This is a genomic window from Rhodanobacter sp. Root179 (assembly GCF_001428465.1).
GTDB lineage: Bacteria > Pseudomonadota > Gammaproteobacteria > Xanthomonadales > Rhodanobacteraceae > Rhodanobacter.
Map to the genome: position 1 here is coordinate 57,672 of NZ_LMHR01000087.1, position 96,078 is coordinate 153,749.

The following is a 96,078-nucleotide window of genomic DNA, read 5'->3' on the forward strand; positions in this document are numbered from 1 at the left end:
ACTACCCCAACCTCGCCACCCGCCAGATCGTCACCGACAGCCGCACCATCAGCGCCGATGAAGGCCCGCGCGCCGGCACCACGATGGAAGTGCTGGCCAAGCTGAAGACCGTGTTCCGCAACGGCCAGTTCGGCGGCACCGTCACCGCCGGCAACTCCAGCCAGATGTCCGACGGCGCCGGCGCCGTGATGCTCGCCAGCGAAAAGGCCATCAAGGAATACAACCTGCAGCCGCTGGCCCGCTTCGTCGGTTTCTCCGTCGCCGGCGTCCCGCCCGAAGTCATGGGCATCGGCCCCAAGGAAGCGATCCCGAAAGCGCTCGCGCAAACCGGCATCAGCCAGAATCAGCTCGACTGGATCGAGCTCAACGAAGCGTTTGCCGCCCAGGCGCTGGCCGTGATGGGCGACCTCAAGCTGGACCCGAGCAAGGTCAACCCGCTCGGCGGCGCCATCGCGCTCGGCCATCCGCTCGGCGCCACCGGCGCGGTGCGCATCGCCACGCTGGTGCACGGCATGCGTCGGCGCAAGCAGAAGTACGGCATGGTGACGATGTGCATTGGTACCGGCATGGGTGCGGCAGGAATCTTCGAAGCGCTGTAATCGCCTGACCGAAAAACGAACGGCGCCGTAGCGATACGGCGCCGTTTCCGTTTCCAGCCAAGGCGGGGCAGCGGAAAACCGCAGGTGCCCTCAGCGCCGCCGTCGCGCCGACGCCGGGCTGTCGTTCGCATGCGTCGACCACAGCCGGCGCAGCTGGCGTGCCGAACCCAGCCCGGCACGTTCGGCGGCGCGTTCCACGCTGTCCCCGGTGGCCAGCGCCTGACGGGCGAGTGCGAGGCGCAGGCGGGCGTGGTAGGTGTTGATCGACATGCCGCTGGCTTCGCGGAAATGCCGCGTGAGGCTGCGCACGCTCAGGTGACCGATGTCGGCCAGCCGCGCCAGCGGCCATTCCTGGGCCGGCGCCCTGGCCAGCGCATCCTGCACGTGGTGGATCGCCGTGTTCATGTGGTTGCGCCCTTCCAGCCACGGCGACAGCGCGGGATCGCCCGACGCGCGCCGCATGTAGACGGCCATCTCGCGCGCCACCGCGGCAGCCAGCCGCGACGAGCCGAGACCCGCGATGAGATGCAGGGCCAGGTCGATGCCGGCGGTGATGCCCGCGCTGGTGTACACCTTGCCATCCTCGACGAACACGCGGCTGTCCAGCACCTCGGCGGTCGGCGCGAGTTCACGCAGCGTGTCGAGCAGGCTGTGATGGGTGGTACAGCGGCGGCCGTGCAGCAAGCCCGCGGCGGCGGCCAGCAACGCGCCCGAGCACACGCACGCAAGCCGCCGGCCGTGGCCGCCATGCCGCTGCAGCCATGCGACCAGGGCCTTGCTGGCGGGCGAGGACAACACCTGCTCACCACTGCCGGTGGCGCCGCACACCACGATCATGGCGTGATCATCCAACTGCGCCGGCAGCGGCTCGATGCCGAGGAGTCCCACGCCCAGCGCCGTCGTGGCAGCCTCGCCGTCCGCGATCGGTGCCAGCAGGCGCAGGCGCACCGGCAAACCCATCGAGGCGGCGATGCGGAACGCGTCGGCCGCGCCGGCGAGATCCAGCAGGATCAGCGCCGGCGGCAGCACGAAGCACACCTCAGTGATCGGCGAGGACGTCATCGACGGTGCGGATGCGGGCAAAGCGTCCATCCAGAACCAGTTCCGTGCGCTGCTTGATGTCCTGCGCATCGTAGTGGCTTCCGCTGCCGGCGTGGATCATCGGAAACGTCAGCGTCGCCTCGGTCACGTAGTCCACCGCAAAGCCGAGATCCGAGGCCACCCGCGCGGTGGTCTCGCAGCACTGCTCGGTGCGGATGCCGCTGACGATCACCCGCCCGATGCCGCGCTCGCGCAGCCAAGCCTCCAGGCTGGTGCCGGTAAACGCGTTGTGCACCTGCTTGCGAAACACTACGTCGTGCGCGTCCGGCACCCACGCCATCGGCGTCACCAGGCCCGACGCCGGTGAGAAGTGTCCATCGCTCTCTTCGTGCAGGATGCGCACGACCGGCCAGTCGCGCGCTGCCGCCGCGTCGATCAGCTTCAGCAGGTTCTGGCGGAACACCGGCACATCGTCCTCGCGCCAGTACGGCGCATGCAGGAACGATTGTTGTACGTCGATGACCAGCAAGGCGGGGGTATCGGACATGGGGCGACTCCTTCGTTGGGGGAAGTCGTCACTTTAGGAAGCCGGGCCGACCGCCGACGAGCACCGCGCCGGACCATGAGCGGACCGATCCGGCCACGCCCGTCGCCAAACGATGTCAGGACCACGAAGGTCTTCATGGACGTATTCTCCAGCGCGCCTTTCGGAGATGACACTGCGAGCCTGCCGCCGGACTTGACGGCCGCCGACGTGGAGTCTGAACATCCGATGCACTGATTACGAACCCAGGCCAGGAAGCTCCGCCCATGCGCATCCACGGCACACTGACCAAGTGGAATGACGACAGGGGATTCGGCTTCATCGAGACGGCGGCGAGCACCAAGGAACTCTTCGTCCACATCTCTGCCTTTCCGCGGGACGGTATCCGACCCCGCATTGGCGAACTCGTATCCTTCGAGACCGACTTGCGCCCCGACGGCAAGCATCGGGCCGTGCGCGTCATGCGCCCCGGCAGCAGAGCTGCATCGCACCGCCATCACCTCCCACGGCCATCCTCGACACGGCGAAACCCGCTCGTGGCCATAGCCAGCGTAGCGGCGATCGGCGTCATTGGCTGGTACAGCTACACACGGCTAGCCCAGAGCAGCACGCCTTCTCCGATACAGGCAGCATCCGTCGTTCCATCCATTCCCGCGTCTCCCGCGCCAACCTTCTCTTGCGACGGCCGCACCCGGTGCTCACAAATGACCTCGTGTGCCGAAGCCACCTTTTTCATCAAACAGTGCCCCGGCACGCAAATGGATGGCGACGACGACGGGACACCTTGTGAGAGCCAATGGTGTACGGGTGGCGAGGCCGACTGAGCATGAAGAAGAACGGGCCCTTCGGGGCCGTTCCTCATTACGGGTGTAGCAACCACCGGTCGATCTAGATACCGTCCGAGGCCGGCGCGGCGTGTGGTTGCCGCCGCCTTTTGCCTGGCGCTTCGCTGTGTCCGGCAGCCACACAGCACAGGTCACGGGCGGTGATCGACCAATGCTGCATGGTCATCCATTTTCCCCGGATTAGCGATGAAGCACGGACCTATCGCATGTGAACAAAGGGGCCCGATCAAATTCACGGCCCCACTTCTTGTGCGGCCTCGCCACCCCCTTGCCCACGCCATGCAATGGCACCGCAAGGCGGACAACATTGTCACCGATGTCGCCCCTAATACCCCGAGCTGTATCCCGGTATCGGCAGGAAGTAGCGCGCCCAGTTCTTGAATTCGACGGGGAGATCGTTGGCGCTCAGCAGCCACCAGTTCGGCCATGCGACGCAGGTGGCGCATTGGTCGGGCACGGCGTTGATCGCCGCCTGTGTCAGTCCGGGGCCTCCCAGCGGGAACAATCCCTTCTTTGCCTTCAGCTGCGCGGAGGCAATCAGGTAGTAAGGCGGGCCTCCGGCCGGCAGGTGACCATGATGGCTATAGACCGTGTCAACCACCAGCCAGCCGGCTTGGCCGGAGTTTTCGACCAGCAGCGTGCTCTTGGCCCGCTTGAGGTCGAACCACATGATGTCGGTCTTGTTGGCGAAGCTGGGGACGTTGCAGGTGGCGTCGGTGAAATTGCCATCGGGCCCCTTGCTGAAGGAGTGATTGGTGAATTTCAGCGCTTGGATCGTGGCGAAGTCCTGCGTCACCGTGCGGACATTGCCCATCCATGCCGCGTCGAACGTGGATGATCCGGGAAGCGTGACGAAGGTCTTGTCGGTGGAGGCGTTCAACACCTCGTTGTCCTTGAACCCCAGGATGTGCCAGGCGAGCTGCCGCGCCACGGTGTTGAAGATTCCGCAATTGCAGGATTTCGCCAGGTTGGTACCGTCCAGCAACGGTATGCCGCCGGTGCCGGCTCCAGGGATCGCCGGGGGCTTGCCCGGGGCGATGGGCCCGCTATGCGAGGTCGAGCCGTTGTTTCCGGCCGTATCTATCCAGACCCAGTTGTTGGCTCGCGCATAACGCCACAGATTCGCGTTCAAGTTGTGCCAAAGAGTGGTCTTGTTGGCGATATCGGCCAGAGGGTGGCCGGGCATGTTGACGATGTGGGCGGCAGGTTTGCCCGTCCAGCCATAAGCAGCAAGCAGTGTGTCGATAACCGGTTGTGAAGGCATGCCCATCAACTCCCTTGGTGGTCGATCGAAAGAGGAACCGGAGAAACCCGGCCCGAGTCGGATGCTTCTGTCACTTGCGTAAAGGCGAATGCCTTCCCGTTCCCGCGGCATTACGCGGCACGGAACCTGGAATCGGGGCACCTGTCACCTGCAATCGCCGTGTTCGTTCACGCCTCGTGCGAGGGGATCGAAATGAAAGGTGGTGAAGCTGCAAGGTCCGCGGCCTAGATGCCAGCGAAACGGCCGGTGATGGCAAACGGATTCGCAGGGCAGGCCTGTCGCGGTCGACAAGCACGTAATGGCACTCCAGCATCTGTCCTGCTGCCGTCGTGGCGGCATCGCAGATGATGGTGGCGACGATCGGCCCGCGTTCCATGGTCATCCATTCCCCCCGGAATCCGGTCGAGGATAGCGCAAAAAATCGGGACGGCCGGCAAACCGGCCTCGCGTCTGACGGTTCGCGTGCCCCGCCTTGCGGGTATAGTTCGACGGGCATGGCGGGTGTCCTGCCCGGCCACGAATCCAAGGGGAAAAGTCATGGGTCTTTTTCAGGCAGTGGCGGGATCGATCGGCGGCACGCTGGCCGATCAGTGGAAGGATTTCTACACGATTCCGGACGGCCTGCCGTCGACGGCGGCGCTGTTCGCGGCAGTGCCTCAGGGCAGCAATGCCGGGCGCGGTTCGAACACGCACGGTTCGTCGAACATCATCACCAACGGTTCGAAGATCGTCGTTCCCGAGGGCTACGGCCTGTTGCTGTTCCAGGACGGCAAGATCACCGGTTTCGCCGCCGAGCCGGGCGGCTACGAGTGGAAATCGGACGACCTCAACTCGACCTCGATCTTCACTGGCGGCGGCTTCGTCGATGCGCTGATCAAGCAGAGCTGGGAGCGCTTCAAGTTCGGCGGCCAGCCGGGTTCGCAGCAGGCGGCGTTCTTCGTCTCGTTGAAGGAACTGCCGGACAACCGCTTCGGCACGCAGTCGGAAATTTACTGGGACGACGCCTTCCTCAACACCCAGGTCGGCGCGGTGACGCGCGGTTCGTACACGCTGAAGATCGTCGACCCGATCCTGTTCGTGAAGAACTTCGTGCCGGCCTCGTATCTGCAGCCGGGCAAGGTGTTCGATTTCACCGACATCGACAACGCCGCGGCCAGCCAGCTCTTCAACGAGGTGGTGGGTTCGCTCGCCCCGGCTTTCAGCCTGTATTCGAACGACGGCAACAAGGAACACCGCATCACCAAGCTGCAGCAGGATTCGCTGGGCTTCGCCAAGAGCCTGTCCGATGCGGTGGAAAGCGCCTACCAGTGGAAGTCCGATCGCGGCCTGGCCATCGTCAAGACCGCCATCGTCTCCATCGAGTACGACGCGAACACCCGCGAACTGCTGAAGACGGTGCAGCGCGCCGATGCGCTGTCCGGCGCCCGCGGCAATTCCAACTTGCAGGCCAGCGTCGCCGCCGGCATGCAGGCGGCCGGCGAGAACGGTGGCGCGGCGGGCATGATGGGCATCGGCATGGCGTCGGGCATGATGGGTGGCATCGGTGGTTTGCAGCAGCCGGTGGCGCCAGCCGCACCGGCGGCCGACGACCCGATCGCCAAACTGAAGAAGGCCAAGGAGATGCTCGACCTCGGCCTGATCTCCCAGGCCGATTACGACGCGGCAAAGGCCAAGGCCCTCGGCCTGTAAACGGCGAACGGCGCTCACACCATGAACACCACCATTCCCCCGCTGCCGCCGGGACCGCCGCCTACCGGCCCCGGTTCGCCGCAGGATGTGCCGCCGCCACACGGCAGCTTTCCGATCGACCCGGCCACCCTGCCCCCGCCGATCCGCGACGAGTTGCAGGCGCCCGACCCGACCGCCATCGACACCGCCGCCGACGAGCTCAAGGACGGCCTCAACCGTTGCCCGAAATGCGGTTCGACCGAGATCCGGCAACGGCCCGGCACCGACCTGCTGATCTGCATGTATTGCCGTCACGAATGGCATGGCGAAGGCGTCGAGGAGGCCTTCGGACTGGGCGAGGGCATCGACCAGTTGCAGGGCACGGTGATCGCTTCCGGTGCGCAGGACATCAAGGCCGACACGGCCAGCCTGATGACCTTCAAATGCCCCGGCTGCGGCGCCGAGGTCACGATCAATACCACCAACGCGATGACCGCGCGTTGCCACTGGTGCCGTCACGTGTTCGGCGTCAACGAGCAGGTGCCGAACGGTGCGGTGCCCGACGCGGTGTTGCCCTTCCACATCAAGAAGGACGACGCGGTGGCGCGCATCCGCCAGTTCGTGGACAAGCGCCGACTGTTCGCGCTGAAGGCCTTCAAGGAACAGTTCACGCCCGAAAACGTCGTTCCCGTCTACCTGCCGTACATGATCGTCGACGGCAATGTCAGCGCCAGCGTCGCTGGCCAGGGCGAGATCAAGACGCGCGAATACACCAGCGACAAGAAGACCTATTACGACGCCGACGTCTACCGGCTGGATCGGCAGGTGGACTTCACCGTGGACGACCTGCCGCTGGAATCCTCCAGCGAGCGCGGCAACCTGGACACGCGCACCAACACCAACAACATCATCAACACCATCCTGCCGTTCGACACCAAGAACGCGGTGAAGTGGAACGCGTCCTACCTGACCGGCATCACCTCGGAAAAGCGCGACCTGGACGTGGAAAAGCTGCGCCCGCACCTGGAAGACGAGCTGCTGTCGATCGCCCGCGCTCGGGTCGAAATGTCCGTGGCCCGCTACGATCGCGGCGTGCGCTGGGAACAGGAACAGCTCAGCGTGCATGGCACGCGCTGGGTGTCGATGTACCTGCCGGTGTGGCTGTACTCCTATCACCAGCCAGGCCCCAACGGCGGCATGCTGCACTACATCGCGGTGAACGGTCGCACCGGCGAAACCATGGGCAGCGTACCGGTGCAGCAGTGGAAGCTGCTCACGGCCGCGCTCACCGTCGGCACGTTTCTCGAAGCCATTGCACTCTTTCTCGTGGGGCATTCGTCATGAGCGACGACAGTGGATTGTGGCTGCTGGCATTGGGACCGGCCGGGGCAGCGGGCCTGTACTGGACCCTGTACCGGTATTACCGCAACACCGACAAGTCACACGACTTCGAACACGAGACGGCCGTGGTGGCCAAGCCCGTGACCGGCTCGGAACAGAAGATCGACGAGGTGAAAGGCACGCGTGACTCGCGCATCCGCGGCGACAATGTGCACGCCTACCGCAAGCGCGTGCAGCGGGTGCCAGGCGGCTCCGGATAAGGGCGCCAGCAAGCATCGACGTGCCCCGGCGTTGCCGGAACCACGACGTCTCGAAACACGTACACTTTTGGGCATCCATACGGCACAGGAGCGGCGGACATGGGTATCGGCATCGGCATGCGGGGCACTGACCTTCGGAAGTTCCTGATGGTGGCGCGGGAACGCAACGTCATCCTGCTGGTGCGCCACACCAACGAGGATTCGCTGCGCTACGTCTGCGTGCCCGGCTACTACCCCAAGCCGGCCCTGATCAAGGCCAAGACCGCCGACCTCAACCCGCCGGCTGTCGTGCGTTCGGTCGGCGGCCGCATGGTGAGACAGGAGTACGTCATCGCCGGACTGGTGGTGCATCCGGGCATGCATCCCGGGGCGTACAAGCCGGCCAAGCTGCAGAAGGCGACGGACGCCTGGCACGACGGCATGCATTACCTGGCGGAAAACATGCCGGCCACGGGCGATCCACAGCGTCCGGAGAGCTGGGCCGCCTGGGGCGTGGGCCGCGTCGTTGCCTGTTCGGCCGAGTGGCGCTGGCGCGTCGACGTCGACCCCGCCTCCCGCCACTACGGCTGCCTGCAGCTGAACCATGCCGGCAAGGGCTGGGTCTACATCCACGGCGACTACGACCTCAAGGACGTGATCGTCCGCGGCAACGAGACCGACAACCGGCGCCACGAAGGCCAGCTCCACGGCGTCAAGAACTTCACCCCGCTGCTCACGAACATGGAGTTCGAACGCATCCGCGTCTCGCTGAACCAGCTGATCGGCACCGACATGGTGCAGCATGGCGCGGAGGCGCAGTTCGCCTGGCACGGCGACGAGCCGATCACGGTCGCGTTCCCGGACTGGAGAATCCTGCTGTTGACCGACGCCACGACGGTGCAGCGATGGTATGAAGACCTGAACCGGTCCGTGCTGGCAGACAAGGGCCTCGACTACGCACGCGACCGCTCGCGGATGTTCCACTTCGGGCCGCACGGCATGTTCGCCCCCGGTGCCATACCGGCGTCGAGCTGGGGCTAGACAGGGGCCAACGCCGCGCCTGGAACACGCGCCTCACTTTCGAAGCAAGGCACGTCCGCCCGCCGCTACAGCCACGAAGTCGTACACCGACAGCAGGTTCGCGACCTGGAACGACAGCTTCACCCAGTATCAGCAGCAGGTCGGCAGGCGTTTTGCGCAGACCGACAAGCGCATCAGCCAGGTCGGCGCGATGGGCACTGCGATGACCCAGATGGCGGTCAACGCATCCAATGGCAGTGGCCCGAATGGACGCATCGCGATCGGCATGGGCGCGCAAGGAGGCCAGGGCGCGGTATCAATCAGCTATGGCAAGCGTGTCGGCGACCACGGCTCGTTCTCGCTGGGTGCCAGCTTCAGTCGCGGTGAGTCCAGCGCCGGCGCCGGCTTCGGCTTCGACCTGTAAGCGCTTCGGGGGAATGTACGGAACGGCGCGGGCAGCCGTGTCGTTCCGTACGCCCTCTTGCCCGCTGATCCGAATGACCAGCAGCCGGCCCGAAGCAGCGCAGCGCGCCAGTCGCGTGGAATTCACGGCCCGCTTCGCACAGTACGCCGACGGTCACGAACGAGGCTGCAAAGCCGGGGTCGGCGCGTAACGCAAAGGCAGGTGCACATGCGGTATCTCATCAAGGCGGTCGGATCGGCCTTGCTCGGCCTGGCGCTGGCGGCTTGCTCGCCGCCGGCACCGGTGGTCAAGCCGGTGTCGAAGGCGTTGCCGCCCACCGTGAGCACGCCGGCGGCGCGCTACGTGCACGCCGAGGCGGACAAGCATCAGGAGCAATCCGGTTTTCGTCTGCTGATGCGCAGCACCAATGCGCTGATGAGCCGCGTGGCACTGGCCGACCATGCGCAGCACTCGCTCGACCTGCAGTACTACATCTTCGACAACGACGCGACCGGACGACTGATGGCGCAGCGGCTGCTGGCCGCGGCCGATCGCGGCGTGCGCGTGCGCCTGCTGGTGGACGACATCAACGCCAGCCAGGCGATCGACCTGTTCGACGCGCTGGACACCCATCCGAACATCGAGGTGCGCCTGTTCAATCCGTTTGCCACGAAGAGTCCATCGCTGCTGTCCAGGGCCACCCAGTTCCTGCTCGACACGCACCGGCTCAACCGCCGCATGCACAACAAGTCGTTCATCGCCGATGGCAACGTGGCGATCGTGGGCGGTCGCAATATCGGTGATGCGTACTTCGATGCCGGCGAGAACACCAACTTCCGCGACCTCGACCTGATCGCGATCGGACCGGTGGTGAACCAGGCCTCGCACGCGTTCGACGAATACTGGAACTGCGACGCGGCCTATCCGGTGAAGGCGTTCCACGGCAAGCACGCCGATCACCACGACCTGGCGAAGCTGCGGGTGGAGCTGGCCCACGATGCGCGCGTGTTCGCGCAATCGGACTATGCGCAGGCGACGCTGGACGCCCTGCCCCACGGCGCATCCGCCGATCGTCCGGGCAGCTGGTTCTGGGGGCCGGCCACGCTGGTGGCCGACCAGCCGTCCAAGATCGAGGCCGGGCCCGACCAGCCGCAGTTGCGCATCGGTCCGGACATCAAGGCGATGACCGATGCCACGCAGCACGAACTGCTGCTGATCTCGCCCTACTTCATTCCCGGCGAGCGTGGCTCGGCGTATCTGGACGCGCTGGCCAGGCGCGGCGTGACGGTCAAGGTACTGACCAATTCGCTCGCCTCCAACGACGAGCCGATCGTGTACTCGGGCTACTCGCGCTATCGCCGCTCGCTGCTGGAAAGCGGCGTGCAACTGTTCGAACTGCAACCGGCCACGGGCGCGTCGCAACCGGCCACCTCCGGCGGCACCTCGTCCGGTGTCAGCCTGCACGCCAAGGCCATCGTGGTGGATCGACAGAAGGTGTTCATCGGCTCGATGAACATGGACGCGCGCTCGAAACTGCTCAACACCGAGATGGGCATCATCGTCGACTGCCCGCCGCTGGCCGCCGCGGTGACCGAGTTCTTCGACACCGCCACCTTGCCCGAGTACGCCTACCGCGTGTCGCTGAAAGCCGACGGATCGGCGCACGGTGCCATGCAATGGCAGGCCACCGAACACGGCAAGCCGGTGACCTACGACCACGACCCCGGCGTTACCGCCAGCCGTCGGGTCGAGGTACAGATGCTCAAGCTGCTGCCGCTGGAGAGCCTGCTCTAGCGTGTCGGAAGGTCACGCCCCACCTGTGGGGTGGAGATGTTCCGCAACGCAAGTCCGGCGTCTTCCGACGCCGGACTTGCCGGGAATGACCGCATGGCCAGCCGCACGCATCACGATCGAAGCACGCTGACGAGACCATCGGCATTTACCCCGGACGATGCATCAGGACTTGTCTGCGAGCTTGCCGCATTCACCCTTGGCGCAATCGAAATCGACCTTGATGCCGCCGCCGGCACGAACGGTCACATTGGTGTGCTTGACCACGGCTTGTCCGTTCTCTTCGAGCGTCACGACGTAGACACCGGCCGGAACCATCTTGACCTTGTAGCGGCCTTTGGAATCGGCGTGAACCCGACGCTGCAGACCATTGACGTCGCTATGAACCACGATGCTGTCGCCCGCCGGTGCGACGCCGAAAACGGTGCCGGCCGTGGACTGCGCATGGACCGCCATCGATCCTGCCACACCGCACAGGGCGACGGCGGCGGAAATGGCCAGGCTGCGTGCGAAAGAGGAGCGACGCTGCGAATGCTTGTTCGAAAGGACATTGCTGTTGTTCATGAGATTTCCTGATGCCTGATTAGAGCCTTGGGGCACGAACGCCGCCAGAAATCAGGCAGCCCGCTCGTGGGGGAGTTCTGGACGTCCGCGCATTACCTGTCCGGCACGCGACGGACTGTCGGGTGCAAGCCGGGTTTCACTCGTCGTCTGCTGCCATCGGTTGAAGCGCGGATGTCACTTGCCCGATGGCTGTGCAAGCCTACGACGGCAAGGCGCGCTTGCCGAAGGGCCAGAGGTCATAGGTCAACCCATCTGACGAACAGGATGACAAGGCCCGCCGCGGAACGATCGTGGCTGGCCCACCAGGTCAGCTCAGCATTTCGGCCGGGCGCGATACGCACCCGGGTTCATGCCCATCACGGTGCGGAAGCGGTGATTGAACGTGGACAGATCACTGAATCCGGCCTCGAAGGCAATGCCGGAAATGGATGTGGTGGAGTCGCGCAACTGAACGGCGGCGCGGTGCATGCGTGTGCGCAACACGTACTGATGCGGGGTCATGCCCACCACGCGACGGAACACCCGCAGGAAGTGCCAGGGGCTGAGGCCGGCTTCGCGGGAAAGCTCGCCCAGCGTCAGGCTGTCGTCGGCCAGTTGCGCATCGGCTTCGATACGGCGTACGGCATCCGATACGCGCTGGACGTCGTGGCGGCCAAGGCGGCCCGATCGTGGGCACAGCTCGGCATCCACATGCAGCGCGATGCCCGCCAGATCGATGGCGATTTCCTCCAGCGCGGCGGCATTTTCCTGTCGGGCAGATTCCAGTCGGGCCAGGAGCCGCGTCAGCGACGCCACAGGCGGCACATGCGAGTGGCCGAATGTGGCCTTGCGTACGCCGGGCATGGCGGCTACCAGGTTTTCCCAGCAGGCCGGGGTGAAATGGAAGGACAGACAGTGATCGCCGGTGCCGTGTTCGTGTCCGCATTCAAAACACTGGCCATGGTTGCCGAGCAGCAACGACCCGGGCGCCAGCAGAGCATCACCCTGACCGCTGCGATACAGAAAGGTCCCGGCGAGGACCGCCGCGATGGAGACTGTCTCATGGCGCTCCTCGAACGCACGATCGCGCGGCCCGGCGCTGCAGATCACCTCCTGCACACTCCAGCCATTGCCGCTGGCCAATGTTGTTGCCTCTATCGTCACCGGGGAACAGGCCTTTCCGTCGAACAGCAATTTTTCCCAAGCCGCCAGTTGCAGTCACGTCGATGATGCTGCCACCGACCATCATCGGAGTCACCCATGATCGACCACCTGTCCATCGGCGTCCGCGACATCACGCGTGCCAGGGCCTTCTACGACGCCGCATTGCAGCCGCTGGGCTATCGCTGTCTAAGTGCGGATGCAACCTCGCTCGGCTACGGCGCGACTTCGGTGGCGTTCTGGGTGCTGCGCAGCGAGGCACCGGTTCCGGCCAACGACGCCTCGGGGTTGCACATCTGCCTGCTGGCTCCCAGCCGCACCAGCGTTGATGCCTTCCATGCCGCTGCGCTCGCTCATGGCGGGCGCGACAACGGGGGACCTGCGCTTCGGACGGATTACAGCCCGAATTATTACGCCACGTTCGTGAGCGACCCTGACGGCTACCGCATCGAGGCGTATTGCGGCAGCTCTGCGTGACTGACTGCAGCGGGACGGCATCATCCAGTCCAACGAGGAGAACCCCTTGGCAACCGTACGCAAGGACATCATCACCACAGCCCATCCCGACGATGCATGGGATGCAATCCGCGACATCGGTGCGCTGCATACGCGCCTGGTGCCCGGCTTCGTCATCGACACCTGTCTCGAACCCGGTGCGCGGCGGGTCACCTTTGCCAATGGCCAGTGCGTGCGCGAGCCGATCATCACCCTGGACGAGTGCAGCCGTCGACTGGTGTGGTCGGCCGAAGGTGTGGGCGCCACGCACTACAACGCCTCCGCCCAGGTGGTGGCCGAACCGGATGCCACTCGTGTGGTCTGGCTGGCGGATTTCCTGCCCGACGATATCGGTGGCGCGATCGAGGCAGCGATGGATGCTGGTGCGCATGCGATGAAGGTGGCCCTGGACCGATTGGCGCGCTGAGCAGGCAGGAGGAGCGTCATTCGTGCACGCTCGCGGAACGCCTATCTCACCCAGTGAGACACCACGCCGGCTTAATCCGCGAAGACTTTCGCGGATGCCAACCATGAGCGCCTTGCCCGACCGTTATGCCACCGATGACCTGGTACTGCGCGACCGCGGCGATGGCCGCACGCTGGCCCAGCGCCTGTCGAAGCGCTACGCGGCGCGGATCACCGGCGCCTTCGTGGTGCCCGGTCGCGAGGGCAGCTTCGCGCCGATGCCCGCGGATCTTCCGACGGCACTGGCGCAAGCCCTGCGCACGCGGGGCATCGAGCAGCTTTACAGCCATCAGGCAGAGGCCTGGAAGGCCACGCAATCGGGCGCGCACGTCGCGATCGTCACACCCACCGCCTCGGGCAAGTCACTGTGCTACACGCTGCCGGTGATCAGCGCGGCGATGCAGGACAGGGCCAAGTCGCTGTACCTGTTCCCGACCAAGGCGCTGGCGCAGGACCAGGTAGCCGAACTGCTGGAGTTGAACAACGCCGGCGAGCTGGGCGTGAAAGCCTTCACCTTCGATGGCGATACGCCCGGCGATGCGCGGCAGGCGATCCGCCTGCATGGCGACATCGTGGTCAGCAACCCGGACATGCTGCACCAGGCGATCCTGCCGCACCACACCAAGTGGGCGCAGTTCTTCGAGAACCTGCGCTACGTGGTGATCGACGAGGTGCACACCTACCGTGGCGTGTTCGGCTCGCACGTAGCCAACGTGATCCGTCGGCTGAAACGCGTCTGCGCGTTCTACGGCGTCACCCCGCAATTCATCCTGTGCTCGGCCACCATCGGCAATCCGCAGGAGCACGCCGAGGCGCTGATCGAGGACGCGGTCACCGCGATCACCGAAAGCGGCGCGCCCACCGGCGACAAGCATGTGCTGCTGTGGAATCCGCCGGTGATCAATCCCGATCTGGGACTGCGCGCCTCGGCGCGCTCGCAGACCAATCGCATCGCGCGGCTGGCGATCAAATCGGGCATGAAGACGCTGGTGTTTGCGCAATCGCGCAGCATGGTCGAGGTACTGACCAAGTATCTCAAGGACGTGTTCGACCACGACCCGCGCAAGCCACCGCGCATCCGCGCCTATCGCGGCGGCTACCTGCCGAAGGAACGCCGCGCCGCCGAGCGGGCGATGCGTGAGGGCCGCATCGACGGCATCGTCAGCACCTCAGCGCTGGAGCTGGGCGTGGATATCGGCAGCCTTGACGTGGTGGTGCTGAACGGCTATCCGGGCTCGGTCGCCGCCACCTGGCAGCGCTTCGGCCGCGCCGGCCGGCGCCAGCAATCGGCGCTGGGCGTGCTGGTGGCCAGCTCCGATCCGCTGGACCAGTACCTGGTGCGGCATCCGGAGTTTTTCCAGGACGCCACGCCCGAGCATGCCCGCATCCAGCCGGATCAGCCGCTGATCCTGCTCGATCACATCCGCTGTGCCGCGTTCGAGTTGCCGTTCGTCGGTGACGAGATGTTCGGCACTGAAGTGACCACGCCGTGGCTGGACTTGCTGGGCGAGGAAGGCGTGCTGCATCGCGAAGGCGATCGCTGGGAATGGATTGCCGACAGTTACCCGGCCATCGCGGTCTCGCTGCGCTCGGTCGCCGACGGCAATTTCGTGGTGGTCGATCGCACCGACGGTCGCCAGACCATCATTGCCGAGGTCGACTACTCCGCCGCCGCGGTGACGCTGTACGAAGGCGCCATCCACATGATCCAGTCGCTGCCCTACCAGGTCGAGAAGCTGGACTGGGAAGGCCGCAAGGCGTATGTCACGCGCACGAACGTCGACTACTACACCGACGCCATCGACTACACCAAATTGAAAGTGCTGGACTGCTTCGACAGCTCGCACGCGGGCTGCGGCCAGGCGCATCACGGCGAGGTGCACGTGGTGCGCCGCGTGCCGGGCTACAAGAAGATCCGCTTCTACTCGCACGAAAACATCGGTTTCGGCCCGGTCAACCTGCCCGACCAGGAACTGCACACCACCGCGGTGTGGTGGCAGCTGCCGCAGGCGGTGCTGGAGGCTGCGTTCGAACAGCGCCAGCAAGCGCTGGACGGTTTCCTCGGCGCGGCTTATGCGCTGCACATCGTGGCCACCGTGGCGGTGATGGCCGAGGCGCGCGACCTGCAGAAGTCCGTGGGCTCGGGCGATGGCGCGTGGTTCGTCAGCGCCGACCTCAGTGGCCGCAGCCAGATCCGCGGCAACGACGGCCAGCCCGCCACGCTGGCGCCAGGTACGCCGTTCACGCCCACCGTCTACCTGTACGACGCCTTCCCCGGCGGCATCGGCCAGAGCGAGCCGCTGTTCCAGCGTCGCGAGGATCTGGTGGCGCAATCGATCAGCCTGATCGAACGTTGCGACTGCCGCGCCGGCTGCCCGGCCTGTGTCGGCCCGGTATTGGCCGCGGACGAAGAGGCAGCCAGCGCGCCGAAGGCGCTGGCGCTGCGCGTGCTGGCCTTGCTGGTGGCGCTGTGAGCGCGCTGGCCGCGCGGATGCGCAAGCTGCGCGTGGAAGCCGGCAAAGTCGCCAGCACGCCTGTAGCGACATCAATCATCCATTCCGTCAGCAGCCATGCGGTGACCGTGCCGGATCGGGTGATTTCCCCCGAACTGCGTCGCCTGCTGCAACGACACGCGCAACTGAAGCGAGGCCCGGCCACACTCTCGTCCAACGACCGCGAGGTGCCCGGCATCGAGATCGCGCCCGGCCTGCGCTACACCGAACAATGGATTGACTGGCTCGCTCCGCCGGCGATCATCGACGCCAGCTTCGCCCGGATGGAACTGGTACCTCACGATCGCCTGCTTCACTTCGACACCGAAACCACCGGCCTGGCCGGCGGCACCGGCACCCGCGCCTTCATGATCGGTGCCGCCGACTGGCTCGATGGCCGCTTCCGCATCCGCCAGCTCACCCTTACCACGATGGCCGCCGAAACCACCATGCTGCACACGTTCGCCGAGTGGCTGAGCGAGGACACCGTGCTCGTCAGTTACAACGGCAAGTGCTACGACGCACCGCTGTTGGCCACCCGCTATCGCCTCGCCCGCCTGCCCAACCCGCTGGCCGGTCTGGGTCATCTGGACCTGCTGCACCCGGTGCGCCGGCACTGGAAGCGGCAGTGGCCCAACTGCCGCCTGGCCACCGCCGAACGACAGTTGCTCGGCGTGGTGCGCGAGGACGACCTGCCCGGCGCCGAGGCGCCGGCCGCCTGGCTCACCTACCTGCGCGGCGGCTCTGCCCGGAACCTGCGACGGGTGGCCGCGCACAACGCCCAGGACCTGAAAAGCCTGGCCGGCGTGCTGCTGCACATGGCCAATTGTTCGACCCTATCGACAGCGCGTTGAAGAGCGGTTTGCCAGCGGGCAAGGTACCCGCTCAATGCGCCACCCCGGGTGCGGAACGGGACGATTTGCCATGGCGCGGGCGCGGCCACGGGCACAGCATCGGTACTTCGTGCTGGTAGCGGCGGTAGTCACCGCCGTACGCGGCGATCAGGTCGCGTTCTTCGAGGAATTTCACCGCAATCAGGATGTAGCCCGTGGTGGCGAGGGCAAACAGCAGATGGCCGGCGCTCATGTGTGGGGTGGCCCAGAACGCAATGAGGAAACCGAGCATCAGCGGATGGCGCACGACGCGATAGAAAAAATGCTGCTTGAACGGCAACGGCGTACAGGGGCGCCCGCGAGCGTACAGCCACACCTGGCGCAGGCCGAACAGGTCGAAGTGGTTGATCACGAAGGTGCCGGTGAGCACCAGCAGCCAGCCGAAGGCAAACAGCGCATACAGGAGCGACTGGCCCCAGCCGGCGTCCACCTGCCAGATCGTGCCCGGCAACGACCGCCACTGCCAGAACAACAGGATCAGCGCCAGGCTGGACAGCAGCACGTAGGTGCTGCGCTCGATCGCCGGCGACACCACGCGTGTCAGCCACGCCTTGAAGCTGCGGCGAGCCATGCCGCTGTGCTGCACGGCGAACAGCCCGAGCAGTGCGAGGTCGATGATCCAGGGTGTGGGCGTCTCCGGCCCGATCGGCGGCGGCCGGTCCAGTGTCCGGGGTACCAGGAAGTCCCCCACGAAGGCGATCGCGTAGAGAAACGTCAGGAAGAACACGACGTAGCAGAGCACGCCGTAGCAGAGAACCGACAAGGCACGCATGATCGATTACCTCCGGTGGTGACGCCTCACAGCGCCGACAGGAACGCCACAAGATCGTTTTTTTGCTGCCCGCTCATGTGCACATCGAAGCGGGTGTCGTAGAAGTCGACGACGTCCATCAGCGTCGCCGCCGAGCCGTTGTGGAAGTACGGCGCGCGTGCGGCGAGTCCACGCAGGATCGGCCCCTTGAACTTGCCTATGTCGGCCCACTTGCCGGTACGCAATGCCAGGCCGGGGTCGGTGGTTTGCACGCTCCTGCCCGTGGAGTTGTTGGTCAGCGTGTACAGCGGCATGTCCGGCGTGCGTCGGCTCGCGTCGGCAATGCCGATGTCCACCGGCAGCGCCACCGAGTGATTGCCGATGTTCGGCGCGTTGTGGCAGCTGCTGCAGCTGCCGTGGATGACGGGCAGGCCGGTCACGTCGTTGAGCCCGGCCACGCCGCTGATCGCGATCGGCAACGTGTTGAAGAGCTGCTCGCCGCGGGCAATCGCGGCCCGCGCACGCTCGCCGCGATCGTGGCTGAACTGCGCGCCGGGGACGTTCCACTCGTCGAACAGGCGCATCGCCTTCTCGTCGAAGGCATCGCCGGTGGGATCGCCGCCCAGGGTGTCGTTGATGCCGATCCAGAAGCGCTGCTGCGCCAGGATGCTGGCGCCGCCCATGCCGTCCCCGGCGTTGAGTTTGCCGGCATCCTGGTCGATCAGCTGGGCGGTGAACAGATGCAGTTCGAAGTCCACGATCCGGTTGATCACGCTCTCGTCGGGGACGACCGCGGCCTGTTCGTGACCGAGGATGGCGTCACGCGCCTGCGAAGCCAGGCTCTCGATGATGTTCTCGTGGTTGATGCCGGCATCCATCGGCGGCTTGAATGGCGCGACGGTCTCACGCCCGTCCCACATGACCGCGGTAAGCCAGATCAGGTTGGTCGACGGCAGCGGGCGCCGAAACAGCGACAGGTCGCTCGCGCTGGCGTAACCGTAAGGATCATCGACGCGGGTCAGGTGAAACTCGGCATTCGCCGGCATTGGCATGCCCACGCGGATCAGGCCCCGCTTGAGCAGCATGGAGTAGGCAATGCGCCGCGCGTAGAGGCTGGACACATCGGCCCGTGGCGACACAGCGCCGTCGACCAGGCGGAAAATCGGATCGTTGCCGTCGGTGCTGGCAAAGCGCTGGCGCAGTTCGTCCGGAGTGATCGACCAGCCCTGGGCCTGCCGATGGCATGAATCGCAGGAGCGACCGTTGGGGCCAAAGCTCTGGAAGAACGGGTTGGCGGTATCGATGCTGCCGCTGGGCGTGCTGGTCTGCTGCCAGCCCGAAGGGTTGGCGGTGACCAGCGTGTTGGCAGCCGGTGACGGCTGGTGACGTCGATCCTGCGCCGGAGTGCCGACAACAGTCGCCAGCAGGACCAGTCCTGCTGCGACGGATACGAAAGTGCGCTGATGGAACATGACGGTGTGCCCCCTTGGCTTGTCGTTGATGCAGCCCCTGCCCCGCCCGACCGCGTGGTCGTGGCAAGACGGAGAACACCGAAGGGCGACAAGTTGCGACATGCGCCCACTACCCGGTCCACGCAGGCCAGCCGGGGTGATGAGTGGGACGCCGAAGCGCGGGTCAGTTCAGCAACAGGCCGCATGAAGCCAGGGGATGGCGCAGCAGCGTGCTGGCAATGGCCAGTTCGGGATGTGCAGCGAGACCGCCGGCCTGGATGGTCGCGCTGGCGGCGCGGGCCTGCGCTTCGGCATGGGCGCAGTCGCCACTGCGCGCCGCGGCCACGGCAAGCCACAGCTGCGCCGCGAGTCGACGCGGATGCGCCGGTGGCAACTCGCCGGCGGCACGGGGAATCGCTGCCGTCAGCCGGGTCTTTGCCTCGCCGGCCTGGTCATGCGCCAGCTCGACCTGCGCCAGCAGCGTGTGCACCCACAGCAGTTGTGGGTCGTTGCGGGGCGCCGCCGCCGCAAGGTCGCGCTCGACTGTCGCCTGCAGGTCGGCTGGACACGGCGTGGCGGGGGTCTGGGCGCAGGCCAGCAGCAGGCGCGCCTCGGCGATCAGCGGCGGCATCCGGTATTTGCGCGTGCGCAGGCCGGCGATGGCTTCCGGCAGCAACTTGCGCGCCACGGCAGGCTGGCCTTCGAGCAGGGCGATGCCGGCCAGTTCGCTGTCCACGCGGCCGATCCGCATGCGGTTGGCCGGATCATTGCCGTACAGCTTGCGGGCCGCGTCGAACAGCTTGCGCGCCGCGACGAGATCGCCCGCCTCCACCTCGCCGAAGGCCGTGGCCTCCAGCGAGTCGCCATGCAGGGCGGTATCCGCGCCGAAGCCGCTGGCCGACCAGGCCTGCGCCTGCCCGCAACGCGCCTGCGCGCTGGCGTGATCGGCGCGCAGCCCCTCCAGCACGCATGCTTTCTGCGCGGCATACACCTGGGTGATCTGGGGCGCATTGCCGTTGCGGGCGTACATCGCCAGGGCCTGCGCGAACAGTGCATGTGCCTGCGTCCACTGGCCGGCGCGATAGGTGGACGAGGCCAGGCCGGCCAGCGCCAGCGTCGTCTGGTTGCTGGACGGGCCGAAATGCGCGAGCTCGAACTGCCACGTTTTCCGCCACATCGGGATGGCCTCGTCGTAGCGCTCCAGGCCTTCCAGCGCGGAGGCGACGTCGTTGTAGCCGATGCCGACCCGCGGATCGTCCGGCCCCCAGCTGGCGATCCGTTCGGCCAGTGCCTCGCGGGCGAGGTCCAGTGCGGCTTCGCCATGGCCCTCGCTGTTCTCGACCGCGCCCAGCGGACCGAGCAGGTCGATCAGTGCTTCGCCGCGGATGCCCTGCGCCAGCATGCGCTGGTGGGCAAGCCGCAGGTCGGTGCCGCCGTCGGCATAGTCCTCCATGCGCACCGCGGCGTAGCCGCGTGCGGTCAGCGCACGGATCGATTCGATGGCGGACGGCGCCAGCGTCCGTTCCGACAAGGCGACCGCCCGGTTCGCCAGTTGGCGCGCCTTCGCGACATCGCCGAGGTCCTCGTACAGGCGCGAGAACATCGCCAGCAGGTCCACGCGGCTGCCGTCATCCATCGACGGCGCGTTGTCGAGTTTCGCGACGCCATGGGCCAGCAGTTCGTCCAGGCTCGGTTGTTCCGATGTGGCGGCACCGTAGCGCACTGGTGCGAACAGACTCTCGACGAAATCCCGCACCATGTTCGCGCGTGCGGCCTGCTGGCGGGCCACCTGCGCCTGCCACAGCGCTATCGATAATGAGGTAAGGACGGCCGCCACGAACAACGAGGTGAGCACCACGCCGCCGCGATGGCGGGCCACGAACTTGCTGGTGCGATACCAGCGCGACGGCGGATGGGCCAGCACCGGCTGGCGGTCCAGGTGGCGCTCGATGTCCTCGGCCAGTGCGCCGGCCGAGGCGTAGCGACGCTCCGCCTCGGTGGCGATGGCCTTCAGCACGATGTTGTCGAGATCGCCGCGCAGCTTGTGCCGCAGCCTCGACACGCTGGCCGGCACGGTGCCGTAAGCCGTGGTGACGGTGTCCGGGCTGAGCCGTGACGACGGGGTGCCGGCATCCACGCTGGCGCGCCGTTGCCCGGTGATCAGTTCGTCCAGCAATACGCCCAGCGCATACACGTCGGTCGCCGCGGTGACCGGTTCCTGGGCGAACTGTTCGGGCGCCGCGTAGGCGGGCGTCAAGGCGCGATGCTGGGTATGGATCTGCTCGGCGGCGTCCTCGTCGAGCAGCATGGCGATGCCGAAGTCCAGCAGCTTGACGTGGCCGTCGGCGGTGACCAGCACGTTGGACGGCTTCAGGTCACGGTGCACGATCAGTGCACGATGCGCCGTCTCCACCGCACGGCAGACCATCAGGAACAGCACCAGCCGCTGGCGCAGGTCCAGCCGGTGCTGGCTGGCGTAGCGGGTGATCGGCACGCCGTCGACCAGCTCCAGCGCGATATAGGCCAGACCGGCCTCGGTGATGCCGCCCTCGATCAGGCGGGCGATGCCGGGATGGCGCAGGCGCGCCAGCGCCTCGCGCTCGCGGCGGAACTGGCGCTGCGCATCGGCGGTGTAGAGGCCGCGCGCCAGCAGCTTGATCGCCACTTCCTGGCGTACGCCATCGACCTGGCGAAAGGCCCGGAACACCGTCGACGAACCGCCCTCGCCCAGCACCTCGACCAGCTCGAACGGACCGATGCGGCTGCCGGCCGGCAGCGCCTGGGCGACGCTGGTATCGCCGATGGCCCGCGCGGCACAGGCGGCATCGCCGGTGGACAGCAGCTCGCCTTCGGTGGCGTCGGCGGCGAGCAGGCGTTCGATCTCCGCGCGCCGCAGCGGATCGGGGCAGCGCTCGTCCAGCAGACGCGCACGCTCCGCCGCGGGCAGCCCGAGTGCCGCTTCGAACACGTCGCGCATTGTCGTTGCGGGTTCCACGCCGAACTCCCCACGGTATGCCTTGCCACGGTTAACCCCGAACATGCCCCGTTTGCGACCTCGCCCCCGGCCGCGCTTCGCCGCCACCCCGACGGCATGCTGCGCCCCCGGCACCCTCAACCCATGCGTGCCTTGATGAACGCGCGGGCGAAGCGCCAGTCGCGGTCGATGGTGCGCCGGGCCACGCCGAGCGTGTCGGCGACCTGCTCCAGGCTGAGCCCGGCGAAGTAACGCAGTTCCACCACCTGGGCGGCACGGGCGTCGGACTGTTCCAGCGCGTCCAGCGCGGCGTCCAGCGCCAGCGTCTGCTCGGCGGTGTCGAGCGCCAGCTTCAGATCCTGGTCGTCAAGGGTGACCCGCAGCCACTGCCCGCCCGCGCACAGGCGCAGGCGATCGCGGGCGCGGTTGATCAGCAGGTGGCGCATGGCGCGCGCGGCGTAGGCAAAAAACTGGGCGGGATGGTCGAAATGCAACGCCTCGCGCTGGCCCATGCGCAGGTACAGTTCGTGCACCAGCTCGGTGGTGTCCAGGGTGGCCTGGCGACGATTCGACAACTGTCGGGCGGCCATCGCCTTGAGCCGTGCGTACACCACGGCAAACAGCGCGTCGGTGGAACCGTCGCTGGCCAGGGGTCGGGAATCGGACATGACGAGCACCTCCCTGCAGCCGCCATGCGCCGCATGGTACGCCTTTGCCGGGAATCCGTACCCCGTTCGGCGCGGACAGCTGAACGGTCGTCCGCTCGGTCGCCGCGGCGGGGAATTAGCTCAGGCCGACAGCGCGTCAGTCGCCAGCAGGGGCGGCAGCCGGCGCGAGCCCGATCGCCGACCGTCGATGAAGGTGTACAGGCGACCGCCGATCATGGTCACCACGGCACGGCCGGAAAGGCGGATGCTGGCAGACGCCGCTGGCGACATCGACAGGCCGAGCTGGTGTTCGGCGCGCATGCGGACGGCCTTGGCGGCAAACCAGGCCTTCGGACCGGCCAGCAAGCTGTCCGACGCCGACTCGGTCTGGCGCGAGTCCGCGATGGTCTGGCGCAGATGGGCCAGGTGGCTGGTGTTGAACGCTTCGCTCAAGGCGGCGCACTGGAAAGGCGAGGCCACGTATTCGTCCAGCAGGTTGCCCAGCACGGCCACAACGCTCAGGGCGATCCGCCGGTTGGCCCGTTCCACGTGCGAGTTGCCCGTGGATGCCTGCCAGATCCCGTCGAGGGCAGCGGCCAGCCTGCGGCACTCCGGCTGGTTCAGCGGGCGCTGGCCCAGCGGGATGGCGCGACGGGCAACCAGCCAAGCCTGGTCGCGGGCCGGCAGCGCGTGCGAACGCTGCGCGGTGCGGGCCCTGGCTTCCCGCATGGACAATTCGTCGGTGGCCGCCATCCGCAGGGACAGTGCCTCCTGCGTCAGCGGCACCGCGCGGACGCTGCCGTCGGCACGATACCAGCGCCGATGTTCCAGCGTGGCGCGATGAAACAGGCCTGCCGGTGGCGGCACCGTGGCCCGCGCCTCGGCGGCGTAATCCAGCGACGGCGCCATCGAGCGCAGCCCGGCGACGTGGGCAGCCAGTACGCGGTCGAGCAGGATTTCGGCGGTGATCAGGTGGCGATGGTAGGCGGCGTGACGATCATGGTCGGCGCCGGCGGTGAAGTAGACGAAGCGGATGCGCGGGGTGGCTTCGTCGCTGCGGACGGCCCCGTGACAGCCCTGGCCGATGATCCGGCGCCCGATCGGCAGGGCGCGATGCGCGGTCGGCAAGCTGTCGAGCACGCTCTTGATGGCGGGCAATACGGCGGACGGATCGGCCATGGCGGCCTCTTGCACTGGCGCACTTGCAGAAATCGACAAACTCACAAAACAACCCTGCCTGCTTGGGCGACCACGGCTCTCGACTCTGCCAGCGCCCCGTCACCCGGATACCTGCCGTCCAGCCTGGACAACTACGGTTTCACTCTTGCATCGACCGCGCCAACAAAGTGTGCGCTGGATCGCATCGCTGGAAGCCCGTGCGGGGCGGTTCAGGGGCATCGCGCGCCGCGGCCGGCCGGATTTTCCCGGTTGGCGCGGAAAAACAGGCAAAATAGGCGGTTGCGGCATGCCATCCCGGGTGTCCGCCCCTTCCTGCCGATGACCGACGACGAATGACCGCCTTGAACATGCCCCCCGCCTCCCCGCCCGAAGACGCCGATGCCTGCCTGCTGGAGCGTCTGCGCGCCGCGGCTGAACTGCTGGAGTCGGTGGCGGCGGACCGCGAGCTGCTGGACCGGCTGCCGGCCGACGATCGCCAGCGCCTGCACCAGGCCGTGGCGCAGGTCTATCACCCCGACCCGGCGGCGCGCCGGATCAAGCTGAAGGCGGCTGAAAAGGCCCGTTACGCCAGCAAGGTCGAAGCGGAGGAATCGGTACTCAACCAGACCGGCATCCGCACGCTGCGCCGCCGCCCCGTGTTCACCACGGCCAACCTGTTCCCGCCCCAGGGATTCGAGCCACACGACATCCCGCCGCAAGCCGATGCCGCGCAGCCGCGCGAAGCCATCGAACCCCGGCACTGCTACGTCTGCAAGAAGAAGTATTCCACCCTGCACTTCTTCTACGACCAGATGTGCCCCGACTGCGCCGCGTTCAACTACGCCAAGCGAGACGAACTGGCCGACCTCAGCGGACGCGTGGCCCTGCTCACCGGTGGCCGGGTGAAGATCGGCTACCAGGCTGGCCTGAAACTTCTGCGCGCCGGCGCCGAGCTGATCGTCACCACGCGCTTCCCGCGCGACTCGGCGGCGCGCTACGCGGCCGAACCGGACTTCGCCGAATGGGGTCACCGGCTGCAGGTCTACGGCCTGGACCTGCGCCACACGCCCAGCGTGGAAGCGTTCTGCCAGGAACTGGTGGCCACCCGCCCGCGGCTGGACTTCATCATCAACAACGCCTGCCAGACCGTGCGCCGACCACCGGACTTCTACGCCCACATGATGGAAGGCGAGACCGCCGCGCTGCACGACATGCCCGAGCATGTGCGCCAGTTGGTCGGCCACTACGAGGGTTTGCGCAGCTCGAACATCCTGCCGCAAGGCGATGCGCCGGCCCGGCACGATTCCTCCGTTCCCGGCCTGACCCGCGCCGCCGAGCTGTCGCAGGTGGCGCTGCTGCCGGAGGAACTGCTGGCGCAGAGTCACCTGTTCCCCGAAGGCCGGCTCGACCAGGACCTGCAGCAGGTCGACCTGCGCCAGCGCAATTCATGGCGCCTGCTGATGGCCGAGGTGCCGTCGGTGGAGTTGCTGGAGGTGCAGCTGGTGAACGCGATCGCCCCGTTCATCATCAACGCGCGATTGAAGCCGCTGATGCTGCGCACGGCCGATCGCGACAAGCACATCGTCAACGTGTCGGCGATGGAAGGCCAGTTCTACCGCAACTTCAAGACCACCCGGCACCCGCACACCAACATGGCCAAGGCCGCGCTCAACATGATGACGCGCACCTCGGCGACGGATTACCACAACGACGGCATCCACATGAACAGCGTGGACACCGGCTGGGTGACCGACGAGGACCCGGCCGAGCTGGCCGCGAGGAAGGTGGCGGAGGAACGCTTCCATCCACCGCTGGACATCGTCGACGGCGCCGCCCGCATCGTCGATCCGATCATCCACGGCATCAACACCGGCGAGCACGTGTGGGGGCAGTTCCTCAAGGATTACCGCCCCACGGACTGGTGAGCCCTCGCCGTCGTCAGGCCTTCCTGCCGGCGGCCTCGCCGAATGACGGCGGCCGGTCCGCCGGCGACGCGCCGAATTCCGGGTTCGGCGTACTGCCCATCCTGAATTCCAGCGTGCCGCCGGCGGCCAGCTCGGCGTGGCTGATCCAACTGCGGCTCCATGGCTGGCCGTTCCAACTGACCGACTGGATGTACGGACTGTCCGGTCCGTTGCCCGGCGCCAGCACCATCAGCCTGCGCCGGTCGGCCAGCTCGATCTCCGCGCGATCGACCAGCGGGCTGCCGAACACGTAGTTGGCGCTGACCGGATCGACCGCGTACAGACCCAGCGCGCCGAGCACGTACCAGGCGCTGGTCTGGCCGCAGTCCTCGTTGCCGGCGAGGCCGTCGGGCTGCGCCTCGTACATGCTTTCCAGCAGCTTGCGCACGCGTGCCTGGGTCTTGTGGTGCGCACCGGTGTACGCGTACAGGTAGGCCACGTGATGGCTGGGTTCGTTGCCGTGCGCGTACTGGCCGACCAGGCCGGCGATGTCCGGCGGCGCATCGGCCGGCAGCGCCGAACTGGTGTTGAACAGTTCATCCAGCTTGCGCTCGAACGCCTGCTCGCCGCCGAACAGTTTCATGTATTCGTACAGGTCGTGCTGGTTGAGGAAGGTCGCCTGCCACGCGTTCGATTCGGTGAAGTCGCGCCATTTCCTCGAGTGGCCCATGCCGCGCGGATCGAACGGTTCCAGCCAGTGGCCATCCTTCGCGCGTGGCCGCACGAAGCCGAGTTTGCGGTCGAACACGTGCCGGTAGTTGCGCGAGCGTTCGCGCAGCCGGGTGGCTTCGGCATGCGCGCCGGCGGCATCGGCCAGCCGGGCCACGGCCCAGTCGTCGTAGGCGTATTCGAGCGTCTTGCTGACCGCCTCGCCTTCCTTGTCGCTGGGAATGTAGCCGAGCTTGCGGTAGTACGGCAGGCCGCGGTAGTCGTCGTCCATCGCCCGCCGGCGAAACAGCGGCCAGGCCGCGGCGTAGTCGATGCCGGTGAAGCCCTTCGCATGCGCCTCGGCTACCACCGCGGCGGAGTGGTAGCCGATCATGCAACCGGTTTCCACGCCCTGCAGCGGCCACACCGGCGGGCCGTCAGGGCTTTCGCCGGCCATCCGCACCAGGCCGTTGACCAGGTCGGGCACGCGATCGGGCTGATACAGCGTCAGCAGCGGATGCTGCGCCCGGTAGGTGTCCCACAGCGAATAGGTGCTGTAGTTGTTCGCGCCCGACGGTAGCTGGTGCACGGCCAGGTCCATGCCCCGGTAGCGGCCATCGACGTCGCTGAACAGGGTCGGCGCCAGCATGGTGTGGTACAGCGCGGTGTAGAAGATGCTGCGCGTGTCTTCGGACATCGTGTCGATGCGGATGCGGCCCAGCTCGCGCTCCCACGTTGCGGCCGCCGTCCTGCGGACCTGTTCGAAGTCCCAGCCGGGCACTTCCGCGTCGAGGTTGCGCAGCGCGCCGGCCACGTCGACGCCGGAAATGCCGACCTTGACCAGCAGCGGCGCGCTGGCGACGTTGTCGAAGTGCAGCGCCGCCTTCAGGTGCCGGCCCTGCGTTTCGCCGGCACCGGCCGGCAGGGCGGCGTCTTCGTTGTACAACGTGGCCTGCGTGATCGGGTGCGACAGCTTCATCGCGAAATGGATGTGCCGGCCGCCGGCCCACTGATGCACGCGGCGCTCGCCGACCAGGGTGTCGTTGCCGACCAGCTTCAGCCGCGCATCGCTGACCTTGCTCGGTACCGCGGCATCGTCGTGGTAGCCGTGCGCGAGATCGACCAGCAGGTGGCCGCTGCCGTCGCCGTGGAAGGTGTAGCGATGCAGCCCGGTGCGCAAGGTCGCCGTGAGCTCGGCGAGGATGTCGTGGTTCTTCAGGTGCACCCGGTAGTAGCCCGGCTGCGCCTGTTCCTGATCGTACGTCGAGCGGTAGCCCGGGCCGGGCTGCGCCATCGCATCGGGCGAAATCCGCTCGCCGACATCGGCGCCGTCGTGGCGCGAGCGGTAGTTCAGGTCCGGCAATCCACGCCCGCCCGGTTGCAGCAGCACCGGTCCCTGTGCCGGCATCACCAGCACGTCGAGCATGTCGCTGGCGCCGGTGCCGCTCAGGTGCGTGTGCGAGAAACCCATGATCGAACCATCACCCTGGTGGTAGCCCGAGCAGGCATCCCAGCCGGCGTCGTTGGTGTCCGGGCTCAGCTGCACCATGCCGAACGGCAAGGTGGCGCCGGGATAGACGTGGCCGTGGCCGCCGGTGCCGATGAAGACATTCACGTGGCGGGCGAAACCGTCAGGCTCGGGCGCCGGCGACATCGCCTGGCCGTTGCGCGGTGCCGCCAACGCCGCCAGCGGTTCGAGCCGGCTGCCGAGCAGGCCCAGGGCGGCTGCGCCCTGCAGGAAACGTCTGCGTGTCACCATGCTGCGTTCTCCGTTGCGTGTTCGGGGGTCATGCGTGCCGCAGCAGTTCGGGTCGCTGCGCCGCCACTTGCACGATCAGTTCGCCGAACAGGGTGTTGGCCCAGGCGAACCACGCGCGGGTGAAATGTGCCGGATCATCCTGATCGAAGGCCTCGTGCATGAAGCCGGTGCCGGCGTGGGTGGTTTTCAGCCAGCGCAAGCACTGGCGGATCTCGCCGTCGTCGTCGCTGCTCAGGCCCCGCATGATGATCGACATCGGCCAGATCATCCGCAAGCCCTGGTGCGGGCCACCGATGCCCTGCGCCGCGCGGCCCTGGAAAAAATACGGATTGCGCGGGCTCCAGGCCAGTGCGCGACTGCGCCGGTAGCGCGCGTCGTCGCGTTTGCAGCAGCCGAGGTAAGCCAGGCTCGACAATCCCGGCGCGTTGGCGTCGTCCATGAACAGCTGGTTGCCGTAACCGTCCACCTCGTACGCCCAGATCTCGTTGCCTTGCCCATCGCGCATCACGCCGAATTTCTGCAACGCCTGTTCCACCTCATCGGCCAGCGCGGTGCATTCGCCGGCAAAGGCGCGGTCGTCGTGCGGCGCGATGGACAGCTGCGCCAGTTGACGCAGCGAACTCACCGCGAACAGGTTGCCGGGGATGAACAGCGGATACACGCAGGCGTCGTCCGATGGCCGGAACATCGCATGGATCAGCCCGACCGCACGGGTCGGATTGCCGTAGCCGCCGAGGAACTGGGTATCGGTCGGGTTGGCCGATGGCCGCTGGAAATGGTACGGACCGGGGCCGTGCTTGCGCTGCTGTTGGCGGAACGTCGCCAGCACTGCATGCATCGCGGTGCGCCAGTCGTCGTCGAACGGCTGGCGATCGCCGGTAGCCTGCCAGTACGCATGCGCCAGGCGGATCGGATAGCACAGCGAATCGATCTCCCATTTGCGCTCGGCCACGCCCGGGCGCATGTCGGTGAGGTCGTGCTGCGCCCACGACAGTGGCGTCTTCGCCTGCGGATCGGGCAGGAAGGCATTGGCATACGGGTCGATCGAGATGCACCGCGCGTGGCGATGGATCAGGCCGCGGAACAGCCGGCGCAGCGCTTCGTCGTGCGCAGCCAGCGACACGTACGGCCACACCTGCGCCGAGGAATCGCGCAGCCACATCGCATCGATGTCGCCGGTGACGATGAAGGTATCCGGCTTGCCGCCCAGGCTGCCCAGCTGCACCGTGGTGTCCAGCGTGTTCGGGTAGCAGTTCTCGAACAGCCAGGCGAGTTCGGGATCGCCGATCTTCGCCCGCGTGCGGGCGATCAGCGCTTCGACGGCTGCGCTGGTGAACTTGCGCTTGCCCGGGGGCGGGCGATGGCTGGGAAAGCGCGATGCGGCGTGTACCAGCGGGATGCCGCCGAGCATGGCGCCACTGGCAGCGCCGGCCATCAACTTCAACAGTGAACGGCGAGATGTATTCATGATTCGATGAAGGCCCTCGAATGACCCGCTTGCCCGTCATTCCCGCGAAGGTGGAAGTCCAGGTTGCGGTTTCGCAAGCCTTACACGAATCCCGGCTTGCGCGGGATTAACGCATTTCCCTGGAGAAACGCTGCAGCCCCCGTCGCGGGCCACGCTTTGCCCGACCGTGGCATCGACCAGTGAGCGCACCTGCAACGCCGCTTGCAACGAGGCGAGATCGGCCGGGCTGCTGACCTGCAGTTCGATGCTTTCGCCGGGCAGCAGGTCGAGGGCGTTGTCCGATACCCTGGCATCCAGTTCGCCGAAGTCGATCCATACGGCGCGCGCCAGATGTTTCGCGTGCAGCTTCAATACCACGCCATGGCCGCTGTCGCGGAGTTCCGCCTGCAACTCCGGGGTCGGCAATTGCAAGGTCGACGCGCGATCGAAATACAGCAGATGTCGCGACACCGCCCTGCCCTGCACGATCAGCTCGAACACGGCGAAGCTGCGATGCGGATCGGCACCTTGCAGCAGCGCCGCATCGGCCAACTCGGCGACGCGGGTACTGGCCAGCGCGGGCACATGCACCTGGTCGAGGCGCTCGTGCAGCAGTTGCCCATCCATGTCCATCACGCGCAGGCGCAGCTGGGCGTCCAGCGGCGCGGTGCGGTCGGACACCAGGAACACCTCGGTACGTCCGCCGCGACGGATCGGCGCCACCCGCAACGGCGCGTAGAAACGGCGGGCGTGGAACTGCAGCGCCTTCCAGCGTCCGAAATAGTCGACGCTGGACCACGAGGCGCCGGGCCACACGTCGTTGAGCTGCCAGTACAGCGAACCCATGCTTTGCGGGCGCGCGCTGCGCAGGTGGTCGGCGGCCAGCTCGATGCCCTCGGCTTGCATCACCTGGCTGAGGTAGACGAAGGACGCGAAATCCTTCGGCTCGCCGTAATACTTGCGGATGTAGTACAGCAGGCGCCGGTTGCCGTTGCCGCCGTCGAATTTCTGGTGCGCGCGCATCATCGGCGACTCCGGCGACAGGTCGGACGGTGCGGCGAAGCTGCGCAGGGTGGCCAGCGCCGGGAACGATTGCAGGCCGTACTCGGACTGGAAGCGCGGCGTGGTCTTCAGATAGTCCTCGATCGGGGCGGAGCCGGCCCAGACGTCCCACACGTGCATGTCGCCGTCGTCCGGCACGTTGGCCGGCCCGTCGAAATCCGTGCTCGGCGAACTGGCCCAGTACGGCACGTCCGGCGCATGGCGCTGCACCACGTCGCGCAGGGTTTCACCGAACAGGGTGCGCATGCCTTGCTCGACGCGCGCCCGCTCGGCCGGTCCGATGGCCTCGGCGAACTTCTTGCGGTCGGGCCAGGACTCCCAACCGGTCTGCACCTCGTTGTTGCCGCACCACAGCACGATGCTCGGGTGATCGCGCAGGCGGATGACCTGTTCGGTCGCCTCGATCCTGGTGTTCTCGCGGAACGCTTCGTCGTACGGCGGGATCGCGCCGCCGAACATGAAGTCCTGCCAGATCATCAGGCCGAGCCGGTCCGCCAGTGCGTAGAACGCATCGCTCTGGTAATAGCCACCGCCCCACACGCGCAGCATGTTCATGTTGGCGTCGCGGGCGGACTGCAGGATCTGTTGCAGGCGCGCCCCGGTGACGCGTTCGGGGAAGCTGTCCAGCGGGATCAGGTTGGCGCCCTTGGCGAAGATCGGCACGCCATTGATTACGAAGGCGAAGCTGCGGCCCCAGCGATCGCGCTGCCGCCGCAGCTCCACGCTGCGCAGCCCGGTATCGCGCTCGGCGCTGGCGACCACCTTGCCGGCAACGACCACGTCGGCATGGAAACGATACAGGTTCGGCTCGCCGTAGCCGGCCGGCCACCAGCGCTGCGGATGTTCGATGCGCAGGGGCAGATCGACATGGTTGTCGCCAGCGGCCAGCGAGGTCTCTAGCATCGTGCTGCGCTGGCTGCCGTCCGGCGCCGTCCACGTCACCCGCAGCTCGGCCTTGCCGGCATGGTCGGCACGAAGATCGAACTGCGCCAGCAATTGCGCGGCCTGCGCATCGACGTGCTGCTGGGCGACGTGGAAATCCGCCAGCCGCAGTTCGTCCCAGCTTTCCAGGTGCACCGGCTGCCAGATGCCCTCGATGACGTAGCGCGGGCCCCAGTCCCAGCCATACTGGTAGTTCGCCTTGCGCACGTAGTTGGCCGTCTGCCTGCCCTTCGGCTCATCGCCGAACGCGGAATCGAATTCGCCCGGCAACGCATGCGGCTGCTTCAGCAGCCAGGGCTGCATCCGGGCGATCGGCGAATGCAGCGTGACCTGCAGCGTATTGCTGCCCGCGTGCAGCACGTCCTTCACCGGCACGCGCCAGCGCCGGAACATGTTGTCCGCGGCCAGCAGCGGCTGGCCGTTGAGCGAGACGTCGGCGAACGTGTCCAGGCCGTCGAAGACCAGATCGACGTGGCCATGCCGCAAGGTCGCCGCATCGATCCCCAATGGCAACCGGTACTGCCAGTCGGCCAGGCCGATCCACTGCAACGCCGCCTCGTTGTCGCGCTGGAACGGATCGACGATCACGCCCGCCGCCAGCAGGTCGGTCTGCACGCTGCCCGGCACATGGGCAGCGCGCCAGCCCGCCGCTTCCGGGTGGGTCTGCGTGGCGGGCGAATGCGGATCGAGGCGGAAGCGCCAGCCGCTGGCGAGCATCTGCGTTGCCGCGGCCGCGCCGCCGGCCCACAGCGACACGATCAGAACGGCTACACACGCGCATCGTCTCGGGAACGCCGTGGTTGGCGGGACATCCCTGCCCTGTCGCGTCCTCTGTTTCGTCATGCGCAGGCCTCTGGCGATGAACAGGGGCGCCGCTGGCGATCGGCCACGGCGGCGCCCGGTGAAGGTATACGCGATCGCGCTGCCGGTAAATCGCGACTTCCCGCACACGCGCAGCCATCGGCACTTGATATCTGCCATGCAGGCGCCAGTGTTTCGCATGTCCATCACGATGAACGGCACGAATTCGACCGCAAGACCCGGAGTGCCGCCACGGCCACCGCCCCGTAGATTGGCTGCACGAGATAATCTTCGGGAGCACACCCATGAAAACCGCCGACAAAATCGCCGAACAGGCCGCCGCCACCCTTAGCGACCCCCGCTGGGCCGCGCTGCAGGCGCGCGATGCGGGCGCCGACGGCAGCTTCTTCTATTCGGTCAGGACCACCGGCGTGTACTGCCGCCCTTCCTGCGCAGCCCGCCCGGCCCGGCCCGAGAACGTGGCCTTCCACGATTCGGCCGCGGCGGCGGAACGCGCCGGCTTTCGCCCGTGCAAGCGCTGCAAGCCGGACCAGCTGTCGCTGCAGGAGCAGCACGCGGCCATGGTCACCGCGACCTGCCGCCTGATCGAGAACGCGGAGACCACGCCCACGCTGGAGCAACTGGCGAAACCGACCGGCCTGAGCCCGTTCCATTTCCACCGCATCTTCAAGGCCATCGCCGGGGTGACGCCGAAGCAATATGCCGCGGCACACCGCGCCAGCAGGGTGCGCAGCGAACTCGGTCGCGGCAGCAGCGTGACCGAGGCGATCTTCGACGCCGGCTACAACGCCAGCAGCCGTTTCTACGAGAGCTCGAACCAGCTGCTCGGCATGACGCCGTCCAGCTACCGTGCCGGCGGCGTCGACCACGACATCCGCTTCGCGATCGGCGAGTGCTCGCTGGGCGCCATCCTGGTCGCGCAGAGCGAGCGCGGCGTCTGCGCGATCCTGTTCGGCGACGACCCGGATGCGCTGGCCAGGGACCTGCAGGACCGCTTTCCCAAAGCGAACCTGATCGGTGGCGATCGCGCCTTCGAACAGCTGGTGGCCACGGTGGTCGGTTTCGTCGAGGCGCCGGCGCTCGGCCTCGACCTGCCACTGGATGTGCGCGGCACCGCGTTCCAGCAGCGGGTCTGGCGGGCACTGCGCGACATCCCGGCCGGCGCCACCGTCAGTTACAGCGAGATCGCCCAGCGCATCGGCTCGCCCAGGGCAGTACGGGCGGTGGCCGGCGCCTGCGCGGCGAACATGCTGGCGGTGGCGATCCCCTGCCATCGCGTGGTGCGCAACGACGGCGGCCTGTCCGGCTATCGCTGGGGCGTGGAACGCAAGCGCGCCCTGCTCGCCCGCGAGGCCAAGGCATGAACGCGATGCCCGACGCGATGACGGATGACGCCGCTGCGCGACTGCAGGTTTTCGACTGGGCCGACGTCGCGGACGACCTCGACGCGCAGGGCTTTGCGATGCTCGAAGCCCTGCTGTCGCCGCAGGAATGCCGCGACCTGGCCGGCCTCTACGCCGACGAGGCGATCTTCCGCAGCCGTGTCGTGATGGGCCGGCACGGTTTCGGGCGCGGCGAGTACCAGTATTTTGCCTACCCGCTGCCGGACACCGTGGCTGACTTGCGCGGCGCGATCTATCCGCGACTGGCGCCGGTCGCGAATCGCTGGAATGCGGCGATGGGAATCGACGTGCGCTATCCCGACTCCCACGTGGCGTTTCTCGCGCGCTGCCACGGCGCCGGCCAGCGGCGGCCCACGCCGCTGCTGTTGCAGTACGGCGCCGGTGACTACAACTGCATGCACCAGGATCTCTACGGCGAGCACGTGTTTCCGTTGCAGGTGGCGATCCTGCTGTCCGAGCCGGGGCGGGATTTCAGCGGCGGCGAATTCGTGCTGACCGAGCAGCGCCCGCGCATGCAGTCACGCGCCGACGTGGTGCCGCTGCGCCAGGGCGACGCGGTGATGTTCGCGGTGCACCAGCGCCCGGTGCAGGGCACGCGGGGCAGCTACCGGGTGAACCTGCGTCATGGCGTCAGCCGCCTGCGCAGCGGCCATCGCCACACGCTGGGCATCATCTTCCACGACGCCACATGATCACCACCGACCTGTTCGCCGGCATCCAGGCGCCGCGGCGCGACGAGTCCTTGTGCGCAGGCGCGGTGGTGTTGCGCGGCTTTGCGCTGGCCAACGAGGCGCCGCTGCTGCAGGCGATCGATGCGGTCGTGGCGCAGGCGCCGTTCCGCCACCTGATCACCCCCGGCGGCTTGCGCATGTCGGTGGCGATGACCAATGCCGGATCGCTGGGCTGGGTCAGCGACCGGCGCGGCTATCGCTACGATCCGGTCGATCCGGACAGCGGCAAGCGCTGGCCCCCGCTGCCCGACGTGTTCCGCAAGCTCGCCGCCAGCGCGGCCGCCCAGGCCGGCTTTGCCGGTTTCGCGCCGGATGCCTGCCTGGTCAACCGCTACGAGCCGGGCACCCGGCTGAGCCTGCATCAGGATCGCGACGAGCGCGACTTCGGCCAGCCGATCGTTTCCGTGTCGCTGGGCATTCCCGCCGTGTTCCTGTTCGGTGGCGAACAACGCAGCGATCCCGCGATGCGGGTGCCGCTGGCTCATGGCGACGTGGTCGTGTGGGGCGGTCCGGCGCGGTTGCGCCATCATGGCGTGCTGCCGCTGAAGCCGAACCGTCACGAAGCGCTGGGCGAATGCCGCATCAACCTCACGTTTCGCCGCGCCGGCTAGCCAGGGAGTTCGTCCGATGAAAAGCCGCAAGTCGGTATCCGTCGATGCATCGAAACAGCTGGCATCAATCGACGCCGACTGGGCGCGGCTGGTGGCGCAACTCGGTCCTTGCGGACACGAACCGAAACCTGCCCGCGAGCCGTACGAGGCGCTGGTGCGCGCGGTCGCCTACCAGCAACTGCACGTCAAGGCCGGCGATGCGATCGTCGCCCGTCTGCTCGCCCTGCATCCACGGTCGGCGTTTCCGTCGCCGCGGCAACTGCTCGACGCCAGCTTCGACGCGATGCGCGCCTGTGGTTTCTCGGCGCGCAAGATCGAGACGATCCGGAGCATCGCCGCGGCCACGCTGGAAGGCGTGGTACCCGACCTCGCCACCGCGCAGTCGCTCGCCGACGACGAGCTCATCGCCCGCCTGAGCGCGCTGAAGGGTATCGGTCGGTGGACGGTGGAGATGTTCCTGATCTACAGCCTGGCCCGGCCCGATATCCTGCCGGCTGACGATTTCGGCGTGCGCGAAGGCTACCGGCTGCTGAAGTCGCTCGACGCGGCGCCGACGCCGAAGGCGATGGCGCTGATCGGCCAGGCGTGGAGCCCGCATCGCACGGCTGCGGCATGGTACCTGTGGCGCGTGCCCCGACCGGTGAAGGCAAAGCGGGCCACTACGCCGACGGCGGAGTGACACCGAGCCGGTGTCCATACACCAGCTTGCCGCCGAGCCAGCCGGCAACGCCCAGCGCGACGAAACCCAGCACGCTCAGCGCGATCGCCGGCACGCCCGGTTCGGTCAGCCGGGAGCCCTGCAGGCGCAGGAACAGGCTGGCCGCATAACAGGACAGTGCGCCCATCACCGCGATCATGTGCCGGTTGATGTCGCGGATCGCCGGGTGATCCGCGGCGACTTTCGCCAGCTCCAGGAAACCGGCCAGCATGGCGGGTATCGCGAAGCCGATCCCCGCCACCAGCAACACGCCGGCAAGATGCCACGCCGGCTCACCCCAGACCAGGCTGGCCAGATCCGCCGCCGTGGCCAGCGACCAGCAGGCGATCGGGAAATGGACCAGTGCGGGGTGCAGCGGATGGCGCATGGCCGCTCAGCCCAGCAGCAGGCTGAGCAGGGTCAGGAAGCCGACCACCGCGACGCCGGCATGCACGAGCACCACGGCTTTCGGCGCCACCTGTTTGCGCATGTGGAACGAAGCGAGGAAGAAGCCGCCCAGCGCCGCCAGCACCAGCAAGGCCAGCGCCGCAGTGAGCCGCCCCGGCGCCGCGCCCTGCAGCACGACCAGGATCAGCAGCACCAGGCCGCTGGCGCCCAGCAAGGCGTGCAATGCCGAGATCGCCCACGGCGCCAGCTTGCCGCGCAGCACGCTGGAGGCCAGCACCAGGCCGCCGATGGCGGCCACCGCAAAAATCAGGACTGCATAGAGCAACATGTCGTTCTCCCCTTGTCGCATGGCGTGGATGAAGTGGATCGTCAGGGATCGGATGCAATCGTGCGTAGGAGGTTCCCGCATGCCGGGCGAACATCTCGCGGAAACCGCTCAATAAATCAGCCGCACGCCCACCTGCACCTGGGTGACCGCCGACCCCGACGCCAGCCTCGCGTCGACGCGCTGCGTGCGCACGCTATCGATGCGCAGCACCTCGGCGCTCAATCGCAGCCAGTCGCGCGGGCGCCAGTTGAGCGCCGCGGTGACGGCGTTGCCGTGCTCGCCCTGGCCGGTGCCCACGGCGGCGGCGAGTTCGCGGGTGCTGAAGTGCTCGATGCGCAATGCCGGGCGCCACGCCCCGCGGTTCCATCCCGCCAGCAGGAAGGCCGAGCGGAAGCGCGTTTCGAACTGCAGTCCGTCCACCGGCTCGATCACGGTGGCGCCGTCCATCGCCTGGGCGATCCAGCGGATCGGGCCGGTGTCGGCCGAGGCGCCCAGGCTCCAGAACCAGGTGTGCCAGGCGAATACGCCGCTGTCGCTGTGCGCGGCCGGATCGGCGCGGTTGTCGTAACGCATCAGGCTCAGCCTGCCGCCGGCAGACGTGCGCCAGTCGAGGTTCGCGTACCAGCCGCTGCGATGGCCGATGTTCTGGAACGGATCGTAGCGTCCCGGCGGCTGGCCGCCGTTTCGGCGCACCACCGCGTCGGGCTCGTGCGGGCGGCTGCCCAGCCCATAGGTGAGGTCGCTGAGCGACCAGCCACGCACGGCCAGCAGGTTGCCGGCCGGATCGTTGCGCTGGAACAGCGCGCTGCGCAGTTCCCAGCTGGCGTCGTCGCCACGCCATTCGAGCCGGCCCTCCGCGCCCGTCGCACGCAGTTCCTCACCGACCCAGCTGTTGATCGCCGAGGGCGTGAGCGTCCACGAGCTGGTCCAGCCGATCGCATTGTTCTCCAGCGAGATCGGCGGCAGGAAAGCGCCGGCCTGCACTGACCAGCGCCAGCGCGACAGCGACACCGGGCGGTAGCGCAGGTAGGCTTCGATCGTGTCCAGCGTGGCGTAGTCGGTGTCCTGCCACTGGACGGAGGCCAGCGCCATCAGCGCGGGCGTGAACTGGGCGGTGCCGACCACGCCCGCACCGCCGAAGCGGGCATCGACGCCGCCACCGCCGAAACGCGTCTTGCCCAGGCCGCCGCGGGTCCAGCTGGTTTCGCCGGGCGCGGCGACCAGGCGCCCGTCCAGCCATGCATGCAACTTGAACTCCTGGGCGAGACCTGCCGGCACGTACAAGACCAGCAGGCAGCACAGGCAGGCCCGGCGCATCATCGGCGCGGCCCCGCGGCGGCCAGCCCGGCCTGCCCGCCGACGAAGGTCGCGAAAGCCTCGGCCGGCATCGGCCGGGCGATGAAGAAGCCCTGCGCATGATCGCAGCCGACCGCGGCCAGGTAATCCAGCGCGCCCTGGTCCTCCACGCCTTCGGCGGTGACGCGATAGCCCAACTGATGACTCAGCTCGACGATGGAACGCACGATGATCCGGTCGTTCGCATCGGTGGCCAGGTGCCGGACGAACATCTGGTCGATCTTCAGTTCGCTGACCGGCAGGTGGCGCAGATAGGCGAAGGTCGCCTGGCCCACGCCGAAATCGTCGATCGCGATGCCGATGCCCTGCTCGGCCAGCCCACGCAGGATGCGGATCGCCGTGTCCGGTTCGCCGATCACGGCCCGCTCGGTCACTTCCACGGTCAGGCAGGATGCCGGCACCCGATGGATCGACAGCAGCGCGGCGATCCACGCCGGCAACTCGGCATCCTCCAGGTCGCGGGTCGACAGGTTCACCGCGATGTGCAGCGCCAGGCCACGTTCGATCCAGCGCTGAACCTGCGCCAGCGCGCTGGCCAGCACCCAGCGGCTGACACGATGGATGTTGCCGGTGTCCTCGGCCATGCCGATGAACGTGTCCGGCGCCACCCAGCCGCGTCGCGGGTGGCTCCAGCGCAGCAGCGCCTCGGCACCATCGGTGCGCTGGGTGGCGAGGTCGAACTTGGGTTGGTAGTGCAGCAGCAGGCCGTCGCGATCGAGTGCCTCGCGCAGGTCGCCCATCAGCGACAGCCGTTCGGGCCGATGCGGGTCGGTGGCCGCATCATAGAAACTCAGCGCGCTGGCCGAGCCGGCGGCGGCGAACTGGGCGACCTCGGCATGGCGCAGCAGCATGTCGGCTTGCTGGCCATCGGCCGGCGCCATCGCGATGCCCACGGACGGCAGCCGGTCGATGCTGACGTCGGTTTCCTGGTACGGCTCGTTGAGCGCGTCGAGCACGCGCAGCCCGGCCGCGATCGCGGCGTCCTGCCCGGCCCGCGGCAGCCACAGCATGAACTGCGTGTCGCTGGTGCGGGCGAGGAAGGCATCCATCGCGACCCGGCGGATGCGTTCGCTGGCGTCACGCATCAGCCGGTCGCACAGGGCGTGTCCCATCGTCTTGATGATTTCGGGCGCCCGCGTCAGGCCGACCATCAGCAGGGCGCCCTCACCCGCATGGCTTGCCAGGCTTTCGTCGATGCTGGCTTCGGCGGCCAGCCGGTTGGGCAGGTCGGTGACGCTGTCGTGCATGGCCTGGTGGCGGATACGCAGCTCGCGCTGGCGCACCGCTTCGGTCATGGCGTCGAAGGCGCCGGCCAGTTGGCCGATTTCGTCATGTCGCCGGGTGCTGGCGGGGGTGCGGTAATCACCCGCCCCGATGCGTCGCACCGCAGTGGCCAGCGCCTCGACCGGGCGCGACACGCTGCGCGCGGTGAACCATGCGCCGATCAGGCCCACGCCCAGGCCCAGCGCCAGCAGGGTCGCCCACGCGATCGCGATCGAGCGGAACGGACTCAGCGCGTCGTCTAGCGAATAGCCCAGCACCGCCACCACCGGCGCGCCCTGCTTCGGCTGCTTCAGGCGCTGCGCCAGCACCATGTATTCCTTGCCGTCGACCTCGGTCAGCAGCGGTTTCCATGGCAGCCCGCGATGTGCGCTGGCGAGGCTGTCGACCAGCCCGGTGTGGCGGTCGCCCCGTGCCACCACGTCCCAGCGATCCGGTGCGGTCTGCGTGGCCAGCTCGATGTCGCGGGGCAAGGCGGAAAGCCGCTGCATGTGCGCCAGCAGCACGTCATCCAGCGGCACGTTGACCACCACCAGGCCCACCGGCTGCGGCGCGTAGATCGGCACCACCACCATCCACGACGCCTTGCCGTCCAGCGCGACCACCGCGGCGGTGCGCCGGTCATAGGCATCATCGATCAGGTCGGGAAACGGAAAGCGCTGCGGCATGCTCGTGGTGGCGGCGGTATCGGCCTCGACCGTTCCGTCCAGGCCGATCAGCAGCATGCGCGAGGCGCCCACCCGCCGGCCGTGGTTGCGCAGCACCGACAACACGGTGCCACGATCGCGTTCGGCGATGGCCGAGCGCAGCGCGTAGTCGAGCGACAGCACTTCGACGTTGCCGCCGATCCGCGCCGAGATGTCGTCCATCTGCGCCACGAAAGCCTGCGCGTTGGCGGTCAGCTGGCGCTCGCCCTCGGTCACCAGCGCGCGCCGGGTCACCTCATAGACGAGGCCGGCGGTCAGCAGCTGCACCGTCACCAGGGTGGCGACGAAGAACAGCGCAAGGCGAAGGCGGAAACCCATGGTGCGCATGGTCGGCTCAGTAGTCCAGGTGCTCGCGATCCATGAACATGCGCGGATCGGGCATCAGCGACAGCGTGAAATCCAGATGCCCGATGTCGGCATCACCCCCGATGGTCACGCTCTGGCTCGGTTGCGGATGACCGGGATGCAGCTGCGGATGCCAGACGTGCGCGGTGTAGCGACCCGGCGCCAGATGACCGATGGTGGCGTTGCCGTCACCACCGGACAGCGCGATCGCCGGCACTGCGGACACGAACAGGTAGGTGATCATGTGGTCGTGGATGTTGCAGCCCACCGCGGCGATGCCGCTCTTGTCCATCACCAGGGCCGGCGAGCTTTCCCCCGGCCGCAGCACGAATTCGAACGTCCTGATCGCGGCGAACGAATAGACGTGATGGCGGGTGCTGTCGCTGTTGCGGAACACCACCTCGTCGCCGGGGCGCAGCAGTTGCACGTAGGGAACGAAGGTCTCGTCCCGCTGGTCGACGACGTGGGTGGCCGGTGCCGGTGGCGCGGCTGCCGCAGCCGGAGCCGCATCCGGGATCAGCATGACCACCGCGTCGCTCACCGCATGGCCGCGGCCATCGTCGAGGTGGACGGTGACCTCCGCCGCCAGCACCGGCCATGCATTTCCCAGCAGCAGTGACGCAACCACGAGCAGGCAGCGCATTGACGGAGTCCCCCGATCCCCTCATTGGCAGCTAGCCTACCGCAGTTTGCCTGCTGGCCGGATTCACCGGAATCAACCCGGGCGGTCGTGCCGGGGCCCCGGCAACTTGCTACCCTCGCGGAACCCACCGATCGCGAGGCAGGCATGGCAGAACACGGCATCCACACCATCGATACCGGCTTCGTGCGACCACGGTTCGACGCGGCCTACCTGGTCGTCGAGAACGGCCGCGGCGCGTTCATCGACTGCGGTACCAACTTCGCGGTGCCGCGCATGCTGGATGCACTGGGCGACGCCGGCATCACGCCGGCCGATGTGGACTGGCTGATCCTCACCCACGTGCATCTGGACCATGCCGGCGGCGCCGGCGAGCTGATCGCGCAGCTGCCGAACGCGAAGCTGGTGGTGCATCCGCGCGGGGCACGCCACATGATCGACCCGTCGGTGTTGTGGGCCGGCGCCAGCGCCGTCTACGGCGAGGCGGTGATGGAACAGACCTACGGTCGGCTGCGGCCCATTCCGGCCGAGCGGGTGATCGAGGCGGCGGACGGGCACGTGGTGGACCTGGGCGGGCGGCCGCTGTCGTGCATCGATACCCCGGGCCATGCGAAGCACCACCTCACCGTCTACGACGAGCGTGCCAACGTCTGTTTCACCGGCGACGTGTTCGGCCTGTCGTATCGCGATTTCGACACGGCGCACGGCCCGTTCATCCTGCCCACCACCTCGCCGGTGCAGTTCGACCCGGAAGCGCTGCATGCCTCGATCGAACGCTTGATCGCGCTGCGGCCCGAGGCGATGTACCTCACCCACTACGGCCGGGTGGAAGCGGTGGAACGGCTGGCCACCGACCTGCACACGCAGATCGACGCGATGGTCGCGCTGGCACGCGCCGCGCACGGCCAACCCGACCGACACGCCGTGTTGATGGAATCGCTCACCGATCTCTACGCCACCCGCGCCGAAGCGCACGGCTGGAACTTCGGGCGCAGCACCTTGCGCCAACTGCTGGAGATGGACATCGAGCTGAATGCGCAGGGGCTGGAGGTCTGGCTGGACCGCTGACGACTCAGGCCAGGCGCGTACCGTTCGGCACCGGCCGTTCGACGGCGGTCAACACCACCCCGTCGTCGGTGTGAAACCCGGTCAGCAGGAACTGCGAACGAAACGGGCCGATCTGCTTTTCGGGAAAGTTGATCACGCCGACGATCTGCCGGCCCACGAGCTGCTCGGCGCTGTACAGCGCAGCGATCTGCGCGCTGGTCTTCTTCTCGCCGTACGCGCCGAAATCCACCCACACTTTCCAGGCCGGCTTGCGCGCCTCGGGGAACGCTTCCACCCGTGTCACCGTACCGGCGACGATCCGCACCTTCTCGAAATCGGCCCAGCTGATTTCACCCTGCCCTGCTTCGCTCATCCTTCCAGCCTCGTCTTCAACCAGTCGCGCCCCTGCTGCCACCAGTAGGTCGCCTGCGCACCAAGATAACCGAACGGCCGGTGCGTGTTGCCCAAGCCGTAGTCGGCAAACTGTTTCCAGCCCTGGTCGCCATCGGCGATCGCCGCCGCCAGCAGTTCGCCGGCCGCGCAGGTCGGCGCCAGGCCATGGCCACCAAACGCCTGTGCCCACCAGAGCCCGTCGTCGCTGCCGCCGATTTGCGGCATCTGGTGGCGCGCATAGCTCATCAGGCCCGACCACGCGTAGTCGATTTTCACGCCGTGCAATTGCGGGAACACCCGCAGCAGGTCTTTCGTCAGCAGCCGCTGCACCGCCTGGGGCGAGCGGTTGCGGATCGAGATGCGGCCGCCCCACAGCAACCGGGTGTCAGGCAGCGCGCGGTAGTAGTCGAATGCGAAGCGGCTGTCGTAGACCGCGGCGCGGGTGGCCAGGCAGTCGTCCATCCGCGGACCCAGCGGTTCGGTGACCATCACGTAGGTGGCGATCGGCAGGATCGCCCGGTCGATCGGCTTCTGCAGGCCCGCCAGGTACCCGCCACAGGCCAGCACCACCTGATCGACCAGCAAGTCGCCCTGCGCGGTGCGCAAACGCCATTGCAGGCCTTCGCGTTCGAGGCTGCGGACACCGCTGTTCTCGTGGATGCGCACGCCCTTTCCGGCCGCCGCCGCGGCAAGCCCGATCGCATAGTTGAGCGGATGCAGGTGCAGCGCGTCACGCTCGTACAGGCCGTCGTGATAACGCTCGCTGTGGATACGCTGGCGCAGTTCCGTCTCGGCCAGCCATTGCCATTGCACGCCGTAGTGCCCGGCCAGCAACTGCTGGCGCTGGCGCAACACGGCGGGATCGCGGAACCAGTTAGCCCAGATCACGCCCTCGTCGACGGCATCGCAGGGAATGGCGTAATCGGCGATGCGCCGGCGAATGCGCTGCACCGCTTCGGTGGTGAGCCGGAAAATGGCCTGCGCGCGCGCCTCGCCCAGCTGGTCCAGCAGCGATTGCTCACCCAGCGAGTAGCCGGCAAACACGAAACCGCCGTTGCGGCCGGAGGCGCCGAAACCGATCTGTTCGCGCTCCAGCAGCACCACCTCGCCGACACCACGCTCGGCCAGTCCCAGTGCCGTGTTCAGTCCGGCAAAACCGCCACCGACGATCGCCACCCGGGCGCGTCCACTGCCCTGCAACGCGGCGTAAGCCGGGTAAGGCGTCGCCGTGGCACGGTAGTACGAAGGGAAGGAAACCTGATTCATGCCAACGCCGTGGCCCACGCCCGCGCTGCTAACCTGACAGGCGCGGGCGCGGTACCGCTCAAAGCTGTTCGAGGAACGCGCGCACCGTCGGTGCGAGCTTTGGATCCTGCATCGCCATGTGCATGGTGGCGCGGACCAGCCCGGCCTTGTTGCCGCAGTCGAAGCGGATGCCTTCGAAACGATGCGCCAACACCTTGCCCTGCTCCCTGAGCAAGGCATCGATCGCGTCGGTGAGTTGGATCTCGCCACCCGCCCCCGGCGTGGTCTGCTCCAGCAACTGGAATATCCGTCCAGGCAGCACGTAGCGACCGACCACGGCCAGGTTCGACGGAGCATCGGCCGGCTTGGGCTTCTCGACCATGCTGCGGATCAGCGCGCTGCGTTCATCGATCGGGGTCGCGTCGACGATGCCGTACTTGTCCGTCTCGTCGTGCGGCACTTCCTCGACCGCGATCACGCCGGCCTGCTGCGCGTCGGCCAGTTCGGCCATCTGCCGCAGCGCGCCCTTGCCGGGGCCGTTCCAGATCAGGTCATCGGGCAACACCACGCCGAACGGCTCGTCACCGACAACGGGTTTGGCGCACAGCACGGCATGGCCCAGGCCCAGCGCTTCGGGCTGCGTCACGAAAATCGCCCGGACGTTGCGCGGCAGGGTGCCCTGCACCAGTGCCAGCAACTCGTCCTTGCCCTTCTCCTGCAATTTCGACTCCAGCTCGTAGGCCTTGTCGAAGTAGTCGGCGATCGCGTGCTTGTAGCGATTGGTGACGAAGATCAGCGTGTCCGCACCGGCATCCACGGCCTCGTCGACGGCGTACTGGATCAGGGGCTTGTCCAGGACCGGTAGCATTTCCTTGGCGACGACCTTGGTCGCCGGCAGAAAGCGCGTGCCGAGGCCGGCGACGGGGAACACCACTTTGCGCAGGGGCTTGCTCACTCATTGATCTCCGGATTGGCACGACGGATGGACACCACGTTGTCCGGCTGCGCCGACTCGCTCCAGCGGAACGACGGCAGCAGGCTGGATACGCAGCGTCGAAGTTCTTCCTCATCGAAGGCATTCACCGCTTCGGCGGCCTTCTTCAGCAGGGATTGCAGCAGCTCCCACGACACTTCACGGTGCTGGGCCAGGAAGATCTTGGCGTGGGTGGTGGCGCAGTAGTTTTCCAGCGGGTGGAACAATTCCTCGAACAGCTTCTCGCCCGAGCGCAACCCCGTGTACACGATCGGGATCTCGCTGCCGGGCTTCTTGCCGGCCAGACGGATCATCTGCTCGGCGAGGTCGCGGATCTTCACCGGCTCGCCCATGTCCAGCGCATAGATCTCGCCGCCCGTGCCGATGCTCGCGGTCTGCAGGATCAACTGGCAGGCCTCGGGTATCGTCATGAAATAGCGCGATACCTCGGGGTGGGTCACGGTAACCGGGCCACCTGCCCGGATCTGCCGCCGGAACAGCGGCACCACCGATCCGGCCGAGTCCAGCACGTTGCCGAAGCGCACCGTCATGAAACGGGTGTCGGTCTGCGCATTGAGGTTCTGGCAATAGATTTCGGCCACGCGCTTGCATGCGCCCATGACGCTGGTCGGATTGACCGCCTTGTCGGTGGAGATCAGCACGAAGCACTCGACGCCCGTCTCGCATGCGGCATCGGCCACCACGCAGGTTCCCAGCACGTTGTTGTTGAAGCCTGCGCGGAGCTGCCCCTGCAACATCGGCACGTGCTTGTACGCTGCCGCGTGAAACACCACCTGGGGCTGCAGGTCGGCAAACGCCTTGCGCATGGCCACCCGGTCGCCACAGCGGGCCAGGATGCCGTCGAAGATCAACTCGGGGAACTCGGCGCGCAGCTCCTGGCCAATCCGGTACAGGTTGTACTCGCTCTGCTCCACCACGGTCAGCGACTGCGCCCCCAGCCGCGCCACCTGTCGGCACAGTTCCGAACCGATCGAGCCACCGCCACCGGTGATCAGCACGCGACGGCCGCTGAGCGTCTCGCGAATGGCCGTCCAGTCCAGTTCGACCGCGTCGCGGCCAAGCAGGTCCTCGATCGCCACTTCCTTGATCTGGTTGAACTGGGCCCGACCGGCGACCACGTCCTCCAGCCGGGGTACCGTGCGATATGGCAGGTCGGTGGCATCGCACAACGCGACCACCCGGCGCATCTCGATCGTGGAAGCACCCGGCAGCGCGATCAGCAGCATGTCAACCGCCGCCTCGCGCGCCACCTCGGGCAACTGCTCCAGTCGCCCCAGGATCGGATGTCCGTTGATGCTGGCGCCACGCAGGCTGGACTTGTCGTCGACAAAACCGACCACCGCGTAGCGCCTGTCGCGGTGGAGGTCGCGCGAAAGCACCTCGCCGGCGCGATCCGCCCCCACGATCAGCACCCGCTTGACGCTCTGGTTCTGCAGCAGGTCGTTGCGGCTGTCCTTCCAGTAGCGATAAGCCAGTCGGGGTACGCCAAGCAGTAGCGACAACAGCAGCGGATAGAGCACCAGCACGGAGCGCGGCACACCCTCCAGCCGCTCGTAGAGGAACAGCGTCACGCCGATGGAGATCGTGCCCGCCAGCACCGCGCGCACGATGTTCCAGAGATCAGGCAGGCTGGCGAAGCGCCATACGCTCCTGTAGAGCCCGGTCCAGCGGAAGATCAGGCCCTGAACCAGCAGCACGATGGGAAATTCCAGCAACTGGAAGCTGACCACTTCATCGGGCTTCAAGGCATAGCGGAACAGCTTGGCAATCCACCAGGCAAGCGCGGCCATCATCAAGTCGTGCAGAACGACGGCGATGCGGGGATGGATGAAGCCGACAAGCTTACGCAGCGACATGAGGTGTCCTGTTCAAGTTGCGCCGCAGACAACGACGTTTCAGCGCCAGCCACACGGCCGACGCCACTGCATAAACCGCCATGGTAATCGGCAGCGCCAGGCGCAGATGACTCCAGGCCAACCAGGCCATGGGTGCGGCGACAAGCAGGTTCCAGCCCAGGTAGGCGAGATCGGCCAAGGCGTGGGTGGCGCCGCGACGTACCGTCCACTGGTAGAGATGTTCGCGGTGGGCAGTGTACCAGCGCCGTCCCCGCCACATGCGCGTCAACAGGGTCAGGCTGGCGTCCACCGCGAACGCCGAGGACAGGATCAGCGCGGGCCAGAGCAGCGCCGGCTCGACCCGCCACAGCATGGTGGTAAAGGCGAAGATCAGCAGGCCGATGCTGCCGCTGCCCACGTCGCCCATGAAGATCTTCGCGGGCGGGCGATTGAACCACCAGAATCCCGCCAGTGACGCCGCCATCACCGCCGTCGCCATCGCCAGGGCAGGCTGCGCTGCCTGCCATGCCAACAGGGTCAGTCCCGCGCCGACGAAGATCGCCTGTTGCGCCAGCAAACCATCGATGCCGTCCATGAAATTGTGCAGGTTGACGCTCCAGACGCCGCCAACCAGCAGCAGGGGCAACCACCACACCGGCGTACCGGTGACCAGCAAGCCTGCCGAAAACAGGCCCGTGCCAAGCAACTGGGCGAACAGCCGTGGCAATACCGGCAGCGAACGATGGTCGTCCCACCATCCGGCCACGGCGACGAGCAGGAATCCGGCGAGCAACCCCGCCGTCACGCTGAGCGGCCAACTCGCCGGCGGCGCGCACAACACGCCCGGAAGACACACGAGCATGGCCACGACCACGCCGATACCACCGCCGCGCGGCGTCGCCACGCTATGGGATCGGCGCTGCCCGGGCAGGTCCAGCATGCCGCGTCGGCGGGCATAGCTGATCGAAGCCCGCACCACGAGCACGGTGATCAGAAAACTGCACGACAACCATCCGATGGTCACGGACATCCGCTGCTCACTCGCTGGCTACACCATGGATGGGCCTGATCGTGCTCCAGCTCTTGCAGCTCGGACACTGCCAGTGATGGGCCTTGGCGCCGAAACCGCATCGACTGCAGCGGTACATCGCCTGCCCTTCAAGCAGCTTGCGGGTAAGGTCGCGCAGGATCAGGAAGTTCTCGCGTGCCTCCCCCTCGATCTTGTCCATGGTGGCGTCGATCAGCGCCATCAGGCCACGCACCGAGGGCCGCTGGCGCAGTTGGGTGGTGAGGAAATCGATCGCCGCACGCTCGCCGTCGCGCTCCTTGTAGAGATGGGCCAGCGCCAGCACCGGCGAAACACCGTGGTAGCGACCGATCATCTCGCGCAAGAAACTTTCCGCACGTTCCATCTGCTGCGACCTGGCGTAACTGTTGAGCAGCGGCGGCAGGATTTCCGGAGTGAAGGCGATGTCGGTCTGGATCGCCGACTCATACGCCGTCACGGCGTCGGCGTGCTGGCCATCCTCGGACAGCAACCTTCCGGTCAGCATGAATGCCCGCACACAACCCGGCTGGCATTCAAAGGCCTGCCTGAGGTAGTCGCGTGCTTCGGCCCTCGCCCCGTGCTGGCGCGAGCGGTCGGCCAGCTCGCAATAGAACTGGGCGATCATCGGCGCCTCGTCCTCGCCGGTCATCACCTCGAGGCGGCGCGCATGTTCGATCGCCTTGTGCCAGTCGCGCTCGTGCTGGTAGATGGCAATCAGGTGCCGCAGTGCGGAGGGCGCGTGCGCGTTCATCGCCACCAGGTCGCAGAACAGCGCCTCGGCGCGATCGAGCAGGCCCGCCCGCATGTAGTCTTCACCCAGTTCCAGCAGCGCCACCGTCTTCATCGCATCGGTGAGCCCGGGGCGCGAAACCAGGTGCTGGTGCAGGCGGATCGCCCGATCGACCTCGCCACGACGGCGGAACAGGTTGCCCAGGGCCAGATGCGTCTCGACCGTATCGCGGTTGTATTCGGCCAGCTTGAGGAACACCTCGATCGCCTTGTCCTGCTCCTCGTTGAGCAGGTAGTTCAGGCCACGGAAGTAGTCCGACGACAGCGCGCTGACTTCGGCGCCGGAGCGGCGTGCGCCAAACTGGCGCGAAGTCCACCAGCCCAGCACGAAAGCGATCGGCACCAGGGAAACCAGCACGAGCACGACATTCATGGCTTGACCGGCGACTTCTTGTCCGCGCGCAACTGCCGACGCTGCTGGCGACCCTGCCGCATGCTCACGCCCAGCCAGGCGGTCAGTCCACCGAGCAGCCATCCGATCACGACCGCACCAAGCAGGGCTGCACCCTTGGGCAGCCGGAGCTGGGCAAAGCCCAGGTCATAGCCAACGAGGTCGGCGTTGAGCGCACCGAAGACGATGCCGGCGGCGATGAAGAACAGCAGGAGAATGATGGCGAGCAGTCGCATGGGGCGACTTTACCCGATTGATGCTGACTGGCACAGGCGCCGCCGGGATTCCGTGCGGCGATGATTCATGCGCGTGCGCCTGCCCGCGGAAAAGGCAAAAAAAAAGCAGGCCGACTCGCGTCGCCTGCCTTCTTTCCATGTCTGTTGCATGACCTGCTGATCAGGCGATGCCTGTCTCGAGATCCTGGTTGACCCGTTCACGCAGCTCCTTGCCAGGCTTGAAGTGCGGAACGTGCTTGCCGGGCAGTGCCACGGCTTCGCCGGTCTTGGGGTTGCGCCCCATGCGTGGTGGTCGGTAATGCAGCGCGAAGCTGCCGAAACCACGCACCTCGATACGCTCGCCATGAGCCAGGGCATGGCTCATCTGTTCGATGACGCTCTTGACGGCCATCTCGACATCGGCAAACGCAAGATGGGTCTGACGCCTGGCCAGCGCCTCGATCAATTCGGATTTAGTCATGGGCCCCAATGTCCGTGACGTGAAACAACGGGGCGGCAGAAGCCGCCCCGTGTCAGACGTGTGCAACGCGATCAGTCAGCCTTGTTGAACTGTTCCTTGAGCAGCGCACCAAGCTTGGTCGTGCCGCTGGCGGCAGACGAATAGTCGACCGACGTATCCGGTGCGTCTTCCTCGTCCTTGGCGCGAATCGAGAGCGCCAGCTGGCGACCCTTGCGATCCATGCCGGTGAACTTGGCCTCGACCTTGTCACCCACCTTCAGATGCAGCGTGGCATCGTCGATGCGCTCCTTGGCGATGTCGTTGGCGCGCAGGTAACCCTCGACGCCTTCGCCCAGATCGATCACCGCACCCTTCGCATCGACTTCCTTGACGGTGCCGTTGACGATGGTGCCGCGCGGATTCGCCGCCATGAACTGGCCGAACGGATCCTGCTCCATCTGCTTGATGCCGAGCGAGATGCGCTCGCGCTCCGGATCAACCGCCAGCACCACGGCCTCGATCTCGTCGCCCTTCTTGAAGTTGCGGACCAGATCTTCGCCGGACATCTGCCAGGAGATGTCGGACAGGTGCACCAGGCCGTCGATGCCGCCGTCCAGGCCGATGAACACGCCGAAGTCGGTGATCGACTTGATCTGGCCGGACACCTTGTCGCCCTTCTTGTGCATCGCTGCAAAGGCTTCCCACGGGTTCGAGCGGGTCTGCTTGATGCCCAGCGAGATGCGGCGACGCTCCTCGTCCACGTCCAGCACGGTGACTTCGGTCTCGTCACCGACCTGCACGACCTTGGCCGGGTTCACGTTCTTATTGGTCCAGTCCATCTCGGACACGTGCACCAGGCCTTCCACGCCCGGCTCGATCTCGACGAAGCAGCCGTAATCGGTGACGTTGGAGACCTTGCCGAACAGGCGGCTGCCGACCGGGTAGCGGCGGGCAATGGCGACCCACGGGTCGTCGCCCAGCTGCTTCAGGCCCAGCGAAACGCGGTTGCGCTCCTTGTCGTACTTCAGCACGCGCACGTCCAGCTCGTCGCCGACGTTGACGACTTCGGACGGATGACGCACGCGCTTCCACGCCATGTCGGTGATGTGCAGCAGGCCGTCGATGCCACCCAGGTCCACGAACGCGCCGTAGTCGGTGAGGTTCTTCACCACACCCTTGACGACGGCACCCTCGGTCAGGCGCTCAAGCAGCTGTTCGCGCTCGGCGGAGAACTCGGTCTCGACGACGGCACGGCGGCTGACCACCACGTTGTTGCGCTTGCGGTCGAGCTTGATGATCTTGAACTCGAGTTCCTTGCCCTCGAGGTAGGTCGGCTCGCGCACCGGGCGCACGTCGACCAGCGAACCGGGCAGGAACGCGCGAACGTCCTTGATGTCGACGGTGAAACCGCCCTTGACCTTGCCCGAGATCATGCCCTTGATGGTCTCTTCCTTGTCGAACGCCTGCTCCAGGTCGTCCCACACCATCGAGCGCTTGGCTTTCTCGCGCGACAGCTTGGTCTCGCCGAAACCGTCTTCCAAAGCTTCGAGGGCTACCTTCACCTCGTCGCCTACCTGCACCTCCAGCACGCCCTCTTCGCTCTTGAACTGCTCGATGGGGACGATGCCTTCGCTCTTCAGGCCAGCGTTGATCACGACGACGTCGTTGCGGATTTCCACAACGATGCCGGTGACGATGGCGCCGGGCTTCAGCTTGGAGATGGCCTGCTGGCTCTGTTCAAACAGTTCGGCAAAACTTTCAGTCATGTTGATTCCATAGTGGGAAAGGATCGTGGTTCATTGCGCTGGAATGGTTGGTGCGCGAACTTCCGATCCACCGGTTGAGGGTGCATGAGGGGTTCCCGGGGAACCGACCGTCATCACCGTTGGCCAAAACCCCCTGCCTTGGCAGGGGCACAAAAGCCGCCGCGCAACCCGTTCAGGGCTGCACGACGGCAAATACTTTCGCAACGACCTCGTCGATGCCCATGCCGGTGGTATCCACCAGCAAGGCATCAGCGGCAGGCTTGAGCGGCGCCACGGCACGCGAAGCATCGCGACTGTCACGCGCCTCAATTTCGCGCTGAAGGCCAGCAAGTGTAACGCTGAGTCCCTTTTCCTTCAACTGCTTATAGCGCCTTTTCGCTCGTTCCACGGCGCTCGCGGTGAGGAAAACCTTGTACTGGGCATCGGGGAAGATCACCGTGCCCATGTCGCGCCCGTCCGCCACCAGGCCTGGCAGCTTGCGGAAGCCCAGTTGCAGCGCCACCAGCGCTTCACGCACCGAGGGCATCGAGGCGATCGCCGAAGCAGCCGCACCGGCGGTTTCGGTGCGCAATTCGTCGGTGGCATCGTGGCCGTTGACGATCACCCGGGTCTCGCCGCCATCGGCTGCAGCCCGGAACTGGATCTTCGTCCCCTGCGCGCAACGGGTCACCGCCTCCACGTCCGAAAGGTCGAGCCCGGCCATCCCCGCGGCGTAACCCACGGCGCGATACAGCGCCCCCGAGTCCAGCAGGCGCCAGCCCAGCCGCTCGGCCACCAGCGCGCTGATGGTGCCCTTGCCCGATCCCGACGGTCCGTCGATGGTGAGTACGGGGGCTGGGGCATGGCTCATGGCGGGATCCTGGCTGAACGGCAAAGCGCGCAGTTTAACGCGTTGACCCGCTCCCGGACGCGTGCTATCTAGCCGATCCCACCTTGCCTGTCTGCGTTGTCGAACTGCCTTATGACCGATCTTCGCCGCGAGTTCGAACAGGCTGCCGCAGACATCCAGCGACTGGGAATGCGCCCCGACAACGACACCTTGCTGAAGCTGTATGCCCTGTACAAGCAGGGCTCGGAGGGCGATTTGAAGCGCACCCAGCCCGGTTTCTTCGATTTTGTCGGCACGGCCAAACACGAGGCCTGGGCGCAATTGAGCGGTGTTTCGGAAGACGAGGCCATGCGCCGCTACATCGCACTGGTGCAGCAACTGCTGGCCTGAGTACCGGCTCCGTCCGCAGACGGTGCTTGCTTTCGGATAGCGAACACCGGCACATTCATACGATCGTTTGAGTCGGCCGTGGATCGCATGAACTACCCCAACCTGTTTGCCCCGCTCGACCTGGGCCACATCACCCTGCCCAACCGCATCCTGATGGGCTCGATGCACACCGGGCTGGAGGACAAGGCCAGCGATTACGACAAGCTGGCCGCTTATTTCGCCGAGCGCGCCCGCGGCGGCGTGGGGCTGATGGTCACCGGCGGCATCTCGCCCAGCATCGAGGGCTGGCTGAAACCGTTCGGCGGCCGCCTGACGATGCCCTGGCACAAGCCCCGCCATCGCAAGCTCACGGACGCCGTCCACGCCGAGGGCGGGCACATCTGCATGCAGATCCTGCACGCGGGGCGCTACGGCTATCACCCGTTGTCGGTGGCGCCATCGAAGATCAAGTCGCCGATCACCCCGTTCACGCCGCGCGCACTGTCTGCCCGCGGCGTGGAACGCACCATCGACGATTTCGTGCATTGCGCGAAACTCGCCCGCGACGCCGGCTACGACGGTGTCGAGGTGATGGGCTCCGAAGGCTATCTGATCAACGAGTTCATCGCCGCACGCACCAACCGGCGCAACGATCGCTGGGGTGGCGACGCCGAACGGCGCATGCGCTTTCCGATCGAGATCGTGCGCCGAACGCGCGAAGCGGTGGGCAGGGATTTCATCATCATCTATCGGCTGTCGATGCTCGACCTGGTCGAGGGCGGCCAGGACTGGGATGAAATCGCCACGCTGGCCAGGGGCATCGAGGCGGCCGGCGCCAGCATCATCAACACCGGCATCGGCTGGCACGAGGCACGCATTCCCACCATCGTCACCAGCGTACCGCGCGCCGGCTTCGCCTGGGTCACGCAAAAGCTGAAGGGTGAGGTAGCGATCCCGCTGGTCGCCACCAACCGGATCAACATGCCCGACGTGGCCGAACGCATCCTGGCCGGCGGCGAAGCCGACATGGTGTCGATGGCGCGGCCGCTGCTGGCCGATCCGGCCTGGGCGAACAAGGCCAGGGCCGGGCGCAGCGAACGCATCAACACCTGCATCGCCTGCAACCAGGCCTGCCTCGACCACGTGTTCCAGAACCGGCGCGCCAGTTGCCTGGTCAACCCGCGCGCCTGCCACGAGACCGAACTGAAGATCGAGCCGGCGAGCATCCGCAAGCGCATCGCCGTGATCGGTGCCGGTCCCGCCGGGATGGCCTGCGCCAGCACCTTGGGCGAACGGGGGCATGCGGTGACCCTGATCGACCAGGCCGGGGAAATCGGTGGCCAGTTCAACGTCGCCAAGCAGATTCCGGGCAAGGAAGAGTTCCACGAGACTTTGCGCTACTTCCGCCACCGACTGCAGGACGTCGGGGTCGAGGTACGACTCGGCCAGTCGGCGGATGCCACGACGTTGCGCGAAGGCGGCTATGACGAGGTGGTCATCGCCACCGGCATCACGCCGCGCCGGGTGAGCTTTCCCGGCAGTGATGATCCGCGCGTGCTGGGTTATCTCGACGTGCTGGCCCGGCACCAGCCGGTCGGTGCGCGGGTGGCCATCATCGGTGCCGGCGGCATCGGTTTCGACGTGGCCGAATTCCTGGTCGAACACCTGCCCTCGCCCACCACGGACGTGGCTCGCTGGACCCGGGAATGGGGCGTGGACATGGAACTCAGGCAGCGCAGCGGCCTGCAGGCGCCGCAGCCGGAGACGCCAGCGCGGCAAGTGTGGCTGCTCCAGCGCAGCGAGGGCCGCCCTGGCGCACGACTCAACAAGACCACCGGCTGGGTGCATCGTGCAACGCTTAAGGCAAAGCAGGTCAGCATGCTCGGCAAGGTCGGTTATGAACGTTTCGACGACCAGGGCCTGCACGTCACGGTCGATGGCAAGGCGCAGATCCTGCCCGTCGACAACGTGGTGATATGCGCCGGCCAGGAGCCCAACCGTCGACTTGCCAATGAACTCATCGCTGCCGGCATCACGGTACACGTGATCGGCGGCGCCGACGTGGCGGCGGAACTCGATGCGAAACGGGCCATCGACCAGGGCACTCGACTCGCCAGCAGGATCTAGTCTTGCCCATCCGCACGGCGGGGTTTTCAGCGCGCCGAATCCTGCCCGGCCGGCCACCGCCAGCGTCGCGTGAGAATTCCGGGGGCTCGGGGCCTGAGTCATGCGACCGCCGATGGCGACGACACCGCTGTCGGATGACAGCGGTGTCGTGCAAGCCTGAAAAAGAAAGCGCCCCGCAGGGGAGACGCATCAACGTGGGTTCAGGGGGGGAGTTGAACCAGACGTCGTATTTAGCGTCGCTGCGGGGCGAGGGTCACCGCCACCGGGGGGAGGGGAGGTGGCGGGACGTCGTCATTTTATGATCGCCTCAATAAAGTATCTAATATATATTTGGCGCATCATTAATTCGATATCGCTATATGTTCGATCTTCGCCAGTTGCGCTATTTCGTCGCCGTCGCCGAGGAGCTGAGCTTCACCCGGGCGGCCTTGCGCCTGCACCTGTCCCAACCGCCGCTATCCCAGCAGATCCGCGCCCTCGAGGAGGACCTCGATGTGCGCCTGCTCGAGCGCAACAAGCGCCATGTGGCCCTGACCGAGCCGGGCCGCGTGTTCCTCGAACAGGCTCGACAGATTCTCGCCAAGGCCGATGAGGCACGCAGCCAGGTCACCGCCGCTGCGGCCGGCTACAGCGGCCAGTTGCGACTGGCCTATAGCGTGTCTGTCTCGTTCCATCCCGCCCTCCCCCAGACCCTGCTCCGTTACGGCCAGATCGCCCCCAAGGTCGCGCTGCAGTTGAGCGAGATGTATACCGAACCGCAATTTGCCGCCCTGCTCGCCGGCCAGATCGACGTCGGCTTCGTGCGGGATGAACCGACCAACCCCCAGACGGCACGCAGCCTGCGGCTGAACGTGATCGACCGTGAACCGCTCCTGCTGGCGCTCCCCACCGGCCATCCGCTGGCCGGGCGCAGCAGCCTGCATCTGGCCGAAGTCGCCGGCGATGCGTTCGTCTCGCAGCCGCGCCAACTGGTCGCCACGCTCTACGATCGGCTGGTGAAACTGGCCACCCGGGCAGGGTTCCAGCCCACGATCATCCAGCACGCCCAGCAGGTCAACGGCTTGCTGGCGTTGGTAGCCGGCGGCTTGGGGCTGGCCCTGGTCCCGGCCAGCATGCGGGCCGTGCGGCTGGCGGGCGTCAGTTATGTGCCGCTGGAAGACGCCGATGCCTACCTGTTGCTGGCCCTGGCTTCGCGCGTCGACGACACTTCGCCCGTGCTGCAGCAGTTCCTGGCCACGGTCACGGAAATGGTCATTGCCCCGGGCTTGTGACAAGGCTTTCAACTGGTTACAATTGCCAGCTTACTTTATTCTTTTGTGTCAGGAGCTGGCCGTGAAGGTGCTTAACTCTTTGAAGTCCGCCAAGGCGCGGCATCGCGACTGCAAGGTTGTTCGCCGTCGCGGCAAGGTGTTCGTGATCTGCAAGAGCAACCCCCGTTTCAAGGCTCGTCAGCGCTGAGTCATCGCGCAAGGCGACACGAAGAAGGCCGCGCAAGCGGCCTTTTTTGTGTCTGCAAACTGCGTGGCGGCTTCGGCAGATCGTGTCCACCGAGGCCGCCCGCCGGCTATTCGTATCGCACGCCGGTGATTTCGTAATGCTTGACGCCGTTCGGCGCGGTGAATTCGAAGCTGTCGCCTTCATGCTTGCCGATCAATGCCCGCGCGATCGGCGATGACACGGCAATCAGGCTCTGCTTGATGTCGGCCTCCAGGTCACCCACGATCTGGTAGGTCACCGCCACGCCGCTGTCTTCGTCCTCGAGATCCACGATCGCGCCGAAGACGACCCGCTTGCCCGGGTTCAACTTCGCCACGTCGATCACTTCGGCGTTCGACAACAGGGCTTCCAGCTGGGCGATGCGCCCCTCGGTGAAGCTCTGCAGCTCGCGCGCCGCGTGATACTCGGCGTTTTCCTTCAGATCGCCATGCGCGCGGGCCTCGGCAATCGCCGCGATGATGCGCGGGCGATCGACCGACTTCAGCCGGTCAAGTTCGCCACGCAGACGTTCCGAACCGCTCTTGGTGATGGGGGGACGACTCATGCGCCGAGCTCCTTGTGCAGTTCCTGCAGGCTGTGCACCTCGCCATCGCTGTGGAAATCAAGCGAATGGACCAGCGCACGGGCGCCTGCCACGGTCGTGGAATAGGTGACGCGATGCTGCAGGGCCTCGCGCCGGATCGAGAACGAGTCGGCGATCGCCTGCTTGCCCTCGGTGGTGTTGACGATGTACGCGATCTCGCCGTTCTTGATCAGGTCGACGATGTGCGGCCGCCCTTCGAGCACCTTGTTGACCCGTTCGCAGGCCACGCCATGCTCGGCCAGGTAGCTGGCCGTACCCGACGTCGCCACCAGGGTGAAACCGCGCCCGATGATTTCCTTCGCCACGGTCAGCAGGCGATCTTTGTCGCTGTCGCGCACCGACAGGAACGCCTTGCCCACGGTAAGCGTCCGGATTCCCGCCGCCTCATGGCCACGGGCGAACGCGGCACCGAAGCTGCGCCCCACGCCCATGACCTCGCCGGTGGAGCGCATCTCCGGACCCAGGATCGGATCCACGTTCTGGAATTTCAGGAACGGGAAGATCGCCTCCTTCACCGAGTAGTACGATGGAATCACCTCGCGCGTGGCGCCGAGGCTCACCAGCGAACGACCCGCCATCACCCGCGCGGCGACCTTGGCCAGCGGCACGCCGGTGGCCTTGGACACGAAGGGCACGGTGCGCGAGGCACGCGGGTTCACTTCCAGGATGTAGACCGTGTCGCCCTGGATCGCGAACTGGGTGTTCATCAGGCCGATGACCTTGAGCTCCTTCGCCATCGCGCTGACCTGGCGGCGCATTTCGTCCTGGATCTCGGTACTCAGCGAGTACGGCGGCAGCGAGCAGGACGAGTCGCCCGAATGCACGCCGGCCTCCTCGATATGCTCCATGATGCCGCCGATCAGCACGGTGCCCTCGGCGTCCGCGATCACGTCCACGTCGACTTCCACCGCATGGTCGAGGAAGCGGTCCAGCAGCACCGGCGAATCGTTCGACACCTTCACCGCGTCGCGGATGTAGCGCGACAGGTCGGCGTCGTCGTGCACCACTTCCATGGCGCGACCGCCGAGCACGTAACTGGGACGCACCACCAGCGGATAGCCGATCTCGCGGGCCAGCGCCAACGCTTCGTCGGCGTTGCGGGCGGTGCGGTTCGGCGGCTGCTTCAGGCCGATCTTCTCGATCATCTGCTGGAAGCGCTCGCGATCCTCGGCCAGGTCGATCGAATCCGGGCTGGTACCGATGATCGGCACGCCAGCGGCTTCCAGCGCCCGCGCCAGTTTCAGCGGGGTCTGCCCACCGTACTGCACGATCACGCCCTTCGGCTTCTCGACATGGACGATTTCCAGCACGTCTTCCAGCGTCAGCGGCTCGAAGTACAACCGGTCAGACGTGTCGTAGTCGGTCGAGACGGTTTCCGGGTTGCAGTTGACCATGATGGTTTCATAGCCGTCCTCGCGCAGCGCCAGCGAGGCATGCACGCAGCAGTAGTCGAACTCGATGCCCTGCCCGATCCGGTTCGGGCCGCCGCCCAGCACGATGATCTTGTCGCGGCTGGTCGGCTCGGCTTCGCATTCTTCCTCGTAGGTCGAATACATGTACGCGGTGCTGGTGGCGAACTCGGCCGCGCAGGAATCCACCCGCTTGTAGACCGGTCGCACGCCCAGCGTATGGCGCAGGTGGCGCACCGCGGCTTCGTCGGTGTTCAGCAGTTCGGCGATGCGCGCATCGGCAAAGCCCAGCCGCTTGAGCTCGCGCAGACGCGGCTCATCGAGCGCGGTGATGCCCTGTGCAATGACTTCGGCTTCGGTCAGCACGATGTCCTCGAACGCGGCGAGGAACCACGGGTCGACCCGGCTGAGGTTGAATACCTCCTCCAGCGACAGGCCGGCACGGAACGCGTCGGCCAGATGGAATACGCGGTCGGGGCGCGGCTCGCGCAGCTCGCGCTTGAGCACGGCCAGGCCGTCCTCGGTGCCGATGTCGAGGCCGGTCGGGTTGAGGCCGGTCTTGCCGATCTCCAGTCCGCGCAAGGCCTTCTGCAGCGATTCGTGGAAGCTGCGGCCGATCGCCATCACCTCGCCCACCGACTTCATCTGGGTGGTCAGGCGCGCGTCGGCGGCCGGGAATTTCTCGAAGGCGAAACGCGGGATCTTGGTGACGACGTAGTCGATCGATGGCTCGAACGAGGCCGGGGTCAGGCCGCCGGTGATGTCGTTCTTCAACTCGTCCAGGGTGTAGCCGACGGCGAGCTTCGCGGCGACCTTGGCGATCGGAAAGCCGGTGGCTTTCGACGCCAGCGCGGACGATCGCGACACCCGCGGGTTCATCTCGATGACCACCACGCGGCCGTCCTCGGCATTGATGCCGAACTGCACGTTGGAACCGCCGGTGTCCACGCCGATCTTGCGCAGCACGGCGATCGAGGCGTCGCGCAGGCGCTGGTATTCCTTGTCAGTGAGCGTCTGCGCCGGCGCCACGGTGATCGAGTCGCCGGTGTGCACGCCCATCGGGTCCAGGTTCTCGATCGAGCAGACGATGATGCAGTTGTCCGCGGTGTCGCGGACCACTTCCATCTCGAATTCCTTCCAGCCCAGCACGGACTCCTCGACCAGCACTTCGCTGGTCGGCGAAAGCTCCAGGCCGCGCTTGACGATTTCCTCGAATTCCTCGCGGTTGTAGGCGATGCCGCCGCCGGAGCCGCCCAACGTGAAACTGGGCCGGATCACGGTGGGGAAACCGACCTTGGCCTGGGTTTCCAGCGCCTGCTCGAAGGTGCGCGCGATCTCGGCCTTCGGGCACTCCAGCCCGATCTCCGCCATCGCCACGCGGAACAGCTCGCGGTCCTCGGCCATGCGGATCGCTTCGCGCTTCGCACCAATCAGTTCGACGTTGTACTTCTCCAGCACGCCGTTGTCGGCCAGGTCGAGCGCGCAGTTCAGGCCGGTCTGGCCACCCATCGTGGGCAGCACCGCATCCGGGCGCTCCTTGGCGATGATGCGCTCCACCGTCTGCCAGTTGATCGGCTCGATGTAGACCGCGTCGGCGGTTTCCGGGTCGGTCATGATCGTGGCGGGATTGGAGTTCACCAGGATCACCCGGTAGCCCTCTTCCTTCAGCGCCTTGCATGCCTGCGCGCCGGAATAGTCGAACTCGCAGGCCTGGCCGATCACGATCGGACCGGCACCGATGATGAGGACGCTCTTGATATCGGTGCGCTTAGGCATGCGTGCGGGCCTCCTGCATCAGGGTGGCGAAACGTTGGAACAGATAGCCGACATCGAGCGGCCCGGGACTCGCTTCGGGATGACCCTGGAAGCAGAACGCGGGACGGTCGGTCAGCGCGAAACCCTGCAGCGAACCGTCGAACAGCGAGGTATGGGTGACCCGCACATTGGCCGGCAGCGTGGCCGGATCGACCGCGAAACCGTGGTTCTGCGAGGTGATCAGCACGCGGCCGTCGTCGTGATCCTTGACCGGATGGTTGGCACCGTGGTGCCCGAACTTCATCTTCACCGTCCTGCCGCCCAGCGCCAGGCCCATCAGCTGATGACCGAGGCAGATGCCGAACAGCGGGATCTTCGCATCGAGGAAGGCGCGGGTTGCCACGATGGCGTAATCGCAGGCCGCCGGATCGCCGGGGCCGTTGGACAGGAACACGCCATCGGGCTTCATCGCCAGCACCTCGGCGGCAGGCGTCTGCGCCGGCACCACGGTGACCTCGCAGCCCTGCTCGGCGAGCAGGCGCAGGATGTTGAGCTTGCTGCCAAAGTCGTAAGCGACCACCTTGAAGCGCGCCGCTGGCTGGTTGAACGCAGCGCGATCGAGGTCGTACACACCCTGATTCCAGACATACGCCTTGGCGGTGCTGACCACCTTGGCCAGATCCATGCCGTTCAGGCCGGGGAATGCGCGCGCCCTGGCCAGCGCCGCATCGGCGTCAACCTGCTCGCCCGCCATGATGCAACCGGCCAGCGCGCCCTTGTCGCGCAGAATGCGGGTCAGCCGGCGGGTATCGATGCCGGCGATGGCGACCGTGCCATGGCGCTTCAGGTAATCGGGCAGGCTTTCGGTGCTGCGCCAGCTGCTGGCCCGGCGCGGCACGTCGCGCACGATCAGGCCGGCGGCGTGCACCGCGGTAGATTCCACGTCTTCGGCATTGATGCCGGTATTGCCGATGTGGGGATAGGTCAGCGTGACGATCTGGCGGGAGTACGAGGGATCGGTGAGGATCTCCTGGTAACCGGTCATGGCGGTGTTGAAAACCACTTCGCCAACGGTTTCGCCGGTTGCTCCGACAGCGTGACCATGGAACACGCTGCCGTCTTCGAGGGCCAGCAGGGCAGGAATAGGCATACGATAACCGCCTTTTTGATGCAGCAAAGTCCGCAAGCCGCACGATTGCTGGCTTGTGGAGCTTGTGAGGGAAAGGATCTGGGCGGGTGGAAATGATAAGTGGCGACGCCGTTTCTGTCCACCTCGCAGGACAGGCATTGCGCTCATGCCCGGAGCTTTCCAGTCAGTCGGCCAGCGCTACACTAGGCCACATTTTGCCGGAGAACGATGTCCCATGAGTGCTGCCGTCCTGCTCGATCCCGCTCGTCTCGATCGCCCGGATACCACGGTGCAGCACGATCCCTTCCCGTTCATGGTGGCGCACGGCCAGTTGCCGGACGAAGTGCGCAGCGACCTGGACCGCGATTTCCCCAAGTACGCCAGCGCCGGCTTTTTCCCTTACGACCCGGCCGACTGCGGACCGAGCGTCAACGCCCTGATCCGGGACATGACCGCACCGGACTTCGCCAGCGCCATCGGCCGGCGCCTGGGCATCGATGATCTCGGGCGTTATCCCACGCTGGTCACCTTGTGCCGGCTGCTCAACAAGCGCCACGGCACCATCCATACCGACAGCCGGTCCAAGATCGCCACCGCGCTGATCTACCTCAACCCCCAGTGGCCCGACACCAGCGAGGGCTGCCTGCGCTTCCTGCATCGCATCGATGACATCGACAGCGTGATCGCTCCGGAGCTGACGCCGCTCTATGGCGAGTTCGCCGTCTTCAAGCGCTGCGACAACTCCTTCCACGGGCACCTGCCCTATGAAGGCGAACGACGCGTGATCCAGGTCGCGTGGCTGACCAGCGAGGAGGAGAAACTGCGCAAGACCAGGCGTGGCAAGTTCTCGCGCACCTTCAAGAAGATCTTCGGCAGCCTGGACAGGAAGCTCGGCGCGGGCCGGGATCGCAACGCGTCGCATCGCGACTGAGTTCGCCCTGCCATGTCGCCCGTCGCGCTGCACACGATGTTCGAGGCACTGGCTTACGCGATCGGCTTTCGCACCTTCCTGTGGACGCGGCGTCGACTGGCACCCACGGCATTCCGGCATGAGGACCACCTGGTCTGGGTGGCGGTGGGTGCGATCGTCGGCGCCGCGCTGGGCGCCAAGCTGTCGTTCTGGCTGGACGACCCGCTGACCGCGTTCGCCGACTTCCCCGACTTGCACCACCTGCTGGAAGGCAAATCGATCATCGGCGCCCTGCTCGGCGGCCTTGTCGGCGCGGAGCTGGCCAAGAACATCGCTGGAGTCGACAACTCCACCGGTGACGCCTTCGTGCTGCCGCTGACCCTGGGCATGTGCATCGGCCGGGTCGGCTGCTTCCTGGCCGGCCTCGGCGACCGCACGTATGGCGTACCGACGGCGCTGCCGTGGGGCGTGGACTTCGGTGATGGCCTGCCACGCCATCCCACCCAGCTCTACGAGATCGCCTTCCTGCTGGCCCAGTACGTACTGCTGCACTGGCGTCGTGCGGCTCTGACCCGGCCGGGCGACCGCTTCCGCGCGTTCATGGTCGGCTACCTGCTGTTCCGCCTGCTGGTCGAGTTCATAAAGCCGGTGTTCTACACCTATCCCGGGGGGCTGTCCGGGCTGCAATGGCTGTGCGTGGCTGGGCTGGTTTACTACGCCCGCGACATTCCACGTATCCTGCGGGCGTTGTTCGCCAGGGGAAGCGGTGCATGGGAGCCAAGGTAAGGCCATATCTGTTCTACGACAGCGCGGTGTCGATCTGCACGACCTGCCTGCGCCGGGTCGAGGCGAAGATCCTGATCAAGGATGAACGCGTCTACCTGGAAAAATGGTGTCCGCACCACGGCCGCGAGCGTGTGCTGATCGCCGACGACGCGGCGTACTACCGCCAGTGCCGCGAGCTGTACATCAAGCCGCCGGAGCTGCCGCAGCGCTTCAATATGCCGCAACACTACGGCTGTCCGTACGACTGCGGCCTGTGCCCGGAGCACATGCAGCATTCCTGCCTGACCCTGGTCGAGATCACCGACCACTGCAACCTGCGCTGCCCGATCTGCTACGCCGACAGCGGCCCGCACCGCCCCGGCTTCCGCGATCTGGCCACGGTGGAACGCATGCTCGACGCGGTGGTGGCCAACGAGGGCGAGCCCGACGTGGTGCAGATATCCGGCGGCGAACCGACCCTGCATCCGGATTTCTTCGCGATCCTTGATGCCGCCAGGGCGCGTCCGATCCGGCACCTGATGGTCAACACCAACGGCCTGCGCATCGCGAAGGAGCCGGAGTTCGCCGCACGGCTGGTCGAGTACCAGCCCGGCTTCGAGCTGTACCTGCAGTTCGATTCCCTGCGCGACGAGGTGCACAAGGACTTGCGCGGCGCGAAGCTGCGCGACGTGCGACTGAAGGCGCTGGAGCACCTGAACCGGCACGACATCTCCACCACGCTTGTCGTCACCGTGAAGAAGGGCCTCAACGATGGCGAGCTGGGCGAGATCATCGACTTCGCACTGACCCAGCCGTGCGTGCGCGGCGTGACGTTCCAGCCGATCCAGGCCGCCGGCCGTCTGGAAGGCTACGATCCCGAACACAACCGGCTGACCCTGAGCGAAGTGCGCCGGCGCATCCTCGAACAAAGTCCGCTGTTCCAGCCCGACGACCTGATTCCGGTGCCATGCAACCCGGACTGCCTGGCGATGGCCTATGCACTGAAGATGGGTGGCCAGGTCGTGCCGCTGACCCGCTTCGTCTCGCCGGAAACCCTGGTCAGCAAGGGCCGCAACACGATCGTGGTGGAGCGTGACGAGGAACTGCGCGCCCACGTGTTCGAGCTGTTCGCCACCAACCATTCACCCGAATCGCAGGCCTGCTCGCTGGCCGACCTGCTGTGCTGCCTGCCGCAGGTGCAGGCGCCGTCCGACCTCGGCTACCGCAACGTGTTCCGCGTGCTGATCATGCAGTTCATCGACGCCCACGGCTTCGACCTGCGCGCGGTGAAGAAATCCTGCGTGCACATCGCCCAGCCCGACGGGAAGATCATTCCGTTCGATACCTTCAACCTGTTCTATCGCGACGACAAGGCTGCCACGTTGACGAAGTTGCGCCGCGAGATCGAACAGGGCCGCGCCATCGAGGAAACACCCCATGAGTGAGATGCGTCTGGAACCGCCGACCTCCGCGCCATCACCGCCCCCACCCATGCCCCACGAACCGTACACTTCCGGCGGCTCGCTGGCGGCCGGGGTCGGCCTGGCGTGGCTGGTCATGATCGTTGGCGAAGTGCTGTTGATGACGCTGATACTGATGACTGACAGCCTCGGCGCGATCCTGGGCGGCTTCCTGCTTCCGCCGCTGGCTATCGTCGTGTGGGGGGTCGTCCTGCTCAACGGCAGCAAGCCACGCACCGGCAAGGGCATGCTGCTAGGCCTGCTGTCGATCGTCGCCGTCGCGTTTCTGCTGGTCGCCGCCTGCTTCGGCCTGATCAACGCCTATCACTGAGCTGTCACCAGCCGATCCGGCCGTCGACACGACTCACCGCTGCGTCGCGATGACATCCTCGAGCTGCCAATGCCCGGCGCTACGGCCGACCAGCCAGTGCGCCGCCTGCAAGGCACCGCGCGCGAAGATCGAACGATCGGTGGCACGGTGAACCAGTTCCAGCCGCTCGCCCTGCCCGATCAGCATCGCGGAATGTTCGCCGACGATGTCGCCGCCGCGCACCACGGCGAAGCCGATGCTGCCCTCGCCCCGTGCACCGGTCTGGCCCTCGCGGCTGTACACCGCCGTCGCCTCCAGCGTGGTCCGGCGGGCAGCGGCGGCGGCGTGGCCGAGCGCCAGGGCGGTGCCCGACGGAGCATCCTGCTTGCGGCCATGATGTGCTTCGACGATCTCCAGGTCCCACTCCGGCAACGCGGCAGCGGCTTCGCGCAGCAGTCGCGTCAGCACCGCCACGCCCAGGCTGAAATTGGCCGCGCGCAGGAGGGCGATGTGCTGGCCGGCATCGGCGAGGCGCGCTTCCAGCGCGGCGTCGAGGCCGGTCGTGCCGCTGACCAGCGCGATTCCGCGCGTCAGGCAGTGCTCGAGCGCCGATGACAGGGCCGCCGGGCTGCTGAAGTCGATGACCGCATCGATCGCCGGCGCCTGCGCCCAGTCGTGCGCATGGCGCAGGACGCTGTCGGTGAGCGGCGCCACCAGCTGGCCATCGTGCGAAGAACCCGGGGCTACCACTGCGTGGACGAGCGCGAAGCGGGGATCCTTGCCGACAAGATCCAGCAAGGCACGACCCATGCGGCCGGAGGCGCCGTTGATGGCAAGACGGACGGGTCGGGTCATCAGCGACGCACTCCAGTGGCTCGATTGTTGGATGCTGGCCCGCGGCCAGCCAGGATCACGCGGTGACTTTCGACCAGAATTTCTTCACGCCGTCGACCCAACCGTTGGCGCGCGGCGTGTGCTTGCTGGCCTCGCTGCCGTCGAAGGTGGCCTCCAGCGATTCCAGCAACTCGCGTTGCTGCTTGGTCAGGCGCACCGGCGTCTCCACCACGACCCGGCAGATCAGGTCGCCATGCCGGCTGCTGCGCACCGACTTGACGCCGCGACCGCGCAGGCGGAATTGCGTTCCGGTCTGGGTTTCCGACGGGATGCTGATCGGCACCTCGCCATCCAGGGTCGGCACGGGAAGTTCGGCGCCCAGGGCCGCCTGCGAGAAGCGGATCGGCAGCTCGCAATAAAGGTCGTTGCCCTCGCGCTGGAAAATCGCGTGTTCGCGCACCTGCACTTCCACGTACAGATCGCCGGCCGGCGTGCCGGACGGGCCGGCCTCGCCCTGCCCGGTCAGGCGGATGCGATCGCCGTTGTCGACGCCCTCGGGAATCTGCACCGATAGCGTGCGGGTTTCCTCGATGCGGCCTTCGCCGTGGCATTTCCTGCACGGATTCTCGATGGTCTGGCCGCTGCCGCTGCAATGCGGGCAGGCCTGCTGGATCGAGAAGATGCCGTTCTGCATGCGCACCTGGCCGTGGCCGTGGCAGGTCTTGCACTTGCTGACCTTGCCATCTTCCGAGCCGCTGCCGTTGCAGTGGTGGCAGTTGACCTGGCTGGGTATCTCGATTTGCCGGCTGACGCCGAACACGGCCTCTTCCAGGTCCAGTTCCATGATGTAGCGCAGGTCGGCACCGCGACGCGGACGCCCGCGCCCGCCGCCGGCACGACCGAAAATGTCGCCGAAGATGTCGCCGAAGATGTCGCCCACGTCGCCGAAACCCGCGCCGCCTCGGCCGCCCATGCCATGCTCGAACGCGGCATGACCGTGCTGGTCGTACATTGCGCGTTTCTGGGTGTCGGACAGCACCTCGTAGGCCTCCTTGGCCTCCTTGAACTTGTCCTGCGCCGCGGGATCGTCCGGGCAGCGATCCGGGTGGTATTTCATCGCCAGTCGGCGAAAGGATTTCTTCAGCTCGACTTCGCTGACGCTGCGCTCCACGCCCAGCACTTCGTAGTAATCACGTTTGCTCATTGATGCATCCACACTGCCTGTCGCGCCCCTGTCCCGCATTCAGCAAACAGCCCACGCCCGGAGAATTCCCGGCGCGGGCTGGCCCATCGGCAACGCCGATGACGATGCCGAAGATTACTTGTCGTCTTTCACTTCGGTGAACTCGGCATCCACCACGTCATCGGGCTGGGCCGAACCGCCGCCCGGTGCCGACTGTGCACCGGCGTCAGCCTGGGCGCCACCCTGCGCCGCCGCGTACAGCGCCTGCGCCACCTGTTCCAGCTTCTCGACCTTGGATTCGATCGCCGCCTTGTCGTCGCCGTCCTTGACCTTCTCCAGGTCGGACAACGCACCCTCGATGCTGCTCAGCTGATCAGCCGGCACCTTGTCGCCGTGCTCCTTCAGCGCGCTGCGGGTGGCGTGGACAAGCTGGTCGGCCTTGTTGCGGGTGGCCACCAGTTCATGGAACTTCTTGTCCTCTTCCTTGTTCGCCTCGGCGTCAGCGACCATCCGGGCGATCTCTTCCTCGGACAGACCCGAGCCGGCCTTGATCTCGATCTTCTGTTCCTTGCCGGTCTTCTTGTCCTTGGCCGACACGTGCAGGATGCCGTTCGCGTCGATGTCGAAGGTAACCTCGATCTGCGGCATGCCACGCGGCGCCGGATCGATGCCCTGCAGGTCGAACTTGCCCAGCGACTTGTTCGCGCTGGCACGCTCGCGCTCGCCCTGCAGCACGTGCACGGTCACCGCGGTCTGGTTGTCGTCGGCCGTGGAGAAGGTCTGCGAGGCCTTGGTCGGCACCGTGGTGTTCTTCTCGATCAGCTTGGTCATCACGCCGCCCATCGTCTCGATGCCCAGCGACAGCGGGGTGACGTCGAGCAGCAGCACGTCCTTGACCGAACCACCCAGCACGCCGCCCTGGATCGCCGCGCCCACGGCGACGGCCTCGTCCGGATTGACGTCCTTGCGCGGTTCCTTGCCGAAGAAGTCCTTCACCGCTTCCTGCACCTTGGGCATGCGGGTCTGACCGCCGACCAGGATCACGTCGTCGATGTCGGACACGCGCAGGCCGGCATCATTCAACGCGGTGCGGCACGGCTCGATGGTGCGCTTGACCAGATCCTCGACCAGCGCCTCAAGCTTGGCCCGGGTCAGCTTGATGTTGAGGTGCTTCGGGCCCGAGGCGTCGGCCGTCACGTACGGAAGGTTCACGTCGGTCTGGTGGTTCGAGGACAGCTCGATCTTGGCGCGCTCGGCGGCGTCCTTCAGGCGCTGCAGGGCCAGCGGGTCCTTGCGCAGGTCGATGCCCTGCTCCTTCTGGAATTCCTCGACCAGATAGTCGATGACGCGCATGTCGAAGTCTTCGCCACCGAGGAAGGTGTCGCCGTTGGTGGCCAGCACCTCGAACTGCTTCTCGCCGTCGACTTCGGCGATCTCGATGATCGACACGTCGAAGGTGCCGCCGCCCAGGTCGTACACCGCGATCTTGCGATCGCCGCCCTTCTTGTCGAGGCCGTAAGCCAATGCGGCCGCGGTCGGCTCGTTGATGATGCGCTTGACGTCGAGGCCGGCGATCTTGCCGGCGTCCTTGGTCGCCTGGCGCTGGCTGTCGTTGAAGTACGCCGGAACGGTGATCACCGCCTCGGTGATCGTCTCGCCGAGATAGTCCTCGGCGGTCTTCTTCATCTTCATCAGCACCTTGGCAGCGATCTCCTGCGGCGCCATCTTCTTGCCGTCGGAGGTCTGCACCCACGCGTCACCGTTGTCGTGCGCCACGATGCCGTAGGGCACGATGTGCAGGTCCTTTTGCACTTCGGCGTCGGTGAACTTGCGGCCGATCAGGCGCTTCACCGCGTAGAAGGTGTTCTTCGGGTTGGTCACGCCCTGGCGCTTGGCCGAGGCGCCCACCAGCACTTCGCCGTCCTTGTTGAAGGCGACGATGGACGGCGTGGTGCGATCGCCTTCCGAGTTCTCGATGACCTTGGTCGTCGTGCCGTCCATCACGGACACGCAGGAGTTGGTGGTGCCCAGGTCGATGCCGATGATCTTGCCCATGTTCAATCTCTCCAGATTTTCTTTGCGGCCCCCGCGGCCGCGATGGTTTTCAGATGGGGGTCTGCTCTGGCGATTCAATGCCGGCAATGCCCCGAAGACGTGTTCCAGCGTTCCCGCCGGCGCGCCATTCAGGCGGGCGCCAGCGTGGTGACCATTCAGTCCCTGGCCACCGCCACCAGGGCGGGACGCAACAAGCGGTCATTCAGCACGTAACCCTTCTGCAGCACACTGACCACCGTGCCCGGCGCCTGGCCGGCAGCGTCGACCATGCTCACCGCGTGGTGCCGTTCCGGGTCGAGCGGCTGACCCAGCGGATCGACCTGCGACATGCCATGGTTCTCGGCGACCTTCAGCAGGGCCTTCAGGGTCAGGCCAAGGCCTTCGCGCATCGAGGCGACGTCGGCCGCCTCGACTGCCAGGCCACTCTCCAGTCCGTCGTACACCGGCAGCAACTCGCCGAGCAGTTTCTCGTTGGCGAAACGGCGAGCCTGCTCCAGGTCGCGGTGCAGCCGGCGACGCTGGTTGTCGAGCTCGGCGTGCTCGCGCAAGACGGTCTCGCGCAGCTCGGCATTGCTGGCCTCCAGCTCGGCCACACGCGCCTGCAGGGCCTCCAGCTCGGGATTGGCCGCGTCGGCGGAATAGTCCTCGGCTGGCGTGTCGCCCGACGAATGCGGATCGTTGTTCTGCATGTTCACTCCAAACGGTTGTCATGGCCGGCACGAATGCCGACCGCCCATGATTCTTGCGAGAAACCCCGTCTCCCGCAGCGGTTATAGGGTCGTGGCCGCCCGATTCAAGGCGTCGCTGAGCAATCCGGCAGTGGCCTGCACCACCGGGATCACCCGCTCGTAGGCCATCCGGGTCGGCCCGATGACGCCCACCGCGCCCAGCACCCGACCCTGCGCGCCATAGCTGGCGGTCACCACGCTGCAACCATCGAGCGCGGTAAAGCCCGATTCCTCGCCGATGAACAGGCGCATCCCGGGGGCCCGGGCGCAGACTTCCATCAGCTGCAGCAGTTCGTTCTTTTGCTGGAATGCCTCGAACAGCTCGCGCATGCGCTGCATGTCGGCCAGCTCGGCATAACCCATCAGATTGGTCTGGCCACTGACCAGCATGTCCGGCCCGGTCGGACCGTCGGGGCCGAACGAGGCGGTGGCCAGCTCGACCGTACTGGCCAGCAACCGGTTCAATTCGCTGCCGGCCTTGCGCACCTCGGCCAGCAGGTGGGCACGGATGTCGTGGATCCGGAAACCGGCAAAGTGGCTGTTGAGGTAATTGGCGGCGCGCTCGAGCTCGCTGGCATCCAGCGGCTTGGCCAGTTGCACGATGCGGTTCTGCACCTGGTTGTCGCTGAATACCAGGATCACCAGCACCCGCGCGTCTGGCAACGACACGAAATCGATATGCCGCAGCGGGAAATCGGCCTGGCGCGGCACGGTGACCACACCGGCAAACCGGGTCATCGCCGACAGCAAGGTGGAAACATTGCCCAGCAGATCGCGCGTGGTGGTCGGTCCCGGCGGCAATTCGCGCTGCAGGCGGGCCATCTCGGCCTGGGGCAGCGGCTGAAGTTCGATCAGGCTGTCGACGAACAGGCGCAGCCCGCGCGGCGTCGGCACCCGTCCTGCCGAGGTGTGCGGCGAAGCGACCAGGCCGGCGTCTTCCAGATCCGCCATGATGTTGCGGATGGTGGCGGCACTGACATCCAGGCCGGACGAACGCGACAGCGTGCGCGAGCCGACCGGCTCGCCGTCGATCAGGTATTGCGCAATCAGCGTGCGCAACAGGTTGCGCGCGCGTGCATCGAGGTCGTGGCCGTGCCGGTTCGTCATGCTGAGTGTTGCAGTCCGTGAGACCACACAGAAATAAGGTCTGCGCGCGCGCCTTGCAAGTGAAACGTATCCAGCAGCTCGGCGGCTCCCGCTACAATCCCGTCACTCCCCGATCAAGCCAGCCATGCTTACTTCGCTCTACGTCCGCCATTTTGCCGTTGTGGAAGCCGCCGAAGTGTCCTTCGGCCCCGGCCTGACCGTGGTCAGCGGCGAAACCGGTGCCGGCAAGTCATTGCTGGTCGATGCCCTGATGCTGCTGGCCGGGGCCCGCGCCGACAGCGGCATGGTCCGCGCCGGCAGCGACCGCGCCGAACTGGCTGCCGAGTTCGACCTCACTGATCTGGCCGAGGCGCGGGCGTGGCTGTCCCGCGAAGAACTGGACGAGGATGGTGGCTGCCAATTGCGCCGGGTGATCCGTGCCGAGGGCAGTTCCAGGGCCTGGATCAACGGCCGCCCGGCCAACGCGCGCCAGCTCGGCGAACTGGCCGCCCTGCTGGTCGAGATCCATGGCCAGCACGAGCATCAGGCACTGCTGTCCCGTCCCCATCAGCTGGCCCTGCTCGACGCCTATGCCGGCCATGACGACCTGCTGGTGCAGGTGCGCGAAAGCGCCATGCAGTGGCGCGAGCTCGCGGCGCGCATGCGCAAGCTCAGCGGCGGCGACGACCGGGACCAGCGCCTCGAACTGCTTCGCCACGAAATCGAATCGCTCGAAAAATGGTCCCTGCCGGCCGCCGAACTGGCCGAGCTGGAATCGAGCCACAAGCGGCTGGCCAATGCCGGACGGCTGGCTGAAGGCAGCATCAGCGTGCTGGAGCTGCTCGATGGCGACAGCGAATTCGCGCTGCGCCGCGCGCTGGGCCGCACCCACGCGGAACTGTCCAGGCTTGCCGCACTCGACGACAAGCTCGCTCCCTTGCTCGATCTGCTGGACAACGCCGGCATCCAGTTGGCCGAGGCGGCCGATGGTCTGGGACGATACGCGCAGGACGTCGATCTCGATCCGGAACGCTTCAGCGAAGTGGACAACCACCTGGCCCGGCTGCACGAACTGTCGCGGCGGCACCGGCTGCCGGCTGCGGAATTGCATGACAAGCTGGCCGCCCTGCGCGCCGAACACGATGAACTGGAAGGCGCCGGCGATGCGCTTGAAGCGCTGGCCACGCAAAGCCGTCGGCTGGAGCTGGCTCATGCCGACGCCGCCGCCAGGCTGAGCGAGTCCCGCTCGCTGGCTGCCAGTCGGCTCGGTGATGAAGTCAGCGCCCTGATGAACGAACTGGGCATGGCCGGCGGCCAGTTGCAGGTCGAACTGGAACCCGCTGCCGCCGTCGAGCCCGACCCGCAGGGCCGCGAACGCTGCGAGTTCCTGGTCAGTGCCAATCCCGGTCAACCACCGCGCGCACTGCGCAAGGTCGCCTCCGGTGGCGAACTGGCCCGCATCAGCCTGGCCATCGAAGTCGCCACGCTGGGCAAGGACACGGTCGGCAGCATGATCTTCGACGAGGTCGATACCGGCATCGGTGGGGCGATCGCCGAGGTGGTCGGGCAGAAACTCCGGGCGTTGGGCGCGCAGCGACAGGTTCTGTGTGTCACCCATCTGCCGCAGGTTGCCGCGCAGGGGCACGCCCATCTGCGGGTCAGCAAGCACAGCGATGACGACTCCACCCGCACCCGTATCGAGAAGCTCGATGCCGCCGGCCGCCGCGACGAGCTGGCGCGCATGCTGGGTGGTCTGGAGATCACCCGGGAAACCAGGGCCCACGCCAGGCAGATGCTGGACCGCGCACAGACGGACTGAGCTGATGCCGGCGTGAGTGACCCGTCAGCCCGCCGGTGACAGCAACCCTCGTTCGCTGGCCATGCGGTAGAGATCGAGTTCCGACCCCGCCCCCAGCTTGCCCATCAGGCTGGCCCGGTGGATGTAGACGGTCTTCTGGCCGATGCCCAGCTCCGCCGCCACCTGCTTCGGGGTCAGCCCGCCAGCCAGCAGCAGGAACACTTCGCGCTCCCGGGTGGTGAGCCGGTTGACCGGGTCCAGCGCCTCATTCGGCCGCTCCGCCCGACGCTGGCGCAGGTCCGAGCTCAGGAAGCACTCGCCCTGCATCACCGCGCGCAGGCCCGCCACCAGTTCTTCGGGAGCGACACCCTTGGTGACGTAACCACTGGCGCCGCGACGAAGCGCTTCGGACACGTAGGGCTCGCCGTCATGCATGCTCAGCACCACGATGCGGGCCTGCGGATGCACGCTGCGAAGATGCTCGATCAGCGGCAGGCCGCTGCCATCCGGCAGGGACAGGTCCAGGGCCACCAGATCGGGACGCCAGTGCCCCACGGCTTCGACGGCATCGTCGGCGCTGCGGCATTCGGCCACCACATCGAGATCGGACTCCATCTCGATCAGCCGCTTGAAGCCCTCGCGAACGATGGCATGGTCATCAACCAGAACAATGCTGTACATCCGCCTACTTTACACAGAGCGGCAGCCCTTCTGTACATCCGCTGTCGGTCGCTCCCCCTGAACACCCGCACGGGGCGCGCATGTAACATTCGTCCATGCGATCGAAACTCCTGCATCTGCCCGACTCCGGGCCCATCATCGCCGCGGGCTATCTGCTGCTCTGGCTGCTGCTGTGGTCGACCGTCCAGCCCTACTGGATGCTGCCTTACGGCCTGCGTTTCGGCACCCTGCTGCTGACCCCGGTGCGCTATTGGGGCTGGCTGCTGGGCGCCGAGCTGGCGGCGACCACCGGTATCGCACTCGCCCATGGCATGCCGCTGGGCTGGCTGGGTTTCGCCATCGGCGAGGTGCCGGAGCCGCTGGTGATGGCCGGCGGCCTGTGGCTGCTGCGTCGGTTCAACCTGCATGCCAGCCTGCAAAGCCCGCAGGAGGTGACCCGGCTGATGCTGTCGGTGGTTCTGGTCGTTTCCGCGACGACCGCCGTCGACGCCGCCCTGCTGGCGATGGTCAGCACCCCGAGCTCCCCCGAATTGCTGGCCCGCATGCTTGGCGAGGAGTTGCTCAGCCAGTATCTGGGCATCCTCCTGATCGTGCCGTTGATGATCATGGTCCTGCGCACGCGAATCGAGCAGCGCGCCCTGGCCAGCCTGGTCATGGATGGCCTGCTGGTCATGCTGCCGTCGATGACCATCCTGCTGGTGCTGTCGGAACAGGCTGCGCCGCAACCACAGTTCGCCCGGGTGCTTTCGCTGGCGCCGGTACTGTTCTTCGCTTTCCGTCACGGCTGGCGAGGGGCCAGCCTGGCCATGCTGACCACCAGCCTGGGCATGACCCTGGTGGATCAGCACCTGGGCCACGCGCCCACGACGGCCGCGGCCTACCTGTTCCTGGCCGTGGCAGGCACCGGCGCACTGATGCTCGGTTCGGCCACGGACGCCCTGCGCCGCAGCAGCGCGCGGGTGGCCGAGCAGAACGTCTACCTTGGCGCCGTCAACCGCCGCCTCGACCAGCTGGCCCACCAATTGCGGGACGCCGCGCGCGGCAACCTGCAGGCCGACGAAAACCAGCGCCGCCATCTGGCCGCCGAACTGCACGACGAGCTCGGCCAGAACATCACCGCGATCCAGACCCACGTGAAGCTGGCCCAGGCACGCCTGCATCAGGCCGGCATGGAGGACATCAGCACCTCGATCAACACCATTCTGGCGCACATGCGGCGGGCCCTGCATCGGCTGCTCGACGACCTGCGCCCGGCCGTGCTGGACGAGTTCGGGTTGCTGCGCGCGCTCGACGAGGGACCGATTCGCGACCTGCTGAATGCCGCCGGGATGACGTATCACACCCAGTTGCATGGCGACCCGCGCCTGCTGGACGACGATACTCGCACCGCCATTTACCGGCTGGTGCAGGAGAGCGCCACCAACGCCGTCAAGCACGCCCGGGCCAGCGAATTCCGCCTGCGCCTGCGCATCGGCGAACGCCAAGGCATCGCCGTGGCCCTGCTGGACGTCCGTGATGACGGCGCGGGCCTGCCCAGCCGACTGCCGCGTGGCGGTCGTGGATTGCAAGGCATGCGTGACCGAGTCACCTCGCTGGGTGGGCAGTTCCGGCTGCGTCCCGCCGCGACCGGGGTCCACCTCCGCATCTTGCTGCGAAGCAGCACATGCGCGATGGAAGAGCAGCGAGTGACCTAGGAATTTTTCTGATACCGCAAACGTGAAGCTCTCGTTACGATCAATCCATCGATGTGGGGGAGCCGTCATCGCAAGATGACGGATCAGGGCAGCCGTGGGGACGGCGGCTCTGAAAAAACGGCAGGATGCCGTTTCGCCGCTACTTGGCGAGAGTCACGAGGCAACAGCGAGCCATTCGCTTGCCGATCGACAGGTAGAGGAGCAGCCGCGGGCGGACAGGAGTCCTCCTCGCGGCTTTTTTATGCCTGCCGTTTGCCCTTTCGGGGGAATGGCGCCGGCGGTGGGCACCGTGCAACTGCTCAGCCTTTGCGGGGACGATGCTTGGGCCTTACATAGAGGACCAGGTTGTGATCCTCGATCACGTAGCCGTGCTTGGCCGCAATTTCATGCTGGAGACGTTCGATCTCCTCGCTGACGAACTCGATGACCTTTCCGCTGTCCACATCAATCATGTGATCGTGGTGCTTTCCGCGGTCAAGTTCGTAGACCGCCTGGCCACCTTCAAAATTGTGCTTGACGATGATGCCGGCCGCCTCGAACTGGGTCAGCACCCGGTAAACGGTGGCCAGTCCGATGTCTTCCTGGTGGGCAAGCAGTTTCTTGTAGACGTCCTCGGCACTGAGATGCTGCACGCCTTCTTCGTCGAAAATCTGCAGGATGCGCATGCGCGGATGCGTGACCTTGAGGCCCACCCTGCGCAGCTCTCTGGTTTCCTGTTCCATGCCCCACCCTCGCACACGGCCTTTTCGAGCCGGTAGTGTATCATCCGACACCTTCACGATCCGGACGCAACACGCATGCAAAAGCTGATTACCCTGCTGGTTTTCACCATGCTGGCGCTCTCTGTCGCCGGCTGCCACATCGTCTACAAGCCCGACGTGCAGCAAGGCAATCTGCTGGACAAGAAAACAGTGGAGCAGCTCAAGCCCGGAATGACCAAGCATCAGGTGCTGGTGCTGATGGGAACACCGTCGGTGAACAGTCCGTTCGACCAGAGCCGCTGGGACTACGTTTCGACGTTTTCGCATCGTGGTTCCCCGATGAAGGTGCGCACGTTCACTCTGACCTTCAACAACGACACCCTGGTGCGTACCGAAGGCGACTTCTTTGCGCAAGACGCCCAGCAGCTGGTCAAGGACAGCAAGAAATACAACGCCGGCTATCCGGCCAACGAAACCGAAGGTGACAAGAACACCTCGCCGGATGACAAGAAGGACAACGGCGGTTTCGGACAGGGCAGCAACGACGGCCACTGATCAATCGACGGCCTGGCTGCACATGGCTCAACGGGCGCGTCGCCGACGTGCCTCCATCGGATCGAGCAGCAAGGGGCGATATATTTCGACCCTGTCGCCGTCACGCAGTACGTGACCTGGCGCCACCTTGCGGGAAAACAGGCCGAGGCGTTCGGAACTGATCGTGCCCTCGGGGAGTGCCTCGGCCATCCCCGAAGCGGCAATGGCCTGGGCCACCGTGGCACCTTGGGCAAGATCGATCCGGCGCCGCAGGGCACGCTCCGGCCCCGCGCAAATGACTTCGACCCGGATCGTGGCCTCACCCATAAACGCGCCCCGCCTCCCGGCAAAAGTCATCCACCATGCGCCCGGCCAGCCCCTGGAAACCGAGCTTCAGGGCACTGCCGCCGAGCCGACCGGCGTAATCGAAATCCAGCGCAAATGCGACCTTGCATCCCGCCTCTCCCAGCGCGATGAAATCCCATACGCCTTCGAGGCTGCGGAACGGCCCATTTACCAGATCCATCTGCAGACGCCGTGGCGGGTCGATCGTGTTTCGCGTGGTGAAGCTCTGCTGGAAGCCCGCGAACTTGAGATCGAGTCGCGCCACCAGCACATGTTCCGAGCGCTCCAGAATTTCCGCACCGGCACACCAGGAGAAGCGCTTTGGGTATGCTTCAACTTCATTGACCAGGTCGAACATCTGCGCTGGCGAATATTTCACCAGCGCGCTGCGGCGGATTTCGATCACGACAACCTCTTCGGCTTGTGCATTCATCCGTGAATGCGAAAGATCAAGTGAGCGTCCTGCCTGGACGCAATCTCAACAAAGCGTCGCTCCGATGGGAACGACGGGCAATGCGGCCGCCCAGAGGCCCGAAGTTTAGCGGACATGGCCAAGAGCAAGGACAAGGACAACAAGGGTGGCGGGACCATCGCGCTGAACAAGCGCGCCCGCTTCGAGTACCACATCGATCAGCGCTTCGAAGCCGGCGTCGCATTGCAGGGTTGGGAACTGAAGGCACTGCGTGCGGGCCGCATCAATTTCGGCGACAGCTATGCGGTGGTGCTGAAGAACGAGATATTCCTGGTTGGCACCTCGATCCCCCCGCTGATCAGTGCCTCCACCCATGTCATCGCCGAGGACCGGCGCACGCGCAAATTGCTCCTTCATCGCAAGGAGATCGACCAACTGGTCGGCGCCGTCGAACGCAAGGGCTACACCCTGGTGCCGACCGCGATGTACTGGAAAGGCAACAAGGTGAAGGTCGAGATCGGCCTGGCCCGCGGCAAGCAGGAACACGACAAGCGCGATACCGAGAAGCAGCGCGACTGGCAGATCGAAAAGCAGCGCACCATGCGGTCGCACAATCGCGCAGCCTGAAAACGGCGGCAAGGCACCAAAGAAAAACCCCCGATCGCTCGGGGGTTTTTTATTGGTGGAGGTGGCGGGAGTCGAACCCGCGTCCGAAGGCGTTAAATGCCCGGATCTACATGCTTAGCTCGCCGTTCGATCTCGTTCCGCGACAAGTACGGTGGGCAAAACGCACCGCGGAACCAGCCTGATTGATTTAGCCTAGAACCGCCAGGCGGCAGCGTTCGGCGATCTCATGATAATGACCCTACACCGACGAGCATGAGCACAAGTGGGTTCGGGGCTTACGCCTTAAGCGGCGAGAGCGTAGTTGTCGTCGTTGGCAACTATGAGTTTGCTGCTGGATTAACGAGGAAAGCTGCCCCCTCGGCATGCACCAAGTCATCTCACTACCCCCGTCGAAGCCAGGACACCCCCGGGGAAAACGATCTGACACCCCAAGTATATGGGGACGCGGCACGCAACACCAATGCCCGGCCGATGTACCGCATGCGAGCCGTGCAATCCTTGACCATCGTCAAGCTGAGTGTTGTTAGGTCGTTAACGCAACGTCTATACTTGGTGGCTTGCAAGATCCCGTATCCGTCGCACTCGTGGGAAAGACCTCGATGACTCGATTGCATTTGCTGGGCCTGGTTGTGGCCTCTGCCCTGTTCGCCACCGCGAGCGCCCACGCCGAAGGCGACAAGGCCGCCGGCCGCAAGCTGGTTTATACCTGCGCCGGCTGCCATGGCGTGCCCGGTTACACCAATGCCTATCCGCAGTATCCGGTGCCGAAGATCGCCGGCCAGAACGAGCAGTACATCGTCAACGCGCTGAATGGTTACAAGGCTGGCGACCGCAAGCATCCCACCATGGATGCGCAGGCCCAGAGCCTGTCCGATGCGGACATCCGGAACATCGCCGCCTATCTTTCCAGTCTCGCCAAGTAGTCGCCAAGGATTTCACGCATGAACCGTGTGCTTACCCTGCTTTCCGTCGGCGCCGTGCTGGCGTTCGCGTCCACCCAGTTGCTGGCCAATGGCAATGCCGAGAACGGAAAGCAGAAGGCTGCAACCTGCTTCGCCTGCCACGGTACCGATGGCAACTCGATTGACCCCCAGTACCCGCGCCTGGCAGGACAGTACAACCTGTATCTCCAGCGCGTGCTACACGAATACAAGAACGGCGATCGCGACAACCCGATCATGAAGGGCATGGTTGCCACGCTTTCCGACCAGGACATCGAAGACGTGTCCGCGTATTTTTCGGGACTGCCGAGCAAGCTCGACACCCTGCAGGGCCACATCGGCGGCGACAAGTAAGTCGATTCCCTCTTCAGTCCGAAAAGGCCCGCGCAAGCGGGCCTTTTCCGTCATGACACACCGACCGGTTCAGGCAACCGCGGATTTGCCCTCGGCCTTGCTGTAATAGGGCTTCTCGCCGCCGGCGTGATCGGTAGCGTCACGTACCGCGGTGATTTCCGGCACCCGCTCGCGCAGGGTCTTTTCGACCCCCTGCTTTAGGGTCACGTCGACCATCCCGCAACCATGGCAGCCACCACCGAACTGGAGCAGCACCACGCCATTGGCGTCGATCTCCAGCAGGCTGACCCGGCCACCGTGCGACGCGAGCTTGGGATTGATCTCGGCCTCCAGCACGTAGCGCACACGCTCGATCAGTCCCGCCTCCGCGCCTGGGATGTCACCCTTGATCTTCGGTGCCCGGATATTGAGCTGGCCACCAGTCGCATTCGGCTCGAAGTCGATGCTGGCGCCATCAAGCCAGCTGGCGCTTTCGCCATCCACATGAAAATCGAAACCGGCGCACTCGATCGTCCATTCCCCGCCGGCCAGGTCGATGGGCTCGCAGAACTCCAGCTCGCAGTTTGCCGCGGGCGTACCCGGCGAAGTCACCCGCAGGCGGATGCCCAGCCCTTCGATGCCCTGTTGTGAGAGAAGGCGCAGAAAGTGCTGCTGCGCACGCTCGGAAATATCAATCATGCCTGCTCCAGAACCGCCCATGTCGATGCCGGCCAACCGGTGCCGACGAAACAGCACCATTTTAGTCCTGTTTCAGGTTTCATGCGCGCTTTGACTTTTGCGCGCACAACTTCGACGCTTCGCCTCCGCTATTCCGAACACCGATGGAGACTGCATGAACGCCAACGAGCTCTCGACCAGACATTGCCAGCCCTGCAAGGGCAAGGAACACGCACTGCAGGCGCCCCAGATCGCCGACCTGCTGCAACAACTGCCAGGCTGGAGCCTGGTCGACGACGGCCGGGCCATCGTGAAGGACTTCACGTTCAAGGATTTTCACCACACCCTGGGTTTCATCAACGCGGTCGGCTACATGGCCAACCATGAAGACCATCACCCGGATCTGGAGGCTGGCTACGGCCATTGCCGGGTCCTGTGGTCGACCCATGACGTGGGCGGGCTGTCCCTCAACGATTTCATCTGCGCCGCGCGGGTCGAGGCGCTGCTGGCGCGCTGATCAGTAGTCGGTGCGCGACTTGTCGCGGGTATAGACCAGCCGCTTGCCCTTGACGGCAAGGACGTCGAGGAAGTTTTTCAGGTCATCGGGCAGCGGCGCGGAAAAGCTGTAGGCCCGTCCATCCAGGTCGAAACTCATGTGCGAGGCGTGCAGGAACAGCCGTTCCAGTCCCATCTCGCGGTAGCGCTTGTTCATTTCGCGGTCGCCGTACTTCGGATCACCGGCCAGCGGGTGGCCGACATGTGCCGCATGCACCCGGATCTGGTGCGTGCGGCCGGTGCCCAGGGTGGCCTGCATCAGGCGCGCGCTGGGGTACTGCTCCATCTCGCGGAAGAACGTCAGCGACGGCTTGCCGCTGTCGGCCACCCGCACCATGCGTTCACCACCCTGCAGCACCGACTTCAACAGCGGCGCGTTCACGTCGAACTTTGCCTTGGACGGGTGGCCGAGCATCAGGCACAGGTACTGCTTGGTGACTTCGCCGGCGCGGATCGCCGCCTGCAGACCGGTCAGCCCGGCGCGAGTCCGAGCGAAGACCAGCACACCGCTGGTATCGCGATCCAGCCGATGAACCAGTTCCAGATGCTCCTGCGGCCTGGCCGCGCGAAGCAGTTCGATGGCGCCGTGGCTGACCCCGCTGCCACCGTGACTGGCCACGCCCGAGGGCTTGTCGATCACCAGGAAATGCTTGTCCTCGAAGATCACCGCATCGGCGACCGCGGCAACCAGCCCTCCGGCGGGGGCATGTCCTTCCGGCCTCTCGGCCACTCGAACCGGCGGGATGCGCAGCGTATCACCCTCTGCGAGACGGGTATCGGGCTTGGCCCGCTTGCCGTTGACGCGCACCTGACCCGTACGCAAAAGCCGATAGATCATGCTCTTGGGGACGCCCTTGAGCAGGGTCACCAGCGCGTTGTCGATGCGTTGACCGTCCCGTTCGGGACCGATCTCGACTTGACGTACACCGTGAGGTGCGTCATGGGAAGTTGCCGTCTGCATTGAAAAAAACCTGCTGAAATAGGATACTCGGCGGGCGCTACATTCTGCCCATCGAAGTCTGGATCGGGTCGAGTGCCCGCCCGTAACGTCGGCGAGGATTGCCCCGGTTGCCTTCTGGCGGCCGGTCGCGACTCCCTTTCATCGTAACGGTTGGGCCGTCGTTTGTCCGATGCCATTGCGGCATCGGGACGGCAGGCGCAGCTGACCGAATCATCCCGACGCCGGAAACGGTGCCGTTTTTTTTGCCGCTTAACTGCAGCGGCGCGATCCCCGGCAGGCCGCCACTGTGGCGCCACCGCGGCACGCGACGCGCGGCCAAGCCGAGGATTACCACCATGAAACGTATGTTGATCAACGCGACTCAGCGTGAAGAGTTGCGCGTGGCCATTGTCGATGGCCAGAACCTGTACGACCTGGACATCGAAATCCCTTCGCGGGAACAGAAAAAGTCCAATATTTACAAGGGTCGAATCACCCGTGTCGAGGCTTCGCTGGAAGCCTGCTTCGTTGAATATGGCGCCGAACGCCACGGTTTCCTGCCGCTCAAGGAAATCTCCCGCGAATACTTCACCAACGGCCTGGACCCGCACAAGGCGAACATCCGCGAACTGATCAAGGAAGGTCAGGAAGTCGTCGTGCAGGTGGAAAAGGAAGAGCGTGGCAACAAGGGCGCCGCCCTGACCACCTTCATCAGCCTGGCCGGCCGCTACATGGTGCTGATGCCGAACAACCCGAAGGCCGGCGGCGTGTCCCGCCGGATCGAGGGTGAAGACCGGCAGGCCCTGAAGGAAGCGCTGGACCACGTCACCGTGCCGGACGATGTCGGCCTGATCGTGCGTACCGCCGGCTTGGGTCGCGATGCCGAAGAGCTGCAGTGGGATCTCGATTACCTGTTGCAGCTGTGGAAATCGATCTCCGAGGCGGCCGGCAAGCAGAAGGCGCCGTTCCTGATCTATCAGGAATCGAAGCTGTTCATCCGTGCCCTGCGCGACTACCTGCGCAGCGACATCGGCGAGATCCTGATCGACGACGAGTCGCTCTACAACGACGCTCGCGACTTCATGCAGCAGGTGATGCCGAACGCCCTGCGCAAGCTCAAGCTCTACCGCGACGACACCCCGCTGTTCACCCGTTACCAGATCGAAACCCAGATCGAGAGCGCGTTCGACCGCCAGGTACGCCTGCCGTCGGGCGGCTCGATCGTGATCGACCAGACCGAGGCGCTGACCGCGATCGACGTGAATTCGTCGAAGGCGACCAAGGGCAGCGACATCGAGGAAACCGCGTTCAACACGAACTGCGAGGCCGCGGTGGAAATCGCCCGCCAGGCGCGCATCCGCGACGCCGGCGGCCTGATCGTGATCGACTTCATCGACATGGACAGCCCGCGCCACCAGCGCGAGGTGGAAGACCGCCTGAAGGAAGCGCTGAAGCTTGACCGCGCCCGCGTGCAGATCGGCCGCATCTCCCGCTTCGGCCTGCTCGAGATGTCACGCCAGCGCCTGCGCCCCAGCCTCGGCGAAGCGACCCAGATCACGTGCCCGCGTTGCGAAGGCCACGGCCATATCCGCGGCGTGGAATCGCTGTCGCTGTCGACCCTGCGCCTGATCGAAGAACACGCGATGAAGGACAACACCGGCCAGGTGCTGGTGCAGGCGCCTTCCAGCGTGGTCAACTTCCTGCTCAACGAGAAGCGTGCCAGCGTGGTGGAGATCGAACTGCGCCACAAGGTGCACGTGATGATCATCGCCGACGAAAAGCTGCAGACCCCGCACATCGAGATCCAGCGCATCCGCGAAGCGGACATGGGCGAGCACAGCAAGCCCAGCTACGAAATGCTGACCGCGGTGGAAACCGCCGAATTGCCGAAGATGGGCCAGGCTCTTGGCAGCGGTGAGCAGCCGGCAGTCAGCGGCGTGCTTCCGGCAAGCCCTGCCCCGGTGCGCGAGGAAGTCGCGGCCGCCCCGGCGCCCAGCCGGCCGACCGCGCCCCGTCGCAGCCCGGCAGAACCCACGGCAACGCGCAGTGCGCCCGCCGGCGGCGTCATTGCCCGTTTGCTGGGCTGGTTCCGCGGTCCGGAGGCGCCGGCGGCGACCTCCCCTGCTCCGGCGCGCAGCGACAGCGGCAACGAGAGCGGCAACCGCAGTCGTCGCGACGAACGCGGCAACCGCAACGGCAACGGCGCCAATGCCACGCCGGCCCGCCAGCCACGACGCGAAACGACACCGCCGCAAGGCTCGCCGAAGTCGGCAGCTCAGCAGCAGGCGCGCAGCAATCGTCAGCGCAATAACGAATCCCAGTCACGACCGGCACCGCAGGCGCAAACCCAGTCTGCCAGGGCGGAACGCCAGCCCAAGGCGCCAGCCGAGAACGCCCCGCCCCGTGCCGAGCGCAAGCCCAATCCGCAACAGCAGCCGAAGGGTGAGCGCCAGCCGCGCGTCGTGGAAAACCAGCGTCCTGCTGCCGCCCCGATGGACGAGGTGGCCAAGGAAGCCGAGTTGCTGGTGACGCCCGTTGCCGAGGCAGCGGTGCCCTCGTCCGAAGAAGGCGCGGCGGATACCGAAGGTGCCCAGTCGCGGCGTCGGCGCGGTCGGCGCGGTGGCCGTCGTCGCCGTCGTCATGATGAAGCCGGTGCCAATGGAACCGATATCAGCAGCGAGCAGGCCGAGGCGCTGGACGACGAGGACCGCGAAGAAAGCGCCCTGGCGCCCACGCCCGTCGCGACTCAGGCAGGCGTTGCCGAACGCGTGTCCACGGATGCCGCCAACGTCGGGACTGGCGCCGCGGGTCAGGCCAAGGCACCGGCTCGCCCGACCCATGAAAGCCCTGTGTCTGGTGTGACAGAAGGCCAGTCGACGCTGGAGACACCTGCGGCTGTGATCAGCGCAGTAACTGCCTTCAACCTGCCTGCGCTGCCGCCGATTCCGCTCCAGGACGAACCGGCTCCGGCAAACAGCAGCACCGATCAGCATGCCGTCAAGGTTGAAGTGGCCGAAACCAGGCCCGCAACGACCCCATCCAGCACGCTGGCAGCCAGGCTTGACCAGGAAAAGACGTTGGCGGGAACCGTTGACGTAGAAGCTTCGCCCGAAGCGAGGTTCGTGGCTGTTGAAGCACCAGCGGTGACGCCAGCCGTCAGCCGGCCGTCCACGCACGCGGGTGCTTCAAGTGACGCCATCGTCGCACCGGCGGCACAGCCTGCCGAGGAAACCACCGCCGAGGTTGCGGTTGCGGCGGTGACAGCTCCTGCCTCCACGATGACGGCGACTCCGGTCGAGAAGCCCACGTCGGCTGCGCCAGTGGCCTCCGGTTTCCCGAACACTGATTCGACCAGCCCCAAGCCGGCGGCGGCATCCAGCACGCCCGCATCACCGGTGGCGGCGGAGCAGACCGGGCCGGCGACCGCCACCGAGGCGGTGTCCGCTCCCCTTCCGATGCCCAAGCAAGGTGACCTGCTGGGCATGCCTCCCCGTCACGTCACGGTGACGGACAAGGCCATCGAAGACACGGAAGAACCTGCACCGGTCCCGCACGACAAAAGCGACGCGCAAGGCTGATTGCGGCAATAGAAAAACCGGACGAAAGTCCGGTTTTTTTTGTCCTCGCATCAGGCTTCCGTTGCCGGGAGCTTCAGTTGCCTACGTGATGATTCGGCGTATCGATCAAGCCATGCACCGTCATCAGATGGGCGAGGCTCAGCACGTGGTCCACGTGGAGCTTTTCCATCAGTCGCTGCTTGTAGGTGGAAACGGTCTTGGGACTCAAATTGAGCTGCTCGCCGATCATCGTCAGCGGCTTGCCCCGAACCAGCATCATCGCCACCTCCAGCTCGCGGCTGGACAGCGTATCGAAGGGCGAAGCGCTGCCATCGAGGGTGGCCAGGGCCAGTTGCTGGGCAACGGCCGGGGCGAGATAGCGCCTGCCGCCGGCAACCTGGCGTACCGCCGAAACCAGTTCGTCCGCACTGCACCCCTTGGTCAGGTAGCCCAGTGCCCCCGCGTCAAGCAGGCGCTTGGGAAAACGCGCATCGTCGACGACGGTCACGATCACGATATGCGTGGACAGTTTTGACCGGCACACGCGCTCGGTGAGCTCGATCCCGCTCATGCCCGGCATGTGCACGTCGACCAGGGCGATGTCCGGACTCAGGGTGCGGATCAGCCGCAGCCCTTCCTCGGCGGTGCCCGCCTCGCCCGCAACGTGAATGTCCGACTGCTGTTGCAGGATCATTCGAAAGCCGGTGCGCACCAGCTCGTGATCGTCCACCAGGACCACATTGATCACTTGACTCCCTCCTTGGTAGGGCTGCTTGAAATTAGGCTGCATGGTACGCCAATGCAAGTGGCCTCATGGCCCATGAACCGCCGGCGCGATCCTTGCGCCCGGCCAGTCCAGCCGCGCGCCCCCCCTCCGCGCGTTGCAGTCGGCGTGTCCGGTATCCGTCAACAGGCTCAGGCGGCCAGCACGCCCCGGCCCTGACCGGTGGTCCCCTGCGCGAGCGTAGCCGCGCCATGGGTGTAACTCGCCAGGACGAGGGTGGAGCTCGGTCCGGGCATCTCTACGCGAATTTCCCTGCCAAGGCGCTGAAACTCGTCCCGTGCCATTTCGCGTGCAAGCTTGATCGCAGCGCCCAGCTGCAGATCGCTGAACAAGGTGATGTGATGGCGGCAGATGCTCCAGCCCCCGTTTGCCAATGGCTTCAGCAGGATCGTCACCATCACAATCACTCCCCTTCCAGTGAGGCCCGAAAACGTGCTGCTGACCGGCCAGCGAATGCCGTGCCCGACTGGAAAGGAATGTGACATGGCGACGCGCCAGATGATGTCAGCCGACGCCCACGATGAGTGTGCGCAAAACGCCGCAGCAGCTTCTTCGAATTGCACCATCGACTGGTGAAGTCCGCACGCAAACGGAAAAGCCGCCCAAAGGGCGGCTCTTCCGTTTGTCGTTTCGACAGGTTTGTCGAAACCATTCAATTGGTGCCAAGAGGGCAACACAAAGCCAGCAATACCAAGCTTTTCGGACGTCCGTCTGGAAAGTTACTCGCAAAGTTACTCACGCGTGGCCAAAGCTGACGGTCCTTTCCTCATGCCGCGGCGTGGGCATCGAACGATTCCAGCGCATACCTGGTCGCCAGATACAGCCCGACCACGCCGACCTCCACGCTGCCGGTAGCTCGTACCGCATCGACCAGCTCCCTGTCACTACAGCTGAAGCACCCGCACCAGTGGGCACGACTCAGTCGATCACGAAGATTTATCCGCTCGCTCACGATCGCCCTCACGCTGTGGCGCCCGTCCAGTTGCTCTGCATCTTCTGGTAGTTGGCCAGGGGCACGGTCGCACCGGCGCCGTGCATTTCCACTCGCGTGGTGAGGCCCGAATCCAGGTGTTCTGCGCGAGCCGCGTCCCTCGCCCGCTTGATGGCCGGGCCGAGGTGAAGGCCATCCTCGAGCACGATGCCCATGTAGGAAACGCTCCATAACCCGTTCTCGCTTTGCTTGACGGTGTAGACGATCATGCCGGGCGCTCCTGCAAGGGAAGTCGCCCCGCTCATCGGTCCGCGCTGACAGAGGGCAGTCTGGGCCGACTCACGGGGCCCGGACAGCTTGAATGCACCGTCTTGCGTGTTGCATCGGTAAATGACGTGGAAAGGTGTAGGCAATGACCTACTGAACTCCGACACTCAGGATCATTGATTCTCCGCGGTGCGCTGCCGATCTCAGGATGCATCTCGCGCAGGCCTGCCGTAGGCTCGTCGCAGGGCAGAAACCAACAGGGGCGTCATGGCCAACATCATCACAAGGCAGTGCTCCAACTGCTTGTTCATTTACATGCCAAGCCACTACGCCGCATGTCCCCAGTGCGCCGGCAATGTTCCGCGTAAGCTTCGGGATCAGCGCTCGCCAATGAATGCCGGCGGCCATCGCTATTTCATCGAGACCTGCGCCAGCAATCCGGAGGTAGTTGGCTTTCGCACTTGCCGTACCGAGGCCTGCGAGAAAGATCACTGCCGCCACGTGCCTCAGCTGCTCACGGTGCGTGCCGCGCTCGCCCTCTGTGCGTTGCCCTGCCGGCACGCACGCGACTGCTATGGCTACCTGCAGGTCGTATTCAAGGATGAGCTCACTCCTGAGCAACTGACCCAGATCGAGGCCGACATCTAAACGATCGCGATACCCAGTTTTCAAAGGCCCTTTTCAGGGCCTTCTTTTTTGCTGCCGTGGAAAGGGGCGCGGTCACTGAAACCCCTGGGCCAGGCGGAATCTCTGGCGATCGCTGAGACTGAGATTGCTGGGGATAGGCGCCTAAGAGGAGTACCAACCGTCCGGTAAATCTGGCACACCGATTTCGTCAATGTACGCGCCTAGCAATAGGCGAAGCGCTTCGAGTGTACCCGTAGGTAAGTACACCGCGCTCGATTGGCAAATGCCCCTGCCGCGGATAGATCCTGCTCTTCGAGGTGGCACATCGACGCATGGAAACGCTCCACCAGGTAGCAACAAAATCGGTAACGGTCGGCACTGAACACATCAGAACGAAGAGGCCACAGCCGTAGCCGCGCACCCTGGGGCCGAAATGAAATCAACCTCGAGAGCCAATTTCATGAAGAATCGTACACAAGCGGGAAAGAAGCGGCCCATCCATTCCTCGGGCGCTTGGGTTGACCGAATGCTCACACTGCTGGTCGCTTTGATAGGGTTGGCTGCCGCTGTTGTTAAGGCGTTGGCGCGATGATCGAATTCGATTGGAAGCGGCATCTTAGGCCTGTCATAGCGAGCCAAGTCCCCTTATAGCTCTGCGCATCCGCATGCCCAGTGGGGTGCTGCGGACGGGGGAGCTACACGCGCGACGCATGGCCTATATCGGACGTAGCTGGCCGCTATTTGTCCCGGGCAGTGGCCTTGCCCGGGACAAGGCCGGGACGCGGAAACCCAAGTGGGGCGCGGTGTCCCGAGTGTCCCGAGTGTCCCGGGCGAATTTCGGCAAGGTGAAGGGTGGTGCAGGAATTCTCGGGGAAAAGGTGGCACGGGAACACGGGATCGCATTCGGAATCTTTATGTATCTACCCGGGACACCCGGGACACCCGGGACACCCGGGACACCCGGGACATTCAAGCGGGGCGCGGCCTGCGCTGTCCCGGGTTTGTCCCGGGCAAGGCCACTGCCCGGGACAAATAGCGGCCAGCATCGTCCGATACGGTCAGGCACCCGACTCGACCGGCGTTTCTTCCGCGCCTTCCGGGAAGTCGCGTCGGAATTCCTCCAGGTCGAGCCCGGAGTACTCCACTGCCGCGAGCTCCTCTATCCAGCGCGCCAGGTGGCCAGCATGCAGTGCCACGGATCCTTCGGCCCAGCGCGATTGCAGGGCATCCGTGAACCGGCATAACTGTTGCTCTGCTTCGTCGTGCGCACGGAACGCCGCCGCTTGCTCGCGTTGTTCGCTGTCCGCTCGCTCGTCGGCCAGGGCGGCGCGCAGCCGGGCGACCTCGTTCACCAAGACTTGCAATCTCTCACGCAAATCGGTCACTGCCTCGGCACCAGGTCGCAGTGCGCGGGCGCGCACTCGCGCCGGGTTACTGTTCGTCATCCATTCGCGCACGGCGCGCTTCGCGTCGAACAGGCCATCGGGTCCTGGAGGCGAAATGGTGCCCCGCTTCACGGCAGCTGATACGGCCTGCCTGGAGACGTCGAGCATCGCACCCAACTGTGCGCCGTTCAGGCGCAGGCCGAGCAGATCAAGCCCAAGGTCACCCGAAGTTGACGGCAGCACTTCATGTGCCGCTTCGCCGATGTTTTCTCGTGCGCTCGTCATTCGTGCTACTCCGTCGGTCAATACAAATCGCAAAGCACTATCTACACAGGAATTGCGGCTGCGCTACCCGCATGGGCCAGACCAGGGGGAGGACCCATGAGGTCAAGGTTCGCGCTGCCGGTCTCCCGCCCCGCCTGCCCACGCGCGCGCCGCAGGCGGCCGGTCGAAATCAACACCCGGGCAGCCGAGCCTCCGGCGGTGGCCGACCCGCATGGCGTTACAGGCTCACCGCAGACACAAGTAGGTGCCGACCTCCAACATCCTGGTGCGCGCGGGCGCGGCGGCAGCCCTATCCCGCAAAGCCTATGCATAGGCCAGTCAGTCGGCGCCGACATGAACCGCCGATCAGTAACAGTCACCGCATGCCATGTGCGGCACGTCCTTATTAGCAGTCCGGCACCCCACACCAAGTGAACCGATAGCACGTGTTGTCCCTCCTTCGAGGCGGCCGGGCCGATCATGCATGGCGCTCTCTGCACCAAGTATCGGCGTCGCCCCATAGCTCCCGGAAGATCAGGTTGCCGCGCACCTTGCGGCCATAAGCACACCGGCGCCGGTGTATAAGGAAGTGGCACAAAGAAGTCTTCAGGCACGCAACATCGCTGGCCAGTGACCGCCGCCCGTTGCTCAAGTGAGGGCGCTTCCTCAGCTCGGAACTGCGACTGCTCATGTAGACGTGGACGTACCGCCTCCAAGACACGGCAGCAGCAGACTAGGTGGGGCGCCGCGTCGCACAGCCTGCTCGGCCCGGAGCTGCAGGATGAAAGCCCGGTCGGCAGTTGCGCGGGAATTCGCGAAAAGACTCGCACCACTGCAAATAGAAATCTCCCCGCGGTAGTCGGAACTACCGCGGGGAATACCGTCATCCCGGGAGAAATCCCCACTTGTTGGGGCAAGAAACCGAGACCGATACTGCCGCTGTTATCACCGACACCTGCGGCTGGTCGGATGGCGCGCGTCCACAACGCGCTTATCACGGCAACTTCGGCGCCCCCGCTGCCACCGTTGTTTCGCGCTTCCGCCGTTCGAAGATTGAATCAGCCGATCCAGACGGCTTTTTCGTGGCAGTAAACCCATCGACCTCGTCCGGAGACATGTGCATAACTGCAGGAGGCGCATCCCGGCGGATCGCGTCGAGCGTGATGCCGCGGTCTCTTGTTTCGCGAACCTGCTCCAAAGCGAACTTCTCAACACTCCAGCCTTCCGCAATCGCCCGCCGGCAAACTTCCTGGAATCCAGCGTCGGTTATCGCCTGGATATCTGAAATGCGCACGCGCTCTTCTCCGCATATCATCGCCCTGACTCGCGGATCGATATGGCCAGCCGCGACGGAAATATTCTCAGACTTGCCCGCGGAAAGGCCTTCGCTATAGCCCTCGCGACGCGCTGCGTCGACCCGTCCCGCAATGTCTTCCGAAGGGAGCAGGATATTCTCGGGGGCGTATCCCGCGGCGAGCGCGGCCTGCAAATCGTGTGAATTCCATACAACAATCTTTCCGTTCGAAGTTGCGACCATGTTCATTCTCCTTCAGTGTTCCAGATATCGACCAGGACGGCGGGGTTCGCCGCTTCCCGTCGAGTGACGTATATGTCTGCATCGAATAGCGCCAGTACTTCGCGCTCTTACTCGCGACTGAGTGACAGAATTTCCGCGTCGACTTCGCGCAATCGCCTCCGCCGCTGTTCGCGATCGACAGAGGGATAGGCGTCCTGATACCCCTTGCTTATCTCGAAGAGACGATCCGCGATGGTTTCGGCGCCGAAAATGGACGCGAGATCCTTCATGGTCAGAGGATCGTTTGCGGGCCAGCAGCTTTGCTCATGGGCATAAACTCCCGTGAGTTTGTGGACCATCGAGGATGAGTCAAAGTCCGAGATCATCCGGCGCTTGAATTCGTCCGCCGTCACGCTCGCTTTCTGCATATTCTCCTGCTCGACAAGGAGCAAGCCGATGCGCTCTTGGATGCCATCCAGTTTCTTGCGGCGCTTGTCGCCTGCGGAAACATCCGGATAAGCCAGGCCCGGGATGCGCGCTTGCTCAGGAAACACGCTGTCCACACCACGCACGCCGAGATAAGCATAGATCGAATCGAGCAATCTGCCCGTTGGAGTCAGCCAACCGTGGACCTTTTCAATGCCGGCCTCCATCGCGGCGATCCGATCCTGATTCGTGGATTGATCACGCTCAAGCTGCACCAAGCGGGGCAGGATCTCACGATCAAATTTCTTTACGGCTGCCGAGTCGCTTTCCGTGCGCGTACGGGAGTAGGGTTTCCCGGTCCACTGGGTGAACTGCGCTTTCAGGTTGGCGATTTCGCTCGCACCCGTAAACGCGGTGCCGCGAATTTGATTGATGGATCGCTGACTCTCCCTGAGCCTTTCATATCCGCTGCCGGAAGCTTGGGAAAGAAATACGATTTGTTGTTCGAATCGCCTGGAAGAACTTGAAATGTTGGGGCTCGCAAAATTCATCTCACCATGCTCCTGAGTTGATGCAATGAAAATTTGCACGCGGTGCCGCTGACATTGCAAAGCGTTGAATGTCAGCCCGCGCCTTCTCGAAGCACGCGATAAAACTGCCGGTCAGAATCGGGCAGGTTTGATGCCAATGCGGCGGCATGCAGAAGGTCTCTCGCCGTCGGGTCCGTGCTGCGTGGAACCCGGGTTTTCAGGATGTTCCACGTTCGCCACATGACTTTTGTTTCTTGGCGCAGCTTCCGTGCGCGCGCCCAATCCGTGTCTTCCTGGAGTAATTGGGCTGCAGCACGGATCAAACGGTTACGCTCTTTCCGCAACAGATCTTCGCTTGCGACTCGTACAAGGCACTCAATGGCCGCATCCAGCAGCACCGGAGAAACCGGCGTCCCGGTGGCGCTGCATGCACGTAGCGCCTCGAGCGTGGCAGCAAGTCCGAATGACACGGGCGAAGCCGCTAGGCCGAACCCATGCGTGTGGCGTTCAACACTCTGTGAACCGCAACCCGCCGAAGGCGATGCCCCGCCCTCAACTGCCTCAACCCAGGAGCCAAGCGCACCTGCACGACGGCGATCAACGGCAAGGCCCTTTTGCTTCAGGCACCCGTGCTGCTCTGCCGCGACGCCATTGGGCATGAGCGTGGCAGGCGATATCCGGTCTTGACCGGCAGATTCATGGCCGGCGGCTGAACCTGCATGTCGCGGCTTGGCGAGAGCGATCATTTGCTTATTTCTCCAGCTGGCTTTGCTGGATCGCTCAAGTTTCCTTGTGAGCCTCGGGCGCCGCATAAGGGCTCACTTGGTGGCCGGGGAATGGGAAAACCAGCCGTCCGGTTCCAGCACCATGGGCAGGCGAGCACACGGGCGGGTGCGCCGCACCACAGCCACACGGGGCCACAGCGGAGGCAGGTGGACGCCTGCCCCCAGCCGTGGGGCTGGTAGCCGTCCTTTCGGTGGGCCGTGTCCAGCAGTGCCCGTGCGTAAGCGAGGCAAGTGGCATCGGTGAGATTGGCGAGGAGATGGCAGTCACCACGCGCCAGCCGCAGCACGTCGCGTACCGGCAGCTCAACGGCCTGCACCAGACGGATCAGGCGAAGACGTTGCGCTTCTTCCAGGGCGGCCAGGCTGCTCATGCATCGCCCTCGCCGTCCTCGTCCCCGTCGTCGCTCCAAAGCTCGGGCAGAATCACGTAAACGCGTGCCTTTCGCCCATCGGGCAGACGCTCGCGACGGGTGAAGCCGCCGTTACTGTCCATCCTCAGCGCGCCGGCAAGGGCCAGTGTACGTGCCACCTGTCGGGCATCGAAACCGCTGCACACTTCGGCCCGGAATACTTCTGCCTCGATGTAGTACGCCAGGCCGCCGATATCGTCCCGACTTTTGCGGAAGCCAGCGCGATTGATCGTGCGGGGCTTGTGGGACTCGTCCGCATCGCGCCATGTGCTGAAGCGCGATTCACCATGCTGCGCCAGAAACAATCGCACCTGCGCAAGCATCGCGGCCGGCTCGGCGGCTCCGGTGGTGCCGCGTGAGTTGAGCCAGGCCGTAAAGCATGCACGTCCCGCGCTTTCGGCCTCGCCAGCGGGCCAGCCCGTCAGCCCCTTCGCTGTTGCCAGCTCGCCTGCGGCACACGCCAGTGCGAATCGCTGCGCAACCCGTCGCACCTGTCCGGCGGCGCTCTCGCCGCACAGGGCATCAGCCATCTGGTCACAATGCGCCCGCAAATAATCGCGTGCCGCCGCGGCATTTGACGTGAGTGCGGCCAGCCACTCGTTCAAGGCGTGACCGTGGTGTTCGGCCGCGGCGCGCTTCAGTCGGTCAGCGAAGTCGCCTGGCGCGAATCCATCGGGAATGCATTCGAAGATCCCGCAGCCGCCCTCCACATCCGCCGGCACATCGATAACGCGCACCTCATGCCCGGCTCGCGACTTGCTCCCGGATGCGGTCACCAGATCGCCCAAACCGACCTCGCCCGCACTCATGAACAACAGCCGGAACCGCGCAGCCGCGCGCGCGCTTCCGTCGCGATGGCTGCGGCTCTTGCCTTGTCCGTTCGCCAGCAGGTAGGCCGCCGCACCTGCATGGCGCGGATCAAGCTGGCCGATCTCGTCCAGTGGAAGCAACAAGTCCGAGTAAAGGGACGCCACGGCCTCCAAGGCGTTGTCAGTCGCACGCCAAGTCCGCATGTAGGCAGGTGGCCCGAACACGCTCGCAGCCACAGCCAGCGCGGTGGACTTGCCTGAGCTGCTGGAACCGCGCAGGTGGAAGCCGCCGCCCTCTGTATCCAGCAAGCCCAGGCACGGGCCGGCAAAGGCAGCAGAGAGAGCCAGCACCAGTCGGCTGTTACCAATGCACGGAGCGGATACCTGTGCGCGCCATTCGTTCATGGTGCCGGCAATGGCGAGCGCGACACCGTCGGCCGTCGCACCCTGGAAGATCACGGGCTCTCCCGGTGATTCGCCGTAAGTGGACGACGGCAGCACGAATACGCCATCGTGCCAGCCGGTGCGCAGTACGCATCGTGCCTTGGCTTCCGGTCGGGCCAGCCCGATGTATTCCGTCAGCTTGCCGCGCCGCGTGGCGATGGTTGTTACCTCCAGACCCTGGCGCAGCAGTTCGGCTCGCAGTTCCTCGCCGCTCCCGGCCAGCATCGCCATCGGCATGGCCCATCGATGTTCCTGCCCGTCGCGATCGGGGAATATCAGCAGCCTGCCCCACTCATTGCCACCGGTATCGCGGGTCAGTGCGGCCACGGTCAGTGGCGAGCAAATCCACTGCGGCTCGACCTCTATGGTGTCGCCCGTGCTGCGATCTTGCGCCGTGCCGATCCAGTAAACGCCCGGCCGGCCCAGCGCCTCGCTGGCGGTGTTCACGAAGCGCGCGCGCGCCACCTCCGTCCCGCCGGCAGCCTTGCCGCCCTTCCCCATGCCGCGTGCCTTGCCCTTCGCGTCGCGCGCCGCCTGCATGCGTGCCAGATCGCGTTCCGCCTGTTCGTCCATCGACGTCATGCAAGCACCTCGCGAGCGCCTTCGATGCGCTCCAAGGCCACCCGCAGCCGCGCTTGATCGTCCTCACCCAAGGGGCGACCATCGGCCAGCTGGCGGCCGGCGATCAGCACTACAGACGCCTCGCGGGCCAACACGCCGAGCGCCGCTGCCCAGCCGCTTTGCCGCCATGCCTCGCGCGCTTCGGCTCGCCCTATCGGCGATTTGTCGGTAGCTCTCTCAGGGAACAGGTCAGCCAGCTCCAACCCGACAGCGCGCACGACGGCCAGCACCTCGCATCCCGCGAAGCACTTCACCAAGGCACGGCCATCCTGTCCCTCAGCCAGGGAGAGACTGGCGCTCCGGTCTTGATGGGCAGGACAGCGCGCCACCCAGCCGTGGCTGGACGTGCGCACGCCTTCCAAGCGGGACAGCAATAGCTCGAGCGGTGGGGGCGTCATCGTTGCCAGTCGCCCGAAGCGGCAGGCGACGGAGGTAGCCCAAGTGGCCCGGCATGCAGCACGTAGACGCGAGCAGTCTTTCGGCTGCCGGGCAAAGCCTTGCGATGTTTGAAGCCGCCTGTTTGATTCTTCTGCAGCACGCCAAGACTCGCGAGCATGCGCGCCACCTCGCGCGGGCGTAAGCCACCGCACGCATCGCGGAACAATTGAGCCGGCACGTAGTAGGCGGAATCGCCGATAACGCCGTACAGACTTTGCGCGGGCCTGCCGTTTGGCATCAGGCGCGCGCGAAACCGCGCCAATAGCGTTTCCGCCTCAACGGCCATGCGCTTCCCCTTGGCGGGTGGCATCGATCAGGGCACGAATCTCGTCCACATGCCAGGCAGTGCAACGCGCGCCCAGTTGCACGGGTTTTGGATACCGCCCGGCGCGGACGCCGGCCCACCAGGTCGAACGCGAGACCGGAAAAACGGCCAGCACCTGCGGCAAGCGCAGGTAGCCGGTTTCAGGGAGAACGGGAAGGACGGGGAGAGGTTGCATTGCGGCTTGCCTGTTTGGACGCAACGCGATCCGTTGCGGTACAGGAAGCTACAAAGTGCGAGATTGGCTGTCGGCCTAAATTCTGTGCCCGACTTTTAGGATGGCTCCGGCGAATTACTCGCCACTCCGCAAAGCGCGAGCGATCGCGTCGAAAATCGCTGGCCGCGCATCAGCGTACTTGGGGCGCTCATCGGGATTTCTCCCGGTAACACGGCAAAGCTTCCTCCAATCCGTCATCAGTTTTTCCACTTGCTTTGCGGACATTCGAAGGTCGTCGCCGACCTTCGACAGGGCGCCCTTGCCGCCTTTCGCGTTGTCCTTCAACGGCACGCCAGTCGCCTGCAAATCACGCACGCGCATGTACACGAATGCAGACCGCAGCCTCGTCCGCTTTGCATTCGCATACCTGTGATCAGGAATGCCAAACGCCTCCCCAAGAGAAGCGCACTTGAAGTCCTCGAATCGCCGCCAATCGGACAGCACGCAATCTGCTGCCCAGTCAGGGCATGGCGCGCCCCACTTGAAAGATTCCATCGCGACAGAAAAGGCGATATGGGACGCCGATTCGGCATCGTCTGGCAATGACGTGCCGGCAGCGATCTCTGCCAAGGTTGCGTGATACAGCTCCTCGGAAGCTGCAAACCACTCGACAACCTCAGGTGGCGGGATCTTCCGTTCCTGCGACATGCGCGCACCTTCGCTGCGCCCTTCAAGGGAACGCCACGGCAGCGGGTGAAGGTGTCCCGCGTTCGGCTGGCCGGCCTAGCCGTGGCGTGTTCGGTGGTTGCCGAAACGGTGACCGTAGGTGATCACCGTTTCCGCCCCTATGGTGATCGGTGATCGGTCGCTGACCGATAGTCTTCGTACCTGACTCCGCGGCTCCGGGCGATACGGAAGAGGCCACCTAGCCTTGCTTCGAAGTTGCTTCCTTGAGCATTGTTGGAAGCTCGCAGCATCAACTGCCCAAGCTCAGTGCGACCCGACTCATCCATTACTTGAAACACGTGGAGCAAATAGCGCTCCATGTTATTCATCTCCATCGGAGAATTTTCGCTTTTCATCGCACGTCCCGTATCGCTGGGCAAGCGGCCGTCCGCAAGGCGTCCGCGGCCTCGAGCGCGAATCCGCAAAGCCAGGCGATTTGGCCGTCCATACCGTTCACATCTACAGCATTGCTCAGCAGGAGGCGCACAGCCGATTCCAGGCTCACGGCTTCAGAAAGGGCCAAGTCACGACTGACACCGGCGATGGTGTCAAACAAGTAGATGTCGGGGTCGGGGCCTGCCGAACGGAACGAAATTGTTCCCGTGGTGCCGATGTAGGGTTTGGTTGACGCTATGCTTTCAGTTGCCATGATCGTTCTCCAGTTGAACGGTTGTGGAAGGCGTGGCCGGGTG

Annotated in this window: 90 protein-coding genes, 1 other RNA gene and 1 pseudogene (1 of these 92 cut by a window edge); 35 read left to right on the plus strand and 57 right to left on the minus strand. The window is 65.8% G+C overall.

Annotation, left to right across the window (positions count from 1 at the left end):
• On the plus strand, nucleotides 1-599 hold the 3' end of the coding sequence (locus ASD82_RS14710) for an acetyl-CoA C-acyltransferase (RefSeq protein WP_056718558.1). 607 nt of this gene lie to the left of the window's left edge; 599 of the gene's 1,206 nt are visible here — the last part of the coding sequence; its start codon lies beyond the left edge, outside the window; it ends in the stop codon at nucleotides 597-599.
• A 90-nt stretch (nucleotides 600-689) separates the two neighbouring features.
• Here ASD82_RS14710 and ASD82_RS14715 read toward each other — a convergent pair whose 3' ends face one another.
• Both ASD82_RS14715 and ASD82_RS14720 read right to left on the minus strand, forming a co-directional pair.
• Nucleotides 690-1,691 (minus strand): helix-turn-helix domain-containing protein, encoded by a 1,002-nt coding sequence (locus ASD82_RS14715; RefSeq protein ID WP_235580733.1) that lies wholly within the window; start codon nucleotides 1,689-1,691, stop codon nucleotides 690-692.
• Nucleotides 1,639-2,187 (minus strand): isochorismatase family protein, encoded by a 549-nt coding sequence (locus ASD82_RS14720; protein ID WP_056718559.1) that lies wholly within the window; start codon nucleotides 2,185-2,187, stop codon nucleotides 1,639-1,641. Before ASD82_RS14720 ends, ASD82_RS14715 begins: the two co-directional genes overlap by 53 nt.
• Nucleotides 2,188-2,450: 263 nt before the next feature.
• Between ASD82_RS14720 and ASD82_RS14725 the strand changes: the two genes are divergently transcribed.
• Nucleotides 2,451-3,008 carry a cold shock domain-containing protein gene (locus tag ASD82_RS14725; protein WP_056718560.1) on the plus strand — a complete coding sequence of 186 codons (558 nt, stop codon included), beginning with the start codon at nucleotides 2,451-2,453 and terminating at the stop codon, nucleotides 3,006-3,008.
• Between the two features lie 346 nt (nucleotides 3,009-3,354).
• Here ASD82_RS14725 and ASD82_RS14730 read toward each other — a convergent pair whose 3' ends face one another.
• On the minus strand, nucleotides 3,355-4,293 hold the full coding sequence (locus ASD82_RS14730) for a hypothetical protein (RefSeq protein ID WP_157599287.1): 939 nt from the start codon (nucleotides 4,291-4,293) through the stop codon (nucleotides 3,355-3,357).
• Between the two features lie 537 nt (nucleotides 4,294-4,830).
• Here ASD82_RS14730 and ASD82_RS14735 point away from each other — a divergent pair.
• The 6 genes from ASD82_RS14735 (at nucleotide 4,831) to ASD82_RS14760 (ending at nucleotide 10,758) form a co-directional block, all read left to right on the plus strand.
• On the plus strand, nucleotides 4,831-5,982 hold the full coding sequence (locus ASD82_RS14735) for an SPFH domain-containing protein (RefSeq protein WP_056718562.1): 1,152 nt from the start codon (nucleotides 4,831-4,833) through the stop codon (nucleotides 5,980-5,982).
• A gap of 21 nt (nucleotides 5,983-6,003) precedes the next feature.
• Nucleotides 6,004-7,305, plus strand: a complete 1,302-nt coding sequence (locus tag ASD82_RS14740) for a hypothetical protein (protein WP_056718563.1) — start codon at nucleotides 6,004-6,006, stop codon at nucleotides 7,303-7,305.
• A complete protein-coding gene (locus ASD82_RS14745; protein ID WP_056718564.1) occupies nucleotides 7,302-7,562 on the plus strand; it encodes a hypothetical protein in 261 nt (86 codons plus the stop codon). Before ASD82_RS14740 ends, ASD82_RS14745 begins: the two co-directional genes overlap by 4 nt.
• A gap of 99 nt (nucleotides 7,563-7,661) precedes the next feature.
• On the plus strand, nucleotides 7,662-8,582 hold the full coding sequence (locus ASD82_RS14750; RefSeq protein ID WP_056718565.1) for a hypothetical protein: 921 nt from the start codon (nucleotides 7,662-7,664) through the stop codon (nucleotides 8,580-8,582).
• A gap of 190 nt (nucleotides 8,583-8,772) precedes the next feature.
• Nucleotides 8,773-8,985 (plus strand): YadA-like family protein, encoded by a 213-nt coding sequence (locus ASD82_RS14755; protein WP_056718566.1) that lies wholly within the window; start codon nucleotides 8,773-8,775, stop codon nucleotides 8,983-8,985.
• Between the two features lie 207 nt (nucleotides 8,986-9,192).
• Nucleotides 9,193-10,758, plus strand: a complete 1,566-nt coding sequence (locus ASD82_RS14760) for a phospholipase D family protein (RefSeq protein WP_056718567.1) — start codon at nucleotides 9,193-9,195, stop codon at nucleotides 10,756-10,758.
• Between the two features lie 162 nt (nucleotides 10,759-10,920).
• On the opposite strand, the gene ASD82_RS14765 is transcribed toward ASD82_RS14760, so the two are convergent.
• Together ASD82_RS14765 and ASD82_RS14770 are read right to left on the minus strand one after the other, a co-directional pair.
• Complete coding sequence (locus ASD82_RS14765) at nucleotides 10,921-11,319, minus strand: carboxypeptidase-like regulatory domain-containing protein (RefSeq protein ID WP_200950324.1); 399 nt, start codon at nucleotides 11,317-11,319, stop codon at nucleotides 10,921-10,923.
• A 312-nt stretch (nucleotides 11,320-11,631) separates the two neighbouring features.
• Nucleotides 11,632-12,492, minus strand: coding sequence for an AraC family transcriptional regulator (locus tag ASD82_RS14770; protein WP_200950326.1), 861 nt, complete (start codon nucleotides 12,490-12,492; stop codon nucleotides 11,632-11,634).
• A gap of 66 nt (nucleotides 12,493-12,558) precedes the next feature.
• Here ASD82_RS14770 and ASD82_RS14775 point away from each other — a divergent pair, with 66 nt between their 5' ends.
• From ASD82_RS14775 to ASD82_RS14790, 4 genes and pseudogenes are all read left to right on the plus strand, one after another.
• Entirely contained in the window at nucleotides 12,559-12,936 is a 378-nt protein-coding gene (locus tag ASD82_RS14775) for a VOC family protein (protein WP_056718568.1), read from the plus strand.
• A 46-nt stretch (nucleotides 12,937-12,982) separates the two neighbouring features.
• Nucleotides 12,983-13,381 (plus strand): SRPBCC family protein, encoded by a 399-nt coding sequence (locus ASD82_RS14780; protein ID WP_056718569.1) that lies wholly within the window; start codon nucleotides 12,983-12,985, stop codon nucleotides 13,379-13,381.
• A gap of 103 nt (nucleotides 13,382-13,484) precedes the next feature.
• Complete coding sequence (locus ASD82_RS14785) at nucleotides 13,485-15,893, plus strand: DEAD/DEAH box helicase (protein WP_056718570.1); 2,409 nt, start codon at nucleotides 13,485-13,487, stop codon at nucleotides 15,891-15,893.
• A 191-nt stretch (nucleotides 15,894-16,084) separates the two neighbouring features.
• Nucleotides 16,085-16,714: pseudogene (locus tag ASD82_RS14790) on the plus strand (ribonuclease H-like domain-containing protein); the annotation flags it as partial.
• 82 nt (nucleotides 16,715-16,796) lie between these two features.
• Here ASD82_RS14790 and mddA read toward each other — a convergent pair.
• From mddA to ASD82_RS14815, 5 genes are all read right to left on the minus strand, one after another.
• Nucleotides 16,797-17,576, minus strand: a complete 780-nt coding sequence (gene mddA / locus ASD82_RS14795; RefSeq protein ID WP_056718572.1) for a methanethiol S-methyltransferase — start codon at nucleotides 17,574-17,576, stop codon at nucleotides 16,797-16,799.
• A gap of 26 nt (nucleotides 17,577-17,602) precedes the next feature.
• Entirely contained in the window at nucleotides 17,603-19,027 is a 1,425-nt protein-coding gene (locus ASD82_RS14800) for a hypothetical protein (RefSeq protein WP_056718573.1), read from the minus strand.
• A gap of 163 nt (nucleotides 19,028-19,190) precedes the next feature.
• Nucleotides 19,191-22,001, minus strand: coding sequence for a serine/threonine-protein kinase (locus ASD82_RS14805; RefSeq protein WP_162253832.1), 2,811 nt, complete (start codon nucleotides 21,999-22,001; stop codon nucleotides 19,191-19,193).
• A gap of 116 nt (nucleotides 22,002-22,117) precedes the next feature.
• Nucleotides 22,118-22,648 carry an ECF-type sigma factor gene (locus tag ASD82_RS14810; RefSeq protein WP_056718575.1) on the minus strand — a complete coding sequence of 177 codons (531 nt, stop codon included), beginning with the start codon at nucleotides 22,646-22,648 and terminating at the stop codon, nucleotides 22,118-22,120.
• A 120-nt stretch (nucleotides 22,649-22,768) separates the two neighbouring features.
• Complete coding sequence (locus tag ASD82_RS14815; protein WP_056718576.1) at nucleotides 22,769-23,806, minus strand: hypothetical protein; 1,038 nt, start codon at nucleotides 23,804-23,806, stop codon at nucleotides 22,769-22,771.
• Nucleotides 23,807-24,138: 332 nt separating this feature from the next.
• On the opposite strand from ASD82_RS14815, the gene ASD82_RS14820 reads away from it, so the two are divergent.
• The gene (locus ASD82_RS14820) at nucleotides 24,139-25,710 is read left to right on the plus strand and encodes an SDR family oxidoreductase (RefSeq protein ID WP_200946112.1); all 1,572 of its coding nucleotides are present in this window, start codon (nucleotides 24,139-24,141) and stop codon (nucleotides 25,708-25,710) included.
• A gap of 13 nt (nucleotides 25,711-25,723) precedes the next feature.
• Here ASD82_RS14820 and ASD82_RS14825 read toward each other — a convergent pair whose 3' ends face one another.
• From ASD82_RS14825 to ASD82_RS14835, 3 genes are read right to left on the minus strand one after another with little or no spacing between them, the layout of a single operon-like run.
• Nucleotides 25,724-28,156 carry a GH92 family glycosyl hydrolase gene (locus tag ASD82_RS14825; protein WP_056718577.1) on the minus strand — a complete coding sequence of 811 codons (2,433 nt, stop codon included), beginning with the start codon at nucleotides 28,154-28,156 and terminating at the stop codon, nucleotides 25,724-25,726.
• A gap of 28 nt (nucleotides 28,157-28,184) precedes the next feature.
• Nucleotides 28,185-29,624: a glycoside hydrolase family 125 protein gene (locus ASD82_RS14830; protein WP_056718578.1), complete on the minus strand. Its 1,440-nt coding sequence runs from the start codon at nucleotides 29,622-29,624 to the stop codon at nucleotides 28,185-28,187.
• Nucleotides 29,625-29,660: 36 nt separating this feature from the next.
• A complete protein-coding gene (locus ASD82_RS14835; protein ID WP_157599297.1) occupies nucleotides 29,661-32,324 on the minus strand; it encodes a glycoside hydrolase family 2 protein in 2,664 nt (887 codons plus the stop codon).
• A 389-nt stretch (nucleotides 32,325-32,713) separates the two neighbouring features.
• Between ASD82_RS14835 and ada the strand changes: the two genes are divergently transcribed.
• From ada to ASD82_RS14855, 4 genes are read left to right on the plus strand one after another with little or no spacing between them, the layout of a single operon-like run.
• Nucleotides 32,714-33,793, plus strand: a complete 1,080-nt coding sequence (gene ada / locus ASD82_RS14840) for a bifunctional DNA-binding transcriptional regulator/O6-methylguanine-DNA methyltransferase Ada (protein WP_056718579.1) — start codon at nucleotides 32,714-32,716, stop codon at nucleotides 33,791-33,793.
• Complete coding sequence (locus ASD82_RS14845; protein ID WP_056718580.1) at nucleotides 33,790-34,524, plus strand: 2OG-Fe(II) oxygenase; 735 nt, start codon at nucleotides 33,790-33,792, stop codon at nucleotides 34,522-34,524. The genes ada and ASD82_RS14845 overlap by 4 nt, the downstream gene beginning before the upstream one ends.
• The gene (gene alkB, locus ASD82_RS14850) at nucleotides 34,521-35,174 is read left to right on the plus strand and encodes a DNA oxidative demethylase AlkB (protein WP_056718581.1); all 654 of its coding nucleotides are present in this window, start codon (nucleotides 34,521-34,523) and stop codon (nucleotides 35,172-35,174) included. The genes ASD82_RS14845 and alkB overlap by 4 nt, the downstream gene beginning before the upstream one ends.
• Before the next feature lie 16 nt (nucleotides 35,175-35,190).
• Nucleotides 35,191-35,853: a DNA-3-methyladenine glycosylase gene (locus tag ASD82_RS14855; protein ID WP_056718582.1), complete on the plus strand. Its 663-nt coding sequence runs from the start codon at nucleotides 35,191-35,193 to the stop codon at nucleotides 35,851-35,853.
• Here ASD82_RS14855 and ASD82_RS14860 read toward each other — a convergent pair.
• The 5 genes from ASD82_RS14860 to ASD82_RS14880 all read right to left on the minus strand — a co-directional run bounded on the left by ASD82_RS14860 (nucleotide 35,834) and on the right by ASD82_RS14880 (nucleotide 40,939).
• Complete coding sequence (locus ASD82_RS14860; protein WP_056718583.1) at nucleotides 35,834-36,259, minus strand: DUF2231 domain-containing protein; 426 nt, start codon at nucleotides 36,257-36,259, stop codon at nucleotides 35,834-35,836. The two genes, ASD82_RS14855 and ASD82_RS14860, sit on opposite strands and share 20 nt — an antisense overlap.
• Nucleotides 36,260-36,265: 6 nt before the next feature.
• Nucleotides 36,266-36,607 carry a hypothetical protein gene (locus ASD82_RS14865; RefSeq protein WP_056718584.1) on the minus strand — a complete coding sequence of 114 codons (342 nt, stop codon included), beginning with the start codon at nucleotides 36,605-36,607 and terminating at the stop codon, nucleotides 36,266-36,268.
• 108 nt (nucleotides 36,608-36,715) lie between these two features.
• Entirely contained in the window at nucleotides 36,716-37,927 is a 1,212-nt protein-coding gene (locus tag ASD82_RS14870) for a hypothetical protein (RefSeq protein WP_056718585.1), read from the minus strand.
• Nucleotides 37,924-40,278, minus strand: a complete 2,355-nt coding sequence (locus ASD82_RS14875; protein WP_056718586.1) for an EAL domain-containing protein — start codon at nucleotides 40,276-40,278, stop codon at nucleotides 37,924-37,926. The genes ASD82_RS14870 and ASD82_RS14875 overlap by 4 nt, the downstream gene beginning before the upstream one ends.
• A 7-nt stretch (nucleotides 40,279-40,285) precedes the next feature.
• On the minus strand, nucleotides 40,286-40,939 hold the full coding sequence (locus ASD82_RS14880; protein WP_007805450.1) for a hypothetical protein: 654 nt from the start codon (nucleotides 40,937-40,939) through the stop codon (nucleotides 40,286-40,288).
• Between the two features lie 144 nt (nucleotides 40,940-41,083).
• On the opposite strand from ASD82_RS14880, the gene ASD82_RS14885 reads away from it, so the two are divergent.
• Nucleotides 41,084-42,004, plus strand: coding sequence for an MBL fold metallo-hydrolase (locus tag ASD82_RS14885; protein ID WP_056718587.1), 921 nt, complete (start codon nucleotides 41,084-41,086; stop codon nucleotides 42,002-42,004).
• Nucleotides 42,005-42,008: 4 nt separating this feature from the next.
• Here ASD82_RS14885 and ASD82_RS14890 read toward each other — a convergent pair whose 3' ends face one another.
• The 10 genes from ASD82_RS14890 to cmk all read right to left on the minus strand — a co-directional run bounded on the left by ASD82_RS14890 (nucleotide 42,009) and on the right by cmk (nucleotide 51,969).
• On the minus strand, nucleotides 42,009-42,356 hold the full coding sequence (locus ASD82_RS14890; RefSeq protein ID WP_056718588.1) for a tRNA-binding protein: 348 nt from the start codon (nucleotides 42,354-42,356) through the stop codon (nucleotides 42,009-42,011).
• Complete coding sequence (locus ASD82_RS14895; protein ID WP_056718589.1) at nucleotides 42,353-43,642, minus strand: FAD-binding oxidoreductase; 1,290 nt, start codon at nucleotides 43,640-43,642, stop codon at nucleotides 42,353-42,355. The genes ASD82_RS14890 and ASD82_RS14895 overlap by 4 nt, the downstream gene beginning before the upstream one ends.
• Nucleotides 43,643-43,700: 58 nt before the next feature.
• Entirely contained in the window at nucleotides 43,701-44,576 is an 876-nt protein-coding gene (galU, locus tag ASD82_RS14900; protein WP_056718590.1) for a UTP--glucose-1-phosphate uridylyltransferase GalU, read from the minus strand.
• A complete protein-coding gene (locus ASD82_RS14905; protein WP_056718591.1) occupies nucleotides 44,573-46,471 on the minus strand; it encodes a nucleoside-diphosphate sugar epimerase/dehydratase in 1,899 nt (632 codons plus the stop codon). Before ASD82_RS14905 ends, galU begins: the two co-directional genes overlap by 4 nt.
• Nucleotides 46,458-47,480 carry a glycosyltransferase family 4 protein gene (locus tag ASD82_RS14910; RefSeq protein ID WP_056718592.1) on the minus strand — a complete coding sequence of 341 codons (1,023 nt, stop codon included), beginning with the start codon at nucleotides 47,478-47,480 and terminating at the stop codon, nucleotides 46,458-46,460. The genes ASD82_RS14905 and ASD82_RS14910 overlap by 14 nt, the downstream gene beginning before the upstream one ends.
• Nucleotides 47,481-47,487: 7 nt before the next feature.
• Nucleotides 47,488-48,660, minus strand: a complete 1,173-nt coding sequence (gene lapB, locus ASD82_RS14915) for a lipopolysaccharide assembly protein LapB (RefSeq protein WP_056718593.1) — start codon at nucleotides 48,658-48,660, stop codon at nucleotides 47,488-47,490.
• Nucleotides 48,657-48,914: a lipopolysaccharide assembly protein LapA domain-containing protein gene (locus ASD82_RS14920; RefSeq protein ID WP_056718594.1), complete on the minus strand. Its 258-nt coding sequence runs from the start codon at nucleotides 48,912-48,914 to the stop codon at nucleotides 48,657-48,659. The genes lapB and ASD82_RS14920 overlap by 4 nt, the downstream gene beginning before the upstream one ends.
• A 160-nt stretch (nucleotides 48,915-49,074) precedes the next feature.
• Nucleotides 49,075-49,374 (minus strand): integration host factor subunit beta, encoded by a 300-nt coding sequence (locus ASD82_RS14925; protein WP_056718595.1) that lies wholly within the window; start codon nucleotides 49,372-49,374, stop codon nucleotides 49,075-49,077.
• A 71-nt stretch (nucleotides 49,375-49,445) separates the two neighbouring features.
• The gene (gene rpsA / locus ASD82_RS14930) at nucleotides 49,446-51,119 is read right to left on the minus strand and encodes a 30S ribosomal protein S1 (RefSeq protein WP_007805435.1); all 1,674 of its coding nucleotides are present in this window, start codon (nucleotides 51,117-51,119) and stop codon (nucleotides 49,446-49,448) included.
• 172 nt (nucleotides 51,120-51,291) lie between these two features.
• On the minus strand, nucleotides 51,292-51,969 hold the full coding sequence (gene cmk / locus ASD82_RS14935; RefSeq protein ID WP_082542695.1) for a (d)CMP kinase: 678 nt from the start codon (nucleotides 51,967-51,969) through the stop codon (nucleotides 51,292-51,294).
• Nucleotides 51,970-52,080: 111 nt separating this feature from the next.
• Here cmk and ASD82_RS14940 point away from each other — a divergent pair, with 111 nt between their 5' ends.
• The 4 genes from ASD82_RS14940 (at nucleotide 52,081) to ykgO (ending at nucleotide 55,902) form a co-directional block, all read left to right on the plus strand.
• The gene (locus tag ASD82_RS14940; RefSeq protein ID WP_056718596.1) at nucleotides 52,081-52,338 is read left to right on the plus strand and encodes an acyl-CoA-binding protein; all 258 of its coding nucleotides are present in this window, start codon (nucleotides 52,081-52,083) and stop codon (nucleotides 52,336-52,338) included.
• 87 nt (nucleotides 52,339-52,425) lie between these two features.
• Entirely contained in the window at nucleotides 52,426-54,444 is a 2,019-nt protein-coding gene (locus tag ASD82_RS14945; RefSeq protein ID WP_056718597.1) for an NADPH-dependent 2,4-dienoyl-CoA reductase, read from the plus strand.
• Between the two features lie 359 nt (nucleotides 54,445-54,803).
• The gene (locus ASD82_RS14950) at nucleotides 54,804-55,715 is read left to right on the plus strand and encodes a LysR substrate-binding domain-containing protein (RefSeq protein WP_056718598.1); all 912 of its coding nucleotides are present in this window, start codon (nucleotides 54,804-54,806) and stop codon (nucleotides 55,713-55,715) included.
• 61 nt (nucleotides 55,716-55,776) lie between these two features.
• Nucleotides 55,777-55,902 carry a type B 50S ribosomal protein L36 gene (gene ykgO / locus ASD82_RS17460; RefSeq protein ID WP_007508267.1) on the plus strand — a complete coding sequence of 42 codons (126 nt, stop codon included), beginning with the start codon at nucleotides 55,777-55,779 and terminating at the stop codon, nucleotides 55,900-55,902.
• A gap of 106 nt (nucleotides 55,903-56,008) precedes the next feature.
• Here ykgO and greA read toward each other — a convergent pair whose 3' ends face one another.
• The 3 genes from greA to carA are packed head-to-tail and all read right to left on the minus strand — an operon-like array spanning nucleotide 56,009 to nucleotide 60,838.
• Complete coding sequence (greA, locus tag ASD82_RS14955) at nucleotides 56,009-56,485, minus strand: transcription elongation factor GreA (protein WP_056718599.1); 477 nt, start codon at nucleotides 56,483-56,485, stop codon at nucleotides 56,009-56,011.
• Complete coding sequence (carB, locus tag ASD82_RS14960; protein ID WP_056718600.1) at nucleotides 56,482-59,709, minus strand: carbamoyl-phosphate synthase large subunit; 3,228 nt, start codon at nucleotides 59,707-59,709, stop codon at nucleotides 56,482-56,484. The genes greA and carB overlap by 4 nt, the downstream gene beginning before the upstream one ends.
• Nucleotides 59,702-60,838 carry a glutamine-hydrolyzing carbamoyl-phosphate synthase small subunit gene (gene carA, locus ASD82_RS14965; protein WP_056718601.1) on the minus strand — a complete coding sequence of 379 codons (1,137 nt, stop codon included), beginning with the start codon at nucleotides 60,836-60,838 and terminating at the stop codon, nucleotides 59,702-59,704. The genes carB and carA overlap by 8 nt, the downstream gene beginning before the upstream one ends.
• A 214-nt stretch (nucleotides 60,839-61,052) precedes the next feature.
• Between carA and ASD82_RS14970 the strand changes: the two genes are divergently transcribed.
• Genes ASD82_RS14970 through ASD82_RS14985 form a run of 4 tightly spaced genes read left to right on the plus strand, consistent with a single transcriptional unit; the run spans nucleotide 61,053 to nucleotide 64,283 of the window.
• Nucleotides 61,053-61,748 carry a 2OG-Fe(II) oxygenase gene (locus ASD82_RS14970; protein WP_056718602.1) on the plus strand — a complete coding sequence of 232 codons (696 nt, stop codon included), beginning with the start codon at nucleotides 61,053-61,055 and terminating at the stop codon, nucleotides 61,746-61,748.
• Nucleotides 61,749-61,760: 12 nt separating this feature from the next.
• Nucleotides 61,761-62,513: a prolipoprotein diacylglyceryl transferase family protein gene (locus ASD82_RS14975; protein WP_056718603.1), complete on the plus strand. Its 753-nt coding sequence runs from the start codon at nucleotides 61,761-61,763 to the stop codon at nucleotides 62,511-62,513.
• Nucleotides 62,498-63,937 (plus strand): radical SAM protein, encoded by a 1,440-nt coding sequence (locus tag ASD82_RS14980; RefSeq protein WP_056718604.1) that lies wholly within the window; start codon nucleotides 62,498-62,500, stop codon nucleotides 63,935-63,937. Before ASD82_RS14975 ends, ASD82_RS14980 begins: the two co-directional genes overlap by 16 nt.
• On the plus strand, nucleotides 63,930-64,283 hold the full coding sequence (locus tag ASD82_RS14985) for a hypothetical protein (protein ID WP_157598914.1): 354 nt from the start codon (nucleotides 63,930-63,932) through the stop codon (nucleotides 64,281-64,283). Before ASD82_RS14980 ends, ASD82_RS14985 begins: the two co-directional genes overlap by 8 nt.
• Before the next feature lie 33 nt (nucleotides 64,284-64,316).
• Here ASD82_RS14985 and dapB read toward each other — a convergent pair whose 3' ends face one another.
• The 5 genes from dapB to hrcA form a co-directional block, all read right to left on the minus strand.
• A complete protein-coding gene (gene dapB / locus ASD82_RS14990; protein ID WP_056718606.1) occupies nucleotides 64,317-65,117 on the minus strand; it encodes a 4-hydroxy-tetrahydrodipicolinate reductase in 801 nt (266 codons plus the stop codon).
• Between the two features lie 55 nt (nucleotides 65,118-65,172).
• A complete protein-coding gene (dnaJ, locus tag ASD82_RS14995) occupies nucleotides 65,173-66,300 on the minus strand; it encodes a molecular chaperone DnaJ (RefSeq protein ID WP_056718607.1) in 1,128 nt (375 codons plus the stop codon).
• Nucleotides 66,301-66,414: 114 nt separating this feature from the next.
• On the minus strand, nucleotides 66,415-68,334 hold the full coding sequence (gene dnaK, locus ASD82_RS15000; RefSeq protein ID WP_056718608.1) for a molecular chaperone DnaK: 1,920 nt from the start codon (nucleotides 68,332-68,334) through the stop codon (nucleotides 66,415-66,417).
• A 155-nt stretch (nucleotides 68,335-68,489) separates the two neighbouring features.
• Nucleotides 68,490-69,023, minus strand: coding sequence for a nucleotide exchange factor GrpE (grpE, locus tag ASD82_RS15005; RefSeq protein ID WP_056718609.1), 534 nt, complete (start codon nucleotides 69,021-69,023; stop codon nucleotides 68,490-68,492).
• An 81-nt stretch (nucleotides 69,024-69,104) separates the two neighbouring features.
• Entirely contained in the window at nucleotides 69,105-70,169 is a 1,065-nt protein-coding gene (gene hrcA, locus ASD82_RS15010) for a heat-inducible transcriptional repressor HrcA (protein WP_056718610.1), read from the minus strand.
• A 124-nt stretch (nucleotides 70,170-70,293) separates the two neighbouring features.
• On the opposite strand from hrcA, the gene recN reads away from it, so the two are divergent.
• Nucleotides 70,294-71,967 (plus strand): DNA repair protein RecN, encoded by a 1,674-nt coding sequence (gene recN, locus ASD82_RS15015; protein WP_056718611.1) that lies wholly within the window; start codon nucleotides 70,294-70,296, stop codon nucleotides 71,965-71,967.
• Nucleotides 71,968-71,991: 24 nt separating this feature from the next.
• Here the strand turns inward: recN and ASD82_RS15020 are convergent, their stop codons facing one another.
• The gene (locus ASD82_RS15020; RefSeq protein ID WP_007805399.1) at nucleotides 71,992-72,627 is read right to left on the minus strand and encodes a response regulator transcription factor; all 636 of its coding nucleotides are present in this window, start codon (nucleotides 72,625-72,627) and stop codon (nucleotides 71,992-71,994) included.
• A gap of 95 nt (nucleotides 72,628-72,722) precedes the next feature.
• On the opposite strand from ASD82_RS15020, the gene ASD82_RS15025 reads away from it, so the two are divergent.
• Complete coding sequence (locus ASD82_RS15025; protein WP_056718612.1) at nucleotides 72,723-74,321, plus strand: MASE1 domain-containing protein; 1,599 nt, start codon at nucleotides 72,723-72,725, stop codon at nucleotides 74,319-74,321.
• A 299-nt stretch (nucleotides 74,322-74,620) separates the two neighbouring features.
• Here the strand turns inward: ASD82_RS15025 and fur are convergent, their stop codons facing one another.
• Nucleotides 74,621-75,043, minus strand: coding sequence for a ferric iron uptake transcriptional regulator (fur, locus tag ASD82_RS15030; RefSeq protein WP_056718613.1), 423 nt, complete (start codon nucleotides 75,041-75,043; stop codon nucleotides 74,621-74,623).
• 75 nt (nucleotides 75,044-75,118) lie between these two features.
• On the opposite strand from fur, the gene bamE reads away from it, so the two are divergent.
• Nucleotides 75,119-75,577, plus strand: coding sequence for an outer membrane protein assembly factor BamE (bamE, locus tag ASD82_RS15035; protein ID WP_056718614.1), 459 nt, complete (start codon nucleotides 75,119-75,121; stop codon nucleotides 75,575-75,577).
• Between the two features lie 27 nt (nucleotides 75,578-75,604).
• Here bamE and ASD82_RS15040 read toward each other — a convergent pair whose 3' ends face one another.
• Together ASD82_RS15040 and ASD82_RS15045 are read right to left on the minus strand one after the other, a co-directional pair.
• Nucleotides 75,605-75,883 carry an RnfH family protein gene (locus tag ASD82_RS15040; protein WP_056718615.1) on the minus strand — a complete coding sequence of 93 codons (279 nt, stop codon included), beginning with the start codon at nucleotides 75,881-75,883 and terminating at the stop codon, nucleotides 75,605-75,607.
• Nucleotides 75,876-76,307 carry a type II toxin-antitoxin system RatA family toxin gene (locus ASD82_RS15045; protein WP_056718641.1) on the minus strand — a complete coding sequence of 144 codons (432 nt, stop codon included), beginning with the start codon at nucleotides 76,305-76,307 and terminating at the stop codon, nucleotides 75,876-75,878. The genes ASD82_RS15040 and ASD82_RS15045 overlap by 8 nt, the downstream gene beginning before the upstream one ends.
• A gap of 141 nt (nucleotides 76,308-76,448) precedes the next feature.
• Here ASD82_RS15045 and smpB point away from each other — a divergent pair, with 141 nt between their 5' ends.
• On the plus strand, nucleotides 76,449-76,940 hold the full coding sequence (gene smpB, locus ASD82_RS15050; protein WP_056718616.1) for an SsrA-binding protein SmpB: 492 nt from the start codon (nucleotides 76,449-76,451) through the stop codon (nucleotides 76,938-76,940).
• A gap of 53 nt (nucleotides 76,941-76,993) precedes the next feature.
• Here smpB and ssrA read toward each other — a convergent pair.
• Nucleotides 76,994-77,348: a transfer-messenger RNA gene (gene ssrA, locus ASD82_RS17465) on the minus strand.
• Between the two features lie 191 nt (nucleotides 77,349-77,539).
• Here ssrA and ASD82_RS15055 point away from each other — a divergent pair.
• Both ASD82_RS15055 and ASD82_RS15060 read left to right on the plus strand, forming a co-directional pair.
• On the plus strand, nucleotides 77,540-77,863 hold the full coding sequence (locus ASD82_RS15055) for a cytochrome c (protein ID WP_056718617.1): 324 nt from the start codon (nucleotides 77,540-77,542) through the stop codon (nucleotides 77,861-77,863).
• Nucleotides 77,864-77,881: 18 nt separating this feature from the next.
• The gene (locus tag ASD82_RS15060; protein ID WP_056718618.1) at nucleotides 77,882-78,235 is read left to right on the plus strand and encodes a cytochrome c; all 354 of its coding nucleotides are present in this window, start codon (nucleotides 77,882-77,884) and stop codon (nucleotides 78,233-78,235) included.
• Between the two features lie 69 nt (nucleotides 78,236-78,304).
• Here the strand turns inward: ASD82_RS15060 and ASD82_RS15065 are convergent, their stop codons facing one another.
• A complete protein-coding gene (locus ASD82_RS15065) occupies nucleotides 78,305-78,913 on the minus strand; it encodes an NfuA family Fe-S biogenesis protein (protein ID WP_056718642.1) in 609 nt (202 codons plus the stop codon).
• Between the two features lie 154 nt (nucleotides 78,914-79,067).
• Between ASD82_RS15065 and ASD82_RS15070 the strand changes: the two genes are divergently transcribed.
• Nucleotides 79,068-79,409, plus strand: a complete 342-nt coding sequence (locus tag ASD82_RS15070; protein WP_056718619.1) for a 4a-hydroxytetrahydrobiopterin dehydratase — start codon at nucleotides 79,068-79,070, stop codon at nucleotides 79,407-79,409.
• Here the strand turns inward: ASD82_RS15070 and ASD82_RS15075 are convergent, their stop codons facing one another.
• Entirely contained in the window at nucleotides 79,410-80,408 is a 999-nt protein-coding gene (locus ASD82_RS15075) for an RluA family pseudouridine synthase (RefSeq protein WP_255358015.1), read from the minus strand.
• A 335-nt stretch (nucleotides 80,409-80,743) separates the two neighbouring features.
• Between ASD82_RS15075 and ASD82_RS15080 the strand changes: the two genes are divergently transcribed.
• Nucleotides 80,744-83,965: an Rne/Rng family ribonuclease gene (locus ASD82_RS15080; RefSeq protein WP_056718621.1), complete on the plus strand. Its 3,222-nt coding sequence runs from the start codon at nucleotides 80,744-80,746 to the stop codon at nucleotides 83,963-83,965.
• A 73-nt stretch (nucleotides 83,966-84,038) separates the two neighbouring features.
• On the opposite strand, the gene ASD82_RS15085 is transcribed toward ASD82_RS15080, so the two are convergent.
• The 4 genes from ASD82_RS15085 to ASD82_RS17905 all read right to left on the minus strand — a co-directional run bounded on the left by ASD82_RS15085 (nucleotide 84,039) and on the right by ASD82_RS17905 (nucleotide 85,928).
• Complete coding sequence (locus ASD82_RS15085; RefSeq protein WP_056718622.1) at nucleotides 84,039-84,692, minus strand: response regulator; 654 nt, start codon at nucleotides 84,690-84,692, stop codon at nucleotides 84,039-84,041.
• Nucleotides 84,693-84,859: 167 nt separating this feature from the next.
• Entirely contained in the window at nucleotides 84,860-85,294 is a 435-nt protein-coding gene (locus ASD82_RS18135; protein ID WP_235580734.1) for a hypothetical protein, read from the minus strand.
• A gap of 200 nt (nucleotides 85,295-85,494) precedes the next feature.
• Nucleotides 85,495-85,680 (minus strand): DUF3606 domain-containing protein, encoded by a 186-nt coding sequence (locus ASD82_RS17900; RefSeq protein ID WP_162253833.1) that lies wholly within the window; start codon nucleotides 85,678-85,680, stop codon nucleotides 85,495-85,497.
• Nucleotides 85,681-85,688: 8 nt separating this feature from the next.
• Nucleotides 85,689-85,928 carry a hypothetical protein gene (locus tag ASD82_RS17905; RefSeq protein ID WP_056718623.1) on the minus strand — a complete coding sequence of 80 codons (240 nt, stop codon included), beginning with the start codon at nucleotides 85,926-85,928 and terminating at the stop codon, nucleotides 85,689-85,691.
• Between the two features lie 265 nt (nucleotides 85,929-86,193).
• Between ASD82_RS17905 and ASD82_RS15100 the strand changes: the two genes are divergently transcribed.
• The gene (locus ASD82_RS15100) at nucleotides 86,194-86,574 is read left to right on the plus strand and encodes a hypothetical protein (RefSeq protein WP_157599289.1); all 381 of its coding nucleotides are present in this window, start codon (nucleotides 86,194-86,196) and stop codon (nucleotides 86,572-86,574) included.
• A gap of 1,037 nt (nucleotides 86,575-87,611) precedes the next feature.
• Here ASD82_RS15100 and ASD82_RS15105 read toward each other — a convergent pair.
• The 10 genes from ASD82_RS15105 to ASD82_RS15135 form a co-directional block, all read right to left on the minus strand.
• Nucleotides 87,612-88,223, minus strand: a complete 612-nt coding sequence (locus ASD82_RS15105; RefSeq protein WP_056718625.1) for a hypothetical protein — start codon at nucleotides 88,221-88,223, stop codon at nucleotides 87,612-87,614.
• Between the two features lie 973 nt (nucleotides 88,224-89,196).
• Complete coding sequence (locus ASD82_RS15110) at nucleotides 89,197-89,739, minus strand: hypothetical protein (RefSeq protein ID WP_157599290.1); 543 nt, start codon at nucleotides 89,737-89,739, stop codon at nucleotides 89,197-89,199.
• Nucleotides 89,740-89,846: 107 nt separating this feature from the next.
• Nucleotides 89,847-90,695 (minus strand): hypothetical protein, encoded by an 849-nt coding sequence (locus ASD82_RS15115; RefSeq protein ID WP_056718627.1) that lies wholly within the window; start codon nucleotides 90,693-90,695, stop codon nucleotides 89,847-89,849.
• A 71-nt stretch (nucleotides 90,696-90,766) separates the two neighbouring features.
• The gene (locus ASD82_RS17835) at nucleotides 90,767-91,420 is read right to left on the minus strand and encodes a hypothetical protein (RefSeq protein ID WP_157599291.1); all 654 of its coding nucleotides are present in this window, start codon (nucleotides 91,418-91,420) and stop codon (nucleotides 90,767-90,769) included.
• Between the two features lie 406 nt (nucleotides 91,421-91,826).
• Nucleotides 91,827-93,704 carry a DUF927 domain-containing protein gene (locus tag ASD82_RS15120; protein WP_056718628.1) on the minus strand — a complete coding sequence of 626 codons (1,878 nt, stop codon included), beginning with the start codon at nucleotides 93,702-93,704 and terminating at the stop codon, nucleotides 91,827-91,829.
• Nucleotides 93,701-94,141 (minus strand): hypothetical protein, encoded by a 441-nt coding sequence (locus tag ASD82_RS17910; protein WP_056718629.1) that lies wholly within the window; start codon nucleotides 94,139-94,141, stop codon nucleotides 93,701-93,703. Before ASD82_RS17910 ends, ASD82_RS15120 begins: the two co-directional genes overlap by 4 nt.
• Complete coding sequence (locus ASD82_RS17845) at nucleotides 94,138-94,467, minus strand: hypothetical protein (protein WP_157599293.1); 330 nt, start codon at nucleotides 94,465-94,467, stop codon at nucleotides 94,138-94,140. The genes ASD82_RS17910 and ASD82_RS17845 overlap by 4 nt, the downstream gene beginning before the upstream one ends.
• Nucleotides 94,457-94,681, minus strand: a complete 225-nt coding sequence (locus ASD82_RS17475) for an AlpA family phage regulatory protein (RefSeq protein WP_082585379.1) — start codon at nucleotides 94,679-94,681, stop codon at nucleotides 94,457-94,459. Before ASD82_RS17475 ends, ASD82_RS17845 begins: the two co-directional genes overlap by 11 nt.
• A gap of 114 nt (nucleotides 94,682-94,795) precedes the next feature.
• A complete protein-coding gene (locus tag ASD82_RS15130; protein WP_056718630.1) occupies nucleotides 94,796-95,368 on the minus strand; it encodes a hypothetical protein in 573 nt (190 codons plus the stop codon).
• A 370-nt stretch (nucleotides 95,369-95,738) separates the two neighbouring features.
• A partial coding sequence (locus tag ASD82_RS15135; protein WP_235580735.1) for a hypothetical protein occupies nucleotides 95,739-96,078 on the minus strand: 340 nt, incomplete at its 5' end.

What these genes read in the sequence shown, in the direction of transcription:
- ASD82_RS14940 (WP_056718596.1), top strand. Translation starts at nt 52,081, where the DNA reads ATGACCGATCTTCGCCGCGAGTTCGAACAGGCTGCCGCAGACATCCAG.
- ASD82_RS17910 (WP_056718629.1), bottom strand. Translation starts at nt 94,141, where the DNA reads ATGACGCCCCCACCGCTCGAGCTATTGCTGTCCCGCTTGGAAGGCGTG.
- fur (WP_056718613.1), bottom strand. Translation starts at nt 75,043, where the DNA reads ATGGAACAGGAAACCAGAGAGCTGCGCAGGGTGGGCCTCAAGGTCACG.
- grpE (WP_056718609.1), bottom strand. Translation starts at nt 69,023, where the DNA reads ATGCAGAACAACGATCCGCATTCGTCGGGCGACACGCCAGCCGAGGAC.
- ASD82_RS15100 (WP_157599289.1), top strand. Translation starts at nt 86,194, where the DNA reads ATGGCCAACATCATCACAAGGCAGTGCTCCAACTGCTTGTTCATTTAC.
- ASD82_RS14880 (WP_007805450.1), bottom strand. Translation starts at nt 40,939, where the DNA reads ATGCGCTGCCTGCTCGTGGTTGCGTCACTGCTGCTGGGAAATGCATGG.
- ASD82_RS15055 (WP_056718617.1), top strand. Translation starts at nt 77,540, where the DNA reads ATGACTCGATTGCATTTGCTGGGCCTGGTTGTGGCCTCTGCCCTGTTC.
- ASD82_RS14815 (WP_056718576.1), bottom strand. Translation starts at nt 23,806, where the DNA reads ATGGCCGATCCGTCCGCCGTATTGCCCGCCATCAAGAGCGTGCTCGAC.
- ASD82_RS14825 (WP_056718577.1), bottom strand. Translation starts at nt 28,156, where the DNA reads ATGGTGACACGCAGACGTTTCCTGCAGGGCGCAGCCGCCCTGGGCCTG.
- ada (WP_056718579.1), top strand. Translation starts at nt 32,714, where the DNA reads ATGAAAACCGCCGACAAAATCGCCGAACAGGCCGCCGCCACCCTTAGC.
- ASD82_RS15105 (WP_056718625.1), bottom strand. Translation starts at nt 88,223, where the DNA reads ATGACGAGCGCACGAGAAAACATCGGCGAAGCGGCACATGAAGTGCTG.
- ASD82_RS14985 (WP_157598914.1), top strand. Translation starts at nt 63,930, where the DNA reads ATGAGTGAGATGCGTCTGGAACCGCCGACCTCCGCGCCATCACCGCCC.
- ASD82_RS14800 (WP_056718573.1), bottom strand. Translation starts at nt 19,027, where the DNA reads ATGTTCCATCAGCGCACTTTCGTATCCGTCGCAGCAGGACTGGTCCTG.
- dnaJ (WP_056718607.1), bottom strand. Translation starts at nt 66,300, where the DNA reads ATGAGCAAACGTGATTACTACGAAGTGCTGGGCGTGGAGCGCAGCGTC.
- ASD82_RS14715 (WP_235580733.1), bottom strand. Translation starts at nt 1,691, where the DNA reads ATGGACGCTTTGCCCGCATCCGCACCGTCGATGACGTCCTCGCCGATC.
- ASD82_RS14950 (WP_056718598.1), top strand. Translation starts at nt 54,804, where the DNA reads ATGTTCGATCTTCGCCAGTTGCGCTATTTCGTCGCCGTCGCCGAGGAG.
- ASD82_RS14945 (WP_056718597.1), top strand. Translation starts at nt 52,426, where the DNA reads ATGAACTACCCCAACCTGTTTGCCCCGCTCGACCTGGGCCACATCACC.
- ASD82_RS14875 (WP_056718586.1), bottom strand. Translation starts at nt 40,278, where the DNA reads ATGCGCACCATGGGTTTCCGCCTTCGCCTTGCGCTGTTCTTCGTCGCC.
- ASD82_RS14885 (WP_056718587.1), top strand. Translation starts at nt 41,084, where the DNA reads ATGGCAGAACACGGCATCCACACCATCGATACCGGCTTCGTGCGACCA.
- ASD82_RS14725 (WP_056718560.1), top strand. Translation starts at nt 2,451, where the DNA reads ATGCGCATCCACGGCACACTGACCAAGTGGAATGACGACAGGGGATTC.
- ASD82_RS14745 (WP_056718564.1), top strand. Translation starts at nt 7,302, where the DNA reads ATGAGCGACGACAGTGGATTGTGGCTGCTGGCATTGGGACCGGCCGGG.
- ASD82_RS14835 (WP_157599297.1), bottom strand. Translation starts at nt 32,324, where the DNA reads ATGCTCGCCAGCGGCTGGCGCTTCCGCCTCGATCCGCATTCGCCCGCC.
- ASD82_RS15065 (WP_056718642.1), bottom strand. Translation starts at nt 78,913, where the DNA reads ATGATTGATATTTCCGAGCGTGCGCAGCAGCACTTTCTGCGCCTTCTC.
- ASD82_RS14925 (WP_056718595.1), bottom strand. Translation starts at nt 49,374, where the DNA reads ATGACTAAATCCGAATTGATCGAGGCGCTGGCCAGGCGTCAGACCCAT.
- ASD82_RS15040 (WP_056718615.1), bottom strand. Translation starts at nt 75,883, where the DNA reads ATGGGTGAGGCCACGATCCGGGTCGAAGTCATTTGCGCGGGGCCGGAG.
- ASD82_RS14920 (WP_056718594.1), bottom strand. Translation starts at nt 48,914, where the DNA reads ATGCGACTGCTCGCCATCATTCTCCTGCTGTTCTTCATCGCCGCCGGC.
- cmk (WP_082542695.1), bottom strand. Translation starts at nt 51,969, where the DNA reads ATGAGCCATGCCCCAGCCCCCGTACTCACCATCGACGGACCGTCGGGA.
- ASD82_RS14740 (WP_056718563.1), top strand. Translation starts at nt 6,004, where the DNA reads ATGAACACCACCATTCCCCCGCTGCCGCCGGGACCGCCGCCTACCGGC.
- ASD82_RS15020 (WP_007805399.1), bottom strand. Translation starts at nt 72,627, where the DNA reads ATGTACAGCATTGTTCTGGTTGATGACCATGCCATCGTTCGCGAGGGC.
- ASD82_RS14760 (WP_056718567.1), top strand. Translation starts at nt 9,193, where the DNA reads ATGCGGTATCTCATCAAGGCGGTCGGATCGGCCTTGCTCGGCCTGGCG.
- ASD82_RS14910 (WP_056718592.1), bottom strand. Translation starts at nt 47,480, where the DNA reads ATGTCCGTGACCATCGGATGGTTGTCGTGCAGTTTTCTGATCACCGTG.
- ASD82_RS17475 (WP_082585379.1), bottom strand. Translation starts at nt 94,681, where the DNA reads ATGCAACCTCTCCCCGTCCTTCCCGTTCTCCCTGAAACCGGCTACCTG.
- hrcA (WP_056718610.1), bottom strand. Translation starts at nt 70,169, where the DNA reads ATGACGAACCGGCACGGCCACGACCTCGATGCACGCGCGCGCAACCTG.
- ASD82_RS14820 (WP_200946112.1), top strand. Translation starts at nt 24,139, where the DNA reads ATGACCGCCTTGAACATGCCCCCCGCCTCCCCGCCCGAAGACGCCGAT.
- ASD82_RS15120 (WP_056718628.1), bottom strand. Translation starts at nt 93,704, where the DNA reads ATGACGTCGATGGACGAACAGGCGGAACGCGATCTGGCACGCATGCAG.
- ASD82_RS14755 (WP_056718566.1), top strand. Translation starts at nt 8,773, where the DNA reads ATGGGCACTGCGATGACCCAGATGGCGGTCAACGCATCCAATGGCAGT.
- ASD82_RS14830 (WP_056718578.1), bottom strand. Translation starts at nt 29,624, where the DNA reads ATGAATACATCTCGCCGTTCACTGTTGAAGTTGATGGCCGGCGCTGCC.
- ASD82_RS15075 (WP_255358015.1), bottom strand. Translation starts at nt 80,408, where the DNA reads ATGCAGACGGCAACTTCCCATGACGCACCTCACGGTGTACGTCAAGTC.
- ASD82_RS15070 (WP_056718619.1), top strand. Translation starts at nt 79,068, where the DNA reads ATGAACGCCAACGAGCTCTCGACCAGACATTGCCAGCCCTGCAAGGGC.
- ASD82_RS14730 (WP_157599287.1), bottom strand. Translation starts at nt 4,293, where the DNA reads ATGCCTTCACAACCGGTTATCGACACACTGCTTGCTGCTTATGGCTGG.
- ASD82_RS14750 (WP_056718565.1), top strand. Translation starts at nt 7,662, where the DNA reads ATGGGTATCGGCATCGGCATGCGGGGCACTGACCTTCGGAAGTTCCTG.
- ASD82_RS14870 (WP_056718585.1), bottom strand. Translation starts at nt 37,927, where the DNA reads ATGATGCGCCGGGCCTGCCTGTGCTGCCTGCTGGTCTTGTACGTGCCG.
- recN (WP_056718611.1), top strand. Translation starts at nt 70,294, where the DNA reads ATGCTTACTTCGCTCTACGTCCGCCATTTTGCCGTTGTGGAAGCCGCC.
- ASD82_RS14980 (WP_056718604.1), top strand. Translation starts at nt 62,498, where the DNA reads ATGGGAGCCAAGGTAAGGCCATATCTGTTCTACGACAGCGCGGTGTCG.
- ASD82_RS14775 (WP_056718568.1), top strand. Translation starts at nt 12,559, where the DNA reads ATGATCGACCACCTGTCCATCGGCGTCCGCGACATCACGCGTGCCAGG.
- ASD82_RS14735 (WP_056718562.1), top strand. Translation starts at nt 4,831, where the DNA reads ATGGGTCTTTTTCAGGCAGTGGCGGGATCGATCGGCGGCACGCTGGCC.
- ASD82_RS14970 (WP_056718602.1), top strand. Translation starts at nt 61,053, where the DNA reads ATGAGTGCTGCCGTCCTGCTCGATCCCGCTCGTCTCGATCGCCCGGAT.
- carA (WP_056718601.1), bottom strand. Translation starts at nt 60,838, where the DNA reads ATGCCTATTCCTGCCCTGCTGGCCCTCGAAGACGGCAGCGTGTTCCAT.
- mddA (WP_056718572.1), bottom strand. Translation starts at nt 17,576, where the DNA reads ATGCGTGCCTTGTCGGTTCTCTGCTACGGCGTGCTCTGCTACGTCGTG.
- alkB (WP_056718581.1), top strand. Translation starts at nt 34,521, where the DNA reads ATGATCACCACCGACCTGTTCGCCGGCATCCAGGCGCCGCGGCGCGAC.
- carB (WP_056718600.1), bottom strand. Translation starts at nt 59,709, where the DNA reads ATGCCTAAGCGCACCGATATCAAGAGCGTCCTCATCATCGGTGCCGGT.
- ASD82_RS14810 (WP_056718575.1), bottom strand. Translation starts at nt 22,648, where the DNA reads ATGTCCGATTCCCGACCCCTGGCCAGCGACGGTTCCACCGACGCGCTG.
- ASD82_RS14865 (WP_056718584.1), bottom strand. Translation starts at nt 36,607, where the DNA reads ATGTTGCTCTATGCAGTCCTGATTTTTGCGGTGGCCGCCATCGGCGGC.
- ASD82_RS17905 (WP_056718623.1), bottom strand. Translation starts at nt 85,928, where the DNA reads ATGATCGTCTACACCGTCAAGCAAAGCGAGAACGGGTTATGGAGCGTT.
- ASD82_RS15115 (WP_056718627.1), bottom strand. Translation starts at nt 90,695, where the DNA reads ATGAATTTTGCGAGCCCCAACATTTCAAGTTCTTCCAGGCGATTCGAA.
- ASD82_RS14895 (WP_056718589.1), bottom strand. Translation starts at nt 43,642, where the DNA reads ATGAATCAGGTTTCCTTCCCTTCGTACTACCGTGCCACGGCGACGCCT.
- rpsA (WP_007805435.1), bottom strand. Translation starts at nt 51,119, where the DNA reads ATGACTGAAAGTTTTGCCGAACTGTTTGAACAGAGCCAGCAGGCCATC.
- ASD82_RS17835 (WP_157599291.1), bottom strand. Translation starts at nt 91,420, where the DNA reads ATGATCGCTCTCGCCAAGCCGCGACATGCAGGTTCAGCCGCCGGCCAT.
- ASD82_RS14845 (WP_056718580.1), top strand. Translation starts at nt 33,790, where the DNA reads ATGAACGCGATGCCCGACGCGATGACGGATGACGCCGCTGCGCGACTG.
- ASD82_RS14855 (WP_056718582.1), top strand. Translation starts at nt 35,191, where the DNA reads ATGAAAAGCCGCAAGTCGGTATCCGTCGATGCATCGAAACAGCTGGCA.
- ASD82_RS14975 (WP_056718603.1), top strand. Translation starts at nt 61,761, where the DNA reads ATGTCGCCCGTCGCGCTGCACACGATGTTCGAGGCACTGGCTTACGCG.
- greA (WP_056718599.1), bottom strand. Translation starts at nt 56,485, where the DNA reads ATGAGTCGTCCCCCCATCACCAAGAGCGGTTCGGAACGTCTGCGTGGC.
- lapB (WP_056718593.1), bottom strand. Translation starts at nt 48,660, where the DNA reads ATGAATGTCGTGCTCGTGCTGGTTTCCCTGGTGCCGATCGCTTTCGTG.
- ASD82_RS15060 (WP_056718618.1), top strand. Translation starts at nt 77,882, where the DNA reads ATGAACCGTGTGCTTACCCTGCTTTCCGTCGGCGCCGTGCTGGCGTTC.
- ASD82_RS15130 (WP_056718630.1), bottom strand. Translation starts at nt 95,368, where the DNA reads ATGTCGCAGGAACGGAAGATCCCGCCACCTGAGGTTGTCGAGTGGTTT.
- ASD82_RS18135 (WP_235580734.1), bottom strand. Translation starts at nt 85,294, where the DNA reads ATGGTGCAATTCGAAGAAGCTGCTGCGGCGTTTTGCGCACACTCATCG.
- ASD82_RS17845 (WP_157599293.1), bottom strand. Translation starts at nt 94,467, where the DNA reads ATGGCCGTTGAGGCGGAAACGCTATTGGCGCGGTTTCGCGCGCGCCTG.
- dapB (WP_056718606.1), bottom strand. Translation starts at nt 65,117, where the DNA reads ATGACCCGACCCGTCCGTCTTGCCATCAACGGCGCCTCCGGCCGCATG.
- bamE (WP_056718614.1), top strand. Translation starts at nt 75,119, where the DNA reads ATGCAAAAGCTGATTACCCTGCTGGTTTTCACCATGCTGGCGCTCTCT.
- ASD82_RS14765 (WP_200950324.1), bottom strand. Translation starts at nt 11,319, where the DNA reads ATGAACAACAGCAATGTCCTTTCGAACAAGCATTCGCAGCGTCGCTCC.
- ASD82_RS15025 (WP_056718612.1), top strand. Translation starts at nt 72,723, where the DNA reads ATGCGATCGAAACTCCTGCATCTGCCCGACTCCGGGCCCATCATCGCC.
- ASD82_RS15110 (WP_157599290.1), bottom strand. Translation starts at nt 89,739, where the DNA reads ATGGTCGCAACTTCGAACGGAAAGATTGTTGTATGGAATTCACACGAT.
- ASD82_RS15080 (WP_056718621.1), top strand. Translation starts at nt 80,744, where the DNA reads ATGAAACGTATGTTGATCAACGCGACTCAGCGTGAAGAGTTGCGCGTG.
- dnaK (WP_056718608.1), bottom strand. Translation starts at nt 68,334, where the DNA reads ATGGGCAAGATCATCGGCATCGACCTGGGCACCACCAACTCCTGCGTG.
- ASD82_RS14860 (WP_056718583.1), bottom strand. Translation starts at nt 36,259, where the DNA reads ATGCGCCATCCGCTGCACCCCGCACTGGTCCATTTCCCGATCGCCTGC.
- ASD82_RS14785 (WP_056718570.1), top strand. Translation starts at nt 13,485, where the DNA reads ATGAGCGCCTTGCCCGACCGTTATGCCACCGATGACCTGGTACTGCGC.
- smpB (WP_056718616.1), top strand. Translation starts at nt 76,449, where the DNA reads ATGGCCAAGAGCAAGGACAAGGACAACAAGGGTGGCGGGACCATCGCG.
- ASD82_RS14720 (WP_056718559.1), bottom strand. Translation starts at nt 2,187, where the DNA reads ATGTCCGATACCCCCGCCTTGCTGGTCATCGACGTACAACAATCGTTC.
- ASD82_RS14890 (WP_056718588.1), bottom strand. Translation starts at nt 42,356, where the DNA reads ATGAGCGAAGCAGGGCAGGGTGAAATCAGCTGGGCCGATTTCGAGAAG.
- ASD82_RS14905 (WP_056718591.1), bottom strand. Translation starts at nt 46,471, where the DNA reads ATGTCGCTGCGTAAGCTTGTCGGCTTCATCCATCCCCGCATCGCCGTC.